This is a genomic window from Bacillus sp. B1-WWTP-T-0.5-Post-4 (assembly GCF_009183795.1).
Classification (GTDB): Bacteria; Bacillota; Bacilli; order Bacillales; family Bacillaceae_G; genus Bacillus_A; species Bacillus_A cereus.
In genome coordinates this window covers 1-115343 of record NZ_WEIJ01000003.1, presented here as the reverse complement: position 1 = coordinate 115343, position 115343 = coordinate 1, and the positions used below count along the sequence as shown (strand labels likewise).

Here is a 115343-nt window from a genome sequence, read left to right as displayed (position 1 = left end):
TATAGTAAAGCTTACATCTTTATTATTGCGAATAACAAACAAATAATCAGCCTCGTTTTCTACAGGATCTACCACATTATCGTGAAGTGATTCAGTTTGTTGTCGATCAAGTACTTCTTTGAAACTAGAATATCCACCTCTAAAAATATTCGTACTTCGCGTGCTTCGAGCCACTCTTTCGTAAAGTACATCATCTGGAATGTCAAAATGAACTAATATGCGTACATATTCATTCTGTGGAAATAATTCGTTTAGTAAATAGAATCTTCCGTTTTTACTGCGATTGGAATTACAAATAATAAGGTGTAAATTTGTATGTTCTTTCGCATAATCAACAATGAATTTTGAAAGACCGTGCTTAAATGTATTAGCACCTTCAGCCGGCTGTAATTTTTCATAATGCGTGTTAATAAATTCAGCTTGATTATCTTGATCCATAACGAAAGAGTGGGGTAACTCTTTTTCTAATGCTCTTGCAAATGTAGTTTTTCCACTGTGTGTTTTTCAAACTGTAATGATGACTAATCTTTTCATGACGCCCTCCATTTGTATTGTTATGAACTGGAATATTCAGTGTAGATCGAAATCTTCCTGCTAGAGATTACACAAATTGTTGGAGCGTTAGTAGGCTGAAAACTTGACAAAAAAACTTATTTATGCTATAATTTACCAATATAAAAATAAGGTGTATAATAGGGTTCTCCTGGCCAGGGGAACCCTATTTTTGTTGTGAAAATGAAGGAGAGTGTATGTGCGTGAAACAAGGTGAAGCAAGTGTAACGTCGTTAGTATCAGCTTTCAGCAGGGCGTATCATAGTGAATTTGATAATCCGAAAATCTTTGATGATTATGTAGCTAAAGAGTTCATTTCGCCAAAAGGACGAATTAATATTGAAACGAATATGGTTCAAGGAATACATTTCTTCAATACAGACATTGCACAGCAGTTTCAAGATAATCCAAAAGAAATATTAAAATGGATTACGCAAGTTCAGTTATCACCAACACCTTTAGCACGTGCGGCATATTGTGAAAGAGTATTACTACATGAAATTACATTAGGAGCGAAACAATACGTCATACTCGGTGCAGGCTTAGATACGTTCAGTTTTAGACACCGAGAATTGGAAAATAAAATAGAAATATTTGAAGTGGATCATCCTTCTATGCAGGTGTTTAAGAAGGAAAGAATAAAAGAAACAGAACTTGAAGTTCCAAAAAACCTTCATTTTGTTTCAATGGATTTTACGAAAGGATTTTCCTATGAACAGTTAAGCAATGAAGGATTTGAACATAAAAAGACTTTCTTTAGCCTTTTAGGTGTTACGTACTATTTAACGAAAGAGGAACTTGCTAGTTTAATAGAGTGCTTGTTTGAGATAGTTCCAGTAGGGAGTTCTATCGTTTTCGATTATCCTGATGAAAACTTATTTACGAAAAAAGGACTGTCCAATCGAGTTGAAAATATGGTGAAAATGGCTGCGGTAGGCGGAGAACCGATGAAATCATGTTTTTCTTATGCTGAAATGGAGGCACTGTTAGAGAAGGCGGGCTTACTCATTTATGAGCATTTATCACCAGAGGATATTGATGTATTATATTTTGAAGGACGAAACGATTATTTAGAAGCTTTTGAGACAGTGCATTATGTACATGCGGTGAAAAGGTAGGAAATTAGTAGGCATGGAGAGGAATCTCTGTGTCTTTTTTTATAAAAAAGGAAATGAGCTGTAGTGGTGGAAAATATAATTATAAATATATAATATATATAAATTAATGTCTTGTAGAAACTAAAGGAAAGGGGAAATAGAAGATGTTGAAATTACGAGGAAAATACAATGAAGCGAAAGTGTATACTTCGAATGTAGAAGAAACGGCAGCAGGTCAAATTATTGATCTTTGTAACCAAGAATTTGTAAAGGATAGCAAGATTCGTATTATGCCAGATACACATGCGGGCGCAGGTTGTACGATTGGGACAACAATGACGATTCAAGATAAAATTGTTCCTAATTTAGTCGGGGTTAACTAATCGGCTCAGACTTTAAACTACTCACTCAATTGACTGGGAACCCTAACGATAAAAGGCGAGGGCAATCAGCAGCCAGTGGTTATGGTGACATAATCGAATGGTTCAGAGACTTGTACCATGTTAGCAGACTAAGGTACAGAATTATTCCTCATCCATTTTGAATTGAAGAGGAATAATTAATACGGTGAGCCTACAGTAGAGACTGCATATCTCGATGACTGTAGAGAAGGTATAGTCCACTCTTTCAGGAAACTGAGAGGTAAGTACGATATTGGTTGTGGCATGGAAGTTGTGATGATTAATAAGAAAAAAGAGGAAATCAATTTCGATCACTTAGACGAAACGATACGTAAATTTGTCCCAAGTGGTTTTCGTATTCGAGATAAGGAACATCGATTTTCAAAAATGATTGATTTTGATAGTGTAAGAGCCCCGTTTACAGTGCAACGTGCTCAAAAAAGCATTGGTACACTTGGCGGGGGCAATCATTTTGTCGAACTGAATGAGGATGATAAAGGAAATGTATACATTGTCATTCATAGTGGTTCGCGTAATTTAGGGAAACAAGTAGCAGAGTATTATCAAAACTTTGCTTACGAGCAACTTATAAACGTTAAATCTATTAAAGAAGAAATGATTGAGCGTTTAACGAAAGAAGGTAGACAACAAGAACTACATGAAGCTTTACGTGGAATTAAGAAACCGGTGATTCGCAAAGAATTAGCTTATTTAGAAGGACAAGGATTTAAAGATTACATGAATGATATGAAAATTGCTCAAAAATATGCGGAGTTAAATCGTAAAGCAATGATTGATGAAATCGTCACTAAAATGGATTGGAAAGTAACAGATCAATTCACTACAATTCATAACTACATCGATATGGAAAATATGATTCTACGAAAAGGTGCTATTTCAGCCCAGAAAGATGAACGAGTAATCATTCCAATTAATATGAGAGACGGTTCAATCATTGCATTTGGTAAAGGGAATCCAGATTGGAACTTTTCTGGACCGCATGGGGCAGGACGTATTATGAGCCGTAAGAAGGCGAAAGAAGTACTTAACTTAGAGGATTTTCAAAATACAATGACAGAGGTTTGGACGACATCTGTTGCAGAAAGTACTTTAGATGAAGCACCAATGGTATATAAACCAATGGATGAAATTATTGAGAATACAAAAGAAACAATTGATATTAAACATATTATTAAGCCACTTTACAATTTTAAGGCGAATTAAAAGAGGAGTAATGTTTATTAAAGAAAGAGAACTTGAAAAGATAGCATATTTTGTGGCGGTTATATAACAGAGATTAAAAAGACAACATATTAAACTAAGAGATTCATCATATTCATTTACATTTATGTAATGTAAAAGACTAGAAAGCTAGATTGGCGTGAATCGCTAATTGTGGAGTGCAAAAAACGACAAAATCTCTTAAAAAACACTTAACTTTTAACTCCATCTATCTTTACAATCCCTCCTTATAATGTGAATTGGACAAGCACCTAAGAGAAAGCAGAACATGTCAGTTTGTACATTCTATTATTAGGGGGAGAATTTGTATGAAAAAGACAGTTGCTTCGTTAGCAGTTATGGCGGCATTATTACCGACGTTTTCAGTGCATGCGGAAGGGAAAGAGCAAGCCCGAAAATCAGCTACAACTTTTAATGTTATTAGTGATATTCAAGGGGATTTAGGGGATTTTGATCATGTGCTAAAAGATATGAACAAAGTGACGCCACTTTCTAGAGCGCTTATTATGAATGGGGATATAACGCCGACTGGACAACAGTCACAATATGATGATGTAAAGCGTGTGTTAAATAAAAATAAGCATCCAGAAAATGTATGGTCTACTGTTGGGAATCATGAGTTTTATGCTGGTAAATGGACAGCGGATGGGAAACTCTCTCAAAGTACATGGCCAAATGGTGTAACTGAGGAAACTTTATTTAACCGCTATCTGAAATTTAGTGGACAAGAAAAGGTATATCATAAAAAAGAATTAGATGGTTATCCGCTTCTATTTTTAGGAACTGAAAAATATATGAAATACCATGATTCAAAAATGTGGGATGAAGTATATATGAGTGATGAGCAACTAGGTTGGTTAAAACAAAATTTAGAAGAGTACAGCCAAAAAGATAAAAATAAACCAATTTTCATTTTCTCTCATCACGTTTTACCCGATACTGTGTCTGGATCAAGACAATCACCATATTTACAAGACTATTTAAACGTTGATAAATTGTACGATATATTAAAAGACTATCCGCAGGTCGTTTTCTTTACGAGTCATACGCATTGGGATTTAAACTTACCGGACTGGGCTGGTAAAAAGAAAATTGCAGGCGGAGATAAAAAAGGATTTACTGTTGTAAATACGGGCGGGATTGAAACGGGCTGGATGTCGGCTGGACCAAATGGAGGAGAGAAGACTGCTCCTGATGGCTATTCATTTAAACAAGGGTTGCAAGTGAAAGCATATGGTAACGATGTAATTGTGACAGCTTACGATTACAAACGTGATAAGGATATAAAGAAGTTATTAATTAGTGATTCAAAAATTGCGCAGATGGCACCAAATGTAACAGCAGATGATAGTAAAAATATAATTGTCGGTGCAACTGAATATATGGAGTACACTATAGAAGGAACGAATGAGTGGCATACGTATAGTAAAGCAAATCCTCCGAAATTTGATGGAGATAAAGTCGTATACGTACGTCATAAAGGTGAAATGAATTTAGAGCCGGGATTAACGCAGTTACTTCGTTTTTCGGTAAATAAGTGATTGGAGGGAGTCTGCATTTGAATGTGTGGGCTCTTTTTTTGTTGATGAGAAAGGGGTTGCCTATCTGTCGTTTTTTGTCGATAGATCGATATATTAAGAAAATCGTTGATATACTGCAAGTTACGATCGATATATTTGAAAAATCGTTGATATATTGTAAGTAATGAACGATATATTTAAAAAATCGTTGATATAAATTTCATGTACCGTAATTAAGTTAAAATCATTAATACGGTTTTACTTATCAAAATGAAATTCTAATACATTTTTAACCGAGAAAGATGACTTCACCATTTTTACGTGTAATAATAGTAACGTTACATATATTGTGAAAGAAGTACAAAAGGAGCGTTACAATGAATTTAGCTAAATTCCCGAGAAAAAAATATACAGAATCATATACACCAATTGAAAAGTTAAACAATTTTTCTGAAGCACTTGGTGGCCCGACTATTTATTTTAAACGAGATGATTTACTTGGTTTAACAGCCGGTGGCAATAAGACGAGAAAGTTAGAATTTCTAGTTGCAGATGCACAGGAAAAGGGTGCAGATACATTAATTACAGCTGGTGGTATTCAGTCAAATCATTGCCGCCTGACACTTGCTGCTGCGGTAAAAGAAAAAATGAAATGTATTCTTGTATTAGAGGAAGGGCTTGAGCCAGAAGAGAAGAGAGACTTTAACGGAAACTATTTCTTATATCACTTATTAGGTGCTGAGAATGTCATTGTTGTACCGAACGGAGCAGACCTGATGGAAGAAATGCATAAAGTAGCAAAAGAAGTAAGTGAAAAAGGGAATACACCATATGTAATTCCAGTTGGTGGATCAAACCCTACGGGCGCTATGGGATACGTTGCTTGTGCGCAAGAAATTATGGCGCAATCATTTGAGCAAGGAATTGATTTCAGTTCAGTTGTTTGTGTAAGTGGTAGCGGCGGTATGCATGCTGGTTTAATTACTGGTTTTTCTGGAACACAAAGCCATATTCCTGTAATTGGAATTAACGTAAGTAGAGGAAAAGCTGAGCAAGAAGAGAAAGTAGCAAAACTTGTAGATGAAACTTCAGCACACGTTGGTATTCCAAACTTTATCTCGCGCGACGCTGTTACGTGCTTTGATGAATATGTAGGGCCAGGCTATGCGTTACCAACGCCAGAAATGGTAGAGGCAGTTCAGTTACTTGCGAAAACAGAAGGTATTTTACTTGATCCAGTGTATACAGGTAAGGCAGTAGCGGGATTAATCGACTTAATTAGAAAAGGTAATTTTAATAAGGAAGACAATATTTTATTCGTACATTCAGGTGGTTCACCAGCTTTATATGCGAATACTTCTTTATTTGCGTAAGTGTAAGAAGCATTGGGTATCCAATGCTTTTTTGTTATATACTGGACTATTTGAGCTGCGGACCAATTCTATCACTTTAATTAACTAAAAGAAGAATTTCCCCATCCCGATTAGACTACTAATCATTCCTATTCCACTCATGGTGCTTTTTCCTGCTGTAAATAAGTTTCCAAGCATTCCTAGCTGACCGTTACCTCCGTTATTTCCCCATCCCATTGGGGCCCACGGACTACCCCATCCTGGAGGGTTTCCAAAAACACCCGAGTTATTGGTATTGATATGAAAAGGCTTGGCTGGCGGAGATAATAAAGCGGCAAGATGACCTTGTGCAAACATCCCTGCATGATTGAATGGTTGGGCCCAGGGGAAGGGAGGTTTTTGAAAATTAAAACCTGCATGGCCTGGTAATGGAGTCCAATTGGCAGGATGACCTTGTGGTATTATCCCTGCATAATTGATTGGCTGCTGCCCCCAAGAGAAGGGAGGAGGTTGGGGATTGAATCCCGTATAATTGGCTGATGAATCCCAACTAACTGGATAGACTCGATAACTCCAATTCTCAGGAATCTTCAAATCATTCATTACCTTAGATTTAGTTATTTCGGGCTGTGAATATAATGAAATTTGGTTAGTATATTGTTCCCCGTTTCCCTTTGAATTCAAATACCAATATTGGTGCATACGCTTATTCTCCTCACTTTAAAAATGTAATGTTAGACTTAGCCTATGTAATATTCCTTTTTATGGATGGTTACATAACTAGATCTACAAGCCTGTATTTAAAGGAATGGGTGTGTGGACTTGTTGATTTAAAGTTTCACTTTATTTTAGAAGGGTATTTTCAGTTGCTTCTTTTATATATTTCAGCCTAATTTAAATTCCGTTAATAAACGTTTTTATAAAGGTTTAATCAACAAAAAGATTTTAAAATGGTATGTTGAGCAAGTGGAATTGCTAAAAAGAGAATATCCATTCGAAGAGTTTGGCAAAATACTGCAAGGGTAATGTTTTCTTGTGCAAATATGTAAACGATTTAAACGAATCAATGAAATTTATAATGAAGGGGCAATTAAATATATGAGTGAAACATTACATAAAAGAAAACCACCATATTTAATGCTTGTAATTCTTTTTATTGGGGCATTTGTTTCATTTCTAAATAACTCGCTTTTAAATGTAGCCTTGCCATCAATAATGAAAGATTTAGACATTCAAGATTATTCAACGATCCAGTGGCTTTCTACAGGGTATATGCTTGTAAGTGGTATATTAATTCCGGCATCAGCATTTTTAATAACGCGTTTCTCGAATAGAAGCCTATTTATTACATCTATGTTGATTTTTATTCTTGGTACTGCCTTAGCGGCTGTAGCGCCGAATTTTGGTTTATTACTTACTGGTCGGATGGTTCAAGCGGCAGGCTCTTCAGTTATGGGGCCTTTGTTAATGAATATTATGCTAGTAAGCTTTCCAAGAGAAAAAAGGGGAACAGCAATGGGGATTTTTGGACTAGTTATGATTACAGCTCCGGCAATTGGACCGACACTATCAGGTTATATTGTAGAGTATTATGACTGGCGTTTGCTTTTTGAAATGATTTTACCGTTAGCAATCATTAGCTTACTGTTAGGGATTTGGAAATCTGAGAATGTCATGAAACAAAACAAAAATGCAAAACTTGATTATCTCTCATTACTATTATCTTCTGTCGGTTTTGGCGGTTTGTTATATGGATTCAGTTCTGCAAGCTCCGATGGTTGGACAAATAAAGTTGTCTTAACAACCTTAATCATAGGCGCTATTGCCCTAATTGCTTTTATTATCCGCCAATTAAAAATGGATGAGCCGTTATTGGATTTACGTGTTTACAAGTACCCAATGTTTGCACTTGCGTCTGTAATTGCAATTGTTAACGCGGTGGCCATGTTTTCGGGTATGATTTTAACACCAGCTTATGTACAAAACGTCCGTGGTATTTCGCCGCTGAGCTCTGGGCTGATGATGCTTCCAGGTGCGGTTATAATGGGGATTATGTCACCAATTACAGGTAAACTATTTGATAAATATGGTCCTCGTATTCTTGGTATAGTAGGACTTTCCATTACAGCCGTTTCAACTTATATGCTAGCAAACCTGCAACTCGACTCTAGTCACACACATATTATTCTTATTTACACACTGCGGATGTTTGGGATGGCGATGGTGATGATGCCACTTATGACAAATGGTCTTAATCAATTACCAACTCGTTTAAATCCGCACGGTACAGCTGTTAATAATACAGCTCAACAAGTGTCCGGTTCGATTGGTACTGCTATTCTTGTTACGATTATGAATTCTGTAACAAAAACAAAAGTTGAAAGTTTAATGTCTGATATAGATCCAACAACCTTCACAGAAACTACGAAGGCAATAGTAACTCAAAAGGCTTTATTATCTGGAATTCAGTATTCCTTCTATGTAGCGCTTGGCATGAATGTTGTTGCACTACTATTAGTTTTTTTCGTTAAACGTGTAGATACAAGTGCGGAAGCTGTCGAGAAGTTAAATCGGTAGAGAAGAATAAAACGCTAGATAAAGATTCCTATAAGTTTTTTTGCTGCTAAGGCGCCGGTATTTAAAGCTAGAAAAAACTAAAAGAAGCAGGGAAATAATTATATAGTAAAAGAGGACCTGATGTTCATATCAGGTCCTCTTTCATTAATAACAAGGTATACTTGCTTATCGTATTGGTTTAACTAAACTACTGATTTTTCGAATACTACAATCTTAAGCTCGTCACCTTCTTTATTTTGGAGTGTTTTAGAAGAAAATGAATTAAAATGATTGTTTTATAAACAAATACAAGAGATGAGATCCGTTTGCAATTTCTCATAAACATTATAATTTTAGATTATCTTTTAACACCAACATTAAAAGGGTCCAACTATATTTATTCGCTTCATTTTAATTTAGTATTTTTCTACAAGTTATAAATCTAATTGCCAAGCTTATACGTAATATCATAATCATGAATAGTTAGGGAAAAGATAAAATAAGGTAATCAATTACATATCTTTATTTCATGCTTTTTTGAAAGGGTGTTTTTAATGGAAAAAAAAGTATCTGCTATTCCTCAGCCGAAAACATATGGACCGCTGGGTAATCTCCCATTAATCGATAAAGATAAACCGACCCTATCCTTTATCAAGATAGCGGAAGAGTATGGTCCCATTTTTCAAATTCAAACTTTAAGTGATACCATCATTGTCGTTTCTGGACATGAATTGGTAGCAGAAGTTTGTGACGAAACACGTTTCGATAAAAGTATAGAGGGTGCTTTAGCAAAAGTTCGTGCCTTTGCTGGGGACGGATTATTTACTAGCGAGACTCACGAGCCTAACTGGAAAAAAGCTCATAATATTTTGATGCCTACATTTAGCCAACGGGCAATGAAAGATTACCATGCCATGATGGTCGATATTGCTGTACAACTCGTTCAAAAATGGGCACGGCTTAATCCGAATGAAAACGTGGATGTTCCGGAGGATATGACTCGTCTTACGTTAGATACAATTGGTCTATGTGGTTTTAATTACCGCTTCAATAGCTTTTATCGTGAGACACCTCATCCTTTTATTACTAGCATGACCCGTGCTCTAGATGAGGCGATGCACCAATTACAGAGGCTGGATATAGAAGACAAACTCATGTGGAGAACGAAACGTCAATTTCAGCATGATATCCAATCTATGTTTTCTTTAGTAGATAATATTATTGCTGAACGTAAAAGTAGTGGAGATCAGAAAGAAAATGATTTACTTTCCCGTATGTTAAATGTGAAGGATCCGGAAACTGGTGAAAAATTAGATGATGAAAATATTCGTTTCCAAATTATTACCTTTTTAATAGCTGGACATGAGACAACAAGTGGATTGTTATCTTTTGCAATTTACTTCTTATTAAAGAATCCGGATAAGTTGAAAAAAGCCTATGAAGAAGTAGACCGTGTTTTGACAGATCCTACTCCAACATACGAACAAGTTATGAAACTGAAGTATATACGGATGATTTTAAATGAATCGCTACGTCTATGGCCTACCGCTCCAGCATTCAGTCTCTATGCAAAAGAAGATACAGTGATTGGCGGGAAATACCCAATTAAGAAAGGAGAAGATCGTATTTCTGTTCTTATTCCACAGCTACATAGGGATAAAGATGCATGGGGAGACAATGTGGAAGAATTCCAACCTGAACGATTTGAAGAGCTGGATAAGGTTCCTCATCATGCTTATAAGCCATTTGGAAATGGCCAGAGAGCATGTATCGGTATGCAATTTGCACTTCATGAAGCCACTCTTGTGATGGGAATGCTTCTTCAACATTTTGAATTAATCGATTATCAAAACTATCAGCTGGACGTAAAACAAACATTAACGCTAAAGCCCGGTGATTTTAAGATTAGGATTCTACCTCGAAAACAAACTATTAGTCATCCTACTGTTCTTGCACCTACAGAGGACAAGCTGAAAAACGATGAAATTAAGCAGCACGTCCAGAAGACACCTTCTATTATTGGGGCCGATAATCTTTCACTTCTTGTTCTGTACGGCTCGGATACAGGTGTAGCAGAAGGTATTGCAAGAGAATTAGCAGATACAGCTAGTTTAGAAGGAGTTCGAACGGAAGTGGTAGCTCTTAACGATCGAATTGGAAATTTGCCAAAAGAAGGAGCGGTACTTATTGTAACTTCTTCTTATAATGGAAAACCGCCAAGTAATGCAGGGCAGTTTGTTCAATGGTTGGAGGAACTAAAACCAGATGAGCTAAAAGGGGTTCAATACGCAGTTTTTGGTTGTGGAGATCATAATTGGGCTAGTACCTACCAACGGATTCCAAGATACATTGATGAGCAGATGGCTCAAAAAGGAGCAACAAGATTTTCTAAACGCGGAGAAGCAGATGCAAGTGGTGATTTCGAGGAACAGCTTGAGCAATGGAAACAAAGCATGTGGTCTGATGCGATGAAGGCATTTGGATTGGAGCTCAACAAAAATGTGGAAAAAGAGCGCAGTACTTTGAGTTTGCAATTTGTCAGTCGTCTTGGAGGATCTCCTCTTGCACGAATATATGAAGCAGTGTATGCATCTATACTAGAAAATCGTGAACTCCAATCATCCAGCAGTGATAGAAGTACACGACATATCGAGGTATCCTTGCCAGAAGGTGCTACATATAAAGAAGGAGACCACCTTGGAGTGTTGCCAGTTAATAGCGGGAAAAATATCAACCGAATTTTAAAACGTTTTGGATTAAATGGGAAGGATCAAGTTATACTGAGTGCAAGTGGACGAAGTATAAATCACATACCTTTAGACAGTCCTGTTAGTTTATTGGACCTTCTTAGTTATAGTGTTGAAGTTCAAGAAGCAGCCACTCGAGCACAAATACGAGAAATGGTAACATTCACAGCATGTCCTCCTCATAAAAAAGAATTGGAAGCATTATTAGAAGAAGGAGTTTACCATGAACAAATACTAAAGAAACGGATTTCAATGTTGGACCTTCTTGAAAAGTATGAGGCTTGTGAAATCCGATTTGAACGCTTTTTAGAACTTCTTCCTGCGCTCAAACCGCGTTACTATTCTATTTCAAGCTCTCCACTCGTTGCACACAATCGTCTGAGCATTACGGTCGGTGTTGTTAATGCGCCTGCATGGAGTGGGGAAGGGACATATGAAGGAGTCGCTTCTAATTACTTAGCTCAGCGTCATAATAAAGATGAGATTATCTGTTTCATTCGAACGCCGCAATCAAACTTTGAATTACCTAAAGATCCAGAAACACCAATTATTATGGTGGGGCCAGGTACTGGAATTGCACCATTCCGTGGATTCTTGCAAGCGCGTCGTGTTCAAAAGCAAAAAGGTATGAACTTAGGACAAGCGCATCTATATTTTGGTTGTCGTCATCCTGAAAAAGATTATCTTTATCGTACAGAACTAGAAAATGATGAAAGAGATGGATTAATCTCTTTACACACAGCTTTTTCTCGTTTAGAGGGACATCCAAAAACATATGTACAGCATTTGATAAAACAAGATAGAATCAATTTAATTTCGTTATTAGATAATGGAGCTCATCTTTATATATGTGGTGATGGAAGTAAAATGGCTCCGGATGTAGAAGATACCCTTTGTCAAGCATATCAAGAAATTCATGAAGTAAGTGAACAAGAAGCAAGAAATTGGTTGGATCGTGTGCAAGATGAAGGGCGATACGGAAAAGATGTTTGGGCTGGTATATGAGTGTTTCTTAATTAGTTACGTATTAACTAATGAACTTCTTTCGAATAAATTTCACTTTATTAGTATAGTGTATTTAGATGAATAGTGATTAACCAGACTATTTAGTATCTACTAAATAAAAAACAGGACCTGATATGCATCTATCAGGTCCTGTTTCACATAGACATTATACATCGATATTTTCCACACATTATCAATGTTTGTAATGTAGTTAGCCTTTTGGGTCAGCGATAAAATCAGATATTATTTTTTCGATATCGAAAGGAGTAATCCCTTTATTCAAAGAGAAAATAGTTTCTGCTTCTTCGATGTCTTGAACGAGTTCACCTCTAGCTTCAATATGTAATCGGAACAAGTCATATAAATTCGGTTTAACTAAATTAGTTAAAGCCTTTCCAACTAGTATCATACCTTTTTGATTAGCCTCGATGGTATTATCATATGTTAGATCTCTTGTAAGAGACAAATCTGTCCAAATCAATTTTCGTTCCTTTAAGTCTAAAATAACTGGAATAGAGATTTGGGTGTCGGCAGTAATATCCACTTTATCTTGAACAGTAGAAGGTTCAAATATTTCACCTGAACCAGGATATTGACGAACCATCCAACCAGTAAAGCATTCTGGTAAATCTTTATATGGTTGATCTGTGTAAGAAAGCAAAGTCATGACTACATAGCGTCCACCATATTTCAGCACAGACGGAATATCGAAATCAATGAATTCAGATGCCCCCTTTGGTGCAGAAGTAATATCTCCGCTATGGTAGGCTTTGAAATTTTTTGAACGTAAGTTCGTGAAGGAGACATGTTCTTTGTATTGCCAATCTTCGTCGTACATTGCAGCAGATAAATCAATGTCAACGCGTCCTGTATGTTGTCCATTCACATAGCCTTCTTTCCACCATAGGAAAAAACGAATCGTATCTCCTTCTGGCAAATCTACTTTACTCCCTCGAGATAATGTACGAAGCGCTTTGCTGGCTGAACGTTGAGAGAAGGGAACTAAGTGATTTTTTAACTGTTCATCCAAAAATACTTTTCCGAGACTTGGAAGTTCTGCGAAGCGATTTTTTAAAGTATCTTCACACATTTTTACAATCATTAAACAAATATCCTCTGAGATAAATGGAAGTGTATTTTCAATACCTATAGCTTTTGCTACATTTCCCTTTGGAAAAAATGTACGAAATTCATTTTTATCATTTCGATGCTTAAAATGAGCCGTGAGTTGAAGTAATACAGGAGTAGAAACGTTTCCTATTATACTTAGAAAATCTTCGAGAATATTGAAAACATCTGTTGACTTATTACTACATAAACGGATTAAATGATCCAAACGTCTGGCAAATTCCCCCGGGCGAGTTTTTAAAAGATTTTTTGCTGTCATGATATCACGATTCAACAAAGCTGCTTCTATTTTTCCATTAAATGTTTCAACTTTAATGTTGTTGCGAAGCATCTCAAATGCTCGGTTGGTTTTTGGGAAACGAGTATGATATTCTGCTGGATGAAGAATTTCACCTAAACGAATCCAACGTTTTTTGTATCGAATCATATCTTCGGTAATGTTTCCGCATTGCTCTAACAATCCTAAAAGGAAGCGTCTTTCGGCTCGGTTAAACTTCTTGAATCGAACGGAGGATGCTAAACTCACATCACCTTCAGATAAAGCAACTGCAAGGCGAAGAACATCAGTTGCCGTTTTAAAATACTTTGCAGCAGCATCGGCTGATATTTTTCTGTTTATTAATAAAACCCCAATTATAAAAGACATATTTTCCTTATGAGGAATTACATTAGGTAGAAAACAGGAAACATCTTCAGTGTGTGTAATAGCCCATTCTACATCTGTCTTATCAGTTGAGGAAATAGAGCTGTTTGCACGAATCAATTGAGAAATCATTTGATTGAAATCTTCTTCACTTCCTAAGTCAATAACTTTCAAATCAACGCTATCTAAAAGAGGAAGTCGTTCTTCTACTTTTGATACAGGTAGGCGCAACGTCACATAATGAATAACGGCATTGATGTATAAATCAGCGTCACTTAAATCCATCATTTGTTGCGGAAAGTTTGGATACATAGGAGTAAACTGAATATGTGCACCAACCATTTCTTTTAAATGTTTTACCAACTCTTTGTAAAACGATGTGAATGCATCAACCGAAAGTGTTTGCAACTCTTCTATTAAAGGCTCGGAAAAAGTAAATCCTAAACTTTCCAAGTTTTTTAAAACAGTGGCTAAATACATGTTCGGTAGTTTATTTTCTTCTCTTTTTATAATTACTTTCAAACTTCTTCTTATGTAAATAGAATTTTTCATGAGAACGCCGATTATTCACTCCTTATAAAAGAGGGGAATAGTCTGACTGTCCTCCTTTCAGTGGTAGATTTTTATTTTTACATGTATAAACACACTAATTGTAGAAAAATGCACAGAGGTTACATAGCTATTTTTTAGTGAAAAATTAGGGGTATAACATTTAGTTGTTAAGTGGTAATTTATTAATTAAGAAAAGAAAACCTCTACATCAATGGTTGATAAACTAAAGTTTATTCAATCCCAAAGAAGAAAGAGGTTTTATAGTCTAATTATTTTTCATAGGGAATTGACAACTCTAAAACAATTTGAAAATTCTAAAAAGAAGGAAGAATTGTCATAGCCTATGTGTTTAGCAGGAAAGTAACATCCCTATTTGGCCAAAGAAGTTAGAAGGAAGGAACGTCATAGCCTGCTTTATTAGTATATTCTCTTGCGAAGAGCAATTCAAGTATACTGTCTGATTTTTTATATTTTTCTTAAAGGGGAATTGTCATGTTTATCCCGCATTGACGGGTAGCCCGATTGGTGAGGGGGATTAAAGTTTCACTTTATAAATAGGGAGATCATCACATGCCCTTTTTATAATACTATTACGGGAGGATTTTTATTTTTGATATATTATACCATTTATTTGATGGTATAATATGGTATTGGTTCTATGGAATGGAGTTGAATGAGTATTATAAATACAAAAGGTGAAATTAAAAAAACGAAAAGAAAAGTATTACTAACTATACTTACTATGTTAGTAATTATAATTGGATTTGGATATTGGAAACTTTTTAGTTTGCAAGGTGTTCCAAAAGGGGAATTAATTCGAACAGTGGAATCTCCAGATGGAAAATATCTCATCAAGACTTATTTTCATAATGCAGGATCATTAAGTGCGGATGCTGTTAGGGGTGAATTAGTTAACCTTGATACAGATTCAGAGAAAAATATATATTGGAATTATCCAGATACCGATCCATATATTGAATGGGTAAATAAGAATATTGTTAGAATTGGAGATCAAACTTTAGATATTTCACAGAAAGAAACCTATGATTGGCGTGATGATGATGAGCACGTTAAAGAAATGCCTAAACAGTTTAGTAGATAAAACAAGAAAATTTAAATTTATTTAATCTTATTCGTTTAACTATAGATAGGATTATATGAGTGAAAAAGTCCATTTAGATCTTCTAAATGGACTTTTTTAGGTTTCTAGATACGACTACTGATAAAAATGGAACAAACTTGTTACTTAGGTTGTCTATTAATTATACGCATAAAACAGGAGTTCATGATAGTTCGCTCATTTTATCCCGCTATTTGCCCGTAAAAGTCCGACTGATGAGGGCTGATTAAAGTTTCACTTTATCCTTTACTGTATCTTGTAACTACATTTTGCCTTGCTGTAGAGAAACAAAAAACATTTTTCTTATTCAATAATTCCAATTTCTAGAGCCTTTTGAACAGCTTCTTCTTTGTTACGGACTCCTAGCTTTGTATAAGCTGTGGAAGCATAATTTCTGACCGTACCATTCGATAAATATAACCTTGATGCTATGGTAGTGTATCGAAGTCCCTTTGCTACTAGCTGCAATATTTCTATCTCCCTAGCTGTTAGCTCATAAGCGGTTGCTTTTGATTGTGGTGTCTCTTTTGGCGCATCAAACTTCTCAAATATTTTGTGAGACATTCCCTGATCAATCAGTGTCCCACCTTTGTGAATAAGTCGGATCGTATCAGCTAGCTCCAATGTTTCAATAGATTTGAGTAAAAAACCATCCGCACCGTTGCGAAGCGATTCCAACGCCTGTTCGGTATCCTGAAAAGTTGTAAAAATCAATATGCGGATATGTGGCCATTGTTGCTTAATCTTTTTGGTTGCTTCGACTCCATCCATGTGTTGCATATCTAAATCCATAAGTATAACATGAGGTTGAAGGCGCCCACACAAATCGATGGCTTCATTGCCATCCTCGGCCAAACCGACTACATTTAAATCTTCATATCTATCGAGTAGTGTCCTCAAACTTTCCCGAACAAACGGCTGGTCGTCTACAATTAACAAACGAATAAGTCCATCTTTTATTTCAGTTTGTCGCGGTATGGTACATGTAACAAGCATTCCTTCATCTGGCTTTGTATATACAGACAATTGACCTTGCAAATTCATTGCTCGTTCTTTCATCGTATTCATACCGAAGCCTTCCTGCCATTCTACATTTCCTTTTCCATTATCTTGAACTTCTAATCTCGTATATTGTTGTTCAAACTGCAATGAAACTATAATTTCAGTTCCCTGACCATGACGTACTGCATTCGTAAGGGACTCTTGTAAGCAACGAATGAACGCTATCTTCGTTTGCCGAGACAATTCATATTCCTCTCCGTATGTCCGAAAACTTACATTAACCTGAGCGTGCTCCTGAAATTCGGCTCCAAGATTTTGGAGAGATTGAATTAAGGAAGGCGATTGACACGGAGACTCCATTTGATGTAGGTAACCTCTCACGTCCTCGATGCTTTTACGTCCCATTTCAAGCAGAGAATCTAGCCTCTGTATACCCATTTCAGTAGCAAGTTCGGTGCGCAACGTTTCCATCCCCATAATAATAGAAGTATAAGCGTGACCAACTGTATCATGAAGCTCACTCGACAGTCTGTTTCGTTCTTCCGCCAGTGTAATGCGTTCAATCTGAGACATATATTGCTCAAGTACCGCGTTTTGTTTACGAATTGATTCATTTTGTTTATGATTGACGATTAATAAATGAAAAGCGAAGCCCATTACATATGCGAATCCATAATAGGTGACCATAATCCAATAGCTATTACTTGGCGCAACCGCATAGAAAATTCCAGTTGTTATAAAAACTGTTATTGGAGCTGTCCAATAATAGGACAAATGCTTACTATTCGCAGCAATTAGAAAAACTGATATAAGAAATGTGTTGTAAGCTTCCGGAAATAATGAGGTTAAATATATACATAGTCCACCATATAGCAGTATTTCTGTGAACAAATAATATTTATAATTGAATAGTAAGGCTACCCATGGAATTGAGAAGGCAATAATTTCCCAAAGAATAATAATCCAAAGTGGTAATGTTAAACCATCCTGAAAATTTAATGTAGCTAGAATGATAGACACACTAGCAAGTAGGCGTACTCCTAACATAATCCAATCATACCAAAACCAATACTTAACCATATCTAACAAGTCCTTTACCCCCTAAATAGCCTACCATTTTACTTCCTATATTATAATTTAATCCTTCCTGCCTTATTATACTTTTTAATTTAAAACTACGATACTACTCACAGACTGCAAACTTCTATTGATTTAGTTGCCGAATCATACTACGTGTATAGCCCCCAATTTTCTTTGTCAAACCATCGACTATTCTAATACTTATGGCGGTAAATACTATACCCATAAACATTACAAAGAGTGACTTGGCAAAAGTATCTATTTGTATAAATATAATATTCATATCGATGTATCGATACAGTAGTGGTGCCAACAGGAACATAAGTGGCATTACATAAAAAATGATTGCACTAATGAGACTGAAGATGCCAATCGCAAATTTCTGCATTAACCAATAGACAGCACACCAAGTGCGACGATCTGTTAGCACTAATTTCACCTGAGCCCAGTTCGATGTATCCATTGTTATACTTCTATCGTAAGAGTCTGTTGAAATATCTGTATAAATTTTCGTTTGTATGCGCTCGAATTGGATAAAGGGTGTGGTAGTCTGTAGTACGCGTATAATTAATGGAATCCCAACAACAGTAAATGAAAGCGTTAAACTAAATAGCAGAGCTATTAGGTAAAAACAAAAATAAAAAAATCCTGTACCGAAAGTTAGCAATAAAAAATAACCATTCTGGATGAATCTTGATTTCATAAAGTTCATCACTCCTATCTATGTAATAACCGAATCATACTGCTTTTTTTGTCAGTCTCACTAGTGTAAAAGTGTCATATGACAGTTCTAAATGATGTTAAAAAGGGGAGAGCAGCCTACTTCTGGTTAAAAAAGATGCTTTTATCCCGCTATTTACTGGGCAGTAAGACTCCCACCTCAAAATTCAGCGTTAGGTGGGGGGCGGGCTGCCGGTAAACGCACGATTGGTGAAGGCTAATAATCAGTGGGGGATGAACAAAAACCTGCTGATTAAAGTTTCACTTTATTAATCCCCACAAAACAATCCCGTTTTTGCATGTGCAAGAACGGGATTGTTTTGTACTTTTATTTAATATGAGATGGACTTGTTTTTCGAATATGAAAAATAATATCAAATTGCTCAAGCAATGAAGTCTCAAAGTATACCGAACTGTTCGGGATGATTTGTCCCCCTATACTTAGTAATGGTCTTTTTACTTTAGCCCATTTCTCTGCTTGTCCTTTAAGGTGACGGTTATCCAATAAAAACATTTTATATGGCACTTTTCCGAGAGTATAATTGAAACTTTTTACATCTTGTGGAATAGTGTCTGTTGTAATCTTACCTCCAGTGGAAGGATCATATTCGCTGTATAAGGTGAAATTTCCCTCCGTAGTTGTACTACCAATTGTGACATAATTATTGTCTAAACGTTCCTTCAAAAACTGCCCCGCAACATAAGGGTATAATTTCTCATCGATAATTCCTTTAGCTATATGAATATTGTGTGCCCATACCATCGTTTTACCACCAAATGTCTCTTGTGCCCACATTGCATGATCGGCCAAGTATTGTTCATGTAGTTTTATTATACTTGGATAGTCGTTAGGAAGTAGCATTGTGGTAAATTTCTCTATTGCAATTGCCGTTGCTTTCGCCCAGATGTACTCGGATGGAATTATTTCTGTGTTGGCTTGCTCGTTCTCATCATTTAGTAATCGGGCTACTCTCTCAGCGTTTGCTTTGAACTTCTCTTTCAATTTAGGAGTAAGTTTCATATATTCTTGTATACTGCCGGTAAAAGATGATAATTCTTTATAATTTTCTTCTACTTCTGCCAGCAAATTTGGTCGATGCACCCTTACATAATCAATTACTTTATTAAAGCTACCTTGGTCCAACGTTTTTAAGTCGAGTCCAATAAATTGGATCTTTTTTTTATTGGATGGATCAGCATTATAATCTTTCATCCACTCAATCATGGCTATGATTTCATCAGTAGGATATAACAATTTTAAAAATTCCCTAGGGTTTCCTTTTCCTGTTTGGATATATTCATTTAGCTTTAAGCCGTTTCCCCAATCTTCTTCCAGTGCGAAATTTGTAAAACCCATCTCAGTAACCAAATATTTCACAAGGCGAAATTTCATAGTGAAAATTTCAGAGCTTCCATGGGTATTCTCTCCTAATCCTACATATTGTGCGTTCCCAATCATTTTCTTAAGTGGTTTTAAATCTTCAAATGGTTTTGACGGCTCTATCGTTTTTAATGGGTTAGCCTGTGATTGTATTGATTTAACTATATTTTTTTGGATTGATTGACCTGAATTTTCGATTGCTACCGTTTGAGCGTTTCCTACTTCTACACATCCTGTGACTAATAAAGCTGTACTAACCATTGCAATTATTCTTTTCTTATTCATTTTTTTCCACCTCAATTGAATTATTTGTAAAAGCAAAATTGATTCATGTACTTGCACGAATCAATTGCCTTAATTCAATTGTTATTTATTCCATATCATATTTTCTAGTTACATATTGTCATAAGGTTAATTGACACAGGTCATAGACTAATCATTACACTTTTGTACTATCGGTTATGACAACTTATAAATAATAATTACATTGTTGAGCCGCAAGTAAGATTAGATTATGAATTTGGGAGGGATTGTAAAGATGAATGAATCTGTATGCCAAAATATCTTTATTCTAAGTTGTAGCTGTTGAAATGACAGGAAGTAATTTTGATAAACAAATGAATAAAAGGGGAAGGGCGGATTACAATGTTATTACGCGGAGAAGCATTCCACAATAAAGATAAAATCCAACGTGCTAAAATAGGACTTCAACTTTTTCTAAGTATCTTAACTATTACTTCTATTATCCTAAATGTACTAGTAATGATTACTAAAAGTATGCCACTTATTGTGGTATATATGTTTACCCCAGCATGTTCTTCTATTTTGACTCGCATAATATTGAAAGAAGGGTTTAAAGATGTATCTTTTAGTCTCGGTAACTTAAAGATATGGAAGGGGATTGGTTTTGCGCTGTTAATACCTATGATAATATGTGGAATTACTTATTCTATTGCCTGGTTTAGCAGACTTGTGAGGTTTCAGCCTCCGCAAGGTGGTATGCTAGAACCTATTTACAATATACTTGGATTTCAGTATCTACCGATATCATTAAGTTTCATTTTTATAGTAGTATTGAGCGGAGTTTTAGGAAGCTTGCTTAACTTAATCCCAGTTATGGGGGAAGAAATAGGATGGCGAGGTTATATGCTCACAAGGCTAATCGATGCAAAGTTTTCACGTCCCATTCTTATTAGCGGATTAATTTGGGCAACGTGGCATGTTCCAATTGTTATTGCTGGTCTATATGTAGAGGGAACATCTGTCTTTCTTTCAGTACTTGGCATCTATTTTTGTATTGTGCCATTCAGTTATATTACAGCTTATTTACGACTTATCACAGGTAGCGTTTGGCCTTCGGTTATCATTCATACTACTTGGAATGCCATTATTCAAGGACCTTTCGCACGTGCAAGTACAGGAGATCAAACTGAGATTTGGATTGGAGAATCTGGTTTGATAACCGCTATTATTATCTTGGCTACTGCAATAATTATGACTCGAATCGTAAATTTTACTAAATAGCATACGGATGTGTTTTAAATTCAATTAGTGTAATATAACGAAGCTGAAATAAGATGCTCCTAAAAATATTAGAAAAAATCTAGTTGAACGGACTCTTACTTAATCTTAGGCTGCTGGACATGTGGTGATATCCCATCGTCATCAAGCTAAGAAGATAAACTAGGTTGCCATAAAAAACATAATGTTTTCATTTAAAGGCTTGGAGATGAAATTTTATCATCTTCATCACGTTTGACCTTCAGGAAATAAAAAGTTAAACGATTATACAAATACTCTAACTGAAAAAACGATAGTCCTTCTATCAAAAATATAGAAGGACTATCGTTTATTTTTTTGACAAACTTAGGGGGGGATGTTCATAAAAATGGATAATATAATTCGTATTTTACGTAAAGAGAAAAAGTTTTCCAAAGAAGGTTTAGCTAATTTCCTTGGTGTAACGGTTGATTGAAATTTCACTTTATGACTTGTAAGTGACTGTTCAATGCATCGTACTATTAAAAAATCTAAATTTAATCATTAAATTGTGATAAAATGTGGTCGGAAATAATGAAATTTTAGGAAAAATAAGGTACACTAGTTTATGATTTTAGTTGAAAATCGTTTGACGTTAATGCATACGGGGGAAAGATTGATGAACAACAATACAACAAATGAATCAGTTGAAGAAATTGATCAAAAACGAGTAAGATCAAAAAAACGTTATACAAATTGGAAGTTTATCGCAGTGGGTATTGGTGTAATTGCACTTCTTATTGGGGGAATGAGTTATTATCAGGCAACTCACTTCAATTCGAATGTTACAATTAATGACACAAAAGTTGGTGGTCTGAGCGCTGATCAGGCAATACAGAAATTAAAGACATCTGGACTAGCAAACAAAGTCTATGTTGATCAACAACAAATTTTAGATGAAAAAGATACAAAAACGGAACTTACGGAAAAAGATTTGCCTCAAGTTAAGAAATTATTAAAAAGTCAGTGGACATTTTTCCCTTCCTCAAAGGGAGAAAATTATTCATTGCTACCAGAGAAGGCAGATCAGTATCGTAGTGAAACGATGAAAAAACTTGTAGAAGAAACGCTCATCTCTATGAATGAAAAATTAAAAGCGCCTCAAGATGCTATGGCGAAGCTAGAACAAGGGAAAATTGTTATTTCGAAAAGTGTGGAAGGGAAACAGTATGATGTTACTAGTCTACTGAAAGATTATGATAAGCAAAAATATAAAAGCGAAATTTATCTGAAGTCTGCATACATAAAACCTATTAAAGAAGACGATCCGATTGTCAAAAAAGAGGAGAAAGCACTACAGAATCTTCTTGGGCAGTCTGTTGAGTATAAAGTGCAGGATGAAGTTTATCCTTTAAAAGCGAAAGATTTAATTCAAAATGCCTCTATGTCAAAGGATATGAAAGTTACAATTGATGCGAGTGATATTAAGAAGAAAATTACTGAAATTAATAATGCCAAATCAACATTAAATAAAGATTTCTCATTTAAAACGCATTCCGGTTCAGTCATATCAGTAAAAGGACAAGGATACGGCTGGGCACTAGATGTTGAAAAAGAAACTAAACAAGTTCAACAAGCCTTTGAGAAAGGCGAAAAGTCGCTTTCTGCTTCTAATATTCACGGAAATGGTTGGGAGAAGGAAGGTATCGGTTATAAAACAACAGCGAATAATGGCATCGGAGACACGTATGCGGAAGTTTCAATTGCAGAGCAACAAATTTGGATTTACAAAGATGGAAAATTAGTTGTTACAACAAATGTAGTAACTGGTAAACATAGTACTGGTGAAGATACATCACCAGGTGTGTGGTACGTCCTCTATAAACGAACACCATATACGCTAAGAGGTAACGCAGTAGGAAAAGCTGATTATGCGGTTAAAGTAGATTACTGGGTTCCATTCACAAATAGTGGTCAAGGATTCCACGATGCCGGCTGGCGAAAAGACTGGGGAAATAATGCTTATTTAACAGGAGGATCAGGTGGATGTGTGAACCTTCTTCCTAATGTTGCAAAAACTGTATATGATAGTTTGAACACGTATGATCCAGTTATCGTGTATTAAAAAATAGCTACGTATCAAGAAATAAACAAAACAGGAAATCTTACCTGATGGTATATGAAAAAACACCTCTTGCATTCGCATACTAAGTGTGCAAATGTAATGGAGGTGTTTTTGTTTGAATACAAAAGTGTATTGTTAATAAGAAACAAAGTAGGAAGAGATTAAGAATAAGTATTCAAATAGTCAATAAAATTGACAATGAATATCATTTTCACTTAATATAGAATCGTTGCATTTAATTAGACATGAATTTTTTGTTAATATAATAGAGTTCTATTAAGTTGTCACATTTAAGAACTATAATTAAATCTTTTAAGAATTTAAACGTAGGAAAGGGTAATATAAAATGAACTGGAAAAAAGGCGGATTATGGGTTATTATTTTTTTCGTTGTAAAAGGCACGATTTCTACACTTTTAATCGTTACAGGTGCTAAATATTTTGATTTATCATTTATGCAACTTATCTTATTAATTCTGACCTTATTAGTGATTTCTCTAATAAGCCGAAAATTGCTGTATAGACATAAACAAAACAAAAAGCAAAAAGAGCTAAATATATAGTGGAGCCCCAGAGACCGTTGGATTTCTGGGGTTTTATTTCGATAGTTTTTTCGCATGTATATCAATTTAACAGAATAGGTTGTCCAAAATGATAAAATCGATGATGTTTAAAATGCGTCAGTTATTTTTACATAAGGATTGTAGAGAGCTTTTAAATATTAATCTTTATTTTGAAGCGACAGACGCGCATAAATTATGCTCTTTTTTCAATTGGTAGTTTAAATGTAAAAGTACTGCCTTCTCCTAATTCACTTTCAACTGCAATTTCTCCTCCGTGTAGTTCGACAATCCATTTTACCATAGACAATCCTAAACCTGTGTTTCCGTTGTTTGAAGAAGTGCGTGCTGCGTCAACTCGATAGAAGCGGTCCCATATTTTAGTAATATGTTGCTCGCTGATGCCGATGCCATTATCGGAGACTTTACCTATTATGTTGGTTTCATCACGGAATAGTTGCATATTCACAGTTCCGCTCGTTTTACTATAAGCAATCGCATTCGTTAGTAAATTCATTAATAAACGCATCATCAATGTTTGATCTGCTTTAATAAACAGGTCTTCCTCTATATTAGTTGTTATTTCAATCGAATTTTCTTGAACCATTAATGAAAGTTCTTCTACAACGATTTCCGTTAATTCACTCATATTGATACATTCAAATTGGAAAGTATTATGATTTCCTTGGTCAGCTCTTGCTAATAATAAGAGTTGTGAGATTAGAGCGGACATTTTACGTGATTGCTTTAAAATTACTTCTAACGATTCTTCCATTTCTTTCGGGTTATTCCTCTGCGATAAAGCGTATTCGCATTGTGAAATAATAACAGATGTTGGCGTTCTTAATTCATGAGATGCGTCAGATGTAAATTGTTTTTCACTTTCAAATGATGTCTCCAATCGCTCAAACATTTTGTCAAAGGTTTGTGCTAAATGATACATTTCGTCTTTCGGTGAACCTTGTAAATTAATTCTCTTCGAAAGGTCTTTACCATCACCAATTTTACTAGCTGAATCACTCATTTGTTGCACAGGTCGAAACGCTCTTTGCGTAATAAAATATCCCCCGACTGCCGCAATGAGAATAAGTAATGGGAATGAGATGATTGTTACCACAATAAGCGTATTCATCGTTGAGGATAATTGGTTCATAGTCATTATTCCACGAACCCAGACTTGCTGATCGCCGCCTGTATTATGGAGAAAATCATATACTATCCATTCTTTATTACCGTCTTTAATAGTTTGTATTTCATCAGATTTAAGCGATATCTGTTTATTAAAGCTTGTTGGACTATTTCCTGCTAGCAGCTCACCTTGTTTACTATAAATACTAATATTTACTCCATCTTCTAAGGCTTCAAAATCATCGTCCATCTTTAATTGTCCATGCTTATATTCGATATCTTCCATGCTTTCTTTTACTGTGTTCTTCAATTGATCTTTCATATTAAAAAGCAAAACTTTATCTGAAGAAGTTAAAATAAAAGCTAACACGATTGCCATAATAATTACAATTAGCCCCGTATACCACAGAGTTACTCTCATTTTTATTGATAGTCTTTTCATGATTCTACTCGCAATACGTAACCAGTTCCTCGTACTGTATGAATTAACTTCGTTTCAAACTGGCTATCAATTTTTTTGCGAAGATAGCGGACGTAAACATCAATAATATTCGAGCCACCTTCATAATCGTAATTCCACACATGTTGCTCAATTTTATCTCGTGTCAACACAACTTCTTTATTGCGAATCATATATTCTAAAATAGCAAATTCTTTACTGGAAAGAGTGATAACTTGGTCTCCTCTTGTTACTTTATGCATATTGCAATCTACCACTAGGTCAGCGATTTCAAACACATTAGATGTATTTCCTGTTTTTCTTCGCATTAACACTCGGATTCTTGCTAACAGTTCGTCAAAAGCAAACGGCTTTACTAAATAATCATCCGCACCTAAGTCGAGTCCTGTTACACGATCATCAATTGTATCTTTAGCTGTAAGGAGCAAGACCGGAGTTGTATTATTGTCCGCGCGTAATCTTTGTAATACTTGTAAACCATCTATTCCTGGAATCATAATGTCAAGTACAATCAAATCGTAGGTAGCCATGTTTATATAATCCAGGGCATCTTCTCCATTCCCACATGCATCGACACTATAATGTTCTGCATTTAATCGTTTTACCAATATATTTTGTAAGTCTTGTTCATCTTCGACAATAAGAACTCGCATTAACATTCTCCTTTTCTTCTTATTAATATGTATCACTATAATTCCAAAACATTAAAGAAAGATTAGAAACTAGTTAATTATATCATTTTATCCAGCATTAACGGGCAGTAAGACTCCTCCCTCAAAATTCGGCGAATGCGAGGGGGGAGTCGGGCTACTTGTAAAAGCCTTCACTTTATTTTTTTGTACATTAATCTTCCTTTAATGTTTGTTGAGTAATATAAAGGCAAGGATAAGGTGCACATGTAAAGGGAGGAAAACAGAATGGGAAAATGGATGCTGATTGGAGCAATGTCTTGTGTATTGTTAACAGCTTGTTCTACTCAAGCTGATAACAATACACAAGTACAACAATTGAAAGTGGAAAATGATAAATTACAAAAAGAAGTTGCTCAACTACAACAAGAACCAAGCAAAATAGGGCCTGCTACGAATGATACGAAGCAAACACAAGATTTCAAAAACGAAGTCACATCTATTGTAGAAAAGGCAAATAACACGAAACCAGTTGGAGCAAAAGAAGAAAACCTAAATACGTACTTAGCAGTAAAAAAAGAAATTGACCAACTGGATGACAAGATAGATCTATCTGATAATCAGCTAGAAGCAGATTATCACGCTGGAACGATAACTGTTGAACAATATCAAACGCAAGAAAGAGAACACGATATACTGGAAGATCAATTAGAACAAGCAGAAAATGCACTTGAAGCAAGATTTGGAATAGAGGATTAATCATTAAGGAGTGGATGGAAATGTTAAAACATAAAAAGAAAATAATGATAAGTGTAATTGCTATTTTAGTAAGTGGTATTGCTATTATTAGTGGATATTATGGCATGGGTTACAATTATGCAAAAAAGAATGAAAACTACACAGAGAAACAAGTTCGTGAAATTTCTTTAGCTCATACAAATGGAGAAATTATTAATGTGAAAAAAGAATTCGAATTAGAAGATGACAACTTAGCACAATCAAAATTTGAATATGAAGTGGAAATCAAGACACCTGATAATCTGTTAAATATTTTAAAAGTTAGTGCTAGAACAGGTACAATAGAAATCAATAATGAAGATTAAATAAATATCGCGTATTTGAAAAAACTCCGAACAAAATTTGTTAGGAGTTTTTTCATGTTTATACTTTACTATTTTGAAAGGGGAGTGCTACATCGCTATCAAACTAACAAAACAAAATAACACCTAATATGAAAAAATACGCTATTCTTTCTGAAGAATCATAGGAAAGGATAACTTGATATATCACCGCTATAAAAGTATCGTTCCAATCCAAGTGTGTATTTGTGACGAGTTGAATTCAAACTTGATACCTTAGATTCACAGATTGTTCTTTTCCTCAAATCGTGCAGATTTGATTACGTATAATTACATAAAAACTTGTCATCGTAACTTTGATATCTTGCTGTTACATTCCAAAATGCGTACAACAGCGTGCCTTCAAGGTTATACTGATGCTGGAGGTGATTCAAAGTGACATAAAATCGGAAAATGAATTCGAAGCAAGCTAATTAATAACTAGATTTTTACAAATAAATCTCATCTGTATATCAATTGGTTTATAAACGAATGCAGAATTATTTTTCGGAAAATGAGCTTTTTAATAGCCAAGAGAGCTTTAAAGATCAAGTCTTCATTTTGAAACTAAAATCGCTTTTATATTAGGATTCGAATTTTTATGTGCTACAGACATTAGTTGAAAGATAGGCTTTTCCTGTTCTTATTTATATCGTTAACTTGATAATTTATAAATATGAATTTAGTGGGGGGATATTATGAAAGGTAGCAAACATTTTAATTTTCACAAGCTTTGGCTAGGACAGTCTATAAGTTTGTTAGGTACTCAGTTTACAATAGTAGCTTTGCCACTTTTTGCATTAGAGGTGTTACAAACAAGTGAAGCAAATGCTGCTATGCTTCGTGGGGTTATATTCGTCCCTTATCTAATTTTCGGATTAGTAGCCGGTGCTTTAATAGACATTTTTCATAGGAAAAATGTCTTGCTAATTTGTAGTTTATGTCAAGGAGTATTATTTTTATCAGTATTCATACTGACTGTAACAAATATTATAACGTTCCCTTTACTGGTATTTATCATGTTTTTAAATGGAATATTCACCACGTTTTACAACATTGCCATTCCTTCTTTCTTACCTGAAATAGTAACAGATAAAGACCATTTAAAAAAAGGAAATGCTCAACTAGCACTTTCGGAGTCTCTTTCTATAGTAATTGGTCCTATGCTAGCTGGAATCGTCATTACTCTAGTTGGATTAACAGGCTCGTTTACTGTTGACGCAGTAACGTATTTTGTTTGTTTTATGTTTGTATTAATTATTTCAAAGTTTAAACCGCATACAGAAGGTTCTTTAAAAGACGTAAATTTAAAATCTATATATCAAAACATATATGAAGGTTTGGTATATTTCAAAAAACACCCTGTATTGGAGCCGATTGTAACTTGTGGTGCTGTTTACGGTTTTTTTAAATACATATTAAATAGCATTTTAGTAATATTCCTTTATAAGGTAATGGGTCTATCTGAAATTGAAATAGGATTTGTTGTAGGCTCAGCAGCGGTCGGATTTTTAATAGGTAATACGATACTCATGAAAAAAAGTCAACAAATTAATAATACAAAAATGCTTATTTATAGTGCTACTGTATCAGTTACCGGTTTGGTTTTTATACCGATAATGGGATATATGGGAACAGTTTACGGTATAGTAGCCGCAAGTATCATACATGGTATGGGAGAAGGTGTATTTGGCCCTTACGCTGCAACTATACGACAACTTGCCTCACCAAATCACATGCTAGGGCGAGTAAATGCTGTACAGCGTACGCTAAATTGGGGAGCTTGGGCATTGGGGAGCTTTGCTAGTGCATTTTTAATTTCTATATTTGGGCTTCAAACTACGTTATTTATAGGGGGATTCGGAACAACATTGTGTTTAGTGGCGTTGTTAAGACGAGGTGTATTAAAAGGAAATAATATTGAATATACGAGTTCATTTTAGAGGAGATGATTGTGATGCATAAGGTATTAAAAGGAACTGGCATAGAAAATAAACCCCATATTTTATTTATAGGGGGATGGACAAAGCCTATACAAGATGCATTAGACAGTGGCTATATTGTTTCGTACATAGGATCGTACGCTAAACACATATATTTTGATGGGACTATCTTAGAAAAATGTTTCTATAAAAAAGAATTAGACACGACAAATATACCCTTGTCTATATACTATGCTGAAGAATTATTCAAAGAGAAACCATTTGATGTGGTTGTATCTTTCAACGAAACAGCATTAGATACGGCTTGCATAATTGCAAAGATTTTTAATGTTAAAGGGTCTTCTTACAATGCTAATATGATAACCCGCAATAAAGACATGATGCGTGAAATGCTAGCAGGTAAAGACTTTTCGATAGATTCGACAGTTTGCAATAACATTAAAGATATTAATGAATTTTTGAACAAAAAAGATAGTATTATAATAAAGCCCCCGATTGGCGTAGGTGGTAAAGGTGTATCTAAGCTAGACACGGGAGATGACGTAGAGGTATTTTTTAAAGAAAATGGTATTCAACTACCTGTTTTAGCAGAAGAGTACATTGAAGGTGATGTAGTTTATACGGTCGAAGCCGTTTCTTATAACAAAAAACATTCTATACTAGCGATATCAGCTGAAGTATTTAAAGAAGATACGTTTATAATAAACTATACTATTATGCCAGCACCTATAGATGAATCTCAAAAACAATTAATTATGGAAAAAGTAATGCTATTTTTGGACGACATGCAAATGGAAAACGGCATTACTCATACAGAAGTAAAGATAGACAAACAAAATAATCCAATAATTATAGAATCTCAAGTTAGAATAGGTGGTGGTAACATCTGGAAAATGGTGGAATTAACAACCGGCATATCCCAATTTGGATACTATTATGATGCGTTAGCTACTGAGACTATAGATGAATTTAGATGTGTATCTTCAAAATGTCATGCTATGTCTTTAAGCTTGATTCCAAAACCAGGTTGCTTAAAAGAAATCAAGTATAAGGAGTTAAATAACATATCCGAGTTCGTATTAATTGATCTATTAGTAAAAGAGGGAGACATCATACCAACTATTGTAGATAGCACTCAACGCAAAGGATCTATATTATTTACGACTAGTGATATGAAACGTATGTACGAAGTTGTAGAGGAAATATGTAACAATATAACGTTTGTTTATCAGGATTTAACAGAATGGAAACCTTCTTTTAAAAAATATAAGTAAACAGAAATTTGGCAAATGAATGGTCTATATAAAAAAGAAAAATTTTTGAATTCCTTGAAGCGCTAAACCTAAGCAAAATAATGAACTATCCTATAGAAGAAAGTTGAGGGAGCTAATCGCATATGTTTTATTGAAAGGATGTGATTGAATTATGGAACGGCCGAATTGGGGAATTGGAGGATTAGTATTCGTTGGCTGTATGTTTCTTGGTGGAGGAGTGGGATCTATGTTAGGTAATGCCCAAACTGGATGGCTAATAGGAATGGGCATTGGATTTCTTGGGATGGCTTTAACGAGACTGTTCAGAAAATAATGTAACTGAGATTCTTCTTCTAGTAAATAAGGAAATATGTAAGTAATTCATGGCATAAGAGTTCTATAAATTATAGTTAGAAGCTTCTCTTTTCTAAATTTCTCCATACATAGATATGATTCTCAAATCGGAGAATGGCACCTTAAGGTGTCTTTTTTATGCTCTTTAAAAATGTCTTAACATATATAGCCGAGTTAATTTAAATAATCAAGAATAATTGAGCTAATAGCTCTCGGTAGATTGCCATCATTTTTTTAATACATTAGATTCATTACCGTTTCAGACCTATGTATTCATTCATAATCTAACAGTAAAAGGGGAGATGATTAAAGGTATGGCGATTAATGAGGAATCAATTTGTCAACAGTTTGCAAGAATTATCGGTGGACAAGAAGGATTCGCCGGTGGGAAATGCGTGGCAACAATAAACAGGGATGAAATACGAGCAACAATCTTGGGAAAACGTTTTAGAGTAACAACTTCCTTTTCATTCGAATCACGAGACAATAAAACTGGACGGGCATTATGCCTAGGCCGAGTAGCACTCTTACAAAAAGAAGTCACTGAATTTGTGGCGACAATTATTAAACAAGGAATAATCGTTTCGTCTATACACAATGAGTGGTTATGTGATGATCCAAATTTGATTTACGTTAATATCGAAGACGTTGATGATCCACTAAATTTTGCAAGAAAAGTGAGAAGAGCATTGTGCAATTAACAATTTTTTTAGTTAATTGATTACGTTAAATAGAAGATTTCAGCGTGTTGAATGTTATAGTTGTAAAATAGATTTAAGTGGATGGGTTTATAAAATGAAAGAAGGCATTCCGTATTTGGAATGTCTTTTTTATGTTTTTGTTGCTCATGAGGGTGGTTAACTGATTATATGCTGTTTATCTTGCAACAGCAAGAACTGGACGAGGTATCTTTAAAGGTATTTGACTATTTGTAGATACCATATTTTATCAAATGTTATTAGCATATCATAAAACGACAGGGGAGAAATCGCCAGAGAAATACGTCAAATTAGTCATTCCTTCTATAATCTAAGGGGGCGATTTTGTTTTCGAAAAATAATAGGTAAATCATTTGACAATTAAAATAATCTACTTTATTATATGTGCTATAGCATATATATGGTGAAACAAATACATTCATTGTGAATGATTGACTGGTATGCTATATCCTTTTATATCTTAATTTATAGAGGTGATATATGAACTTACATGATTTAATAGGCTATCTTGTTCATCGTACTGATGTGAAAATGACCAATTATTTTACGAAGAAATTAAAGCCGTATGGAGTTACGCCAGAGCAGTGGGGGATTATTAGTGTTCTTTGTAGCCAAAGGAGCACTACTCAAAAAGAATTGGCGGAAGCTATTGATAAAGATCAAACTACTGTTGTTAGAATGATACAGTCAATGGAGAGAAAAGGGATTGTAAAGAAGGCTTTGAATGACCAAGATAGGCGTTCACATAACCTTTTTTTAACTGAAAAAGGTGACGAGTTAAAGAAAACAATCTTGCCTGTAGTGAAAGACGCTCACCATTTCGTTACGAGTAATTTGAGCGAGGAAGAAATTAAAGTATTACAATCGTTATTAAACAAATTGTATGATACACACTATTAATATTTGTTCCTTATTGATGCTATGCTATTCATAAGGAACAAACTTTGTTTTAGGTATTATATATGCTATAGCACATAATTTTCATTTGGAAGAATGGGAAGATAACTTTATTTTGTATGATATCTGATTCAGGGTCACTTTTTTGCTTAGTACCAGTCAAATTTTTTGTATTATACATGCTATAGCATGTAATTTCTAGCCCTTTAATATTGAAAAGGGTAATGTAAATTGAAGCGACTTCCATACAGGTAATCTCAGGAAATAGGATAAAGGTAGTGACTATTATCTGAACAATACTGAGTTTTTACCAAATAATAAGAGAGGTGTGATTACTATTTTAATTTTCATCAATATTGTAAAAGTAGTGTTGTTTCTGTTCTTTTTAATGACGGGAACGAAAATTATATCCGGGAAAATGGCAGATGAGTTCAAACGATTTGGTTTACCTTCGTTTTTTAATTTCTTAACTGGAGCTTTTGAGATTGTAGGAGCGATTGGAATGTTGATAGGAATTTGGATTTCAACAGTAGCTTTATGGGCAGGCTTGTTATTAGGCGGTACGATGCTTGCAGCTGCATTAACGCTAATTGTATTAGCGAGAGATCCCTTTAAGAAAGCGATACCTGCACTTGTTTTGTTTGTCCTTAGTTTAGGGATAAGTTTGTATCACATTTTTTAAAAATAACCGAAAACTATTAAACTTTCACTTTATGCGTTCAAGTTACTATCATTATGTGATTATTTTACAAATAGGGGGATTCTCAAATTAGTGCTTGAATAATAATAGCAATACTGATTTAGACATTACGATCATTTGAATCATAATCAGTAAAAGAATGGGAAGAATTTTATATTAAAAATAGGAGTGAGTGAAAATGGCATATTTATTACAAGTTGATTTTCCGTTTGAAGGTCCTTTTGGTGAAGAAATGGAAAAAGGATTTTGGGATTTAGCAAAAAGTATTAACGAAGAAGAAGGGTTTCATTGGAAAATATGGACAGAGAATGAAGAAACAAAAGAAGCTGGAGGCATTTATGTATTTGAAGAAAAACAAGATGCTGAAAAATACGCGGAAATGCACAAGAGCAGACTTGAAGCAGCTGGTGTAAAAGATATTAGAGTGAAAATTTTTAACATCAATGAAAAGTTAACGGAACTGAATCGTGGGTATATTAAATAATTTCGAAAGTCGGAGCAAGCGTAAAAAGGAGGGGGATAATCCCCTTCTTTTTTTAATTCTTAAATTGATGGTGAGGGGACTCTTACAAAAAAAATCTTTGCAAAATTTGTGAAAGAAAAAGAGAGATAAAGGTATTTTAACCTTATCTCTCTTTTTCTATATTCATTTATTTTCAGGTAAGGAGTTGATTAGTTATTACTATTTATAAGAACGTGAAGAAGTGTTGATGCCAGTTGGAACTGTTGTAAAGGTTGAGGGGGGCATCCAAGGAAATAGCAGAGATGTGTATGATGATTTGGCGCAGGGGTATGAATCCATCTTCTATGAAATTGTGGGATTATATAAGCATTTATTATCCTGGAGATTTTAAAATAAAATTTACCTAATTATAGAAGTGATTTGAACGTAAGGAAATTGTAAGAAATGCATAAGAAAAAAGAAATTTTTATTATGTAGGATACAAATATAGAGAAGCACAAAAGAGGGAGGATAAATAGGGTTTATTTATACGAAAACCAAACTAGTAACAAGCGCATTCTAAATAAAAAAATCATTTATGGTACTAACATACATGTGAAAAAGAGAGGTTTTACCGTTTATTACAACAGTAGGGATAAAGCCAGAATAGTAGTTTATGTGATGTTTGTAATTGAACAAATAAAAGATGAAATTAATCATTTATCTAAGGAGGCATTTTTTTATGGAAAATAAATTATCTGGGGTGTTAGCCGCTACTTTGGCCCTAACGATGAGCTTGCCAACAGGAGCGATAGCGTCTTCTAGCAGTAAGGCTCCGGTTGTATCTAGCCAAGAAGTTGCTAGTAAAGATTTGGAGAAGATTGCTGCAGAGAACGCTGAACTACTCACGAAGTCCTATGAGACGACTAGCGTGCAGTATGCGCTGATTGATAATGGTAAACTTATTTTGTCGGGGCAGACAGGCAAGAACGACATAGAAGGGAAAGAACCATTAACTAAAGATACTCTATACGGAATTGGTTCAACCAGTAAAGTATATACAGCAGCGGCTGTTATGAAACTAGTAGACGAAGGAAAAGTTGATTTGGATGCTCCTGTTACTGGCTATATTCCTGAGTTCAAAATGAAAGATAAACGATATAAACGCATTACACCGCGTATGCTGTTGAATCACTCCTCAGGTTTGCAAGGTTCGACGTTCAATAATGCATTTTTATTTAAAGATAATGATGCTTATGCCCATGATATCTTGTTGCAACAATTGTCCAACCAAAACTTGAAGGCAGACCCTGGCGCGTTTTCAGTATACTGTAATGACGGTTTTACGCTGGCTGAGATCTTGGTAGAAAGAGTCAGCGGTATGAGTTTTACTGAATTTCTACATCAAAAGTTTACAGAGCCATTAAAACTGAATCAAACGATAACATCGCAAGACAAATGGGAAGACGAAAAGCGGGCTGGACAGTATTCTCCGACATACCAGGGACAGCTTCCAAGTGAAATGGTAAATGTGATTGGTACGGGAGGAATCTCCTCTACTGCAGAAGATGTGGTGCGATTCTCACAAATATTTATGGGACAGGGAAAAGAAATTCTCTCTAATAAAGCAATCAAGGCGATGGAACAAGAAGAATATAAAAAAGGAATGTGGCCAGGAGATAGCGGAAATATGTTCAACTATGGTCTTGGCTGGGATAGTGTGAAACTATACCCATTCAGTGAATATGGGATAAAGGCGTTGACTAAGGGTGGGGATACGATGCTGCAACATGCTACATTGGTCGTGCTTCCAGAACAGAAGATGGCAGCAGCTGTATTGTCCTCCGGTGGGAGCAGCATGACAAATCAACTATTGGCAAATAAATTACTGCTAGCTAGGCTTAAAGAGAAAGGGGCAATTAAGGATATAAAACCAGATAAATCCTTCGGCAAGCCAGTCAAGGCTAAAGTGCCTCAAGATGTGGTAAAAAAAGCAGGATTGTATGGAAATATCCAAAGCCATTTCAAAATAGAGATTACGAAGAAGGGAGAACTGTTTTTACCAACTAAACCGGAAGAAAAATATGTATATACGGCGGATGGAAGCTTTATAAATGAAAAGGGTACTTCCAAGCTTAACTTCGTCACTGAGAAGAATGGAAAAGTTTATTTAAGAGAGAGCACATATGAATTATCACCGGGATTGGGGCAAAATGTGCTGACTCACTATTTAGCTCAGAAATTAGAAAACAATGTGTTACCGAAGAAAACAGCTGCTGCATGGGCGAAGCGCGAGGGCGGCAAGTTCTACCTTGTTAACGAAAAATTTAATTCTATAAATTATCTAGGACAACAAATACCTCTTAACACACAAATTACGATCAAGGATGGCTATTGGGACGGCAAAAAAATTACAGGTCCGAATACGGCGACGCATCAAATTCAGATTCCTGTGATGAATGGGAGGGATACGAAGGAAGCTCATTTCTATACAGAGAATGGTACTGAGTATATGGAGATGGCCAGCTTTTTATACGTCAGTGAATCTAACGTAAAATCCCTTGATGCAGGTCAATTATCGAAAGTTACACTGCAAAAAAATGGGCATGCGAAATGGTTTACGATTCCGCAAGAGGTAGCAGGGAAAACGATGAATGTGGAGTTGCCATCAGGAAGTTCATTCGCGGTGTATGATGGGAATGGAGTATGCGTCAATTTTAGCGTTGTTAGTAATAATAACAAAGTGAAACTACCAGAGAACGGAACAGTTGTATTTGCTGGCGCACCGAACTCCGAATTTACAGTCGCATTGAACTAGCTACAACTCGGGATAGACTTCAATAAAACAGTGCGACATGGAAAAGATATTTTATTTGTATCTTAAGTATTACCTTAAATGATATTACACTTAAATTCTTAGCTTAATAGCAATGGGATAGCACCACATGTCTACTAACCTAAGAAAATAAATCAAACCCATGTCCATCAAGCTAGTAAAAATAAATACCCCAAAAATAGTAAAATTGACATTCTCAGAGTAAAAATGTAAAAAATTATTGTTTAGGGGCAGCGTAAAACATTAGTTTGATAGCGATATGGCGCTACTCATAAAAAAAAGAAATAGGATAGAATATCCTATTTCTTTTTATTGATATAATAAAATGTAAAGAATAAATCCAAAGTAATGATAATAATTAGAAGTAAAAAGTGTATAAGTGCATCAGTTTTTCCGTTTAGTAAAGACTTTACAAAGAAATCCCATTCTGTTTCATGGGGAGGTTCTATCCAATTTCGTTGCAGACCTAACACCATTCCATTTATGAAATAGAAAATGCTTAATAGAATCCTTCCAACAAATAAGGCAGCTGTTTTTATATTCCAATCCTTTATCTTGATTACATAAAGGATTGGGAATAGTATCAGTATCCAAAAAACAATAATAAAGACTGTATTTCCCATTCTCTCCTCCTAACAAAATGATTGTGTTTTTAATCTTGGTAAATTCTTAGGTTGGAGGTATGTTTCATTGTTACTGGTTAAAAACAAGAGCCAGAATTCCGGCTCCTTTTCTATCCCGCAAAATAAAGTTTCACTTTATCTCTCCGTTTCAAAAAACTCAATCCACTCCCCATCAAGGCCAGCGAAGAATATGTAACGTGTTCCATCTGGTAATGTTTCGATTTCATCTCCTAGTAAGAAGGTTACTGCGTGTTTCTTTAGTCTTTCGATTTCATCCTCTAATGAATCTACCTTAAAGCAAATGTGATGTACTTTTCCCTCTGCCGGAAGAGAAGAGTTATAACCTTCAATGAGTTCGAGTATCGTTTCCTTCGATTCTTCCACACCTAAAAAAGCGAGTTTTAAGTCTGGGTTCGGGTGCCCCATACGTTTAAGGAGCTGTAGGCCGACTACTTCTTCATAAAATGAGATAGATGCTTCTAAGTTTGCAACCATAAGTCCAACGTGTTCTATTCTTCTAACTGGCATGTAGATTCCTTCTTTCTAAAAATTATATACAATATATTATTGAAAATTAAGAAAATAAGCAAGATAAAAACCTTACAAATTTTAACGTGTTATATGGTATAGTGAGAAAGTATGTTTGGGGAGAAGGAAGGAGATTATACGATGAATACAACTACTCAAACTCCTTCATTATCGGAAACGATGAAAGAGTGGCATTATGCATTAGCGTATGAAATTAAACATTGGAAAACGATAGGTGGTAGTAAAATTTCTATCATGAACGGTCGTTTTTTATATACAGATTATGAAAGTACAGTATACGTATTTCAGCTTATTTCGGAAGTAAGCTTACCTGAAGGTTCACCGATTCGAATTGAGTTCGATGGTGAGGAAGCGACAGGGGAAGTGTTATCTGTACATGGATTAGAAATAGAGCTGAAATTAAATGATTATATACAAGGTGAAATACGAGAAGCGGTTTTATACAGTGAACCGTGGCAATTGTTAGAGCAACTACAAGAGCGATTAAAGGAAGCGCGTAAAGATAAGCTGAAACGTAATCGTATAAAACGTCTTGTTGATGGGACGAGCAGTCCGAAACATATGGAGAAGATGAAAAATCCAAAAAATGAATTGGCGTATCGCGCGTTTTACAATCCGACAACGTACGTGTGGGGACCACCTGGAACAGGGAAGTCTTACAATTTATCACGTATTATTTCGGCTCATTATCAAAAAGGAAAGTCGGTACTTGTGTTAGCTCATAGTAATGCAGCAGTGGACGTATTAATGAGTGAAGTAACGAAGCAAATTGAGAAGAAAAAGAAATGGACGCCTGGTGAAATTGTTCGTTACGGTTATAGTCAACATGAACATATACGAAATCATGAAACGTTACTTGCATCGAAATTAGTTGAAACGACGAACGAATCATGGGGTGAGGAAAGACTCTATTTAGAAGAAACACGCCAAGAGCTTCGTGAAAAAATCTTATCGTATAAAGCAACATCTGCTGATAAGAAGCGTATACAAGAGATTGAAAGTGACCTTCGAAAGCAAAAGGCTAAAATTAAAGAAGTAGAAAAAGAATACATTGAAAATGCGAAAGTAATCGGCGCAACTTTATCGAAATGTGCCATTGATGCGCTAATTTATGAGCGTACATTTGATTTAGTTGTTGTAGATGAAGTGAGTATGGCATATGTTCCGCAAATTGCATTAGCTGCTTCACTTGGAAAACGTATCGTAGTTTGTGGTGACTTTTTACAGTTACCTCCAATTGCGATGGCAAACCATGAACTCGTTCGAAAATGGCTTGGCGAAGATATGTTTTATCATGCTGGGATTGTTGAGTCTGTTAATAAATCAGAAGCACATCCGAACCTGTTTATACTGCAGGAACAAAGACGTATGCATGCGGATATATCTAAGTTTACAAACTCATTTATTTATAAAAATAGAGTTTATGACCATCCGTCTGTTTCAGAACGTAAAGAACTTGCGCGATTACAGCCGTTCGCAAATGAAGCGAGTGTTTTATTTGATACGAGTCTAATGGGGGCATTTTCGCTAAAAGATGCTGCTTCAGGATCTCGTTTTAATATTATGTCTGGTTTAGTAGCGATGCAAATGATGTTGATCGGACTGTTAGACGGTGTTCAATCCATTGGTGTTGTGACGCCTTACAGGGCGCAGTCTCGCTTTTTATCGACGTGTATGAGAGAAATGTTGCAGAGAACGAAATATCAAAACATACCAGTTTTAGCGGCGACAGTTCATAAGTTCCAAGGTTCTGAAAGAGATATGATAATCTTTGATACAGTTGACAGTTATCCGCAAGAACGACCTGGCGTATTATTCTTTGACCATAAAAACCATCGCCTCGTCAATGTAGCAGTGACAAGGGCGAGAGGGAAGTTCATTCAATTATCAGATTGCCATTATATGCGTAAAAACCTTTCGAGAAAACAAGCGTTATCACAATTAACGGCTCATATAGAACGTCACGGAGATGTGTATGATCGCACGACATCAAGACAATTGTGGGAACGAAAAATATCGAAACGATTACGCTGGTTTATGGAAATGAATCTTGAAGAGCCGAAAGGGTTATTGAAAGATATTTTAGCCGCAAAACGAAAAATTATTATTTCACTTCCAAGTACAAAACAAGTGGATAAGCGAGTATGGCAAGCGTTAATGCGTACAAATGCACAGATAACAGTGTATAGTGATGGACCAGTTCCACTGAAAAATGTAAAGTTACAAAGACAAAATAAAGCTTTCCCGTTTATCGTAATTGATGATGAAATCTTCTGGGGAGGCGCACCGCTCACATCTCAAATGATATTTGAAGGTAGTACGGAATTTCCGTACGTATGTGCAAGACTGCAAGCACCTGAGACAATTGGTGTATTAAAAGGATTTTTAGATATTCGGTAAATTCGGATAGGAATTCCTTGACTTTTATTTGGAATGAACTTAGAATGAATGTAATTTAATATAATTTTATGAAAATTCTTATCACGAGAGGTGGAGGGACTGGCCCTATGATACCTCGGCAGCGGATTCGTTATGAATACTGTGCCAATTCCAGCAAGGTAACTTGAAAGATAAGAAAGAAGCTCATTTTGACTGTATATACAGAAGCCTCTTTCTATCTTTTAGAAAGAGGCTTTTTTACGTGAAAATAAAAGGAGGAAGAAAAATGGGAGCGACAGGAGTAGCGTCACAAAGAAAAACAATTGAAGAGAGTATCGAAAGAAATAAGGAAAAGTACATAGAAACAAGTCATGATATTCATGCGAATCCGGAGATTGGTAACCAAGAGTTTTATGCATCTAGAACATTAAGTTTATTACTAGGTAGTGCAGGATTTCAGTTGCAGCACAATATAGCTGGACATGAAACGGGATTTATCGCGCGAAAAAGCTCTGGAAAACAAGGACCAGCAATCGCATTTTTAGCGGAGTACGACGCTTTACCAGGACTAGGTCATGCGTGTGGTCACAATTTAATCGGCACAATTAGTGTTGCAGCAGCAATTGCATTATCAGAAACGCTTGAAGAAATTGGCGGGGAAGTTGTCGTATTCGGAACACCAGCTGAAGAAGGAGGACCGAACGGTAGCGCAAAATCGAGTTATGTAAAGGCAGGCTTATTTAAAAATATTGATGCGGCGCTTATGATTCATCCGAGCGGAAAGACAGCGACAACGAGTCCTTCACTAGCAGTCGATCCACTTGATTTTCATTTTTACGGAAAAACAGCTCACGCCGCAGCTTCACCAGAAGAGGGAATTAACGCATTAGATGCGGTGATTCAGCTCTATAACGGTATTAACGCACTTCGCCAACAACTTCCGTCAGACGTGAGAATTCATGGCGTCATTACAGAAGGCGGAAAAGCACCTAACATTATTCCTGACTATGCCGCAGCAAGATTCTTCATCCGCGCAGCAACGAGAAAAAGATGCGCGGAAGTAACAGAAAAAGTAAGAAACATTGCACAGGGAGCAGCGTTAGCAACAGGTGCAAAAGTAAAAATCCATCAATTCCAAAATGAAATCGATGAATTACTCGTAACAAAAACATATAACGATATTGTAGCGGAAGAACTAGAACTATTAGGTGAAGATGTAAATCGTAAAGAAAGAGTAGGGATCGGTTCAACCGACGCAGGAAACGTAAGTCAAGTTGTGCCGACAATTCATCCGTACATTAAAATCGGACCAGATGATTTAATTGCACATACGAATGAATTTAGAGAAGCAGCACGTTCAGAACTTGGAGATAAAGCATTAATTACATCGGCAAAAGCATTAGCAAATACGGCGTATCGATTAATTACGGAAGAAGGGTTGTTAGAGAAGGTGAAGGAGGAGTTTAGAGAGGCGCAGAGGAATCAAGGGTAAGGGGATTAAGGTACTTTTTTCGAATAGCAATCTAAATAATAAGTAGAGATATAAAAAAGAACATTGAAAATCAATGTTCTTTTTTGTTACTAATCATTAATTTTGTTGGATTTTCTCATAAAGGAAAAGCTTTTACTGTTAGCGGAGGATAATACGTATCCTTTATTAGAATGACAATTTCTCCTCAAACTCACTCTTTAAAACAATTAAAGGAGATGACAAGCCAAATTGCATTAAAGAGTCTAAAAATGTAGCGAGAGAATCCATCGAATCGCTCATGACCTTCATCATATAATTAAATTCCCCACTAATTCGAAATAAATCTGTTACTTCAGGAGCTGCATTACAATACTGGATAAAATCAGAGCATTGGCTCGTTTTAAACATGATGAATGCTTGAATGTTTTTATTAATTTTTGCAGGCTCAAATTTCGTTCGATAAGCCGCTATAACTCCTTGATCTTCAAGCTTGTTAATACGTTCTTTTACAGCAGGTTGCGTCATGGATATAATTCGTCCTATTTCTGAAACAGAAATTCTCGCATTTTCATACAACAAGTTCATAATTTTATGATCGATTTCATCCAGTTTTACGGCGTTCTGCATTGTGTAGCCTCCTTATTTTTGTTTTCTAAAGTAAATTACGAATTATAACTATAATATCATAAGCGAATGGACTAAATTACCTATAAATCTATATTTAAAATGATTGGTGTTTACATGAAAATATAAGTATAGGTTTTTATCAAACGGAAATTTAGGGAGGATGGAAAAAATGAAGAATCTTGATGGAAAAGTAGCGTTAGTAACAGGAGCGAGTCGCGGAATTGGCCGTGCGATTGCGATGAGATTGGCGAAAGATGGAGCATTAGTTGCGATTCACTACGGTCGAAATAAGGCAGCTGCAGATGAAACGATTAGTGAGATTGAATCTAATGGAGGAAAAGCGTTCTTAATTGAAGCTGAACTCAATTCAATTGATGGTGTCAAACAGTTAGTAGAACAATTGAAGAATGAATTACAAATAAGAGTTGGTACAGCAGAGATTGATATTTTAGTAAACAATGCAGGGATAGGTACACAAGGGACGATTGAAAATACGACAGAAGAAGTTTTTGATGAAATTATGGCCGTAAATATTAAGGCGCCATTCTTTTTAATTCAGCAAACATTACCGTTACTACGAGTAGAAGGGCGCGTTATTAACATTTCATCAGCGGAAGTAAGACTTGGTTTTACAGGGTCCATTGCATATGGTTTAAGTAAAGGTGCACTAAATACGATGACACTTCCTCTAGCTAAACATCTTGGAGAAAGAGGTATAACAGTGAATACAATTATGCCTGGATATACGAAGACAGATATCAATGCGAAATTGCTAGATAATCCGGAAATACGAAATTTTGCTACGAATTCATCTGTGTTCGGACGAATAGGGCAAGTTGAAGATATTGCAGATGCAGTAGCATTCCTTGCTTCTTCTGATAGCCGCTGGGTAACAGGGCAGATTATAGATGTCTCTGGAGGGTTTAGCTTATAGGGGCACTACTCTATAACCATCAAGCTAATCAAGTAAATTACTAGTTATGAAACGATCCTCGTTTCATAACTAGTAATCTATAGAAAGGTAGGGATGATAAAGAAGTCTATTCAAACGTGATTTTTTCGCTAGGCAATTTGAATAAGGGGGCAGTTCTTTTTCTTAAGTTGATGGGTATGTATGGTGACCTCTATTAGTCGATAGTGAATGAACAATTTCGGGGGGCAGTTCAACTTTATTCAAAATAAGATTCTTTTGCAGTAAAATCAATGTTAGTGGAATTTTTTTATCAAACTTTTTTAAAAATTAACATAAATACTTGCAATATTTAAATTAGTACTATATAGTTCTAGTTATGACAAAGGTAAAATTAATGAATCAAAAACGTGTGATTGAAGTAGCTGCAACATTATTTTTAGAAAAAGGGTTTGCTTATACAAGTATGGATGAATTAGTACGTGTAAGCAAAGTTTCAAAGTCTAATGTGTATTATCATTTTTCTAATAAGGAACAATTATTAGAAGGAGTCGTTGATTATTGGATTGAAATGTATCAATCTGCAATTGATGACGTACTTTCTCAGAACCAATTTTTAGTTGAAGATCGTATCCAACTGTTTTTAAAGCAATTATCACAAGGAGTTCAGTCGAGAGAGTATAAGGGGAGCTGTCCATTTATTACTCTTTATATTCAAAGTCCTACACAGGCCACGCAAATAAAAGAAAAAATAGGTCTTTTTTTTACAGGGTTACAAGAGAAAGTTTCTCTATTACTTAAACAAGGGGTAGAGAATGGAGAATTCAGAAATACGATTCATATTGATGAGGTTGCATCACTTTTTATTACAAATCTTGAAGGAGCGTTATTTATTTCAGAAACATTGAAGGATGCAACTGTAATCACGAAAACAGCAGATCATTTTTTAAAATTGCTTCGATAAAAGAAGCATTTTTTTTACATCAAATTAGTACTGAGTAGTACTAAAAAGGGGGGTTTTATATGAGAACAGTATTTTTAACAGGTGGAACAGGCTTTATTGGAAAGCAATTAGTGAAAGAATTAGCCAAAGAGGATGTTAAAATTCTTCTTTTAGTGAGGTCGAAAAATAAAGCAATACGCCTTTTTCAAGAAAGAGGCATCTTAAAAAAGGAAGTTATGCACTTTATTGAAGGGAATTTGACGAAAATAGATTTAGGTCTAAGTGCTGAAGATAAGGAGAGGGTATTGAAAACGGATGTGATTATTCACGCAGGAGGCCCCATGGATATTCAAGCGACAAGTAAAGAGGTAGCTTCCGTATTTTTAAATGGCGCCAAACATATTAGTGAATTAGCTAAAAGTATTCATCAATTGAAGGGCTTGCAACAATTTATTCATGTTGTAGGTTATATGAGTCCCTTTGATGATAAAAATAGTAAGATTGCAATTGATGTGTTTAAAGAAGGAAACAATTATTTGAAAATAAAAAATCCATATGAGAGAACAAAATTTTTAGCAGATCTCTATATCCGTCAGCAGGCATCAGCAGTAGATTATCCGCTTTCTGTAATTAATCCGCCAACTGTAGTCGGTAGTAGTAAAACAGGGAGTACAGAGCAGATAGCAGGATTAGGTTTGCTTGTGATGAGTATACGAAGAGGGCTCATGCCAGTGATTCCTGGAGGTAAGGGATATAGGTTACCACTTATTTCAAACGATGAGCTTGCGAAGTTTATTGTGCAGGTTTTCAGATTGGAGCAACCGACTATTCAAACATATACACTTGTTGAAGACAAACAGTACGATCAGAACATTGCTGAATTATTAAGTATTATGTCGGAAAGTATGAATATGAGGGCACCAAAAATCTCTGTTCCAATGCCACTTATGAAAGCAATTATGAATAGTGGAGTAAGTAAAATAACAAAAATTCCTTCTGATGGATTGAATTTTATTACAAAACAAAATTTCCTAAATGTTTCAGCGAAAAAAATTATGGGAGGAGATTGGTTTAAGAAGACGAGTGTAATGAAATTTTTGCCTGCCGTAGTAGCTGATCTGGATTATCGAATGATGTATCAAAATGGCCAGCATAATCATGTATTTAAACGAACATTATGCGATAACAATACCCTTTACCAATTACAAGGAGAGGGGAAACCGTTTATTTTATTACATGGTTTATTGAGTGATGGAGAAGATTTATTTCCTTTAGCACAAGAGCTTCATGAAAAAACTGGTCAACCTGTATGGATCTTGGATCTTCCAGGTTTGGGACGTTCTCCTTTTAAACGAGAGAAAAATCTTCTAGCTATCTATTTGAATGTAGTGAAAAAGTTATTGGAGAAAGCTACTAATGGTGCACATCTAATTGGCCATTCATTCGGTGCATTTATTCTTCTGGAAGCATTGGTACAAGAGTACATAGATAAGAAGTATTCAATCACTTTACTTCAGCCACCTGTTGCTAAAAAAAATGCTAAATCGCTAAATGTTCCTCAATTTATGAACAAATGGACATTAAAATTAGCAACTACTAATTTGATAGGGCGTTATTTATTAAGTAATGGTTTGTTTGAAAGTACGGAGAGCATCCCTGAACATTATATTGAAAAAACAAGTAACAGTTTTACTTCTCCTAGAATTTTAAATACTACGGTTAAGCTTAACAGTTTACTACTGAAAAACGATCAAGGTGATTTCAATGAAGTAACAAAGTATAATCTTCACATTATTTGGGGGAATTATGACAGAGCCTATTCTGCTCCATCGCATCTTGGTAAGGTTGATTTTGTTCCATATGGCCATCATTTTCCTCTTAGCCATCCGAGTGAAACGGCAACATTAGTAATAAAAAATAGTAATACTAGCATATGAGAGTGTGGGATAAATAAAAAGTGTGTAGTAAGATCGTTGTGTCTTTGAAATAAAATCGTACTGTTTGGGGTCCCGCCCCATCGCTATCAACTTAAGAATCAATTGTTCCCCAAAACGAAAAAAAGAAACATAGAAGCGAAAAAAACCTGTTTTTCTTTTTGATAAATATATTTATTGGAAAATACTTTGAACTTTCGGGTACAGATGCTCCTTCTATCCTATTAATAGAAGCTATTTTGAACGTAAGTAATTTGTAAGGAATAGGTAAGAAAAAAGAGATTTTCATTGTGTAGGATAAAAATATAAGGCGGTGTGAAAGGCGGAACAGATATGACTTATATATGAAAAAACAAACCAGTAATAAGAGTGTTTCAAAGAAAAGAAGTAATTTCTGGGGTTAACATACATGTGGAAGAAAAGGGATTTACCGTTTGTTAAGACAGAATAGCCTTTGTAAAAATAATAATTATGAATATAATTACGAATTTAATTCTGACTTTTTTGTCATTGTTGGAGATGATAGCTGTGTGATTAATACGAAACAGCAAGCAACTAACTTTACAATTTAAATAAAGGAGAGGATGCTTTATGAAAACATGCAGTAAAATTACATGTGCAAATCTATCACTTTTAATAGCTGGAAGTTCCCTGTTATACATAACACCAGCCTCAATTGTAAAAGCAGAACCCACGCAAAATGTATCTAGTTTGTTACAAACAAGTAATCAAAGCGATCGTACTTCCGTTAAGAAAGCAATACGGGATTCACTCCAACTTGGATACCCTGGAATACTCGCTCAAATTTCTAAGGGTGGCAAAAATTGGAGCTATGCCGCCGGGATAGCGGATCTGAGAACCAAGAAGCCGATGAAAACAGATTTTCGCTTTCGCATTGGCAGTACGACGAAGACATTCATTGCAACAGTTCTACTTCAATTGGCTGGAGAGAACCGCTTGAATCTAGATGACTCCATCGAAAAATGGTTGCCTGGCGTCATTCAAGGAAACGGATATGATGCTAACCAGATTACGATTCGGCAGATATTGAATCATACAAGTGGGATTGCTGAATACTTAAAGTCAAAAGACTATGATATTATGGACACAAAAAAATTGTATACGGCTGAAGAATTAGTAAAGATGGGAATTTCTCTTCCACCAGACTTTGCTCCAGGTAAGGGCTGGTCTTATTCAAACACAGGATACGTAATACTGGGTATCCTTATTGAAAAAGTAACTGGAAACAGCTATGCGGAAGAGGTTGAAAATCGGATTGTTGAGCCGCTCGAATTGTCGAATACATTCCTACCTGGTAATTCAACTGTTATTCCAGGTACCAATCATGCCCGTGGATATGAAAGATATGACGGAGAAAGTGAGCTAAAAGACGTTACTTATTCATACCCAGGTAGCTCGGATGGAGATATGATTTCTACTGCTGACGATTTAAACAAATTCTTCTCTTACTTACTCAGTGGCAAATTAATGAAGGAACAGCAACTAAAACAAATGCTTACTACAGTTCCTACAGGAATTGCTGAAATCGGCAGATATGGTCTTGGAATCTATGAAACTAAACTTCCAAACGGTGTCTCGATATGGGGACACGCAGGTGCCTCTCCAGGGTTTTCTACTTTTGCTGGAGGCACACTTGGAGGCAAGCATACATTGGCCATCAATTTGAATGGCCATAAAACTAGTTATAGTCCTTCTGATCCTTTTAAAAATATTTTACTTGCTGAATTTAGCAAGTAGGTAAAAAGGAAAAACAGATAAATCTTTCCATAGTTTTTATAGTTAGAAATATATATTTCTGGTTCGAAAAACTTATTCTAAAAAATTTTTGGGGATTTTGGAATTACGGGGGCAAGCCAATGTTATTAAGCTAATAAAACAAAATAGTCCCTAAAATAAAAAAATACGCTATTCTTTCTGTAGAATCATAGAAAAGGATGGCGTATTTTTAAACTTGGGGTTAAAGAAAGTTCTTAAGTTGATGGACATGTGGCGGTACCCCATCACCATCAAGTTAAAATTTTATAATGCTCCAAAACGAAAAATTTGAGTCTTTTATAGCAATGAAGTTCATTTTATCGTTTTGGGGCAACCTGATCTGGTGGTACGCCTTATAGATATTTTTACGTTTTTAATTTTTGTATTGACCTTAAAGTTACTTTAAGGTTTATGCTAAAGACAATTACATAAAAAAGCTTTTTTTATGTCTATATATAATTAATCATAAGGTGAGGAAAGTCATATGGGTATATACAATAGGAAAAATTTAGCTTTAGTTTTAGCATTATTTAATGTATTTATTGTATTTTTAGGAATTGGTCTTGTAGTTCCTGTAATGCCATCTTATATGAGGGCATTACATTTAGGCACTGACACTATGGGATATTTAATTGCTATGTTTGCATTTTTTCAACTATTAACATCTCCTATTGCCGGAATATGGGTAGATATATTTGGACGAAAAAAAATGATCATAGCAGGGTTAATTCTATTTTCCTTTTCTGAATTTTTATTTGGAGTTGGAAATCAAATATGGGTATTATTTCTTTCTAGAGCACTAGGAGGTGTTAGTGCTGCATGTATGATGCCGGCAGTCACTGCTTTTATAGCTGATACAACATCATTAGAAAACAGAGCAAAAGCATTAGGGTATTTATCAGCAGCTATTAGTACAGGATTCATTATTGGACCTGGTATTGGTGGCTTTATATCTGATTTTGGCATACGTGCACCGTTCTTTTTTGCAGCAGTAATTTCTGGTATCGCTGCGTGTTTTTCAGTATTCATTTTGAAAGAACCTGTATCTAAAGAACAACGAATTAAAATGCAAGATAACAAAATACAAGTTAGTTTTTTAAAAGAAATGAAACAATCTTTTCACCCTTTATATTTTATCCCACTATTACTGGTTTTTGTTTTAGGATGTGGTTTATCAGCTTATGAACATATGTTTAGCTTTGTTGTTGATAAAAAGTTTGGTTTTACACCTAAAGATATATCAATAATTATTTCAGTAAGCGCCATATTAGGAGTAATAGCACAAATCATGTTCTTTGAAAAATTAGTAAAAAAATTTGGTGAAAAGGGAATCATTAAATATAGCTTATTCATAGCCGCTATAATTATAGTTGTATTTACATTTGTCGGTAATTATTGGATGGTCGCGATTTTAACGTTTATCATCTTTTTGGCATTTGATTTACTTCGACCAGCAATTACAACATTACTTTCTAAAATAGCTGGAGAAAATCAAGGATTTATCGGAGGGATGAATTCTACTTATACAAGTCTCGGGAATATAATAGGGCCAGCAACGGGAGGCATTTTACTTAATGTAAATGTAAATCTACCATATATCTTTGCAGGATTAATTCTTGCTATTGGATTTGGCATAACTGTATACTGGTCCAAATATATAACAAAAAACAACAGAGATACATTTCCAATGCAATCCTAATCTTATTGACAGGTTTCTATTTAAACCCAAACCAGAAAGCTTACGTTTTTATTTAATAAATCCCTTAAGTTGATGGGCATGGGGTACCGCCAACGAGAAGCGAATTTTGCACGCTAAGCAAAACAATAAGCTGTCCACATGGACAGCTTATTTACATTATTCTCGTTATTGGAAGTTATTTTTAACTTTTCCTGATCCGAAAGAGTCAATCTTTGTTTTGTTCTTCTAATAGTTGAATAACCGTATCTAATTTTTGTTCAACTGAATCTTGCTTTTTGCGATTGTTAGTATGCCGAATTATACGTATAATTCCCCCGAACACTGCACCGATGATTACTAAAATAATAGCAACTCCCATGTAATAAATAGAGTTTTCTAAAGGCATTATTTAGAATCTCCTTTTTCCCTATTTTACCCTTTAAAAGGATTGATATATTGTTTGATTTTGGTTAATATAATACCCTGATTTTTATAAATTAATATATGTATTATCTTATAAAAAAACTCAGCAGGATTTATTCTGATGAGTTTTTTTGTTTATATAATTTATCAATAATTATTCTTTTTTCTCCGGCTGATAGGAAAGAATAACGACACCTGAACTGGTCGTTCTTGTTTCGATCAGTTTTAAAGCCTTTGTATCGTTTCCGGTTTTAAAGAGATGCTTTCCGCTTCCCACGATAACAGGATTGACCATAAAATGATATTCATCAATGAGGTCGTGTTGCATCAATGTCTGTATAAGCTCACCACTACCATAAATTAAAAGGTTCTGACCGGGCTGTTCCTTCAGTTTCGATATTTCTTCTACAATATTCCCCTTGATAAGGTTTGCATTCCATTCGGTTTCTTCCAAAGTTGTTGAAGCAACAAATTTAGGCATGCTGTTCATCTTATCAGCAAAACCTTCTTCATCAGTCATAGAAGGCCAGGCAGCTGCAAAACCTTGATAGGTTACTCGCCCTAGTAGAAGAGCTTCACTTTCAAACAGTAAATCGGATTGAAACTTTGCTACTTCTTCATTGAAATATGGAGCAGTCCAAGCTGGTTCCTCCATGACACCATCTAGTGAGAGGTACATCGATACAATTATTTGTCCCATTTTGTTCTCCTTTAGTTTTAAATTGAGATTTTTACATATTGGTAACACAATTATTAATTCTTCAGTTAGAGAAATTCTCCTTTTTTAATAATTTCGACAAAATGTATTTATGTATGTTTCGGAATAACTCAATATATATTAATAACTTCGAAATATTATATAACAGATAATTTTTATGCATCATTGATTAGCATTGCTTATTGTGCTAACGAATCAGGATAGTGTGGCGACCGACTAAATAGTTGCTTATCTTCAATTATTAGAAGGGAAGTTCTATCATTTCGCGAATTAATTAGACATAGACGAGTGCTATAATTTTCTATATATACATAAAGAGGTGACTGCGCATGAATCAAAGACCGTCAGAAGAAGAATACGCCGGGAGCTCCGGCGAATATATCCGTTTGGTGCCGGACGGTAACATCATCGACATTCTGCTCGCTCAGGAAAAGCGAATGACCGAGCTCCTGGCATCGTTGACCGAAAGCCAGGCCGCATATCGGTATGCGGAAGGAAAATGGACGCTGAAAGAAGTCGTGGGCCACATTGCAGACGCGGAACGCGTCATGACCTACCGCCTGCTCCGGTTTGCAAGAGGGGACCGGACGCCTCTGACCGGTTTCGATCAGGAATTGTTCATACCTCCTTTCGGAAGCTGGACAACCGCGCAATTGGCCGAAGACTACCGGGCCGTACGGCAATCAACGATCACATTGCTGCGCGGGCTACCGGCGGAGGCATGGCCCCGCAAGGGCACAGCCAACAACCTAAGCATTACGGCGCGCGCCCTCGCGTACGGCATCGCAGGACACGAAATTCATCACATGGGGGTCATCCGAAATCGGTATTTGAGTTAATCGCCGGCTGAGGCCATTGGAATGGAACTAACACCTCACATACAATCTTAGATACCGTTCTTATTGGGGCCCGTCCCACAACCATCAACTTAAGGATTTAAACTATTTTTGTAATTAAAAGCACGTTACTATTCTCTTATGTTAATGAGAATAGTAACGTGCTTTTTATGAATATGCACCAAAAACAAGAGTTATATCGATTTTTCTCATTTTGGGGTATTTGATTTTCTTAGATTGAGGGTGATGGGGCACTACTCTATAATGGTCAAATTAAAATTTAAAACAGTTATAGAGACTCCATTTCTCGGAAATATTGTAACTATTAAGTTGTAAAAAGAACCGTAGTTTTTCACTTTTGAAAAAGCTATGGTCTTTTTAATTGTAGCAAAAATATGATGCGAGGGAGGTTTTTATAAATCAAAAAAATTTGATTAATCAGTTGCATAAAGAACGAATCAGCGTATATACTATAAACATCAAAAAAAGTTGATGAAGGGAAGTGAACTACAGTGACACAAGATTTTCAGTTATATGAGAAAAAATTCAAAGCGTTGGCGGATCAAAAGCGTTTAGAAATTATGTATGAACTTTGCCAGCGGGGCCAGACGTGTGTATGTGATTTAACAGAAGTTTTTGAAATGACGCAATCTAAGTTGTCCTATCATTTAAAGATTTTATTAGATGCGGGTTTAATTGTAAAAGAAACAAAAGGTACGTGGAGTTATTATGATTTAAATGATGCGGAAGTGAATAATTTATTATCAGAAGAATTGTGCTGTATCTTTAGAAAAACAGGGAAAGGTAGTTGCTGTTAAAATTTTGAACTATTAATCAAAAAAAATTGATTAATGATATATAAAGAGGAGGAATAAGGATGAGATATGTTCACGTTGGTATAAACGTTACGAATTTAGAGAAGTCTATTGAATTTTATGAAAAGGTATTTGGTGTATCACCAGTTAAAGTGAAAACAGATTATGCAAAATTTTTATTAGAGACGCCAGGACTTAATTTCACGCTGAACGTACGAGATGAAGTGAAGGGAAATCAGGTAAATCATTTTGGTTTTCAAGTGGATACAGCTAAAGAAATCACATTACATAAAGAACGATTAGAAAAAGAAGGTTTCTTTGCGCGTGATGAGATGGACACGACTTGTTGCTATGCAGTACAAGATAAGTTTTGGGTAACGGATCCCGATGGTAATGAGTGGGAGTTCTTTTATACAAAAGCAGATAGTAATGTTCATAAAATAGAAGACCCATCTTGTTGTACGACTTCTACCGTAGTAGAAAAAAATTCTTGTTGTTAATAGGAGATGGAAAATAAAATGAAACGTTTATCCTTTCTAGACCGCTATTTAACACTATGGATTTTTCTAGCGATGGCTGTTGGGATTGGTTTAGGGTTTGTGTTCCCTAGTGTAGTAGACGGATTGAATACATTACAGGTTGGAACGACGTCTATTCCACTTGCTGTTGGATTAATTATAATGATGTATCCACCATTAGCGAAAGTTCGCTATGAGGAAATGGGACGAGTATTTAAAGATGTAAAAGTGTTAGTTCTATCTTTAGTACAAAACTGGATTATTGGCCCGGTACTTATGTTTGTGTTAGCAATTATTTTTCTTCCTGATAAACCAGAATACATGGTGGGTCTCATTATGATTGGATTAGCACGTTGCATTGCAATGGTCATTGTTTGGAACGATCTTGCTGATGGTGATAAAGAGTATGCGGCAGGTTTAGTGGCTTTTAATTCGGTATTTCAAATGTTATTCTTCTCGGTTTATGCATACGTGTTTGTAACGGTAATTCCAGAATGGTTAGGAATTGAAGGGGCTATTGTCGATATTACAATGATAGAAGTAGCAAAATCAGTATGTATCTATTTAGGAATTCCTTTTATAGCAGGTATGTTGACGCGCTTTGTACTCGTTAAGTTAAAAGGAAGACAGTGGTACGAAAAGGTGTTTATACCTAAAATTAGTCCACTTACATTACTTGCATTACTATTTACAATCATCATTATGTTCTCCTTAAAAGGGGAGATGATTGTTAGCATGCCACTAGATGTGGTAAGAATAGCGATGCCGTTATTAATCTATTTTATTGTAATGTTTTTTGTATCTTTCTTTATGGGAAGAAAAATTGGTGCCAACTACCCGATAACAACAACGTTAGCATTTACAGCTGGTAGTAATAACTTTGAGTTAGCAATTGCTGTAGCAGTTGGTGTGTTTGGTATTCATTCGGGCGCAGCATTCGCAGCTGTTATCGGACCGTTAGTGGAAGTGCCTGTAATGATTGCACTTGTAAACGTTGCTTTTTGGTTTAAACGTAAATATTTTAATGACCAACCAGTCTAAATTTAAAAATAAAGGCGGAAAATACCATGGAAAACAAAAAGACAATCTACTTTTTATGTACGGGAAATTCATGCAGAAGCCAAATGGCAGAAGCGTGGGGTAAACAATATTTAGGGGATAAGTGGAATGTGTATTCTGCAGGAATCGAAGCACATGGAGTAAATCCAAACGCAATTAAAGCAATGAACGAAGTAAATATCGACATAACAAATCAAACATCAGATATAATTGATGCAAACATTTTAAATAGTGCTGATTTAGTCGTTACGCTTTGTAGTCATGCGGATTCTGTTTGCCCATCTACTCCGACGCATGTGAATCGTGTTCACTGGGGATTTGATGATCCAGCAGGAAAAGAATGGTCTGAATTTCAACGTGTTCGCGATGAAATTGGTGAACGTATAAAGCGATTTTCTGAAACAGGGGAGTAAATAAAGGAAAGAGTCAATCTTCTATTGTGTTGGAGATTGGCTCTTTTTTTATTGTACATAGTCATGACTGCATTGGTTTACAAAAATCATCAGAAAAATAGAGAATATTCTGTTAGGGTGATAAAGTTAGAAATGTATTTAAACGTGTAGGTGTTCACAAAAAATAAAGTCATTTAAAAGATAATATAGTTGTTTAGAATTAGAGAAGGTATGATGAATAATCACAATATCTTTCTCGTTTTATGTATAATTAATTAAAAAGATTTTTAGATATTTAAATAAAGGGTAGTATATTAGCGCAAGGGGGAGAAGGATGGATAAATTGTTACAAGAAATCATAAATTGGTTAAGGATGAGTGATGAACAAATTGTTATTGGTATTTCGGGACATGGTGCAGCTGGAAAAACAACGTTTGCTAATAGACTCGTAAACCTATTAAATCAAAATGAAGTAAATTATATTAATACAGATCCTTACATTGTCAGTTCGGATATTCGTAAGCATGCAGTGATTCACTATATGTATCAAAATGAAAATCATCGTTATAAAATGACAGCTTGTCATCCAGCGGCGCACAATTTGGCAGCTTTAGAAAGAGATATTCAGATGGTTAGAGCGGGGCTAGATTTTTATACGATAGATACGCATTACATGAAAAGTAAGTTGATTTCTTCGAAAAATAAAGTAACGATTGTGGAAGGAATGAGCGCCGCATTTATTAATCCTGATTTATTTGATTTGAAAATTTATTTTTATACAGATGGCGAAATGGAACTAATGAGAAGATCAAGCCGGGATATAGATGAAAGGGGAGCTGATATAAATTATTTAAGGCAGTCTCATGAAGAACGCCGGATTCAATATGAAGTATTTATGCATTCGTATAGTCAGTATTTTGATATCATTATCAAAACTTCTGATGAAACAATATGTTTAGAAAAGAATACATTTGAGTTTTATAAAGTTTAAATGAAAATCCTCACTTTGTTAATTACATTATGACAGTTAATTTTTCTTACTGAGTACTTGTATTAAACAAATGTATTATTTAATCAATAATACATTCACTATGAAATAACTAAATTTTAAAAAACATTCAGTAGCCTTCTTTTATCTACATAGATAGAAGGCTACTGTAATTTTTCCGACAAAATTACATAACTTTATTATTACTACGCAGTAGAGTATGATTTTTATTTGAATAAATTACGTGTATCTTAAAAAATCCTCACTTTAAAAGGTTTTTATTCGGAAGTACAAAAACGAATTTTTACATAAAAGGGGAATAGAATGAAACACATAATAAAAGACATATTAATAAATTATTTTAAAGAAATTCATTCACTAGCAGTGGAAGAAGAGTTACATAAAGATAGTTGGAATACGGATCTGCATTATAAAATAATGGTAAATGGAAAGCGGTATTCTGCAAGGTTTATAAATAGCAAGCGAACAATCAATCCAGCTTATGGGGCGTTATCAAACGAACAACTGATAGAGCAAGTACGGTTTACGTATTATTTACGCGAGCGTGGGATTCCTTTTATGCAGATAAACAAGAATAAGGCAGGAGATTCATTTACATTTGTCACTTGGAATGATGAACAATACCGATTTGTATTGTCTACTTGGATTGAGGGAGAACATATTACACATGGTACAGAAAATATTGCAGAAGCCTTTGGAACGGAAGCAAGAAAAATCCATGATATTTCTAGTACATTTCAAAGCTCGATTTTTCAAAAGAAATCTCACTTGGATGGGTATGCCCAGTTTATTCATATGTTAGAAAGTAAGGCAAGTGCATGCAAAGAATTACGGGAGTATATAAATCTAGCTACATATCATATAGAGTGGGCATATACGAGTGAATTAGAGTTTATCCTACAAACAGATTTAAATCCTTTGAATGTTTTATGGGACTCAAGTGAACAGATAAAAGGAATTGTAGATTTTGAATCGATTGGATATGTTGATCGTATTGAAGGACTAGCCTTTTTACTAAAATGGTATTCTCGAACAGAAGGGATACATTCGCATGAAGTTAGTTCAAGTGTTGCTAGTGCATTTTTAGAAGGATATAAGGCTCATAATATTGTAACATCAAATGATTATAAAAGACTATCTTCATTACTTTGGCTATCTGGTAGTTTGAATTGGAATTTTGTGAAGAAAACGCTAAGTGTAATAAGTGATGAGAGGGAATTAGAAGAACATTTGGAAGTTTATAGAGTGAGGGGAGAAAGTCTATCTTCATTATTAATTTGTATATAACATGTATTCTCCTAATTTGGGATTCAAATAAGAAACCATATGAGGTGTTCTAAAAATGAAAATACAAATTGTTTTGTTTGATGGATTCGGAGAGCTCGTCTCTTTTGCACCTTTTGAAGTATTGAAAAGAGCAATAGAAGAAGGAGCTCCATTTACGGTTGAATTCGTTTCAAGTGAACGAAAGCAAGAAGTTACTACTTCGTTTGGAGTTACAGTTAAATTACATGATTTTTTACGAATGAATAATCGTCCAGATTTGTTAATTGTACCTGGTGGTGGCTGGAATCATAAAGCAGAGCATGGAGCACGAAAACAAGCAGGGCTTGGTACTTTGACTAAAATGATTAAAGAGATGCACCATAAAGGAACGATTGTTGCGGGAGTTTGTACAGGAGGTATGCTACTAGCCGTGTCCGGTATATTGAATGATAAAAAGGCAACAATGCATCATTTGGCGCAGAGTGAAATGAGTAAATATGGAGCAGAACTTCTTCCTTACAGAATTGTGGATCAAGGCGATATTATAACTGCAAGAGGAGTTGCTTCAGGAATTGATTTAGGACTTTGGATTACGGAAAAGTTCGCAAGTTCTAAAATTGCAGCCGCTGTTGAATATCGAATGGAATATGAGAGGCGAGGTGTTGTTTGGAAGTGATTTTTTATTCGCTTAATCATATTTTTGTAGATATTGTAAAAGAGAAAGAGCCAATTCATACGAGTAGGCTCTTTCTTTTATATGTTCATTTTCTATGTTTAATAATTTGGCTGAATATAACCTAACTTTATTCCCTTTGTGACAGCTTCCAAGGAAGATGAAACATTTAATTTATCAAATACGTGTTGAATGTGATTAGAAATTGTACGTTCGCTAGCGTATAACATAGAAGCGATTTCTTTGCGCTTATAGCCATCGCATAGTAATTGTAAAATTTGTTTTTCACTATGAGTCAATTCTTCAATTGTTTCTGTAGAGGTTGGAAAATGAAACGCCCCTTTATTAATGTCATTTAATATTTGTACCAATACTTCAGGTAAAATATTTTTATTAATAAAACCACTTACACCTAGTTTTTGAGCTTCATACTGGTAAACAGGTAAATCATACCCGGTTAATATAACAATTTTTGTATCACATTTACTATCCAATATTATTTTTGCTATTTCTAAACCATCTTCACTACTTATATTGCTTAAATTAATATCTAATAAAATAATATCTGGTTTAAACTGGTTAATAATTGTAACGACATTTTCAATATTTTGTAATGAACGGAATTCATCTATTTCAGGATAATCTTCTAAGGCTATTTCCAAGCTTTTTGCAAACAAAGCATGATCATCTATTAATAAAATGTTTATAGGAATCGTCTCCTCTCATCGGAATAAGAATAGTAATGCATAAACCAGAAGGATTACAATTTGAAATGGTCATTTTACCATTTAATAAAAATAGCTGTTCTTTAATCGAATTCAATCCTTTATGACCATTCAAAATGTCTGTTTCGGTAGTTGTTAAACCTTTACCATTATCTTTCACAATAAGTTTTATTTCCTCATTTTCTTGTGCTAAATGTAAATGTAACTTTGAACAATTTGAATGTTTGAATGCATTCGTTACTAGTTCTTTTAATATTCGATATATGACAAGGTGATAGGGTTCTACTAAAAACAAGTCGTCGTTACATGTAAAGGATATATTAACATGTTTCGTTTCATATTTTTTTTGTATCATTTTAAGTAAATTACGATAATTTTCTTTTAATGTAAGTGTTTTTAATAGAGTTGGATGATACTCTTGCATTTCAATGCGTATTGTATGACTTAAGTTATCCAGTGTCGCTACGATCATGTCATGAATTTCTTTTTTGTTAGATTTGTTCATCATATTTTTAACAGCTAATATGTCTTGTAGTATTTCGTCGTGTAAATAATTGGAAAATCTACTTTTTAATTGTTCTTCTTTTACGATTTGTACTAAGTTATGAACATACGAACTGTCTGGCAAAGTTTTTAATTCTTTTGTATTCAAATTTGAGATAGTGTTTTTTGTGTCTTGAAATAATAATGTGAAATAAAGCTGAACGAACCAAATAATTGTATGTATAAAAATGAAATAAGTAATCATATTAAATTGAAATAGTACCCCAAGTGCACTCATAAAAATAAAAATGCATACAAACATAAAAGCAATTGCACCTTTTTTTAAGGGGAAATATTGTTTCATAGACATATGATTTTTAAAAGCTATTGCATGAATACTAAATAGGGGGAACAGAATTATTATGTACCATCCTAAATTATTTACATATTCGGGACTCTTCCCAAATAATGTAACATATACGATAAAGGGAAAGATAAGAATTGCAGTAGATGTAAGTAAATGCTTTTTTTCACTTTTAAAAACAAATTTAATTCGTTTGTGATGTTGTAGGAATAGAAAAGTAATCCAACTAACACTGATAAGCCATTGAAATGAAAATAGAACGGAAAATATTTTATTATCTACTAAGTACGCAACTAATGTTAGTAAACATGTAATTCGTAAAATCCAATCTTTTTCTTTTTTATAACTATAAATAGAATCTTGGAAAAAGAATAGGAGTATAAATTGTACGATTTTATATAGAATGAATACACTTAGTAGTGTACTGAATGTACGAAAAATCCGGTCGTCATTCAGTGTAAGTAGAAACTGCCAAGAAGTAAAAAGTAGTAAACTCGAAAATTGTGATAATAGAGTATTATTTTTTAAGTTGATAAAACTAATATATGATCCATAAATGGCCATGATCGTTATAAGCAATAAAGGGAGTAATTTTGCTGTTCCTATAATATTGTCTATTGAAAATTCGTAGCATAAAAAAATAATCATACAAAGTTGGTTAATTAAAATTAAAATTTGTTTTTGTTCATAATATTTTTTCATAAACTCACTTACCTTTGTTAGGTTACATACAGATAAAGCTGATGTTTTTTATTTATCATCAGCTTTATTTATAGTTTTTTACTTTTTATTGTTAAATATAATTTTATAACAGGCTCTTTTTGTTAACAAATAATAAACGATATATACAACCGAAAAAATGATTACTGCGAAAAGAATTGGTAATATAAACGCACTACTTTTTCCTAATAGGTCATCCATTAACGCGGTTTTATAGGCAACTAATGCAAAAATGCTATGTACTAATCCTATTATGTAAGGAATGCTAAACAAGGTGAAAATTTCTTTACTTATTATTCTTTTTATCTTCTTTTTGTTATAGCCCATTCTATTTAAAATAATAAATTCATTTTTATTTTCCATCACACTTGAAAGGTTATGGAAATAGAGAATACTGCCTGTTGCAATAAAGAAGATGATAGTAACAAAACTAATGAGTAAGAATGTTGAGCTATTTTGCTGAATGATATAATCATTTTTTTGATAACTACTTGTGAAATACATATTATTTTTAAATAGTGGGGCTAAGTTTTCATAAACTGTTTTATTATCCCTCATATCTTTTCCATTAAAACTTACTATCGTTTTTTGGGGTAACTCTAAAACTTTTATTTCTTTATACAGTTGATCCGAGATAATAAGCGTTCCTACACTATTTGCAAACCCAATTGAATTAAGTAATGTAGTGTCTTTTACTTTAACATCTATATTAGTTGTAGGCGTTAAATTTAAAGTATATATTTTCTCTTTATCTAGGTCTTCTTTTTCAGGTCGATATTTTACTAGGATGCTTTCATTTTTAGCTAAATGGTTAAATTCTACATTTTTATCCTGAACATGTATTAACTCTCTATAATTGGACTCAGAGATAAGGTCAAATCCATGTTCTTTTTTTATACGATATTCTTTAGGTAAATTATCAGAATTAGATTTCCCATTAATAATGGTTGTTTCTGTATATCTTGTATTTTCTTTACCGACAGTATTTTGTACAGTTTGTAGTGCTTTATTGGCTACGTCCTTATTGTCTAAAGGGAACTCAATAGCTGAAGGGACGATCCGTTCTGTAGCGGCAACAGGATAGTAAAGAGTTAGTAGAGTAGAACTGAATATAGCTAAAGTTCCTGCGGTTAATAAGGTTAATAAAATGAAAGTTTTTGCTTTCGAACGAATTTTAAATATAAAGTTTGGAATGACAATAATATTGGATTCTTTATAAAACCATATTTTATTTTTCTTCAATTTTTGAATCGCATATGGTAAAAAAGAATGAATAAAGAAAATCGTCCCCAATATTACACTAAACATTGTTAAGAGGGCGATGGGGGAAAAGCCAATTGTTTTCCACAAAGAGTTCGTGCCTCGTGTAATATCGATGGCTAAGAAATAGCCAATTAAAATGAAAAATAATCCTAGTAGTGAAAAAACTGTATTGATTTTTATCTTTTTTTCTTCCTTTTGTTCCATGCGCACTAAAGTTAGTAAGGAACTTTTTTGAAGAATAATCCAATTTGATAAAGATAAAACAAAAAGAACAGCAAAGATAAAAACAAAGGTGAATAGTACTGCATCAAGATTAATAAATGGTACTCTAGAAGTATCGATTTGTAATTTTAGTATTTTAATTATTGCTTCCACAATTCCTTTATGAGCGATAGCACCAAAAGTGATTCCTACAAGAAGGGCAGCAAAGCAAACTATAATATTTTCAAAAGTTAATAGTTTTAGCATCGTTGATTTTCTGTATCCTAAAAGAGAATAAATACCGAGCTCGTTCATTCTTTTTTTCATAAAAAATGTATTAGAGTATGACATATAGAATAGTACAAATGCCATAACAAAGATTGCCACTGTTTTGGACATTGTTTCTACTCTACCGTCAGACGAAATCTTTTCCATGATAATGTCGTTCATGGAAAAAGAGATAAAGGAGAAAAATACCGTCAGTACAAAAGCTACTGAAATGAAATAGAATGAATAGAAGGAGAAGTTATTTTTTAAATTCTTTTTTGCAATTGTAAATAAACCCACAGTTCAATCTTCCTTTCATGCTCTTAGTTATATCGATTTTCATCAATTTTAGAGATTTCTTTTAATATTTCTTCAAAAAATTCTTTTCTATTTTGTTTATTTTTCTTTAATTCTTTTATAATGTTTCCGTCTTTGAATATTAAAATTCTACTAGTAAAACTGGCTGCGTACGCATCATGAGTTACCATTAAAATTGTAGTTTGAAGTTCCTTATTTACCTCTTTTAATTTTTGAAGTAGTTCTGTTGCAGAATTTGAATCTAATGCGCCTGTTGGCTCATCTGCAAATAAAATACTAGGCTGCTTCGCAAGGGCTCTTGCAGCTGCAACCCTTTGTTTTTGCCCGCCGGACAGTTGACTAGGATACTTACTTAATTGCTCAAATATACCAAAACGCTTTGCTAAATTTTCTATTGTGGATTCAATTTCCTTTGGAGATTTTTTTAACAGCGTAAGTGGAACAGCAATATTTTCCTTTACTGTTAAACTATTAAGTAAAAAATACTCTTGAAAAATAAAACCTAAGTAATCCTTCCTAAAATCAGCAGATTTATTATTGTTAAGCGTTTGGATATTGACCCCGTTTATAAAAATATCGCCATCTGTAGGGGTATCGATAGTGGATAAAATATTTAATAAAGTCGTTTTTCCGGATCCAGAGGCTCCCATAATCCCCACAAACTCACCCGCTTGAATATCAAATGACACGTTATTAAGTCCTGGTAATTGGTTCTTGTTATAAATTTTTGTCACATTCCTTGCAGATACTAATGCATTCATTTTATTTACTCCTTTTCATCTATTTATATATGAAGTGTATCTTTTGATATAAAAAGAAGCATGAGTAAAAAGCGCAATCTTGTGCTCATATGCTGCTACTTTGTATTACGAAATGGTGTAACTGATAATAAACGCTGAAAAATAATTTTGTTTTTCTTTTATGGAATTGCATAAGTAATAAAAAAATTATAGCTACATTATGATAGGGAGATGAATAAAGAAAGTATGGCCTTCAAAAATCTCATCAGCATATAAAATGAGGGAAGTTCAACATAATGGACATAAACGGTGCTAATACATGTAAAGTAAGATGTCACGAAAATGAATAAAGAGTGCTAATTTTCATACGCTTTGATTATGTAAAAATAGAGGGGATGGCATGAAAGACAATACTCCTTAGAAAGTTTTATTTATTGTGGTAACTAAGCGGTTCACGTGAAGAATGTAATCATAGTATGTCATTCATGATAAACGAATCATACAATTATTAAACTATATTCATTTCATGGGTGTGAAGATGTAGTCTAACCATATTAGCATCGATAAACATGAAGTTAAGTGTTTGGTGCTTTCAACTAGAGTTCACTCTCGCATTCTACAAAAATCATTTGTGAAAAAGGGATTTGGATAATTTTTTTAAATTTATCTATTCTGAAAAAACAATGTGGCATTTAAACAAATTTATATCTGATCATTAGAGGAGAATAAAAATGAATCACTTTTTTGTAGAATTTGGTGAATATAAGGCAAGTGTTTGTGAATGGGGGGATAAAAGTAATCCTCAAATCATTTGTTTTCATGGTTTAGGAAGTACAAAATTAAGTTTTATAGAAATAGCGGAGTTTTTAAAAGATAAATATCATATTGTATCGTTTGATCTACCTGGACATGGGAAAACACCAAATTTTGAGAAGGATGAAGATTATGGTGCAGTCCATTTAACAAATTGGGTAGTAGCATTACTTGAGCACATAGGAAAAGAAACATTTCATATAGTAGCACATTCATGGGGCGCAAGCGTTGCGCTTCACTATGCAGCAAAACGTCCAGAAAAAGTGAATAAAATGTTTTTATTAGATGGTGGTTATCATCATGGCAAAATGAATGCAGATTATTTTGCACAGCTGTATAAAGATGCGAAAGAAGGAGAGTGTCCACCGCGATCATTAGAAGAAGAAATTACTCATTACGAAAAAGATTTTGATGAATATATTTTTGACAGTAAAGAAGCATTCATCCAATCAGAAAAACTGGCTTACAGCAGGTGGTCACCATTAATAGAACGTGCGGTTTATGACTTAATGCGAGAAGAAGGGAGTAAAGTGAAATGGCATGCTAATGGCGATACCGCTAGAGGTGTCATTAAGTTTCAATATACGGTGTATAAAACATTGAAATCTCATAAAATTAAAAGCGATATTTTATTATTGTATTGTGATCTTCCACATAATTATTTAAAAATAAGAGAATTGCAGATTGCGGAATTTAAGAAGCATATTGATATTGCGACTAAGTTTTACAAAGATACAGGGCATTTAATGCATTGGGATAGACCAGAAGAGATTGCTGAGGATGTTTTAAGTTGGTTGATATAAAAAAGGTCTGTTATTCGAATTTGAGCAACGGATTTTCTCTTGAAAAACTTAATTCAAAAATGATAGAAGGATAAGCAAAAGCATTACAGTTCTATCACCAATTCATTTTTTGCTATAATGGATGCGTGGCAGAAAATAGATAGAAAGATACTGCTAGTAATTTATACTTAAAATGTTGGGAGATTGAACAGAGTTATGGGGACAGAAAAAGAAATTAGTTCCGCTAAATTAATATGGAAGATGACGCGCCCGCATACGTTAACGGCGACGTTTTCTCCTGTAATTTTAGGAACAGTGGCATCACTTTATGTTGCCAAAATTGATTGGCTGTTATTTATTGCGATGATGGCTGCATGTTTAGCATTGCAAATAGCAACGAACTTATTTAATGAGTACTATGATTTTAAACGTGGATTAGACACTGCTGAATCCGTTGGCATCGGTGGCGGAATTGTCCGTCATGGATTGAAGCCAAAAAATGTGTTAACAGTTGCGCTTTTATTATATGTCGTAGCAGCAATTATTGGAGTTTATATTTGTATGAATAGCAGCTGGTGGTTAGTCGTCATCGGTTTAATTGGAATGGCGGTTGGCTATTTATATACAGGCGGTCCATTACCAATTGCGTACACCCCGTTTGGAGAATTAGTTTCTGGATTGTTAATGGGAACATGTTTTGTACTCATTGCTTTCTTTATTCAAACGAATACTGTAACGATTGAAAGTGTATTGATTTCCATTCCAATTGGAATTTTAGTAGGTGCAATCAATATGTCGAATAACATCCGAGATATCGAAGAAGATATTAAAGGTGGAAGAAAGACATTAGTAATCCTCCTTGGGAGAGAGAAAGCTGTGGTCACACTAGCGGTAGCCTTTTTCATTGCGTATTTATGGATTGCCGTAATTGTATTAATGGGTTATATAAGCCCTTGGGCATTAGTTATGTTCCTAGGTTTGAGAAAGCCAATTTCTGCAATTCAAAGTTTCAAAAAAGGGGCAAAGGATCCTGGGTATATGCGCATCGCAATGAAATCAACAGCGATGACAAATACGATTTTCGGCTTCTTGTTGTCAGCAGGATTATTAATTAGTTACTTGTTTTAAATGAAAAAAATTGTTAAGTAGCTTAACCCCAATTTCTCAATTTTACTATTGAGAGATTGGGGTTTTTATTTTGACTAAGTTTAACGTTAAGAGTCGAAATGCAAATACCAATAAATTGCAACTTCATCATTTTCAATATCCAAACCTTTATAAACAAGAAAATCAAACCCACCAATTACAAATCCGCATTTTTCATAGAACTTACATGCTGCGACATTATTATTTTGCGTTTCAAGCATGATACCTGGCATATTGCCTTTTTTTGCCCACTGCTTTGCTTGATCAACTAATCTTTTACCAACTCCGATTGTACGATATTTTTTATCTACCGTTATATCTTCTATGTAAGCATAGTCGTTCCAATTCTTTTTTAATACCATTAATCCAATGATTTGGTTATGTAACAGTGCTATGTAAATGACTTGATTAGGTTTATTTATATATTCATTGTAAGGCAGTTCTTCATTATCATCTTGATTTTGTAAATAACTTTTTTCATAACTCGGAATGTCTTCTACTGTATATTCTATGCGTCTATTTACTTTGGAAAGAGAAAGAATTAACCGAGCATTCACTATAAAACTGTCATCAATCTCCGGAAGATTATCTAAATCATTTGTTTCTAATTCTCTAATTACAAGGTTCATTGGGGCACCTCCACATAATAATATTTCTTCTAGTTCTTCATTTGGTTCAAATGAATTCCAATTACAAAATTATAATAGAATTTCAATTGTACGGCTATCTTTGTATTTTATCTTTATACCGACATGCTGTTATCTTGATATAAAAATATTGTTTAGAAAGAGTAGTATCTTTTATTTTAGATGTATATCCAGTTTTCAAATTTAACTGTAATAGAGAAAAAATATTTTTTAAAGAGTGGATGCAATAGGCTATTCTTTAACTAATTTCGACATTATCTGCATTTTATCTTCACCTTCCTCTATTAATCTATTTATTGTAAATATCAGCTGGAGTTAATGCTTAGCTGCATAAATAATGAAGATGAAAATGAGTAGGGAAAGGATCGAAACATAATGAAAGAATCACAAAATAAGAAAAAAACAAGTGGAGTAAATAAGGTAATACTATCTTTAGGAGTTGTTTTAGCAACGACCTTTTTCACGTTCTTTTTAATAGGGAAATGGAACTCTATCCCAGCGAAAGGGGTAGCTAATGAAAGTATTAGGCTAGCTAATACGCAACAACAAGGAAAGAAAGAGGACACATCGCTGGCAAAACAGAAAAGAGCTGATGGAAAACCAGTAGGAAAGGTTGTTTATTTAACATTTGATGACGGTCCTAGCGAATTTACTGGAAAATTTTTAGATGTACTAAAAGAGCAACATGTTGCCTCGACATTTTTTATGCAAGGTAGCAATTTACAGAATACCGCTTTTCAGGAAAATGTAAAACGAGCAGTAAAAGAAGGACATTATATTGGTGCTCATAGTATGACACATAATAGTGATAAGCTATACAAAAAAGAACAATTTGTAACGGAGATGAAAGAAACGTTAGCTCTTATTCATAATATTACAGGTACAACTCCTAAACTAGTCCGTCCCCCATATGGATCTGCACCAGGATTAAAGGGGCAGGACATTCGTAACAAAATTGTAGAAGCAGGAATAAAAGTTTGGGATTGGACGATAGATTCAAATGATTGGAAATTAAAAGGTAACCCACAGCAAATTATAGAAAATGTAAAGCGTACAACAACAGAAGATGTGGAAGTAGTTCTAATGCATGAAAAACTACAGACATTACAAGCGCTTCCGGAAATTATTAAATTTTATAAGGAAAAAGGATATGAATTCGGGGTATACAATGAAGCGGATCATTTTCAACTAAACTTCCAGAAAGATCAACGTCTATAGTATAAACATAATTATTTTAAAAAGGTGTTTTCCATTACTAAATCAATAACTAAGCCAAAAGTCGATTTCTTATTTTATAAAGAAATCGGCTCTTTCGTTTATGTATTACGTTACAAGAGTTTTCTTATTTTCTCCGGAATGTCCTTTTTTGAAATCTATGCAACAGAGTCTTTATAGTAAGAGTATTTTGTCGGGGAATAATCAAAAAAACGTATATTACAATATAAAAAATTCATCTTAATACTAAAGGATACATGACAACGATTCCTATAAATTCTTCTCAATAATTGAAAATAAAATCAATCCAGATTATTATATTGTTATTGTAATTATAAATGTAATTACATTTTATTGAAGGAGGATACAAAGATGAAAAACTCAAAAGGCTCTATTGAATCAGAGATAAGCAAAGCAATTACTCACTGGGAAAAGGACTACCTAGGACGCGGGTCTATATCCGTTAAGACAGATATATTACGGGATATGATTATCGTAAATTTACAAGGTATTTTAACGCCAGCTGAATATACGGTTTGCGAAACAAAAGACGGTATGCTAACGATAAAGAAAAATCGTTCGGAGCTAGTTGAATCTGGAATTGAAGATTTGAAAGAGATTATACTAGAATTAACTGGAGAAAAAGTGAAAAGTTTTCATACGGATATAAGCTCCCGTACTGGTGAACGAGTAATGATTTTTAAATTGTTTCATAATCTTGAGGAAAAATTTTAAAAATTAAAACCATCGTAGGGTTAGTGGGAGATAATTAAGAAACCTAAAAGTTTTGCGCTTTATTTAAATTTATTAACATGATAATAATTAATAACTTGAAATTATTTACGTATACTGAATTTTAATTGGAATAACGCTCAAAAAAACTGATAAATAAATTGACAAACTGCTTAATATAGTTTATCTTATAATTGTTTTAAAAAATTAATAGATGCTTATTTTAACTGTTTGCTATAATTAAGGCTTTAGCATTTTTTTAATATGTAATATTGACTAAATGAAAAAGTTTCTTAATTGAAAGATAGCGCATAACATAAATTGATATATTGATTGCATAATCTAGGAGATCAGAGATATACTGTTATTTTTAATAGGAGTAATACATACATTACTATCCTCTATAAAATGGGAGCTCTTCAAAAAACTTTATTGAAGTTAGTTGAAGTGAAACCGACAATCTCCATAATTCAATGATGATATAAAATCATTGAATTATGGAAGTTGTCGGTTTTTTTTTATGGGAAAAAACGATGTACTAAAAGAGTGAATGAAAATTGAAATTAAAAAAACTATCGTAATGAAAAGGAATTTTTATAGGCTATTTTCGCTTAGAAGGGAGTATTTAACATGTTAATTTCGCTGAGTTCATCAACACTGTTAACTTTATTTTTTATGGCGCTTAGTGCTTCTTGGCTAAGTGGATTATTATTTTTAAATGCAAGGATACCTTTACGTTTTGTTCATATCCATATTGGTATCGCTGCTTTACCTTCATTGGTTTCTTTACTCGCACTTGTTAATAACAATGGAGATAGAGTTGTGGGGCCTTGGCATCTAGATACTTTAGCTTGGTTAATGGCTTTCTTTGTTCTTACAATTGGTTTAATCATTCAGCGTTTCTCTGTACGTTATTTAATGGGAGATCGCTCATATCGAAAATACTTTGCACTTTTTACATTTACTACAGGTGTATCTTCGGTTGCATGGTTAAGTGATGATCTTCGCTTAATGCTCATTTGTTGGGGAGCAACGCTTATAGGATTGGTTCTACTTATAGGGCTAAATAAAGGGTGGAAAGTAGTTAGTGAAGCAACTAAAATCTCTGGCTACCTATTTACAATAAGTTGGATTGCCTTACTATCAGCTATCATTTGGCTTTTTCAAGTAACAGGACAGTGGCAGTTAACATCAGTTTTAACGAATGAAAATGTAGCTCAATTTGGAACATTGGAGAAAACAGGAATTAACTTATTAATTATAGTAGCTGTGATGATTCCAGCAGCACAATGGCCTTTTCAAAGATGGTTAATTGAGTCTGCTGTTGCTCCAACTCCTGTTTCTGCTATTATGCATGCGGGTTTAGTAAATGCTGGCGGTATCATGTTAACTAGATTTTCACCTCTTTTTCATGATGATATTGCACAAATAATTTTACTAATTTTCCCTAGTATTTCTATCTTAATAGGTACAGGAATTAGTTTAGTCCAAGTTGATTATAAACGTCAGCTAGTAGGTTCAACTATTGCACAAATGGGATTTATGCTTATTCAATGTGCATTAGGCGCCTATTTAGCAGCTATTATTCATTTAATTTTACATGGTTTGTTTAAAGCTACACTATTTTTACAAGCTGGTTCTTCCGTGCAACGTTTTGGGGTAGTGAATCAGTCTAATGAAAAGATGTCCAATTTATGGATTATAGTTGGGCGTGTTTTAGGATTATTTATAGCAATTACTTTCTGGTTTATGACTTCTGGAGAGGGGTATCAACTAGTTAGTGCGTTAATCTTAGGCTGGTCACTATACTTTTCATGGAAACAGCTTGTTGTTTTTGGAGAGGGAAGAATGGGACGAATTGCTGGCGTAATTGTTTTGATTGGATTTTCTCTCATTTACTTTACCGTTCATAATTCTCTTTATAAATGGTTGCATACTGATATTTATCAAAGTGTTCAACCTTCAGCTCCAGCCGTTATCTTTGTTATATGTATTTTACTATTTAGTAGTGTTATTAGTACTTTCGTTACTCGTCATCAATCTTCTACTTTATTCGCTGTACTTTATCTTTGGTTAGTTCGAATAGGTGAGGCGAGACGAAAGTCAGTAGAAAGTCACCCAAGCTATCTGAAACATTATGTATCAAAGGGAGGTAATTCGTGATGAGCATATCGTCAATATTAAAGAAAGATACAAACATTGATATGCAAGAAAATAATATAAATGATTTAGTTGCATCTGCTAGCCGAGTTATTGCGCCACTTTGGCCTATCTCTACGTTTGCAGCTCACCACCCTTGGATGGGACTTGAAAAGCAATCATTTGAACAAGTCGCAAATTGGTTAAAAGAAGCTCGTAATGTGGATATTTATCCTAGTGCCTCCATGATTCATTCGGCAAAAGCGAAAGGTGAGATTGAGGAATCATTTTTACAAATGAGTTTGTCTCGTTGGCTGGATTCACAATCTTTTCATATTCCGCGAGAGAAAGCAGAGCGATTTTGCCAAGCGGCTTTAAAGTTAGAAAAATTACCTTCTAGTCTATTATCATCGCCAGAAGTAAATAAATTGGCAGACGAAATGAGTTATATAAATACAGGGAGTATGAAAGCCTCTGTTATGCAACCAATAAGTTCGCTTATAGAGAATCAAAATGGTGAAAACCTATCTGATATTCTTAATTATCATATCATTAAATGGTGTAAATTATATCTTGATGACTCCCAGTCAAGTTGGACGATGCCAAATCGAGAGAAAGGTTTTTATCGTGCATGGCAACACCTTATTAAATTTGATCCAGCGCTCAGCAAAAATGAGCGTAAAGTTTTAAAAGATTGGCCACAAGATGCCCGATTAGCTTTAACGAGAGCATTATCTGAACTAGGAATTTCTAAATCTAACATCCAAGCTTATCTTGAAGGGCACTTACTTTCTTTGCCTGGGTGGGCAGGAATGATACTATGGCGCTCAAAACAATCAATTCAGGAACAGGAACTCTTAATGGAATATTTAGCAGTTCGAATTTCTATGGAGTTGACTATTGTAAAACCTTATTTATCTGTAGTAAATCAAAAGGTTGAGAAAAAAGTTTTGATCGTCCCACTTATAGCTTCTTGGATTTATTGGGGGAATATTTCAACACGGGAATGGTTACAAATGCCTGCTGCTGAACAAAGTGAATTATTAGTATTCGCTTATCGTTTTGATGAAAATATTCGCAAGAAACTTTGGCTGGAAGCTTGGGAACAAACGCATGCAGAGCAATTAAGGGAGAAGATTGCTTCTACACAACGTGCAACCAATGATAAAAAGCGTGTATTAGCTCAATTAGCATTCTGTATTGATGTACGTTCAGAACCATTTCGTCGCCACCTAGAAAAATTAGGTCCGTTCGAAACGTTTGGAATAGCTGGTTTCTTTGGGTTACCAATTGCGACTAGTGAACTAGGTAGTAATGACTGCCATCCTTCTTTGCCAGTTATATTAAAACCGAAACATCAAATAAAAGAGCTCACGGATGAAAATGAATATAAATCTTATCAGCAACGTAAGAAGATAGACAGCTCAGTAAGTTATACGTTTAAGACGATGAAACAAAATGTACTTACAAGTATGTTACTACCTGAGGTAAGTGGCCCTTTACTTGGTCTACAAATGGTGACAAGGAGTTTTGTGCCAAGAAGAGTAGGTAGTTTCCTTCGTAACCTTCGTAAAACGATGTTACAAAAACCTGATACAACATTCTCACTTAATCATGTTCATGATACAAAATGTGAGATACCTATCGGTTTTACTAAAGAAGAAAAAGTGAACTATGTGCGTCAAGCTTTAAAAATGGTGGGATTAACAGAAAAATTCGCGCCTTTAGTTGTAATGTGCGGACATAGTAGTCAAAGTATGAACAATCCTTATGCGGCAGCACTTGAGTGTGGTGCTTGTGGCGGAGCAGCAGGAGGATTCAATGCAAGAGTTTTTGCGACTTTATGTAATCTTCCAGAAGTGAGAGAGGCGTTGTTTGCTGAAGGTATTAAAATTCCTGAGGATACCATTTTTGCAGCAGCTGAACATAAAACAACAGTGGACGAATTGGAATGGATTTACGTCCCAGAACTTTCGAAAACTGCGCAAGAAGCGTTTGATTGTATTGAGACGATTATGCCAAATGTCAGCCAAGATGCAAATAGAGAGCGTTTAACACAATTACCTAATTTTAAAACGAAAATAAAAAATCCGAGTAAAGAGGCACATCGATTTGCAGAAGATTGGAGTGAAATACGTCCGGAATGGGGATTAGCCCGTAATGCATCTTTTATTATCGGACAGCGTGAATTAACTCAGGATTGTGACCTAGAAGGAAGGGCTTTCCTTCATAATTATGATTGGAAACAGGATGAAAGTGGAGATATATTAGCTAGTATCATTGCAGGACCAGGAACAGTAGCCCAGTGGATTAATTTACAATATTACGCTTCAACTGTAGCTCCTCATTATTATGGTAGTGGAAACAAAACAACCCAAACCGTAACGGCAGGTCTCGGTGTTATGCAAGGGAATGCAAGTGACTTGTTGCCAGGCTTACCTTGGCAATCCGTTATGCAGTCAGATAGTGAGACGTATCATTCACCACTTCGTTTACTAATTGTAATTCAAGCACCTATTGAATATATAGAGCGTTTGCTAAATAATGATTTCACATTTCGAGAAAAAGTTCAAAATGGATGGGTGAGACTGGCAAGTGTTGATCCAGAAGGACAATGGAAAAATTGGTAACAATCATGTCATAAATAATCAACTATCGTTACTAGTTTAAAAGTTCCATAAATACAATCATGAAGAAGGGGTGCTCCATATGAGTTCAAAGAATAAAAAAGTATTAGTATTAACAGACATTGAACACGGAATAGAGCCTATTATCCAGCAAGTAACTAACATCCAACAAGAAAACATGTTGACTATACACAGCTATGATTCTGTAATTGTACATCCTTATGGAGATATAATGAGATCTGTTATTATTGCTATTTATGAAGAAAATGTGGAAGAAATTTTTGTTGTCGGAATAGAGGATAAAGAAACTGATGTAGTTAATCTACAAATTCAACGTGATTCCATAAAAAATAACAGAGAAATAGACTATCTCTTTAAAAATTGCATGCCTGAATTTTCAAGTGGTAGCCTGAATGCATGGTTAAGTGGAAAAGAAAATGTTAGTGAAAATATTGAGAAGAGTATAGATATGATTTGTCATCATCCACTAGTACCGTCTGATGTTAAAGTTTATGGTTTCAAGATTGATAGAACAAGGGAAAAAGAAACGGTTGTTAAAATTCCTACTAATAAAATAGTTGAAAAAGTTAACTAATTTATTAAAGACAAATAAATTCTTATGTAAAAATTACTGTTGTATAATAAAATTTATTATGTTTTAAAAATCAGAAGGGATAGCCATGCAAAATAAAATTATTGTTATGTTTCAAAAAGATTTTCGTTTATATGATAACCCAGCTCTATTTGAGGCTGTTCAGTCTGGTGAGGTTCTTCCTGTATATATACAAGAGGAAACTTTTTCAATAGGAAGTGCGTCAAAGTGGTGGTTGCACCATGCTGTAATAGATGTAAAGAAGCAACTTGAGGCATTGGGCTCTACTTTAATAATTCGTAAAGGACGTACAGAGGAAGAAATACTTTCTCTCATAGAACAATTAAATATAACGGCTGTATATTGGAATATTTGTTATGATCCGGACAGATTACAATCTAATCAAAAAATGAAAATGATGTTAGAAGATAGAGGTATTATCTGTAAGGAATTTAATTCGCATTTATTATTAGAACCGTGGATTATTAAAAAGAAAGATAGCACTGAATATAAGGTGTTTACGCCTTTTTACAATGCATTTCAAAAGCAGGTAATACCTAAACCTATTAGCAGAGTGCAGAGTATAAAGTGGGGAAGCTCTTTACCAGCAAGCTTATTTGTTTCAGAATTACACTTGTTGCCGACTATACCGTGGACATCTCATATGGAAGCAATATGGGATCCGACAGAAGAAGGGGCATATAAAACATTCAAGAAATTTCTCTCTAGCAAATTAGTCTCTTATAGTGAAGGAAGAGATTTTCCAGATCAAAATGTCCATTCGATGTTGGCACCGTATCTTTCATTTGGTCAAATATCAGCAAAGCTAATGTTTCATTACTTAATAAATAAAAGTACCGAAAGACAATGTAGTCTTTTTGAAAAACAAGTTAATAGCTTTATACGTCAATTAATTTGGCGAGAGTTTTCTTATTATTTACTATACCATTATCCATTTACAGTATATAAACCTCTTAATAAGAGCTTTGAACATTTTCCGTGGAATAAGGAAGAGGAGTTATTAAGAGTATGGCAAAAGGGGAAAACGGGTTATCCGTTTATTGATGCGGGAATGCGAGAACTATGGCAAACAGGTTTTATGCATAACCGGGCAAGAATGGCTGTAGCCTCTTTTCTTGTAAAGCATTTGTTAATTCCGTGGCAAGAAGGAGCAAAATGGTTTATGGATACACTACTAGATGCTGATATTGCAAATAATACAATGGGATGGCAATGGGTTGCTGGAAGTGGAGCAGATGCATCACCGTACTTTCGTATTTTTAACCCCATCACACAAGGAGAAAAATTTGATAAAAATGGAGAGTATATAAGAAGATGGGTACCAGAATTAAGAGATATCCCAAACAAATATATACATAAGCCTTGGGAAGCACCTGAGCATATTTTACAAAAATCCAATATAAAACTTGGGGATACATATCCTTATCCAATTGTTGATCATAAGGCAGCACGAGAGAGAGCCCTTTGTGCATATAAAAGTATGAAAGAATTTGTATGAAATAGGTTAAACAATATGTATTTGGAATTTTAATATTAGAATTTTATCCATTACAAGGACAGACTAATCATATAAAGTTTCTATAATCTTCTAGTAAAAAGGAGAATGTTTATGAAAAAATCTAGTATTATAGTATTTTTACTAACATATGGTTTGTTTTATGTTTCTAGTGTTTTATTCCCTATTGATCGTACTTGGTATGATGCGTTAGAAAAGCCGTCTTGGACACCATCTGGTATGACAATCGGAATGATATGGGCTGTATTATTTGGACTTATTGCATTATCAGTTGCAATTATTTACAACAACTATGGATTCAAGCCAAAAACATTTTGGTTTTTATTCCTTTTAAATTATATATGTAATCAAGCGTTCAGCTACTTCCAATTTATCTAAAGTATCGGCATGGTTGCTAATACCATATTTTTTATGGTCTGCATTTGCTACATATTTATCTTGGACAATTTATAGTATAAATTAAAGACGGAACTAAAAACTTGAGCACAATAAAAATGCTCGAGTTTTTATGTTTATTAATGATAATCTGAAATATAGAATATATACATCTTAGGGAGGTCATCTTTTTGAAGAAATGGATAAAAATTGTTCTGTACTCTTTACTAGGTATTTTACTCGTCGGAAGTATTACTTTTTTAACTTGGTCTCAGTTTACTTATAAACCAACGAAAGAGGCTTTGTCTTTAGTAGATGATAAAAAAGATGAAGAGAATATAGTTTTTGGAGAGAAAGATGCAAAAATAGGAGTTATTTTTTATCAAGGAGCTAAAGTAGAAGCCGAGGCTTATAGTTACTTAGGAGAAGCTCTTGCAAAAGATGGGCATTTTGTAGTAATGCCTAAGTTACCATTAAATTTAGCGATATTTGGAATAAATGAGGTAGACAGTGTAATTGAAAAGTATCCGGAAGTTCAAAAATGGTATGTTGCAGGGCATTCAATGGGAGGAGCTATGATTTCTAAGTATGCCTTCCAACATGAAGACAAGGTAGACGGGATCATTTTCTTAGGTTCGTATCCTGCAGATGACTTTTCTACAAAATCGATTCCGATGTTATCAATTTACGGGGAAGTAGATGCTTTAGCAACTGTAGAAAAAATAGAGAACAATAAAAAGTTCATGTCAAAGAATACAAATATGCACATGATAAAAGGGGGAAACCATGCTCATTTTGGCATGTATGGCGAGCAAAAAGGTGATAATGCGAGTTTAATTACGCCAAAAGCACAACGAGATGAAACAGTGAAAGTAATTGAAGAATGGTTATTGAAACAATGATAACAAATTTAATAAATCTACCGAAAGAATTCTCCCAGCGGTAGATGGGAGAGAGAATAAAGAGCCAAATCGTACGAATTGGCTCTTTTATTTATTTGCTATCTCCAATTGTCCCCTTATTTTCTTCGGAATATCCTCTTTAGAAATAATATCGTAAGAATACACATACTTTCCTTTTACATGAATTTTTAAGTAAGTTTTTCTTATAAAATCATTAGGCGTGTTCGTTCCAACATTATATTCTTTTTCATTGCTTAATTCATCAACAGCTTTTAGTGAGTACATAGCTTTTCCTTTTTGATGATAATCCGGAACACCATATCCTTTCGCAACGGCATATACATTTTTTTCTTCAGCAATCGGATTAAATCTGTCTAAATCCCCGCGTAATATGAAAGGTAGTAAGTATATAGGAAGGCCTATTCCTAATATGCAAATTACAAATTTCTTCATGGTCATTTCTCCTCTTGTTCATTTACAGGATTCAGTATAGAAAAAAATTCTTATAAATATAGAGGGAAATTCCTTAAAGTTTTCTTAATAAAGTTTCACCATGTGAAAAAAACTAACTTGAGCATTAAGCTTGCGGAATGAATAACCAAATAACTTTTTTCTTTATTTTTTGATATTTCTTAAGAACCTATCAAGAAATAAGTGAGTTTTAGGATTTAGAATAAATGTATCTTACAGTAATAAGAGAATTATCTAAATAAATTAGAGTGAGAACAATTAAAGAAAGTATCTTGTGGGGTGCTGCTTTCTTTTAGAATAGAGAACCCCATGGGTCAGTTACATGTAATGCAGCGCTGCGCTTCTATGTCACTGAAAAATCCAATGATAAAAAAAGAGGGGGAAGGCATTTTTTATTGAAGTTTGTTAATGATAGATTTTTAACTAGTTAGGGGGGATCGTAAAATAGATTATTAATCTCTTTAATAATTTTTATTTTCCTTATAGTTGGCATGTTCTATTAGAAATTTTAAATTTTGGAAGGAGAATCAATAATTATGGGTAAGAAAAGAAGAATAAGTAATAAGTTATTACTTGTCAGTGCAATTTTTACAATAGCAATTCCTTCAGTCTCATATGCGGAGGAAGTAATTTCACCTGAAAATTTTACGAGTTCTTCAAGTTTGTATGAGGGACGGAATACGGAAGTATTGAAAACAAGCTTATATCCTGATACATATAACTATCCGTTTAACTACCAATTTAGTTCGAAATTAAAGGAAGCAAACACAACTATAAAAAAAGTAGACAATAGTGATGAGGAAAATCCTATTATATCTACTACTCTTTCATTTATTCGCCATATGAATAGTGAAGATTATAAATCTGCATTTGATTTAACCTCAAGGTCATTACAGAAAATAATATCCGAAGAATGGCTGAAAAGCTATTGGGAGGGACTCCCAGTGCAATTACAAGCAGGTTCTTTTATAGAAATTGGAGAGGTTACACAAAAAGAGACAAATCCTGTTCATACAAATGTGGAGATTCAATTAGTTTTTGAAAAAATGACTGTACCTTTACTAATTAAACTAGATCCATCTGGAAAAATAGACGATTTTCAACTAAGCATGTCGTTTAGTCCTGTTGCAGAGCGTCCATCATATAGTAAGCCTGAGTCATTTGTTGATAAAGAAGTAGTAGTTGGAAGTGGTGCATTTCCATTACCAGGAACATTGTCGGTTCCAAAAGGAAAGGGGCCTTTTCCAGCGGTTATTCTTGTTCAAGGATCAGGAGCAACTGATCAGGATGAAACAGCGTTTGCTTTAAAACCATTTCGCGATTTAGCTGAAGGTCTTGCATCGAAGGGAATTGCTGTCCTTCGCTATAATAAAAGAACGTATGAACATGGGTTGAAAACACAATTCAGTCCCTTTTATACAGTTGATAAAGAGACAACAGATGATGCTCTTCTTGTAACTCAATTTCTTAAAAATGAGCCTCTAATAAATAAGAATCAAATATATATTCTTGGTCATAGTCAAGGTGGAATGATGCTTCCGAAAATGATTGAAAAAGACCAAAATAAAAATATTGCTGGAGCAATTGTAATGGGAGGGCCAGCTCGTACGATCCAAGACGTTGTTTTAGATCAATTTGAGTACCTTTTCTCTATTGGAGCAATGAACCTGGATCAATATAAATTCTACAAATCGCAATTTGAATTATTAAATGATCCCAATTTCTCTGGTCAGAATCCCCCAAAAGATTTTTACTTAGGGTCAGCAGTATTTTGGGATTCTATACGGAAAATTAAAGCGGCAGAAATGTCAAAAGAACAAAAGACACCGCTTCTTATTATTCAAGGAGAAAGAGACTATCAAGTTCAATCAAAAATTGAAATTCCTCTTTGGAAAGAACAATTAAAAGAACGAGATAACGTAGATTATCGACTATATCCAAAGTTAAATCATTTCTTTACAGAGGGTGATGGGGAAATAAGTAAGCCAGATGAATATTATAGTCCTGCTAATATCCCTGAGTATGTTATAAATGATATTGCTGCTTGGGTGCAAGGCAGATCGCAATTAAATTAGCAACCATATGTTTTAATAAGGACTTTCTTTCCGTAATCAAAATAGAAATATTTTGATTAGGTTGTATGTTTTTTTTAAGCACTCTTTGAAAAGGAGTGCTTTTTTATTTTTCTATGATTTCTATAAAACAATGGGCTTACCTTCCAAACAAATCGTTATTTGGAGCGCTTTTATCAAAGCAAAGTTCTTGTGACATTTCTTTGATATTAAAAACATGAATAACCTATTGTGTAAAATTTTTTGAAAATTTAGGTTTAACATCTTTAAAATAGGTGTATTACATATTACATAACAACTAAATAAAAAAATAAAAAATCTAAAGGAGGAAAGATACGATGCATACGAATGAAAGAAAAACGGTAGTTTATGAATATCAAAATGAACAGGAAGTAGTTATGAAAGTAAAAGAGCTAGAATTGCAAGGGGTTCGCCACGATGACATTTATGTTTTAGCACATGAAAAACATATAACAAAAAGGATTGCGGATGATACAAACACAAATACGATTGGAGTAAAAGAACAAGGATTGGGAACAAGTATTATCAACTTTTTCTCCAAAAAAGGGAACGAACTTCGAAATCAAATGGAAGAAATGGGGTTGTCGAAGGAGGAAGCTAACTTATATGAAGAAAAACTAGATCAAGGGAAGATTTTACTCCTAGTAACAGCTGAAGTACCAATGGCGAATGCTAGGCAGCCGCAAAACTATCATTCTCTGTAATAGATTGCAACATCTGATAAATAGGTAAGGTAATTATTTTAGGTTGTAGCATGGAAGAAAATAAAAATAGAAAAGGATGAGAAAAATGAAACATACAATATTTAAATATGCTGTGATTGGAATTACGACCGGAGTCATCGTCTCCCTATTAAAAAAAGAAAATCGGAAAGCTATACAAACAAAAGGAAAAAGCGTAAAAGAAAAACTACAAGAAGGAAACATAAAGGAAACATTGGAGAAGGTAACTGAGACAAGTAAACAATTTTCTGTAACTGCAGCTAATGTTGCAAAACAAACATTACCACAACTGCTTACAGCTACACCAGTTGTGATTTCTACCATTAAAGACTTAACAGAAAACGAAAATAACAAAAAGAAAACAGATGAAAAGGATTACGAAATAAATGAAAATAGTAAGAACTTAGACGGGGAAAAAACGAAAAATGAAAAGAAATATGTGAAAGAAGGGAAAGAAGAGAGTGCCTAGATGTAACTCTAAAAATAGAAAGTGAGGAAAAAAGTATGAAATCTCTGTATGCAATTGATGTAGGAATTGGCTTTACCAAAAGGGCATATCGCCAGGATGTAGATTCTGAGATGACGGTTAAGAGTGAAGCTTCCACACTAGCCCCTGTACCTAATCATGCTGAAAGTGAAGATTTAACAAAGGTAAGTTTTATAGACTTAGACTTTGCATACTACATGGGAAATGAAGCACATCAATCTGACGCTTCATTTCTTCCTCCATTTGACGAAGAAATAGAAAATTATTATGAAAGCGAACGATTTAAACAACAAATATTTGGTTGCATTGCAAAGGATTATAAAGAAAATGTCGTGTTACCTTTAGTTGTTACCGGGCTTCCCATCAGTTGTTTTGGTAGTCAGCATGAGCAATTACAACGTGCACTAAAAAAAGAAACTTCCGTGCAAATTGATGGGAAATTTATTCATATTACGGTGGAAAATGCTTTGATTCTTCAGCAACCGGTCGCTTTACATGCCTATTTCTTAAAAGAGGGAATCATTCAGGAACGAGATCGCATCTTAATTATTGATGGTGGATTTCGCACATTAGAAATGACAGATATGAAACAGAATCTCATTTTAAATCATTATGAGACGGAACTAGGATGTAGCAAGCCTTTGAAAAATATTAAGAATATCGTGCAGAATCATGAGGGTGAAAGTAATCAATTGCATATTAACGACATGCCAAACATATTAGAAAAAGGATATGAATGTCGAGAAGAAAATCATGAGACAAATCAGGTTCATACTTTGATTCAAAAAGAGTTGGATGCACACTTCCAAGACGTCATGCGTGTATTACAAGAACAATTTAAGTTAGAACAGTATAACACTATTATTTGGACAGGAGGAATAGTAGATCTCCACAAAAAACGAATTGAAAAAATGCAAAGTGAAATTTCTTCTTTCCGTATGGTAGACGCTTCGAAAGAGGCTGCACTCCATGGATACTATATTATTGGGAGTCAAGTATTTGACGACATCACCAATCAATCTGCATATGAATCCAAATTATAATAACGACTGAAATGGAGTTCGTTGAATAGACGTGCCAAATTATGTAGCTTCTTTTCCATATATAATAAATTCTTTATAAGAAAAGATAAAAAGTGCTTGTATAGAGGAAATGTTTAAAATTGAGAATGAAAATAACTAATATATAGGGGGTCTTTCTTTTAAAAGAATAAGGCCTCCTATGTCATTTATTTTGTAATTTAGATGATCTAAAAACTTTTCCTCCAAGACATGAATACCTACATACAAATGTCATATTACGGTTATGATTCGATTAAACATAAAACAATTTAGAAAGGAAGAATAATATGGAATGCATAAAAATGACGAAATGGAGTTGGTATCATGTGAAAACTAGTGAGTTTGAAAAACTTTCTTCTATAATCCCTCGTGATGTAACATCTTATTTCTCTCAATTTGTAAAGAAAATAAGTTCTCCTTGTGAAAATGGATTATATGTTTATACGTTATCACCAAGTCAAACTTGTGTATATGGTTCGTTTTTATATGATCAAGATAAAAAGGACGCCAAAATTCAAAAATTTCTTCATTATTTCGTAGCTCATGGAATACTGATAACAGTTCAGGAAAAAGAGGAAGAGGATTTCAAAAAATTAATACATAATTTCCCTATGGGTACAAAAAATTGTAATAGTTCCGCTGAAGGATTATGTGCTATCTTATCAATGTTTATATCTCATTATTTGCGAAAGGTTGACTACTTTGAAAACAATTTCAGAAATGTATTATGGGATTTTTATCATCATAATAACATAGCAGTTTTAGAAAGGATTTATCATATTCGTCATGAATTATTTATGAACACACACGTGTTTCGCTTAATACAAGAAGTGTTACAAGGCCTAAAAGAAGCTTGGTTAGAAAAACTAACAAACACCCTTTGTTATAAACAAACAAGCGTAAAATTAGAGCGTGGATTACAACTCGTTAAAGAGTACCAAGAAGAATTAGACACGATGATTCATTTGCAAGAAGTTGTTTCTTCTCATCGTGGGAATGAAATTATGAAAGCTCTTACTGTATTAACTGCTGTGAGTACGCCTTTGACAGCCTTAGGAGCATTATGGGGTATGAATTTTAAATACATGCCTGAACTAGAATGGAAATATAGCTATTTAATCGCTCTCTTATTTATTATTTTCACAACAGGGGGGATGTATATGTATATGCGATTCAAAGGATGGACAGGTGACTTATTACGAGTAAAGAAAAAGAAATCTTTTTTTAAATCTAATTAATCCTGTTTATAAAAAATATGATAGATATATGATTTGTAATATTTATTAATCGAGATAGCACCATATCCCCATCAAGTTAAAGTTTTGATGTCCCCGTAATGATAAAAATGGTGAATATTTATATGAAAGATTAGAGCTCTCCTTCTTGTAGGAGAGCTCTAATCTTTGTTTAAAAATTATATCATATACTCTGAAATTTGTCCGGATTCAATTTAGAATATGGCAAAAGAGAACTTGCCATTAAAAACAAGCTCTCTTTAAAAGAAATAACGTAATTGAGATACTTATATAGTAACAATTGTTTTCTTCTAATTCCATATGTCATATGTTGAGAAATAAATTATGATTGGATTGATAAAGCTAAAATGAATGATTGACATAATATTTTGACGATAATATAATGAATCTCGAATTCAAGATAACTTGTAAAGGATTGGTAATTATGAGCGTGATTAACGATGAGAGCTTATCTTTAAAGTTATTTGTTATATTATCAAGGGCAGTACAGTCAATTACTAAGCGTATTGAAGAGGATATAAAAAGTTATGGACTTAATCCAACTGAATTTGCAGTGCTTGAGCTACTGTATAGTAAAGGCGATCAGCCTATACAAAAAATTGGAGACAAAATATTACTTGCAAGTAGTAGTATCACGTATGTAGTGGATAAGTTGGAAAAGAAGCGGTTCTTAATACGAAAACCATGTCCTAAAGACCGCCGTGTCACGTATGCGTCAATTACTTCAGAAGGTATTGAATTGATGGATATTATTTTTCCTCAGCATAAAGAGGCGATTCGGCAAATATTTGGTGGTTTGGACTATATTGAGAAAAAAATGATAATCGAAAAGTTGAAAAAATTAGGGTATTATGCACTCGAACTATAAATTTTTAGAAATATATCTCGAATTAGTAATGTCCTAATTAAATATAAATTAAATAAATAGGAGGAAAAATTAATAAATGGTAGTAAATTTATTATAATACAAAATGAATAAAACGTGTAATTTCAATTGGTATAGTATGAAATAAAGTTGTTATGTTAACGTATACATATCGTCCTTTAAATTATAAATCTTTCATAAAGCGGAGAGTGGGTATCAAGAATGGAATTACGTCATTTAGAGTATTTTATTCAAGTTTGTAATAATAATAGTTTCACTAAAGCTGCGGAAGTTCTAGGTATTTCACAGCCGACTTTAAGTCAACAAATACGAGTTTTAGAAGGTGAACTTGATACACCCTTGTTTCATCGAGTTGGAAGAGGTATCAAAATGACAGAAGCGGGTAAGCTGCTATTTGATAAAGGAAAATTTATCATGCAACAATTTGATGACGTTTATAATGAAATTTTTGAATTAAAGGGTGTAAAAAGAGGTGTGATTACTATAGGAGGTTTATTAGAGGATCTCACTTATTTAACACCTTATATTATGAAGTTTCAACAACATTATCCCAACATTGTAGTAAAGATTATAGAATCCGAAGTTGCTGTAAATCAAATCGTTGACAAAAATATTGATTTCGGGATTACACGTAGTGCTCAAATTCCAGATACATTAACAAACACCCTTTTGTATAGTGAAGAGCTCGTCCTTGTAATTCCAAAAAATCATCCTTTGAATGAAAAATCATTTGTTTCTTTTCGAGAATTAGTAGGGCTCAGTAGAGTAATGGTTTCATGTAGTTGTCGTGAATCTATTAAGATATATTGTGAGAGTTTAGGGTTATCTTTATCTGAAGCAAATATAGAAACAAAATCTTCTATTTCTCTATTGAGCCTTGTATACAATGGACATGGGGTTGCTATAATACCTCTTTCACTGGTTAACTTTGTTAATAATGATACTTTGAGCATAGTTCGTATTACTGATCCAACACCAAGTCAAGATATTAATCTTATTCACTTTGATGATAAATTTTTAAGTTTTGCAGCACGTATCTTTATGCAGAAGTTAAATGATTCTCAAAAAGTATCAGTGTAATAGAAATAATAATGATTTTAGTGTAACAATTGAAAAATTAAGATCTATATTAAAGTCAAAGGGCAGTGGATTTATATGTGTGGTGTAGTCGATCAAAAGGGGATACCATTGACTTTTAATTAAGGAAAAAAGGAAAGACTTTGCAAGGAGAGAAGGTTATCAAAAACAAGTTAAGTTAATCAATCAATTCTTTGGTCTTATCGTACAGTAACAGATTCCATAAGGGATATACACTGCTATTTTGAATTTATATATCCTTATTGTAGAAAGAAAACCACCGGCATTATACCGGTGGTTTTGATTTAGAAAGCAAAGCAAGTACAACCAATACCCCATTTAGTTCCATCTTTTCCTATTACGGTATGAGTGTGTTGATGGAGAGGGTTACTACAACTATGTAACTTGTTATCATGGGAATCGTGAGAAAGTATAGTGTTGGCTAGGTTAGCACCACCATACCCATAAACGCCCGTCGGTGACCAATCAGGTGATGCTGGCGGCAATTCAGGTGATAAGTTTTTAAATTCATTATTTCCATAAACAACCTGCCCACCCATAATGGTGAGCAATGATTCAAGGTCTTTGATTTCTTTTTCCGGCACAGTAAAGTAGTCAGCAGACAATACAGCAATATCAGCAAACTGACCGACTGCCAGGGTTCCCTTTTTACCTTCATCACCAGAGAACCACGCACTTCCTTTTGAATATAATTCCAGGGCTACTTTTCTATCAAGTTTATTTTTTTCATCGTATATGGAAAGCCCACCAATGGTTTTTCCAGCAACCATCCAGTAAAGAGCAACCCAAGGGTTATAGCTGGAAACCCTGGTTGCATCACTACCGGCGCCAACAGGTATACCAAGGTCTAACATACGATAAATCGGAGGTGTACGCTTTGCAGCTTCCTTTCCGTATAAGTCAACAAAGTATTCACCTTGAAAAGCCATGCGGTCTTGGATGGCAATACCGCCATTTAAAGCCTTAACACGTTCCATACTACGATCTGAGATAGTTTCTGCATGGTCAAACCACCATCGTAGACCATTAAAAGGAATTTCTTTGTTGACTTCCTCAAATACATTTAAGAAACGTGTGATTGATTCGTCATAAGTTGCATGTAAACGGAATGGCCAACGGTTTTCTACCAATAGAGAAATTACTTTCTTTAAGTCAGCTTCCATCATCGTAGCTAGTTCGGGCTGTGGCATTTGAAATTTTTCAAAATCAGCTGCAGAGAATACTAACATTTCTCCGGCACCATTCATTTTATACTTATCATTTCCTTGACCTGGAGAAACAATTTTTGTCCATGAAGCAAAGTCTTCATATTCATGATTAGGATTTTGCGTAAATAGATTATAAGCAATACGTAAAGTTAATTGTTCCTTCTCGGCTAAATGTTCAACAACTCTGTAGTCGTCAGGATAATTTTGGAAACCGCCACCTGCATCAATGGCACTTGTAATACCTAATCTATTTAATTCGCGCATAAAATGGCGTGTGGAGTTAATCTGGTCGTCAAAATTAAGTACTGGAGCTTTACCCAAACTTGAATAAAGAATAGAAGCGTTAGGGTTAGCAATTAAAAGGCCCGTTGGATTACCTCTTTTATCCCGCTGAATTAAACAGCCTGGAGGATCTGGGGTATCTTTCGTGTATCCCAGTGCACGTAGCCCTGCACGATTTACAAGTGCTCTATCGTAAAGATGTAGCACAAAGACAGGCGTGTCTTCAGAAACAGCATTAATCTCTTCTAATGTTGGCATCCGTCTCTCTTTAAATTGAAATTCAGACCAACCTCCAACTACTCTTACCCACTGAGGAGCAGGTGTACGTCTTGCCTGTTCTTTGAGCATTTCTAGAGCAATAAAAAGTGATGGTACGCCTTCCCAACGTAATTCCATATTATAATGCAGACCACCACGAATAACGTGTATATGAGAGTCATTCAGGCCTGGAATAGCTCTCTTTCTTTTAAGGTCTATTTTTTTTGTTTTTTCCGTGGCACTATTAAGAAGCTCATCTCCACCTACTGAAGTGACTAAACCATCAGTTATGGCGATAGCAGATACCTCAGGCTGAGAAGGGTCAAGGGTAGTAATTTTTCCGTTGTATAAGACCATATCCGGTACATTCATATTCACACCTCGTCTACTTCCTATTATTTTGTAACCATGGATGAAATAATTTACCGAAAATCGGCATGACTACCCATGATAGCAAGGACACGATACATACAGAAACAAAAAAAGCTGACATAATAGGATTCATATGTTTTATAATAGGTCCTATCACTTTAGGAACTAACATGCTAAGAGGCCATACACCCAGAAGGGTAACGATAGACATTTTCCATTTTGGAGGTGGAACTGGCGTTTTCGGAGTAACAAACCAATAAGCCAAACTGCTTTCAGTTTTGTAAGTTGGATTAGTGGCTTGAAATTGCTCGGCCGTTTTTAACAAATCCCGGCGAACATCTGATTCTTGCCAAGCACGTAGATGCTCATACGTATCAAAGCGAAAAATAACAGTATACTCTCTGGATTCGTTACTTGGGACTATTAGATTTACACCTAAATGTCCTGGGAATTTAGTAGCCGCAGCCTCAATTTCATGTCTCCATGTTTCAAACTGTTTTTCTCTACCTTCTTGAATTTCCCATGTAACAATCGTTGTTACTGGATTGCCAGCATCCATCGTGTTCCCTGTATAAGTCTCTTCGACAGCTACTCCTTCTTGTTTCATATTTTCCTGCTTGGAAGCGCGCCATGCACCATAGTATATGCGTATTCTACACCTTGACCATAAGCACCAGTGTGTTCCTTTACAATCTCCATTACAGCATCATAAGTGTCTTTGTGTGCCCAGTCACGTTGGTATTCAAGTAAAACTTGAATTGCTGTCACTGGAATTGCACCAGCTTGTTCTACACGACGCATAGCAGCGTTATGTGCTGTCAAACTAGTACCACCTGAAGCATCATCAACTGCATATACCTCATAGCCAGCTTTAATTGCTTCAAGCACAGGGAATGCAAGGCAAACTTCAGTCCAAAGTGCTGCAAATATTAATTTCTTTCTACCGGTTGCTTTAACTGCTTCAACAAATTTCGGATCTTCCCAAGAGTTCATTGAACTACGTTCTATAATTTCATGGTTTGGGAATATATCAAGAATTTGTGGCCAAAAATAACCAGAAAAGCTGCGTGTTTCAACTGTAGTAAGAATAGTAGGTACGTTAAAAGTTTTTGCTGATTTAGCAAGTAGCATAACGTTATTAATCAATGTTTGTCTATCAATACTTGCAACTCCAAAAGTCATTTGAGGTTGAAAATCAATTAAAATTAAGGCACTGTTCTCCGGATTTAACAATTCTAAATTACTCATAATAAAACGCTCCTTTTTTAATTGTTTATTGAAAGTAATGTATCTTCTGTCAATTGAAGCTCTGCTATACTTTTTAATTTAAATTTAGTGCTGATTTAATCAGCACTAAATTTATACTATCTACTTTAAAAAAGGTGATTTAAAGCTATTTCCTTGAGATACATTTATGCATTTTGTTTACTAAGATCTCGCTGAGCTCCCCTATAGCTTCCAATTATATTTTGATAGCCTGGAAGATTGCTAGCAAGCAAATTGCCAAAACCTTCGACATCGTTGCGCCAATCGCGTTGTAATTCGCAAGCTACGCTAAACCAGTTCATAAGTTGCACGCCACTATGTGCCATACGAGTATTGGCAGCATCTGCAACTTGTTTACTGAAAGTTCCTGAAGCATCAGTAACAGCAAATACTTCATATCCAGCTTTTATAGCGGAAAGTGCAGGGAAAGCAACACAAACGTCCGTAACTACGCCCGCGATGATAAGTTGCTTTTTTCCAGTTTCTTCGATTGCTTTTACAAAATCATCATTATCCCATGCGTTAATTTGTCCAGGTCGAGCTATTTTTGGTGCATGAGGAAAGAGATCAACCAATTCTTGCATTAAAGGTCCGTTAGGCCCGTTTTCAAAACTTGTTGTTAAAATAACTGGTAAATCAAAAAACTTAGCAGTATGAGCAAGAGCTAAAACATTGTTCTTGAATTCATCAACACCATAGTCACGTACTAGTCCGGACATAAGACCAGTTTGATGATCTACTAAAAGCACGACAGCATCGTCTTTGTTAATACGAGAATAGAGATCAGTCATTATGTATTCCTCCTAAAAATTAAGTAATCGAAGAAAGTTTAAATAGTCGAATACTATCATAAGTTTCTTCGTTTATAACTAAGCTGACCAATAATATTGGTTATAGCAGCATTCATAGAACATGAAGTGCTATACAAATTTATAGTATTTGAAAACTGATTCGTTAATCAATTCTAAATTATCTATAATTCGTATAGGTCGTAACTATAGTTGTTTTCACTATAAAATAGATTGGTTTTACCTATACATCCTATAGATAGAACAATATTGATAGTCACCTATTTTTGTTATTACAATTGAATAGGAGTAATGTTCAGTAATTATTTTATGATGAAAAAGGTATTAGAGGGGGGATTGTTCCAAAAGGAGAAAATGAATGCATTGGAACAATAGAGTTTCATACTTAGAGTTCACAACATGAACGTGCATGAATAAGTTATGACATTCATCCGGATTATTGAAGAAAAGGATACATATTAGAATATTTTTTGGAGGTAGAAGCATGGCTAAAATTACTGTAGGAACCGAAAATCAAGAACCAATTGAGATATATTATGAGGATCATGGCACAGGAAAACCAGTTGTACTCATTCATGGTTGGCCGTTAAGTGGTCGATCTTGGGAATACCAAGTTCCCGCTCTTGTTGAGGCTGGATACAGAGTTATAACATATGATCGTCGAGGATTTGGACAATCATCTCAGCCGTGGGAAGGGTATGAATATGATACCTTTACTTCTGATTTACATCAACTATTAGAACATTTAGAGCTTCAAAATGTCACACTTGTTGGTTTTTCTATGGGTGGAGGCGAAGTAGCCCGGTATATTAGTACGTATGGAACAGATCGTATTGAAAAGGCTGTTTTTGCTGGAGCAGTACCTCCATATTTATACAAATCAGAGGATCATCCTGAAGGGGCATTAGATGATGCAACAATTGAAGCATTCAAAAGTGGTGTGATAAATGACCGCCTTGCATTTCTTGATGAATTTACTAAGGGATTTTTCGCGGCTGGTAATCGAACAGATTTAGTTAGTGAGCCATTCCGTTTATATAATTGGGATATTGCAGCCAGTGCATCACCTAAAGGAACACTTGATTGTATTACCGCCTTTAGTAAGACAGATTTTAGAAAAGACTTGGAGAAGTTTAATATACCTACTCTTATTATTCACGGTGATTCTGATGCAACTGTACCATATGAATATAGTGGGAAATTAACACATGAAGCAATTCCTAATTCTAAAGTGGCCTTAATAAAGGGTGGTCCACATGGGCTACATGCAACGCATGCTAAAGAATTTAATGAAGCACTCCTATTATTTTTAAATGACTGATTACAACTATATAATTGTTAATTGATAAATTATAAACAAGTAAAAAATAAAGCTTTATAAAAGATGCTCTTGGATAAATCCAGGAGCATCTTTTTAAATGGTGATATTGAGATGTTAGGTTGATAAATCTCCATTAATTTTGGATTGAATACTCTTCTTAACAGCTAAAATATATTGATTAGAGTTTTTTAGATTTCTTAGAAGTATTGTTATATTACTATCAAGATAATATTTTGAATAATCCTCAAAACAAAGAAATATACATTTTTCTGAGGAAGAAATATCTTGTCAGAAAACAATAAAATCTTATTAATTTTTATAATTGGTAGAATTTTTGTGGAAATAATTCTCTTAATATATTAAAATAACATCGTATTATGTCAGATTTTAATTAGGGGAGAGAAATTTTATGTTGAAAAAAATCATTCCAGTTGCTTTAGCATTAAGTACAGTTACTTTTACTAGTGTATTTGCTGCGCCTTCAATCCAAGCAAGTACAGAACAAAACCGCTACATAGATGTACAAATGCTCGGTATTAACGATTTTCATGGGCAACTAGACACTGTAAAAAAAATTAACAATAAAGACGCAGGGGGAATTGAGTACTTAGGGGCTTATTTACGTGATCGTGAAAAACAAAATCCGAATACATTAAAGGTACATGCTGGCGATGTTGTTGGAGCAAGTACTCCTGTTTCAGCATTATTACAAGACGAACCTACGATTGAATTTCTAAATGATTTGAAATTCGATGTTGGAACGATAGGAAATCATGAATTTGATGAAGGTGTTGAAGAAATGAACCGCCTTATTTATGGTGGATACCATGAGAAAACAGGAAATTTTAAAGGAGCAAAATTCCCATATGTTGCTGCAAATTTCTATAATAAATCCACCGGTCGTTTATTTTTACCACCATTCACTATAAAAAAGGTACAAGGAGTTCCTGTTGGCTTTATCGGAGTCGTAACAACGGATGTTCCTAACCTTGTTATGCCTACTATGCTAAAGAATGTAGAAATTACAGATGAAGTTGAAGCTATTAACAAATCCGTAAAGCAATTAAAAAAACTAGGCGTTAAATCTATCGTTGTTCTTGCACATAACGGAGGTATAACAGATGGGAACGGCGTAACAAATGGTGATATCGTCCGATTAGCAAATGAGACTGATCCAGAAGTCGATGTTATTTTTGGTGGCCATAGCCACACCTATGTAAATGGAACTGTTAATAATAAACTTGTCGTACAAGCAAATTCATATGGTATGGCTTTTGCTGATGTTGATGTAAAGATTGATCGTAAAACACAAGATATTGTTGAGAAAAAAGCAGAAATTGTTACAACTTACCATGAAGGCATGGAGCCTGATAAAAAAATCAAGAAGAAGATGGAGAAATATCAAGCAAAAATCGCACCTCTTGTTAATGAAATTGTAGGTAAGTCTATTGCTCCACTAGATCGTAAACTCAATACGGCTGGTGAATCTACTCTCGGAAATTTAGTTGCTGATGCTCAGCGTGCAACAATGCAATCCCAAATTGCACTTATGAATCCTGGTGGTATTCGTAATGACTTAGATGCTGGTGATATTACATGGGGAGAGATATATGGTATTCAACCATTCGGAAATCAATTAATAAAAGTAAATTTAACAGGTCAAGACATTCGTGATATTTTAAATCAACAATGGCAAAAAGACATAACAAGAATGCTTCAAATTTCAGGAATCCAATACACTTGGGATGCGAACAAGCCTAACGGAGAAAAAGTAACAAGTATTCGCTTAACAAATGGAGAAGAAATTATTCCTTCTAAAACTTACAGCGTCGTTGCTAACGCATTTCTAGCTTCAGGTGGAGATGGATTTGTATCCTTTAAAAACGGTAAAGATGCTGAAACAGGACCAACTGATTTTGAAGCATTAGTAGATTATATAAAAAAATCAAAAGAACCAATTCAGTCTATTATTGATGGAAGAATTCAAAAGATAAATTAGTTTTTTATTAATCTCAAAAACAACTAGATTATCTGTGCGCTATACTCTTTAGTGTGCAGGTAATCTATTTTTTTGATTTGAAATAGTCTAACTTTTTGGATAGGTCAAAAAAGATCAATTTTTTATTGATTTACGTAAGGCGAATGGCGTGACAAAAACTTGGTTAAACGAACAACATCCAATTTTCGCTGGAATAACTACCGAAGGGCCTGATATACCAAAAACTGTTGATATATCATTAGGTAAAGCATTTGATATACTTGTTCAAATTCAAAAAGTGAGTCCATCTCAAGTACATCAATAAATTTAGAATCATGTGCCTTAATGACAAATTTCATAGTGTTTCATATAACACAATGAAATTTGTTCTATATAGCAAGAAGAATAATCGCATTAGAAAAAATTAGCAGTTTAACCTGTTAAGAGTAAAACGAATCTTCAATATGTAAAGCGCAAAAACACTGAAGCGAAAAGCATCGGTGTTTTTTGCGCTTTCGGGCACAGATGCTACTTCAATCCTATTGTAGAAGTGATTTTGTATGTAAGGAATTTGTAAGGAATAGGTAAGAAAAAAGAGATTTTCATTGTGTAGGATAAAAATATAAGGAGGCATGAAGGGGGGAACAAGTACGGCCTACATATAAAACAAATAATCAGTAACAAGAGTGTTTTAAGGAAAAGAAGTAATTTCTATGGTTAATATGTATGTGGAAAAAGAGTGATTTAGAGATTGTTAGAACACAATGGTGTTTGTGAAAATAATGATTAGTACGTTGATTGCAAATTCAGTGTTGACTTTTATCATTGGGAGAGTTGATAGCTGTGTGATTCGTATATGAGAAAGCTATCAGCCATCAATACAATTTAAATAGAAGAGAGGAATTCTTTATGAAAACACGCAGTAAAATTACATGTGCAAGTCTAGCACTTTTAATAGCTGGAAGTTCCCTGTTATACATAACACCAACATTAATTGTAAAAGCAGAACCTACGCAAAATGTATCTAGTTCGTTACAAACAAGTACGCAAAGCGATCGTACTTCCGTTAAGAAAGCAATGCGAGATGAACTGCAACTTGGATACCCGGGAATACTCGCTAAAATTTCTAAGGGGGGTAAAACTTGGAGTTATACAGCTGGGGTAGCGGATCTGAAAACTAAGAAACCAATGAAAGCAGATTTTCGCTTTCGCATTGGCAGTGTGACGAAAACGTTCATTGCAACAGTTCTACTTCAATTATCTGGAGAGAACCGTTTGAATCTAGACGACTCCATTGAAAAATGGTTACCTGGTGTTATTCAAGGAAACGGATATGATGGTAACCAGATTACGATCCGGCAAATATTGAATCATACAAGTGGTATTGCTGACTATATAAATTCAAAAGACTTTGATATTACGGATATAAAAAAATCATATACGGCTGAAGAATTTGTAAAGATGGGGATTTCACTTCCACCAGACTTTGCCCCAGGAAAGGGTTGGTCTTATTCAAACACAGGATACGTATTACTGGGGATCCTTATTGAAAAAGTAACTGGCAACAGTTATGCGGAAGAGGTTGAAAATCGGATTATTGAACCGCTTGATTTGTCAAATACATTTCTACCTGGTAATTCAAGCGTGATTCCAGGCACCAAGCATGCCCGTGGCTATTTGCAACTAGACGGAGCGAGTGAGCTAAAAGACGTTACTTATATTAACCCAGGTAGCTCGGATGGAGATATGATTTCTACTGCTGACGACTTAAACAAATTCTTCTCTTACTTACTAGGTGGCAAATTACTGAAGGAACAGCAGTTAAAACAAATGCTTACTACAGTTCCTACAAATAGAGAGGGAACCGGATATGGTCTTGGAATCCTTGAAATTAAGCTTCCGAACGGTGTCTCGGTATGGGGACACAGGGGGGGCGTTCCAGGGTTTTCCACTTTTGCTGGTGGAACACTTGGAGGTAAACATACACTCGCTATCAATTCGAACAGTTTAAACATTAATAACCCGGAAGTTTTTAAAAACATTTTACTTGCTGAATTTAGCAAGTAGGAAAAACGGATAAATTTTGTCATTTGTAATTTCCATCGGAATGGATTACCGCTTGAAAGAGTATAGAGGGATTAAGTATCTATAATTGTGTAGGAGCAGCATTTGCAAAATTAGAAATTGAAATAGATTCAACCATTAAAGATAATATTAGCAGGAAAAAATTGAGGGACATTAAGGATTTTGTGAAGAAGACTTCAAAAATGAACTGAAATCTAATAAACAACGTAAAAGCTAAAAGATTTTCGCTGTGAGAACATCTCAAAATATTAAATTGATGGTAACTTTGTTGTAGCTCTTTAAACATACCTATATTAAAACCCAAATATCTCAGCATTAAATTGAGAAATTTGGGTTTTTCTAAAGGAATCAATTTTTTAAAAAATTTTTAGAAATTTAAAGATAAAGTATTGTATACATGTAAGTATGATTAAAAATGAAAAGTTGTAAATGCTAAATTTAATTAAATACGCCTTACTCTCTTTAACATTGGCCTGAATGAATAGTTTATAGGAGATTACACTGGCTAAAGATGCGATAATTGTTCCAAGCCCTCCAATATTTACTCCTAGTAATAAAGCTTTCCAATCAGAAGTAAAGTTTGATAGAAGAATTGAAGTAGGAAAATTGCTAATCAATTGACTCGAAAATATGGAACTAAAGAAGACTGAAGTATCTCCTCTTAAATTAGCGCGAGCAAATGTCTCCAGTGCATCCGAATGTGAAATGTTTCCGATGAAAATAAAAAAACAGACAAAGGTTATTAGAAGAAAGTAATCGATCTTAAATAGTAAGTTTCTATCTAACGTAAATGCTGCCACCAATGTAACTATTAGCGCAATGTAATAATTAATGACACCAAAAATAGATGCAATGATAGTGATAAGTATTAAAATCCAGACGGTAGCTTTTTTTCGATTTTTCACGGTAATAACAGGTAGTTCTATTTTCAAATCTGTTTTTTGAAGTTTTTGAGTACATATAAATAACAAACTAATTCCAAGTACAGCTAAAAGCAGGATTGAACCTAAAAATGGGATGAGCTTAATTCCATAGTAAGAGTATAGGTATAAATTTTGTGGGTTTCCCATAGGCATCAAGCTACTACCGATGTTTGCCGCAATTGTTTGCAGGATGATTGTATCCATCATGTTCATTTGTGTTTTTTTACTAATGACAAGTGTTATTGGTACAAAAGTGAGAAGAGCGACATCATTTGTTACAAACATGGAGCAAATAAAGCATAACAAAATTAGAATAATAGATATTGACCTGCTGTTATTGCATTTATTTAAAATCGCAACAGCAAGTTTGTCTAATATCTTTAGCTGTTCCAAGGCCTTAATGGCCACCATTAGATTAAATAAGCTAATTAACACTTCAAAGTTAATATATTCGATCTTTGGCGAATGTATTAAGCAGCTTACAATTGCTAGTATTAGTGAAATGGTAAGCACTAAATCCTTTTTTAAAAATTCGAATTTCATAAGGAGTCTTTTTTTATTTTGAACGAATACTATTTCTTTCACAATACACCACCTGTAATCTATGTTAGTAAATATACGTTTTTTGGGATAACTCGATATTGCTAGAAAAGAGGATGTCATAAGGTCCTAAATAAGAGTTTTGTAATGTTTCATCCTTTCAACAAAATCCTTTTTTTCTTAGTGTCTTTCATGTTGTAAATATGTGCAATATAGACGAATCCAACTAGGGGGATTAATTGAGAAAACAAATGTTTTTTGTATGATACCATAAATAAATTAAATGCTTTATTTTTTTAATATTCTTATAATATTCTATTGATTCTTGATTTCAAATACTTTATATGAACTTCTAAAAGAGAAAAAGTATGCATGTTTTTATGAAGAAAATAGAGGCTTGTCAAAGGATAGGTAGAACAAAATCTGCGACGTTTGGATACTGTATAAAATTCACAAAATCTCACTGTTTTTTTAGATGAAAAATCTTAAAATATTTTTTTGTTTTTATAAAAATCTGTACTTTTTCGTAACATTCTGTACTTTTAATTATAAATTAAAGACAAGCTTCTCTTAGTTAAAGATTGAAAGCGCTTTATAGGTTTTTCGTGAAATTTTTACCTAGCCTATTTTTGAGATTAGTAGTAAGAAAGGAGATATTTCCATGTTCTTAAGAAAATTAACAAAAAACCAGTTAATCACTATTGATTATTATGATTTAAATATAAATCACCGGTAAACGAAACAAACATAATAGTACAACAACATTAGTGGATAAGAATATTAGTTTTGCAGAAGGGGATAGAGCATCGTGTGTATAAACGGCAAGTTTTTAGAAAATTCAGTTTTGAAGTTGCGTGTTGCGATGTTTGTTTAAACAGGCCAATTCTATTCATATAGAAAATTTTTATCCTTGTTGTATTTGAATATGAATGAGGTATTTATGCCAAGGAATATAGGTGATTTTATATAGATTATGATAGATAAATTTTTGGTATGGAGTGATAATATGGAAAGATTTTTTGTAGAGTTAGTCGGATCAACAAATGATTTTTTATGGTCTAAATTGTTAATTATTATGCTTGTTATTTGCGGAATTTATTTTACATTTAAATTGAATTTTGTACAGTTTCGAATGTTAAAAGAGATGGTCCGTGTATTAATGGAGGGGAAAAGTAGTTCTAAAGATCAAATCTCTCCTTTTCAAGCGTTTTGTATTGGTATGGCAGCCCGCGTTGGAACAGGGAATATCACAGGAATTGCGATTGCAATTGCATTAGGTGGTCCTGGAGCTGTATTTTGGATGTGGATTATTTCTATTATTAGCTCGGCCTCCAGTTTTGTCGAAAGCACATTAGCACAGATATATAAAGTAAAAGATAAAACTGGTTTCCGCGGTGGTCCATCCTATTATATGGAAAAAGGGTTGAATAAACGTTGGATGGGAGTATTATTCTCTATTTTAATCACAATTACTTTTGGTCTTGTATTCAATTCAGTACAATCAAATACAGTTACAATTGCTTTTCAAAACTCATTTGGTACAGATCGTCTAACAGTTGGGATAATCATGGCCATTGCTTTCGCTGCGATTATTTTTGGTGGTGTACAACGTATTGCAAAAATGGCTGAATACAAGGTGGTATTTTTAGCGGTATTATACATTGGAGTTGCATTATTTGTTGTAGTTACCAACATATCAAAAATGCCGGAAGTTCTTTCTCTTATTGTTCAAAACGCATTTGGTTTTAAACAAATAGCAGGCGGTTCAATTGGTGCAGCACTTATGAATGGAGTTAAACGTGGTTTATTTTCAAATGAAGCTGGTATGGGAAGTGCACCAAACGTTGCCGCAACAGCAACAACAAGTCATCCGGTGAAACAAGGACTGATTCAAGCATTTGGTGTATTAACGGATACACTGATCATTTGTACTAGCACTGCCTTTATTATTTTGCTGTCTGATGCATATAAACAACCGGGGTTAAATGGTATTGCACTTACACAAGCAGCATTAAGTGAACACATAGGTCCTTGGGCATCGGGTTGTCTTGCTATCTTTGTTTTTTTATTTGGATTTGGTGCGTTAATTGGTAACTATTATTATGGTGAAACAAATATTCGCTTCTTACATACAAGTAAAGTGTGGTTAATGATATACAGAATAAGTGTGTTGGCTATGATTGTATTTGGTTCTGTTGCAAAGATTCAAATTGTATGGGATTTAGCGGACTTATTTATGGGCTTTATGGTTATTATTAATTTAATTGCTATTACCTTACTTTCAAAAGTAGCATTTGCGGCGTTACAAGATTATATAAACCAGAAAAAAGCTGGTAAAGATCCTATTTTTTATAAAGAAAACATTAAAGGGCTTGAAAATATTGAATGTTGGGATAGTTATGAGAAAACTTCAAAAAAGAAAAGTGTGTAATAAGAAGGATATTCAGACTGCAATATGTCTGAATATTTTTCTTGGTTCTAGTGCAAATATTATTGATTATAGTAAAGAAAAAATCATTCTATATAAAGTTAATAGTACGGGGGAATATGATTAAATGATAAAGGATTCTAGCGTTCAAGTTGAGGGTCAAGAAAAAGTTTGCTTAGATCAATGGGTAGCTCATTATCGAACGTATGCAGCTAAGGGACGAAGCGCCAGTTATATTCCTGCTCTGGGGGAAATAAATGTATCGCAGTTAGGTATTTGTATAGTAAAGCCAGATGGAACAATGATAAAATCAGGAGATTGGGAGATACCTTTCACATTACAAAGTATATCAAAAGTAATCGGTTTTATAGCCGCTTGTTTAAGTCGCGGTATTTCTTATGTATTAGAACGAGTTGACGTAGAGCCAACTGGAGATGCCTTTAATTCAATTATTCGTTTAGAGATACATAAACCAGGAAAACCTTTTAATCCTATGATTAATGCTGGAGCAATTACGATAGCTTCACTTTTGCCAGGGACATCGGTGCAAGAAAAATTAGAATCTCTATACGTATTAATTGAAAAAATGATAGAGAAGCGTCCCGCTATTAATGAAATAGTATTTCAATCAGAATGGGAAACGGCTCATCGTAATAGAGCATTAGCATACTATTTAAAGGAGAATGGTTTTCTAGAATCAGATGTGGAGGAGACACTAGAGGTTTACCTAAAACAATGTTCGATTGAAATAAATACAGAAGATATTGCCTTAATAGGGCTTATACTAGCACATGATGGATATCATCCTATTCGCAAAGAACAAGTGCTCCCTAAAGAAGTAGCTAGGTTAACAAAAGCTTTAATGCTAACTTGTGGAATGTACAATGCTTCTGGAAAATTTGCTGCTTTCATTGGATTACCAGCTAAGAGTGGGGTATCGGGCGGAATTATGACACTTGTTCCCTCAAAATCTAGGAAGGATTTATCGTTCCAAGATGGATGTGGTATTGGTATTTACGGACCAGCCATTGATGAATATGGGAATAGTTTACCAGGAATTATGTTGTTAGAACATATTGCAAAAGAATGGGATTTAAGTATATTTTAAAAAGGAGCACAGATATTTTGGTGTTAGAGCGAGTCCAAAAGTGTTCAGACCTTATATTGTGTCTGAACATTTTTGAGTTATAAAGTATCTTTCTAAAGTAGAAGGGTGTAATGAATACTCACAATCTAGAATGCTTTCGTTTATATCTTATTTATCAGTTTTTGAAAAAAATAGAGTAAGTATTGTATTAATGCAAATAGGTTTGTATACTGACTGTTAGGCGAAAGTGAGAAGTGATTATTTTGAATCTTGGTAATTTAGTAAAAAAAGACATCTATATTCTCGTTTTAATGATACTTACAGTACCCTTAGTAGGTGAAATAAAGTCATTTCCTTTAAATGAAACATTTAGAATGAGCTTTGGCGCACCAACATTTTTCTTTTTTTTGTTATTGTTTCGACGAATTCCAGCATTTTTACCGGGTTTTTTAACAGCGATAGTCGTGGTAGTATTTCGTATCTCAATGGATGTCATTATAAAGGGAAATATGGATTGGCTAGCCGCTTTTCATACTCACTATCCTAGTTTTTTCTTTTATTTTACTTATTCGTATCTCTTTCATTTAGCAAAAATCAAACGTTTTTATCATCAACCACTAATGATTGGTTTTATTGGTTGCATGATTGAAATACTGTCAGACTGTGTGGAATTAATGATTCAATATTTCGTATTAAAAACATCGATCACATCCGAGGCAATAAATGAGATCATTGTTATCGCATGTTCCCATAGTTTTATAGTTCTAAGCTTTTTCAATATGATGAAATTGTATGAAGCGCAATCAAGGGAGAGACATATAAAGAAACAAAATGAACATATGCTCATGCTTATCTCTAATTTATATGAAGATGCTGTTCATTTAAAGAAAACATTACAAGATGCTGAGAATATAACAAAAAAATCCTATGATTTATATAAAACCTTAGACTCTTTTGAGCACAAACAGATGGATTTTCAGTTTGAGGATTTAAGGCAACAGGCATTACAAATTGCTGGTGAGGTCCATGATGTTAAAAAGGATAACCAACGTATTTTTGCGGGACTTTCAAAATTAATTTCTGATGAAAGTTTTACAGATTATATGTCTGTGCATGAACTAGTAAATATCATTATACGGGCAAATACGAAATATGCACGGTTGCTAGAGAAAGACATCCAATTTGTGTATAAAATTGATGGTGTGCATCCTCATTATCATATTTACACAATCTTATCTATTATAAATAATATCGTTACAAACGCTGTAGAAGCTATCCAAGGTATGGGAACCATCACAATTGACATTAATAAAGACCACCATTTTGTTGAATTTCAAATAGGCGATAATGGTCCTGGTATTTCTTCAAAATATAAAGATTCAATTTTTGAGCCTGGGTTTACTTCTAAATATGATGATTTAGGCAACCCATCGACAGGTATCGGATTATCGTATGTTAAAGAAATGGTCGAACAACTTGAAGGTGATGTTACGCTTGAGGACAGAACCGAAGGGAAAGGATCAATTTTTATAATTAGATTAGGGATTGATCATATAATTTCGAAAGGGTGATTCTATGTATTTTTATATAGTAGATGATGAAAAAGCGGTTCGCTCAATGTTGGCTCAAATTATCGAGGATGAAGATCTTGGGGAGGTTATAGGAGAAGCTGAGGATGGTTTATCTTTAGAGCAACAAATGGTAATCCTTAAAAATATAGACATTTTATTTATCGATTTGTTAATGCCGAATCAAGATGGAATAAAAACAATTCGTCAAATAAAACCTTCGTTTAAAGGGAAAATCATCATGGTCTCTCAAGTAGAATCAAAAGAATTAATTGCTGAAGCTTATTCGCTTGGTGTTGAATACTATATTATTAAGCCAATTAACCGGATTGAAGTATTAACAGTTGTTCGGAAAGTCATTGAACGAATTCGTTTGGAAAAATCGATAAAAAACATTCAAGAATCGCTTAATATGGTACTAAAATTGGATAGTAATTTAAGTACGCAAGAAAAATACCGTAGTGAAAAACATTTAAATACTTTCAATCATTTTCAAAATTCCATTCATTTTCTTTTGTCTGAATTAGGAATAGCCAGTGAAAGTGGAAGTAAAGATTTAATGGATATGCTAGATTATTTATATAAATATGAACAAGATAACACGTTGGAACAAGGCTTTCCCTCACTAAAAGAGATTTTTATGAATTTAGCTCAAAAAAAACTTGGGGATTCAGCTGAAGATGCCGAATTAAAAAGGTTCATAGAAGCTTCCAAACAACGGATTCGGAGAGCAATTTATCAATCATTAAACCATTTAGCATCCCTTGGACTTACTGATTTTTTAAACCCGAAGTTCGAAAATTATGCTTCTAGATTTTTTGATTTTACTACCGTAAGGAGAAAGATGACAGAATTGAATAATGAACCAACATTACCTGCTCGTATTGATACGAAAAAATTTATTCAAGTTCTTTATTTTGAAGCAAAACGAATACACTTGGAGTTAAGATGATAAACTCTTGCTAAGTATTATTTTCAATTGATAGATTGATAATTATTTTCATGTTATTGGTTTTATATAGTTTTTCTAAGAGAGGATTTTCCTTTATTTCATATTGGCTTTAAAATCAGAAAATTCCGTATCGATTCGGTAGAAGTGTATGAACTTAAAACAAAAGAATATGTATTTTTTACACATTAATATTCATTAAAAAAAACGAGTATTTTAACAATAAAATATAAATACATAGTAAGTTGAATTGAAAAAAAGATGCTATCTTCTGGCATCTTTTTTTCTTTAAGAGGAAATATCATTGATCCTTATATTATTTGAAATTCAAATGCGGGCATATAAATAAGGGAAAAGGAGATAATATTTAACAAATTATAATTGGAAATGGTATTTTAGGTCAGAAATGTTTTTATACTAATTAGGTTATTGGTACTAAATAAGCATAATGTCTCGCTTTTCTGCTCTTTAATCTTATCGTTATTTTTTATTAAGTACATATCGTTTTTTAGAAATCTCAATCCTAGCAGAGTATATAAATTGGGTGATAAAAATGTGGAACATAATTACTTCTTATCTTCCAGATTGGAAAGTCTTTGTACAAGCTTTTATCTTGTTTTTAATTCCGTATACTATCTCAAGATTTTTTCATTGGGTTCGTATGTCAGAGAAAGAGTGGGAAGAATGAGTTGGTGGAAGTCAAGAGACAAACAAGTGAAAAAAAATAATATTCAAAGTAAAACGAAACAAGAGCATAAACCATCTCAAAATACAAACGTTCATTTCACAAATGATTTTGCCTCTAACTTAGAACTTATAAAGCAACAAATCGGACATAATTCTGATGTTCGATTTCGGAAGTTTAATATTGGACGCACAGATATTCAGGCTGGGATCGTTTTTGTTGATGGTCTATCAGATAAAGAGATAATTGACAAACATATTATGAAATTACTAATGGATGATTTTTCTGATGAATATAAAAATGAATCTTCTTATGTGGAGGGGACTGTTTCAAAAGAATATATTAAAAATAAAGTTCTTACAATTAGTGAAGTAGCAGAAGTCCATTACATAAAAGATTTAATACCCAAAGTATTGATAGGTTCAACAGCTCTTTTAATTGATGGTTTAGCAGATGTGTTTATTCTTGGTACAACAAAAGCAAATAAACGAAACATTGAAGAACCAGTATCGGAGGCATTAGTCAGAGGGCCACGGGTCGGTTTTACTGAAGTATTAAGTGATAATACCTCACTTTTGCGACGACACTGTGCGGATGAGAGCTTATCATTAGTAAAGCTACCAGTAGGAGAACGTGCAAAGAAAGAGTTAGTCGTCGCATTTATTAAAGATCTTGCTAGTACAGAATTGGTGGATGAAATAAAAAACAGAATTCAGAAAATTGACATAGACAGTGTACTCGAATCTGGTTATATAGAGCAACTTATTGAAGATAATTATCTCAGTCCTTTTCCGCAGATTCAAAATACAGAACGACCTGATCGTGTTATTAGTGCTTTGATGGAAGGTCGAGTAGCTATTTTGTTAGATGGAACACCATTTGTTTTAATTGCTCCAGTTACATTTAGTATGCTGCTGCAATCACCAGAAGATTATTATGAAAGGTGGCTTCCTGGTACGCTTCTCCGCTTATTACGCTTCATGACAGCTTTTGTTTCATTATTTGCTCCAGCACTGTATATTTCTTTTATTTCATTTCATCCAGGATTAATTCCCACTAAGCTCGCTATTTCTATTATCGGATCGCGAGAAGGAGTTCCTTTTCCCGCTTTAATAGAAGCGTTAATTATGGAAGTAGCTATCGAAGTTTTACGAGAAGCAGGTTTACGTCTGCCTAAACCGATTGGACCGGCAATGGGAATTGTGGGCGGTTTAATAATTGGTCAGGCTGCCGTAGAAGCAGGAATTGTTAGTCCAATAATGGTTATCGTTGTTGCGGTAACAGCTATTTCTTCTTTTACTATTCCGCAATATAGTGTGGGAATTACGTTACGCATTCTTCGTTTTGTAGCTATGTTTTGTGCTGCGATATTTGGATTGTATGGAGTTATTCTCTTCTTTCTTTTACTTTGCAGTCATTTAGTGAAACTGAAAAGTTTTGGCGTTCCTTATACCAGCCCTGCTGTTCCATATCGATTCAGTGATTGGAAAGATTTTATGGTTCGCATGCCATTAAAAATAATGAGACGTCGACCGAAAATAATGCATACCAAAAAAACTATCCGCAAAAGGTAGCTGATGACGAAAGGAAGTGGCCTTCAGTGATTACTATACCTAAAGACCGAATAACAACTTCACAAGCAGTTGTTATTATTGTAAATTACATACTTGGGACAGGAATTCTTACTTTGCCCAGAGCATCTGTGGAAAAAGTGAAAACACCAGATGTATGGTTAAGTGTGATATTAGGTGGGATACTGGCAATGGTTTCAGGAGTAATTATGGTCAAATTAAGTCAGCAGTTTCCAGAAAAAACATTTTACCAATACAGTCAAGATATTGTAGGGAAATGGATAGGGAGATTGCTTAGTTTTCTTATTATAGGGTATTTTCTTACAACTTCAGCATTTCAAATTCGTTCAATGGCAGAAGTAATAAGCTTTTTTTTACTAGAAGGAACCCCCACATGGGCTATTGTTATGCCTTTTATGTGGATAGGTCTCTATTTGATTATGGGTGGTATTAATTCAATTGCACGGATGTTTGAAATAATATTTCCTATTACTGTTTTTATTTTTTTAATCATTTCCTTTATGAGTATCGGAATATTCGAGATAGATAATCTCCGTCCCGTATTAGGTTTGGGAATTAAACCAGTGTTAGATGGGATAAAAACAACGTCTCTCGCATATACAGGTCCTGAAATTATGTTAATTCTTTTGGTATTTATGGAACAACGAAAGAAAGCAGTAAAAGCTATTTTAGTTGGAATTTCTATTCCGTTAATCTTTTATGTAATAACTGTTGTAATGGTCATTGGTGCATTATCAATTGATGGGGTTGTAACAAGAACATGGCCGACAATTGACCTTATGCGCAGTTTTGAAATTTCTGGTTTGATATTTGAACGTTTTGAATCTTTACTGCTTGTAATATGGATTATGCAAATATTTGCTACCTATACGATTAGTTATTATGCAGCTGCATTAGGATTAGCACAACTCTTTAAAAAGAGTATTCATCCATTTATTTTTGCTTTGATTCCAATCATTTACATCATTGCTATGACTTCGAAAAATATAAATGACTTGCTTAAATTGGGGGATATGCTCGGTAATGCTGCTTTATTTTTATTTGGTTTACTGCCACTGCTTCTTCTTATTATTACGCGATTAAAAGGAGGAGTAGTGTGAAACATAAATTTAATTATATGCGGTTCTATTTGGCTTTGTTATGGACGCTTTTGCTTCTATTTTTAACAGGGTGTTGGAGCAGTAAAGAAGTAGAAGAATTGAGTTTAACTGCAGGTATAGCACTAGATAAAGGGAAGGATTCAACAATTGAGAAAGAGGATGAGGAAGGAGGTTATCCTAAAAGAAACCTTATAACAGCTACTTATCAAATTGTTAGTTCGCAAGCACAAAGTAAAGGAAATGGACAACAAAAACGTTATATAAATGTTTCTGAGACCGGTGATTCCATTCATCAAATTGTTCGTGAGTTTTCATTGAAAAGAGAGAGCACAATGTTCAGCCCACATTTAAAAAATATTGTTATTAGCGATAGTCTTGTACGTACATACAGTTTAGAACAATTACTTGAACAGTATCTCCGTGACAATGAAGTTCGGCTTAGCTGTATGCTCTTAATTAGCAAGGGTCTAGCGAAGGAGGTACTGGAATCAAACAAAAAAGGAGAAATCCCAGCATTTCGTTTGTCTGGAATTGCAGATAATAGAAATAGAACAACAAGGATTTTACCTCCTGTATCGCTCGCTAAATTGGAAGGAAAGATGCGGTCAGGGGCCAGTTTTCTTTTGCAAAATGTAATCTCGATAAATGGGGAAACAAAATTTGCAGGAGCTGCTGTAATTAAAGGGAAGACAAAAAAGTTGATGGGCTTTTTAAATGAGCAGGAATTGGAAGGAGTAGTATGGATAAACGGAAAAAGGAATGGTGGTGTGGTAAAAACTTTTGATAAAGAATCAAAGAAACTCATTATATACGAAATAAAGTCAATAAAAAGCAAAATCATACCACATGTTAACGGAAATAATATTTCCTTTGATGTAAACATTGAATCAGAAGGGCGTTTGTCTGAAAATTGGATGCAATCAGGAAAAGATTTTGAAAATGAATTTTTGAAAAGGGAAGAAAAAGCTATTGAAAAAGAAGTAAAGCACTTAGTACATCATGTTACAAAAAAAATACAAAAAGAATACCAAGTCGATATTGCGGGTTTTGGCAACCAATTAAGAATTAAGCACCCGAGAACATGGGAGAAAGTCAAAAAAGATTGGGATCGAACATTTAGTAAGGTACCGATTAAATATCATATAAATGTAACTATACAAGATTATGGAGCGTCAAGTTTAAAACGGTGAGATACCTTAATTGAAATTATATTTGCATCAAAACAAAAAGTTACAAAAATTTTAATTTAAAAATTTTTGTAACTTTTTGTTTTTTTATGTCCTTCTTATTATAGATTAAAGAAATGATTTTACCCTATACATTTCTTTTGCGTTATAAAAGTAAATCACAATAGTTACTATTGGTGTGTTATTTAACGTTAGGAAAGAGGAATCGCTATATGTCTTGAATAGGAGGGAGTTTGAAGTGCAAGCGAAAGCAGTGCAAATAGAAGAAATCTATCAAGAAATATTAGACGGTAAAAGAAGTAGGTTTCCACCGAATACATGGAAAGAAGATAGCAATAGAGAGCTATCTAAAAGGGTCACAAAATATTTAATTGAAACAATTTTAAAATGGAATGAAGAGGATATTAAACAAAAATGGAATACGCCTTTAATTATAAAATATCGATTACTCGGCGCGCTCAAACATAGTTATGATAATAGTCCCTATAAGATGATTGAAGACTTATATCCCAATAGATTTAAAGAGTGGGAGTTTGGTATGGCACCATTAAATTTTTGGACTAAAGAAAAAGCTCTTGAAGCATTAAAATGGACTGTTGAAGAAAAAGAAAAGCTAAGTAAAGTAGAACTATTCAAATTCTATAGTAAAAAATGGTTAGAGAAAAATAAACTCAGTGCACCATTAGTTATGTATTGGAATGGTAGTCCTTATGCAATGATAAATTCTTTATATCCTAATAAATTTAAAGAGTGGGAATTTAGTATGACTCCTAACAATTTTTGGACTAAAGAAAAAGCATTGGTAGCATTAAGGTGGACTATTGAAGAAAAAGAAAAATTAACTTCTTTTCAATTATTACAAGTTTACAGTGTAAAATGGCTTACTATTCATAATTTAATTTCTCCTTGTCAAATATTCTGGAATAACAGTCCGTACGCCATGATCAATGACTTATATCCTGGTCAAAATAAAGAATGGGAATATAAATTCACACCTACCGGATTTTGGACTGAAAAAAAAGCATTAGAGGCGCTGAAGTGGACTATTGAAGAAAAGGAAAAACTAACAGAGGGGCAATTACTATCTATTTACACACAAAGATGGTTAATTAAACATAAGTTATGGACACCATTAAGAAGATATTGGAAGGGAAGTCCATACAATATGTTAAATACTTTATACCCTAATCGTTATGCAAAAGATATGTTAAAAGGTTATAAAAATAAATAATGATTATATTAGAAGTCTTACTTATATCATACAATATCAAGTTTAAGATAGAGTTAATGAACTCTTAACTTAATTATAGGAGCGAAATTATATGTCACCTTTACGAGATGAAGCATTAAAAATGCATAAAGAAAAACAGGGGAAGATTGGTGTTTATTCTAAAGTTAAAGTACAAAATTCAACAGATTTAAGTCTCGCTTACTCACCAGGTGTTGCTGAGCCATGCTTAGAGATTTATAAAGATGAAAGCAAAGTATATGATTATACAATGAAAGGGAACCTAGTTGGAGTTATATCTGATGGAACTGCAGTATTAGGTCTTGGGAATATTGGACCTAAAGCAGCTATGCCAGTGATGGAGGGAAAAGCTTTACTTTTCAAATCATTTGCTGAGATCGATGCTTTTCCTATTTGTTTAAACACTAATAATCCGGATAAGATTGTTGAGGTTGTTAAATTATTAGAACTAAATTTTGGTGGGATAAACTTAGAAGATATTGCAGCACCTCAATGCTTTGAAATTGAGGAGCGCCTAAGAAAATCTTGTGATATTCCTGTTTTCCATGATGATCAACACGGTACAGCTATTGTAACGATTGCTGGCCTAATTAATGCACTTAAGTTAACAAATAAAAAAATTGAAGATGTTCAAATCGTTGTAAATGGCGCTGGTGCTGCTGGGATAGCCATTGTTAAGTTGTTACTCCATATGCATGTGAAAAATGTTATTTTGTGTGACACAAAAGGGATAGTATATGAACAGCGACCTATTGGAATGAATGCGCTTAAAGAAGAAATAGCTCGTATTACAAATATAGAACAGAAGCGGGGAAGATTAGCAGAGGCCCTGATTGATGCTGATGTATTTATTGGCGTATCAGCTGCAGGTGTAGTTGATGAGGATATGGTTCGTTCTATGAATCATAATCCTATTATTTTTGCCTTGGCTAACCCTACACCTGAAATTATGCCTAATAAAGCAAAAATAGCAGGAGCACTAGTAGTTGGTACAGGACGTTCTGACTTTCCTAATCAAGTAAATAATGTATTAGCTTTCCCTGGAGTTTTTCGTGGAGCCTTAGATGTACAAGCAAAAGAAATTAATGAAGAAATGAAGCTAGCAGCTGTTTATGCAATAGCTGATTTAATTTCAGAAGAAGAGCTTCATGTCAACTATGTCATTCCAAATCCGTTTGATCCTAGGGTGGTGCCACATGTAGCATATGCTGTCGCACGTGCTGCAGTAGAAACCGGTGTTTCAAGAAAAAATATCAGCATGTCTGAAATTAAAAACAATCTATTCAGGTTAACAAAAGAGACAAATATATTAAAATAAATATTTTTCTTAAGAAAATATTATGTAGTAAAGGTTATCTACTTAGTTCTTAGCGTATAAAAAATTAAATTATGTATACCTCCCTTTCTGATATTGGTAAAAAGCATATATTTATTCCTTGTGAAGTATGAAAATTAACAAAGTCTTAAAAGGAGCGAGTTTAAAAGATGATTGTTCTTCAGGTAGTTTTAGCAATTTTTATTGTAGTAGGGGGATTCATAAAAATTTTCCATATATCTTTTCAGGTAGAACATTGGCAACAATATCAATATTCATTATGGTTTATGTCTATAATTGGTTTGGTTGAAATTGTTGGAGCAATAGGTATAATCGGTGGTATTTGGAATCAATACTTAGCGCTAGGAGCAAATACATTAATAGCAGTTCTCATGGTCGGAGCTATTCATGCTCATATGTTTCGAGCAAAACAATCTATTTTAATGGCAATTCCTGCATTACTTTGTTTCATACTATCTATGGGGATAATTATTTGGAATTTAAATACATTTTCTTAAGCTTAACTATAAATTGTTAAAATAAGTAATTATTAGAGGGATGTGTAAGCTCTATTTAAAATGTTGAATAGTTAAAGATTATTAATTCATAAAAATTATCACCATTTTACTCTCGTTTTTAATAGTTCTATGAATAGAAAGTCTCTTCATTTTTTTTATGCATGCTTGTAAACGAAATACGAAAACATAACTCATTATAGGAAGGAGAATTTTGAAATTCTATTGATAAACCCAGTAATTGTAATAGCCCTTATTTAGAATAATAATTTCAAAATCAATAAAATTTAGAGTAGAAGGAGCAAGAGCAAATTATTATGAATAAACAAATAGGATTCATCGGATGTGGAAACATGGGTATTGCTATGATAGGTGGGATGATAAAAAAAAATATAGTTTCTCCAGATCAAATAATTTGTTCAGATTTAAACGTCATTAATTTAAAAAATGCTAGTAATGAATATGGCATAACTATAACTACTAACAACAATGAAGTCGCTAACAGTGCTGACATTTTAATTTTATCAATCAAACCAGATTTATACTCATCGGTAATTAACCAAATAAAAGATCAAATAAAAAATGATGTAATCGTTGTAACTATTGCTGCAGGAAAAAGTATTAAGAGCACTGAGAATGAATTTGGTAGAAAGTTAAAGGTTGTTAGAGTAATGCCTAATACACCGGCACTTGTTGGAGAAGGAATGTCTGCGTTATGTTTTAATGAAATGGTTACAGAAAAAGATATAAAAGAGGTACTGAACATATTTAATATTTTCGGCCAGACGGAGGTCATAAATGAAAAACTAATGGATGTTGTTACATCTATTAGTGGTTCTTCTCCAGCATATGTGTATATGTTTATAGAAGCCATGGCAGATGCTGCTGTACTTGGTGGTATGCCGAGAAAACAAGCTTATAAATTTGCGGCTCAGGCTGTATTAGGTTCTGCAAAAATGGTATTGGAAACAGGAATACATCCAGGTGAATTGAAGGATATGGTTTGTTCTCCAGGTGGAACGACGATAGAAGCTGTAGTAACGCTAGAAGAAAAAGGTTTAAGAACAGTTATCATTTCAGCTATGAAACGTTGTACGCAAAAATCTATGGAAATGTCTAGTTTAACTAGTAAGTGAGAAGCGAATTTATATAATATTTCAAATCTATTTAATGTAAAAGAAATATTATGAGGCTAGTTAATAACTAAGTAAATTTATATACAACACTAACGAGAAGAACCAACCTTATTTTAAAGGGGATACAGAAAATATGAGTAATTTACTAAAAAAGAAATCCGTTACACAATTGTTAGAGCATAATCAAAGCAAGACTTTAACGAAAACATTAGGAGCATTTGATTTAATTATGTTAGGGATAGGCTCGATAGTTGGAACGGGGGTTCTTGTGTTAACTGGATTAGTAGCAGCAAGAGATGCTGGTCCAGCAGTTATTTTTTCATTTATACTTGCAGCAATTATATGTGGATTTATAGCATTATGTTACGCGGAAATTGCTTCTACACTCCCGGCGTCTGGTAGTGTATATACGTACTCATATGCAACAATTGGTGAGTTTGTTGCTCATCTAGTAGGTTGGTCATTGCTGTTAATATATATCGTGGCAACAGCAGCTGTCGCTGCTGGATGGACAGGCTATTTCCACAATTTAATAAAGGGATTTGGATTAGAGATACCTAAAGCTCTAGTAACGATTCCTTCGCATGGTGGTATTGTGAATCTACCAGCAGTAATTATTACATTGATATTAGCATGGATGTTATCCCGTGGTACGAGGGAAAGCAAACGAATCAATAATACAATGGTATTGATTAAAATTGGAATGATTTTGTTGTTTATTACGGTTGGTATATTCTATGTAAAACCAATGAACTGGATACCAATTGCACCATACGGTTTAAGTGGAGTTTTTACGGGTGGAGCAGCTATTTTATTCGCTTTTACGGGTTTTGATATATTAGCAACTTCAGCAGAAGAAGTAAAAGATCCGAAACGTAATCTTCCAATCGGTATTATTGCATCATTAATCATATGTACAATTATTTATGTTATGGTATGCCTTGTTATGACAGGAATGGTTTCCTATAAAGAATTAAATGTTCCTGAGGCAATGGCGTATGTAATGGAAGTTGTAGGACAAGGAAAAGTCGCTGGTGCAATTGCTGCAGGTGCTGTAATTGGCCTTATGGCTGTTATTTTTTCCAATATGTATGCGGCAACACGAGTATTCTTTGCAATGAGTCGTGATGGATTGTTACCGAAATCATTTGCGAAAGTTAATAAGAAAACTGGAGCACCCACTTTTATAACTGGATTAGCAGGAATAGGGAGCTCTATAATAGCTGGGTTTATTGATTTGAAAGAATTAGTTAATTTAGTTAATATCGGTAGTTTGGTGACATTTGCGTTAGTTTGTCTATCAGTTATTATCCTTCGTAAATCACACCCAAATTTAAAACGTGGATTTATGGTACCTTTTGTACCTGTATTACCATGCGTTGCAATTGTATGCTGTGTGTTTTTAATGCTAAATTTACCGTTAAGGACATGGGTGTACTTTAGTATTTGGATTACTATTGGGGTAGTAGTATATTTCCTTTATTCGATAAAACACAGTAATTTAAATGAGGAAACGATCTCGAAATTACATGATAAAATTGCGAGATAATAACGATCGAAAATTTTATTAATAATCATATTGATAGTTGAGTAACATAGAAGCAGTTTTTTGACATTTAGCAAGAGATAAAATAAGAGATGCTAGGGCAGCTAAGTACTTTTTTAGAAACCTTGCTTGTTTTTTACGATTTAAAACTGCTAAGGAGAGAGAAGTATGAGTGAATTGCATTTTATGAGTATAGAAGAATTGGATAATAAATTGAAAAAATCTGACAGTGGTATTTATTTCATTAAAGACTATAATGACAATATTATTTATGTAGGCAAGGCTTTTAGTATAAAAAGTAGAGTATTAGCTCATTTTAATAGTTATTCCAATATTGAGGAATATGTACATTTATTTAATAAAGTAGCGTATCTCATTGAAGATAGTTTGTTAAAACGCTCATTGTTACAAGTTACTTACATGATTAAATATAAACCCGTATTAAACAAAGAAGTACAAAAAGAATTTCCAGAGTTGTATACTCAATACATTAAGCAGACAAATAAAAAATCTATGTTGTTAGAAATTGATGAAGCTAAAGAAAAAAGGGATGAGTTAAAGAATAAATTAGTAAAATTAGTGGGTGGAAAAACTATGTTTTATGACATAATTTCTCTGTTAAATAATGGATATAACTATCATGTCCTCGCAAAAGTATTGAGCATAGAACTTCAAACTTTAATTATAATAAAAGAACACCGAAATAAATTCCCGATACCACATAATTATAAGAGGACAATAAAACATCAAGATATAATGTATGCTTTATCTGGAAAAAAGAATTTAAGTACTTAAAGGTTAAACACTTAACTTTAAAATAGTAAATTCGTTGCTTTTGTAGCTTTTATTGTTATATTGAAATGCAATGTACATTTGTGTTTCAAATTTAATTGGTGAAATAAGGGGAGGGAAAGGGTTCCTATAAAAATACTGGAATAAATTAGGTTATTCATGCGTAAATAGCATAATTAGGTACATGTTATTTATAAATATTCAAAGATACGAAAGTAATACAAATGAAATTCTTATTTCTGCTACTACAAGTACTATTGAGCAAATGAAGTATGAAAGTGCTTTTGAACTAGGAGTCACACGGGGACCTGATACATCACATCATCTGCAAATGGTTCGGATCGGTGGAGAGATTACAAAACGCTTAGTTTGAATGGCTGAAAAACAGTTAACAGGTCAATACAGACTACACTAAGAAAATAATCCGTATATATATATATGGATTATTTTTCCTTTAATTTACAAAAAAATAAATTTCGAAATTGAAAAAACCTCTCAGATTCCTTTGTAATAAACTTTTTTATTTGCGTTAATGACATAGGTATCAAAAGATAATCAACCCGATACGAACGATGTATGAGCCTTTAAAAGAGTTTTGGTGTTATTTGCAATTTTAATTTCATAATACTTAAGCCGATATAATAAAATGTTTTATGTCTAAATCGATATAAAGGAATAGTTTTTTAGTGATATTTCTTTTTTTATAGAATAAGCAAAACCTGATATTGTAGTAAGAATTGTTTTGAGGTCAATTTACTGTGCATCTTGGTTATTGAAGTTTTTTGTTGATTAACAACTATTGTATTTGGAAATTAATAATAAGTTTATCTCGCTATTTGCCAGGCAGTAAGACCCCCACCTCAAAATTCAGCGGAAGCAAAGAAGTTAGGTGGGGGGCGGGCTGCCCGTAAAAGCCCGATTGGTGTGGGCTAATAATCAGTGGGGATGAACAAAACCCCCACTGATTAAAGTTTCACTTTATGTGATGCGGTAATAAAACTATCTAGTTTGCTATTTTTAGTATTTGTAAAGTCTATATATTTTCCTCTTTTGTGGAAAGTAAAACTAATGTTGCGACCAGTAATATAGTGTCATTTTTTTGAATATTCCATTGTTTCTTCGTGTTTAGTTGAGTACTTGAATTTCCTCCATCTTGTACTTTTCAAAGCATAGTGCTTCAAAAATAGCCGTATCGCTTTCATCTGTTTCCAAATTCACAACTTCTTTATTATCTTTTTCTAAAATTTGGAGGAAAATAGTTTTTCAGTTTCACATGTAAATTAGCAGTATTTATTTTTTGAATTCAATTTGTAGAAAGGATTGAATTGGAACTTTGACTGTTATTTCTTGCGGTGGTACAGTATCTCCTGTTACTTCGCTTTATTTTAAATCTTTTTCCAGCTTGGTCCTCGCATTGACTACCACTGTATTTTGTAGTACTTCACTATTTTCTCAAGTTCAATAATTATATTTTGTAGAATTAAGAAAAGAACTTAGCTTATTTCCTTTACTTTACTTATCTACTCTGATATTTAGATGCTAACTACAATTAAATAATATATGATTTTTATAAAAAAGATATAGTAATATTTTGTTGTGAATTGTACTAATTTGATATTTTATAGTATTATTTGTCGTGAATTATATATAACAGAATATATTTTATGGATCTATAAAGGAGAATGTAATGAATACTTCTATCGATATACAACACTTGTGTGATCTTGCACATAAAGCATTTAATGCCCCTGTACATATTTTATCTGCAGACAAAAAAATTTTATATCATTCTACATCTGATAATGTTTGTAGTCCTTTTTATTCTTCAAAAGAAGAACATCTTACTGATATTTATCAAGAAAACGATCCCTTTAACTTGCCACTTTTCCGAAGTAACAACTATCTTGAAAATTTTGTTCTAATTCATATAGAAAATCATGATGATATTAAAGGGACTATCATAATCGGTCCTACTATACATCCAAAAGATTCAGATGATATGATCATAAAATTTCAGAAAGAATTTAAATCAAATGATAACATTCAAGAAAGACTTGCCTATTATCAGTGTTTATCTGAGATTAAAAAAACTACATTAATTGATATGGGAATTTTATTACATTACATGATTTTCAATGAAAAGTTAGATGTAGATATTGTCTTGGAAAAAAATAAAGTACTAGAGGAAATTCCTAATAAAAATGTGAAACCTGATTTATATATTTTAAAACGCCGACAAAACAAACCTAAAACGCACAATATGGCATTAGTAAATGATTTCTTTTCGACTATTAAAGAAGGGAATAAAAAAAAGTTAATACAGTATATGTATGCGGTTTCGCAAGAAGATGTTGAACTTATGCTAATAGAGGATCCGCTCAGGAATCAAAAAAACCTTGGAATTATTGCGATTACCTTAGCCACTCGATATGCAATAGAAGGAAACCTGCCACCAGATATTGCTTTTGCCCATAGTATTTTATATATACAAACCCTAGAACAATTAGATAATGTAGAATCTGTAAAGCGATTGTCAGGGGACGCTTTACGTACCTTTGCAGATCGTGTGAAAGAATACAATGCAAAAAAGTATTCTTACGCGGTTACTACATGTATAAAACATATTAATAAAAATGTTTACGATGGAATATCTCTGAATGAACTTGCTAATCATTTAGAAATTACGCCTACTTATCTGTCTAAACTATTTAAAAAAGAAATGGGAATTACTTTAAGCGAATATATTCAAAGGGAAAGAGTGGAAGAAGCAAAAAAATTATTAACACTCACTACTTATTCGTTATCAGATATCTGTGCGTGGCTTAACTTTAATGACCAAAGTTATTTTATAAGAGTTTTCAAAAAAATCACTAGTATGACTCCTAGGCAGTACCGTGAAAAATATACAGTAATATAAGCTTGTTATCTGCTGTCTTCAATGTAAAGACTTAAACATGGGTATAAGTATCCCAAAAAATGAAAATACACTAACCATTATTTTGCTAAAGAAAACAAAAAGACAGAAGGCTGCAAAGTGTTTCAAGTAAGCTTTGCAGCTTTTTTGTAATTTAAAACCTATGTTTATAACGATGATAAGTTTATAGACTAATATCTTCATACTGAATATTTGTTAATAATGATATTAGGATGT

General features: G+C 34.0%; 94 protein-coding genes, 4 pseudogenes and 1 riboswitch (1 of these 99 running past the window's edge). Of the genes and pseudogenes, 73 read left to right on the top strand and 25 right to left on the bottom strand.

Annotated features, from left to right (window positions below; genetic code table 11):
* A pseudogene (locus GBN91_RS11290) lies at positions 1-534 on the bottom strand (ATP-binding protein) (it extends 57 nt beyond the left edge of the window).
* 215 nt (positions 535-749) lie between these two features.
* Between GBN91_RS11290 and GBN91_RS11285 the strand changes: the two are divergent.
* The 5 genes from GBN91_RS11285 to cuyA all read left to right on the top strand — a co-directional run bounded on the left by GBN91_RS11285 (position 750) and on the right by cuyA (position 6185).
* Positions 750-1670 carry a class I SAM-dependent methyltransferase gene (locus tag GBN91_RS11285; RefSeq protein WP_152121512.1) on the top strand — a complete coding sequence of 307 codons (921 nt, stop codon included), beginning with the start codon at positions 750-752 and terminating at the stop codon, positions 1668-1670.
* A 143-nt stretch (positions 1671-1813) separates the two neighbouring features.
* Positions 1814-2032 (top strand): RtcB family protein, encoded by a 219-nt coding sequence (locus GBN91_RS11280; RefSeq protein WP_012593282.1) that lies wholly within the window; start codon positions 1814-1816, stop codon positions 2030-2032.
* Between the two features lie 282 nt (positions 2033-2314).
* Entirely contained in the window at positions 2315-3274 is a 960-nt protein-coding gene (locus tag GBN91_RS11275; protein WP_152121511.1) for an RtcB family protein, read from the top strand.
* Between the two features lie 326 nt (positions 3275-3600).
* Positions 3601-4833: a DUF4073 domain-containing protein gene (locus GBN91_RS11270; RefSeq protein ID WP_046392887.1), complete on the top strand. Its 1233-nt coding sequence runs from the start codon at positions 3601-3603 to the stop codon at positions 4831-4833.
* A 356-nt stretch (positions 4834-5189) separates the two neighbouring features.
* A complete protein-coding gene (gene cuyA / locus GBN91_RS11265; RefSeq protein ID WP_044307402.1) occupies positions 5190-6185 on the top strand; it encodes a D-cysteate sulfo-lyase in 996 nt (331 codons plus the stop codon).
* An 84-nt stretch (positions 6186-6269) separates the two neighbouring features.
* On the opposite strand, the gene GBN91_RS11260 is transcribed toward cuyA, so the two are convergent.
* Positions 6270-6866, bottom strand: coding sequence for a hypothetical protein (locus GBN91_RS11260; protein ID WP_023522462.1), 597 nt, complete (start codon positions 6864-6866; stop codon positions 6270-6272).
* Positions 6867-7262: 396 nt separating this feature from the next.
* On the opposite strand from GBN91_RS11260, the gene GBN91_RS11255 reads away from it, so the two are divergent.
* Together GBN91_RS11255 and cypD are read left to right on the top strand one after the other, a co-directional pair.
* Complete coding sequence (locus GBN91_RS11255) at positions 7263-8741, top strand: DHA2 family efflux MFS transporter permease subunit (RefSeq protein WP_016122833.1); 1479 nt, start codon at positions 7263-7265, stop codon at positions 8739-8741.
* 533 nt (positions 8742-9274) lie between these two features.
* A complete protein-coding gene (cypD, locus tag GBN91_RS11250; RefSeq protein ID WP_152121510.1) occupies positions 9275-12472 on the top strand; it encodes a bifunctional P-450/NADPH--P450 reductase in 3198 nt (1065 codons plus the stop codon).
* A 211-nt stretch (positions 12473-12683) separates the two neighbouring features.
* On the opposite strand, the gene GBN91_RS11245 is transcribed toward cypD, so the two are convergent.
* Positions 12684-14795, bottom strand: coding sequence for a TerD family protein (locus GBN91_RS11245; protein WP_152121509.1), 2112 nt, complete (start codon positions 14793-14795; stop codon positions 12684-12686).
* Between the two features lie 673 nt (positions 14796-15468).
* On the opposite strand from GBN91_RS11245, the gene GBN91_RS11240 reads away from it, so the two are divergent.
* Complete coding sequence (locus GBN91_RS11240; protein WP_048657193.1) at positions 15469-15897, top strand: DUF5412 domain-containing protein; 429 nt, start codon at positions 15469-15471, stop codon at positions 15895-15897.
* A 321-nt stretch (positions 15898-16218) separates the two neighbouring features.
* On the opposite strand, the gene GBN91_RS11235 is transcribed toward GBN91_RS11240, so the two are convergent.
* The 3 genes from GBN91_RS11235 to GBN91_RS11225 form a co-directional block, all read right to left on the bottom strand.
* Positions 16219-18006, bottom strand: a complete 1788-nt coding sequence (locus GBN91_RS11235) for a helix-turn-helix transcriptional regulator (RefSeq protein ID WP_152121508.1) — start codon at positions 18004-18006, stop codon at positions 16219-16221.
* Positions 18007-18121: 115 nt separating this feature from the next.
* Positions 18122-18700 (bottom strand): sensor domain-containing protein, encoded by a 579-nt coding sequence (locus GBN91_RS11230; RefSeq protein WP_086412429.1) that lies wholly within the window; start codon positions 18698-18700, stop codon positions 18122-18124.
* Between the two features lie 345 nt (positions 18701-19045).
* Positions 19046-20383 carry an erythromycin esterase family protein gene (locus tag GBN91_RS11225; protein ID WP_152121507.1) on the bottom strand — a complete coding sequence of 446 codons (1338 nt, stop codon included), beginning with the start codon at positions 20381-20383 and terminating at the stop codon, positions 19046-19048.
* Between the two features lie 360 nt (positions 20384-20743).
* Here GBN91_RS11225 and GBN91_RS11220 point away from each other — a divergent pair, with 360 nt between their 5' ends.
* The 3 genes from GBN91_RS11220 to GBN91_RS11205 all read left to right on the top strand — a co-directional run bounded on the left by GBN91_RS11220 (position 20744) and on the right by GBN91_RS11205 (position 24264).
* Positions 20744-21622: a CPBP family intramembrane glutamic endopeptidase gene (locus GBN91_RS11220; protein WP_086388659.1), complete on the top strand. Its 879-nt coding sequence runs from the start codon at positions 20744-20746 to the stop codon at positions 21620-21622.
* A 634-nt stretch (positions 21623-22256) separates the two neighbouring features.
* Positions 22257-23702 carry a L,D-transpeptidase family protein gene (locus GBN91_RS11210; RefSeq protein WP_152121506.1) on the top strand — a complete coding sequence of 482 codons (1446 nt, stop codon included), beginning with the start codon at positions 22257-22259 and terminating at the stop codon, positions 23700-23702.
* A gap of 346 nt (positions 23703-24048) precedes the next feature.
* On the top strand, positions 24049-24264 hold the full coding sequence (locus GBN91_RS11205; protein ID WP_001104104.1) for a hypothetical protein: 216 nt from the start codon (positions 24049-24051) through the stop codon (positions 24262-24264).
* Positions 24265-24457: 193 nt separating this feature from the next.
* On the opposite strand, the gene GBN91_RS11200 is transcribed toward GBN91_RS11205, so the two are convergent.
* Both GBN91_RS11200 and GBN91_RS11195 read right to left on the bottom strand, forming a co-directional pair.
* Positions 24458-25831 carry a sensor histidine kinase gene (locus tag GBN91_RS11200; RefSeq protein WP_152121505.1) on the bottom strand — a complete coding sequence of 458 codons (1374 nt, stop codon included), beginning with the start codon at positions 25829-25831 and terminating at the stop codon, positions 24458-24460.
* Positions 25828-26502 carry a response regulator transcription factor gene (locus GBN91_RS11195; protein ID WP_001264526.1) on the bottom strand — a complete coding sequence of 225 codons (675 nt, stop codon included), beginning with the start codon at positions 26500-26502 and terminating at the stop codon, positions 25828-25830. Before GBN91_RS11195 ends, GBN91_RS11200 begins: the two co-directional genes overlap by 4 nt.
* 264 nt (positions 26503-26766) lie before the next feature.
* Here GBN91_RS11195 and GBN91_RS11190 point away from each other — a divergent pair, with 264 nt between their 5' ends.
* The 10 genes from GBN91_RS11190 (at position 26767) to GBN91_RS11150 (ending at position 36722) form a co-directional block, all read left to right on the top strand.
* Positions 26767-27237 carry a hypothetical protein gene (locus tag GBN91_RS11190; RefSeq protein ID WP_100650541.1) on the top strand — a complete coding sequence of 157 codons (471 nt, stop codon included), beginning with the start codon at positions 26767-26769 and terminating at the stop codon, positions 27235-27237.
* A gap of 20 nt (positions 27238-27257) precedes the next feature.
* The gene (locus GBN91_RS11185; RefSeq protein ID WP_152121635.1) at positions 27258-27581 is read left to right on the top strand and encodes a PepSY domain-containing protein; all 324 of its coding nucleotides are present in this window, start codon (positions 27258-27260) and stop codon (positions 27579-27581) included.
* 713 nt (positions 27582-28294) lie between these two features.
* Positions 28295-29539 (top strand): MFS transporter, encoded by a 1245-nt coding sequence (locus GBN91_RS11180; RefSeq protein ID WP_152121504.1) that lies wholly within the window; start codon positions 28295-28297, stop codon positions 29537-29539.
* Between the two features lie 5 nt (positions 29540-29544).
* Positions 29545-30813, top strand: coding sequence for an ATP-grasp domain-containing protein (locus GBN91_RS11175; protein WP_152121503.1), 1269 nt, complete (start codon positions 29545-29547; stop codon positions 30811-30813).
* Positions 30814-30964: 151 nt separating this feature from the next.
* A complete protein-coding gene (locus tag GBN91_RS28855) occupies positions 30965-31126 on the top strand; it encodes a hypothetical protein (RefSeq protein ID WP_000441009.1) in 162 nt (53 codons plus the stop codon).
* A 334-nt stretch (positions 31127-31460) separates the two neighbouring features.
* Positions 31461-31847, top strand: coding sequence for a DUF1259 domain-containing protein (locus tag GBN91_RS11170; RefSeq protein WP_152121634.1), 387 nt, complete (start codon positions 31461-31463; stop codon positions 31845-31847).
* A gap of 498 nt (positions 31848-32345) precedes the next feature.
* Positions 32346-32765, top strand: a complete 420-nt coding sequence (locus GBN91_RS11165) for a MarR family winged helix-turn-helix transcriptional regulator (protein ID WP_001048563.1) — start codon at positions 32346-32348, stop codon at positions 32763-32765.
* A 328-nt stretch (positions 32766-33093) separates the two neighbouring features.
* Complete coding sequence (locus GBN91_RS11160) at positions 33094-33444, top strand: DoxX family protein (protein WP_033685496.1); 351 nt, start codon at positions 33094-33096, stop codon at positions 33442-33444.
* A gap of 196 nt (positions 33445-33640) precedes the next feature.
* Positions 33641-33946, top strand: coding sequence for a monooxygenase (locus tag GBN91_RS11155; RefSeq protein WP_000323757.1), 306 nt, complete (start codon positions 33641-33643; stop codon positions 33944-33946).
* Positions 33947-34646: 700 nt separating this feature from the next.
* The gene (locus GBN91_RS11150) at positions 34647-36722 is read left to right on the top strand and encodes a serine hydrolase domain-containing protein (RefSeq protein WP_049108421.1); all 2076 of its coding nucleotides are present in this window, start codon (positions 34647-34649) and stop codon (positions 36720-36722) included.
* A 317-nt stretch (positions 36723-37039) separates the two neighbouring features.
* On the opposite strand, the gene GBN91_RS11145 is transcribed toward GBN91_RS11150, so the two are convergent.
* On the bottom strand, positions 37040-37363 hold the full coding sequence (locus GBN91_RS11145; RefSeq protein WP_016122820.1) for a hypothetical protein: 324 nt from the start codon (positions 37361-37363) through the stop codon (positions 37040-37042).
* Positions 37364-37498: 135 nt separating this feature from the next.
* Positions 37499-37891: a VOC family protein gene (locus GBN91_RS11140; protein ID WP_016122819.1), complete on the bottom strand. Its 393-nt coding sequence runs from the start codon at positions 37889-37891 to the stop codon at positions 37499-37501.
* Between the two features lie 111 nt (positions 37892-38002).
* On the opposite strand from GBN91_RS11140, the gene GBN91_RS11135 reads away from it, so the two are divergent.
* Together GBN91_RS11135 and GBN91_RS11130 are read left to right on the top strand one after the other, a co-directional pair.
* Entirely contained in the window at positions 38003-40312 is a 2310-nt protein-coding gene (locus GBN91_RS11135; protein WP_152121502.1) for an AAA domain-containing protein, read from the top strand.
* 75 nt (positions 40313-40387) lie between these two features.
* A riboswitch (SAM riboswitch) is annotated at positions 40388-40489 on the top strand.
* 88 nt (positions 40490-40577) lie between these two features.
* Positions 40578-41783, top strand: a complete 1206-nt coding sequence (locus GBN91_RS11130) for a M20 family metallopeptidase (protein WP_152121501.1) — start codon at positions 40578-40580, stop codon at positions 41781-41783.
* A gap of 165 nt (positions 41784-41948) precedes the next feature.
* Here the strand turns inward: GBN91_RS11130 and GBN91_RS11125 are convergent, their stop codons facing one another.
* Positions 41949-42389, bottom strand: coding sequence for an Lrp/AsnC family transcriptional regulator (locus tag GBN91_RS11125; protein WP_001178564.1), 441 nt, complete (start codon positions 42387-42389; stop codon positions 41949-41951).
* Between the two features lie 169 nt (positions 42390-42558).
* On the opposite strand from GBN91_RS11125, the gene GBN91_RS11120 reads away from it, so the two are divergent.
* The 5 genes from GBN91_RS11120 (at position 42559) to GBN91_RS11100 (ending at position 49651) form a co-directional block, all read left to right on the top strand.
* Positions 42559-43323 carry an SDR family oxidoreductase gene (locus GBN91_RS11120; RefSeq protein ID WP_152121500.1) on the top strand — a complete coding sequence of 255 codons (765 nt, stop codon included), beginning with the start codon at positions 42559-42561 and terminating at the stop codon, positions 43321-43323.
* 373 nt (positions 43324-43696) lie between these two features.
* Complete coding sequence (locus tag GBN91_RS11115) at positions 43697-44263, top strand: TetR/AcrR family transcriptional regulator (RefSeq protein WP_001072300.1); 567 nt, start codon at positions 43697-43699, stop codon at positions 44261-44263.
* Between the two features lie 59 nt (positions 44264-44322).
* Complete coding sequence (locus GBN91_RS11110) at positions 44323-46179, top strand: alpha/beta fold hydrolase (RefSeq protein WP_152121499.1); 1857 nt, start codon at positions 44323-44325, stop codon at positions 46177-46179.
* A 588-nt stretch (positions 46180-46767) separates the two neighbouring features.
* Positions 46768-47934 carry a serine hydrolase domain-containing protein gene (locus GBN91_RS11105; protein ID WP_152121498.1) on the top strand — a complete coding sequence of 389 codons (1167 nt, stop codon included), beginning with the start codon at positions 46768-46770 and terminating at the stop codon, positions 47932-47934.
* A gap of 502 nt (positions 47935-48436) precedes the next feature.
* Positions 48437-49651 (top strand): MFS transporter, encoded by a 1215-nt coding sequence (locus tag GBN91_RS11100; protein WP_152121497.1) that lies wholly within the window; start codon positions 48437-48439, stop codon positions 49649-49651.
* 205 nt (positions 49652-49856) lie between these two features.
* Here GBN91_RS11100 and GBN91_RS11095 read toward each other — a convergent pair whose 3' ends face one another.
* A complete protein-coding gene (locus GBN91_RS11095; protein WP_001127750.1) occupies positions 49857-50036 on the bottom strand; it encodes a DUF4083 family protein in 180 nt (59 codons plus the stop codon).
* A gap of 171 nt (positions 50037-50207) precedes the next feature.
* A complete protein-coding gene (locus tag GBN91_RS11090) occupies positions 50208-50753 on the bottom strand; it encodes a dihydrofolate reductase family protein (protein ID WP_000529754.1) in 546 nt (181 codons plus the stop codon).
* A 347-nt stretch (positions 50754-51100) separates the two neighbouring features.
* On the opposite strand from GBN91_RS11090, the gene GBN91_RS11085 reads away from it, so the two are divergent.
* The 8 genes from GBN91_RS11085 to GBN91_RS11050 all read left to right on the top strand — a co-directional run bounded on the left by GBN91_RS11085 (position 51101) and on the right by GBN91_RS11050 (position 57342).
* Positions 51101-51610 (top strand): DinB family protein, encoded by a 510-nt coding sequence (locus GBN91_RS11085; protein ID WP_001076321.1) that lies wholly within the window; start codon positions 51101-51103, stop codon positions 51608-51610.
* Positions 51611-52119: 509 nt separating this feature from the next.
* Positions 52120-52425, top strand: coding sequence for an arsenical resistance operon transcriptional regulator ArsR (gene arsR / locus GBN91_RS11080; RefSeq protein WP_002024507.1), 306 nt, complete (start codon positions 52120-52122; stop codon positions 52423-52425).
* Positions 52426-52484: 59 nt separating this feature from the next.
* Positions 52485-52922, top strand: a complete 438-nt coding sequence (locus tag GBN91_RS11075; RefSeq protein WP_152121496.1) for an ArsI/CadI family heavy metal resistance metalloenzyme — start codon at positions 52485-52487, stop codon at positions 52920-52922.
* 18 nt (positions 52923-52940) lie between these two features.
* Positions 52941-53981: an ACR3 family arsenite efflux transporter gene (arsB, locus tag GBN91_RS11070; protein ID WP_152121495.1), complete on the top strand. Its 1041-nt coding sequence runs from the start codon at positions 52941-52943 to the stop codon at positions 53979-53981.
* A gap of 26 nt (positions 53982-54007) precedes the next feature.
* Positions 54008-54412 carry an arsenate reductase (thioredoxin) gene (gene arsC / locus GBN91_RS11065; RefSeq protein ID WP_049108408.1) on the top strand — a complete coding sequence of 135 codons (405 nt, stop codon included), beginning with the start codon at positions 54008-54010 and terminating at the stop codon, positions 54410-54412.
* A 313-nt stretch (positions 54413-54725) separates the two neighbouring features.
* The gene (locus GBN91_RS11060) at positions 54726-55382 is read left to right on the top strand and encodes a uridine kinase family protein (protein ID WP_071679839.1); all 657 of its coding nucleotides are present in this window, start codon (positions 54726-54728) and stop codon (positions 55380-55382) included.
* Positions 55383-55703: 321 nt separating this feature from the next.
* Positions 55704-56687 (top strand): phosphotransferase enzyme family protein, encoded by a 984-nt coding sequence (locus tag GBN91_RS11055; RefSeq protein ID WP_152121494.1) that lies wholly within the window; start codon positions 55704-55706, stop codon positions 56685-56687.
* 55 nt (positions 56688-56742) lie between these two features.
* On the top strand, positions 56743-57342 hold the full coding sequence (locus GBN91_RS11050) for a DJ-1/PfpI family protein (RefSeq protein ID WP_152121493.1): 600 nt from the start codon (positions 56743-56745) through the stop codon (positions 57340-57342).
* Positions 57343-57440: 98 nt separating this feature from the next.
* Here the strand turns inward: GBN91_RS11050 and GBN91_RS11045 are convergent, their stop codons facing one another.
* The 4 genes from GBN91_RS11045 to GBN91_RS11030 all read right to left on the bottom strand — a co-directional run bounded on the left by GBN91_RS11045 (position 57441) and on the right by GBN91_RS11030 (position 62441).
* Complete coding sequence (locus GBN91_RS11045; protein ID WP_152121492.1) at positions 57441-58046, bottom strand: response regulator transcription factor; 606 nt, start codon at positions 58044-58046, stop codon at positions 57441-57443.
* The gene (locus tag GBN91_RS11040; RefSeq protein WP_152121491.1) at positions 58024-59613 is read right to left on the bottom strand and encodes an ATP-binding protein; all 1590 of its coding nucleotides are present in this window, start codon (positions 59611-59613) and stop codon (positions 58024-58026) included. Before GBN91_RS11040 ends, GBN91_RS11045 begins: the two co-directional genes overlap by 23 nt.
* 78 nt (positions 59614-59691) lie before the next feature.
* Positions 59692-61662, bottom strand: coding sequence for an FtsX-like permease family protein (locus GBN91_RS11035; protein ID WP_152121490.1), 1971 nt, complete (start codon positions 61660-61662; stop codon positions 59692-59694).
* A gap of 23 nt (positions 61663-61685) precedes the next feature.
* A complete protein-coding gene (locus GBN91_RS11030) occupies positions 61686-62441 on the bottom strand; it encodes an ABC transporter ATP-binding protein (protein WP_152121489.1) in 756 nt (251 codons plus the stop codon).
* Positions 62442-63151: 710 nt separating this feature from the next.
* On the opposite strand from GBN91_RS11030, the gene GBN91_RS11025 reads away from it, so the two are divergent.
* Positions 63152-64036, top strand: coding sequence for an alpha/beta fold hydrolase (locus GBN91_RS11025; RefSeq protein ID WP_152121488.1), 885 nt, complete (start codon positions 63152-63154; stop codon positions 64034-64036).
* Between the two features lie 195 nt (positions 64037-64231).
* Positions 64232-65143, top strand: coding sequence for a 1,4-dihydroxy-2-naphthoate polyprenyltransferase (menA, locus tag GBN91_RS11020; RefSeq protein WP_152121487.1), 912 nt, complete (start codon positions 64232-64234; stop codon positions 65141-65143).
* An 86-nt stretch (positions 65144-65229) separates the two neighbouring features.
* Here the strand turns inward: menA and satA are convergent, their stop codons facing one another.
* Positions 65230-65790: a streptothricin N-acetyltransferase SatA gene (gene satA, locus GBN91_RS11015; RefSeq protein WP_152121486.1), complete on the bottom strand. Its 561-nt coding sequence runs from the start codon at positions 65788-65790 to the stop codon at positions 65230-65232.
* A 393-nt stretch (positions 65791-66183) separates the two neighbouring features.
* Here satA and GBN91_RS11005 point away from each other — a divergent pair, with 393 nt between their 5' ends.
* The 8 genes and pseudogenes from GBN91_RS11005 (at position 66184) to GBN91_RS10970 (ending at position 75927) form a co-directional block, all read left to right on the top strand.
* A complete protein-coding gene (locus GBN91_RS11005; RefSeq protein WP_152121484.1) occupies positions 66184-67026 on the top strand; it encodes a polysaccharide deacetylase family protein in 843 nt (280 codons plus the stop codon).
* A 369-nt stretch (positions 67027-67395) separates the two neighbouring features.
* The gene (locus tag GBN91_RS11000) at positions 67396-67758 is read left to right on the top strand and encodes a Na-translocating system protein MpsC family protein (protein WP_000798162.1); all 363 of its coding nucleotides are present in this window, start codon (positions 67396-67398) and stop codon (positions 67756-67758) included.
* A gap of 627 nt (positions 67759-68385) precedes the next feature.
* The gene (locus GBN91_RS10995) at positions 68386-69918 is read left to right on the top strand and encodes an NADH dehydrogenase subunit 5 (protein ID WP_152121483.1); all 1533 of its coding nucleotides are present in this window, start codon (positions 68386-68388) and stop codon (positions 69916-69918) included.
* Positions 69918-72524 carry a DUF2309 domain-containing protein gene (locus tag GBN91_RS10990; RefSeq protein ID WP_152121482.1) on the top strand — a complete coding sequence of 869 codons (2607 nt, stop codon included), beginning with the start codon at positions 69918-69920 and terminating at the stop codon, positions 72522-72524. The genes GBN91_RS10995 and GBN91_RS10990 overlap by 1 nt, the downstream gene beginning before the upstream one ends.
* A 79-nt stretch (positions 72525-72603) precedes the next feature.
* Positions 72604-73116, top strand: coding sequence for a carbonic anhydrase (locus tag GBN91_RS10985; protein WP_113303848.1), 513 nt, complete (start codon positions 72604-72606; stop codon positions 73114-73116).
* A gap of 85 nt (positions 73117-73201) precedes the next feature.
* On the top strand, positions 73202-74632 hold the full coding sequence (locus GBN91_RS10980) for a cryptochrome/photolyase family protein (RefSeq protein WP_113303849.1): 1431 nt from the start codon (positions 73202-73204) through the stop codon (positions 74630-74632).
* Between the two features lie 111 nt (positions 74633-74743).
* Positions 74744-75113: pseudogene (locus GBN91_RS10975) on the top strand (TspO/MBR family protein).
* Positions 75114-75216: 103 nt separating this feature from the next.
* Positions 75217-75927, top strand: a complete 711-nt coding sequence (locus GBN91_RS10970) for an alpha/beta hydrolase (RefSeq protein WP_113303850.1) — start codon at positions 75217-75219, stop codon at positions 75925-75927.
* An 87-nt stretch (positions 75928-76014) separates the two neighbouring features.
* On the opposite strand, the gene GBN91_RS10965 is transcribed toward GBN91_RS10970, so the two are convergent.
* A complete protein-coding gene (locus GBN91_RS10965; RefSeq protein ID WP_113303851.1) occupies positions 76015-76380 on the bottom strand; it encodes a YxeA family protein in 366 nt (121 codons plus the stop codon).
* A 554-nt stretch (positions 76381-76934) separates the two neighbouring features.
* Here GBN91_RS10965 and GBN91_RS10960 point away from each other — a divergent pair.
* The 7 genes from GBN91_RS10960 to GBN91_RS10930 all read left to right on the top strand — a co-directional run bounded on the left by GBN91_RS10960 (position 76935) and on the right by GBN91_RS10930 (position 83983).
* Positions 76935-78473: an alpha/beta hydrolase gene (locus GBN91_RS10960; protein ID WP_152121481.1), complete on the top strand. Its 1539-nt coding sequence runs from the start codon at positions 76935-76937 to the stop codon at positions 78471-78473.
* A gap of 335 nt (positions 78474-78808) precedes the next feature.
* Entirely contained in the window at positions 78809-79195 is a 387-nt protein-coding gene (locus tag GBN91_RS10955) for a YflT domain-containing protein (RefSeq protein ID WP_152121480.1), read from the top strand.
* Positions 79196-79280: 85 nt separating this feature from the next.
* Positions 79281-79682, top strand: a complete 402-nt coding sequence (locus tag GBN91_RS10950) for a hypothetical protein (RefSeq protein WP_000683215.1) — start codon at positions 79281-79283, stop codon at positions 79680-79682.
* Positions 79683-79717: 35 nt separating this feature from the next.
* Positions 79718-80743 (top strand): ParM/StbA family protein, encoded by a 1026-nt coding sequence (locus GBN91_RS10945; protein WP_086389137.1) that lies wholly within the window; start codon positions 79718-79720, stop codon positions 80741-80743.
* 305 nt (positions 80744-81048) lie between these two features.
* Positions 81049-81999 carry a magnesium transporter CorA family protein gene (locus GBN91_RS10940; RefSeq protein WP_152121479.1) on the top strand — a complete coding sequence of 317 codons (951 nt, stop codon included), beginning with the start codon at positions 81049-81051 and terminating at the stop codon, positions 81997-81999.
* A gap of 442 nt (positions 82000-82441) precedes the next feature.
* Positions 82442-82885, top strand: a complete 444-nt coding sequence (locus GBN91_RS10935) for a MarR family winged helix-turn-helix transcriptional regulator (RefSeq protein ID WP_000111426.1) — start codon at positions 82442-82444, stop codon at positions 82883-82885.
* A 219-nt stretch (positions 82886-83104) separates the two neighbouring features.
* Complete coding sequence (locus GBN91_RS10930) at positions 83105-83983, top strand: LysR family transcriptional regulator (protein WP_000423188.1); 879 nt, start codon at positions 83105-83107, stop codon at positions 83981-83983.
* Between the two features lie 302 nt (positions 83984-84285).
* On the opposite strand, the gene GBN91_RS10925 is transcribed toward GBN91_RS10930, so the two are convergent.
* The 4 genes from GBN91_RS10925 to ycaC all read right to left on the bottom strand — a co-directional run bounded on the left by GBN91_RS10925 (position 84286) and on the right by ycaC (position 88178).
* The gene (locus GBN91_RS10925; RefSeq protein ID WP_152121478.1) at positions 84286-86121 is read right to left on the bottom strand and encodes an amidohydrolase; all 1836 of its coding nucleotides are present in this window, start codon (positions 86119-86121) and stop codon (positions 84286-84288) included.
* A gap of 13 nt (positions 86122-86134) precedes the next feature.
* Positions 86135-86728 (bottom strand): antibiotic biosynthesis monooxygenase, encoded by a 594-nt coding sequence (locus GBN91_RS10920; protein ID WP_000806856.1) that lies wholly within the window; start codon positions 86726-86728, stop codon positions 86135-86137.
* Positions 86725-87369, bottom strand: coding sequence for a hydrolase (locus GBN91_RS10915; RefSeq protein WP_000067162.1), 645 nt, complete (start codon positions 87367-87369; stop codon positions 86725-86727). Before GBN91_RS10915 ends, GBN91_RS10920 begins: the two co-directional genes overlap by 4 nt.
* A 164-nt stretch (positions 87370-87533) precedes the next feature.
* Complete coding sequence (ycaC, locus tag GBN91_RS10910; protein ID WP_000131214.1) at positions 87534-88178, bottom strand: isochorismate family cysteine hydrolase YcaC; 645 nt, start codon at positions 88176-88178, stop codon at positions 87534-87536.
* Positions 88179-88680: 502 nt separating this feature from the next.
* Here ycaC and GBN91_RS10905 point away from each other — a divergent pair.
* The 5 genes and pseudogenes from GBN91_RS10905 to GBN91_RS10880 form a co-directional block, all read left to right on the top strand.
* The gene (locus tag GBN91_RS10905; protein WP_098906510.1) at positions 88681-89517 is read left to right on the top strand and encodes a bromoperoxidase; all 837 of its coding nucleotides are present in this window, start codon (positions 88681-88683) and stop codon (positions 89515-89517) included.
* A 409-nt stretch (positions 89518-89926) separates the two neighbouring features.
* The gene (locus tag GBN91_RS10900; RefSeq protein WP_016122791.1) at positions 89927-91516 is read left to right on the top strand and encodes a bifunctional metallophosphatase/5'-nucleotidase; all 1590 of its coding nucleotides are present in this window, start codon (positions 89927-89929) and stop codon (positions 91514-91516) included.
* Between the two features lie 103 nt (positions 91517-91619).
* Positions 91620-91820 (top strand): annotated as a pseudogene (locus tag GBN91_RS10895) (erythromycin esterase family protein); the annotation flags it as partial.
* A 584-nt stretch (positions 91821-92404) separates the two neighbouring features.
* The gene (locus tag GBN91_RS10885) at positions 92405-93562 is read left to right on the top strand and encodes a serine hydrolase domain-containing protein (protein WP_152121477.1); all 1158 of its coding nucleotides are present in this window, start codon (positions 92405-92407) and stop codon (positions 93560-93562) included.
* 110 nt (positions 93563-93672) lie between these two features.
* A pseudogene (locus GBN91_RS10880) lies at positions 93673-93771 on the top strand (cytochrome P450); the annotation flags it as partial.
* 165 nt (positions 93772-93936) lie between these two features.
* On the opposite strand, the gene GBN91_RS10875 reads toward GBN91_RS10880, so the two are convergent.
* Positions 93937-95088: an anion transporter gene (locus GBN91_RS10875; protein ID WP_152121476.1), complete on the bottom strand. Its 1152-nt coding sequence runs from the start codon at positions 95086-95088 to the stop codon at positions 93937-93939.
* A gap of 961 nt (positions 95089-96049) precedes the next feature.
* Between GBN91_RS10875 and GBN91_RS10870 the strand changes: the two genes are divergently transcribed.
* The 14 genes from GBN91_RS10870 to GBN91_RS10805 all read left to right on the top strand — a co-directional run bounded on the left by GBN91_RS10870 (position 96050) and on the right by GBN91_RS10805 (position 112565).
* Positions 96050-97474, top strand: coding sequence for an alanine/glycine:cation symporter family protein (locus tag GBN91_RS10870; protein WP_152121475.1), 1425 nt, complete (start codon positions 96050-96052; stop codon positions 97472-97474).
* A 124-nt stretch (positions 97475-97598) separates the two neighbouring features.
* On the top strand, positions 97599-98579 hold the full coding sequence (gene glsA, locus GBN91_RS10865) for a glutaminase GlsA (RefSeq protein ID WP_000588656.1): 981 nt from the start codon (positions 97599-97601) through the stop codon (positions 98577-98579).
* Between the two features lie 233 nt (positions 98580-98812).
* On the top strand, positions 98813-100129 hold the full coding sequence (locus GBN91_RS10860; RefSeq protein WP_152121474.1) for a sensor histidine kinase: 1317 nt from the start codon (positions 98813-98815) through the stop codon (positions 100127-100129).
* Between the two features lie 4 nt (positions 100130-100133).
* Positions 100134-101078, top strand: a complete 945-nt coding sequence (locus tag GBN91_RS10855) for a response regulator (protein WP_000274085.1) — start codon at positions 100134-100136, stop codon at positions 101076-101078.
* 681 nt (positions 101079-101759) lie between these two features.
* Entirely contained in the window at positions 101760-103334 is a 1575-nt protein-coding gene (locus tag GBN91_RS10850; RefSeq protein ID WP_000119234.1) for a spore germination protein, read from the top strand.
* A gap of 26 nt (positions 103335-103360) precedes the next feature.
* Positions 103361-104452, top strand: a complete 1092-nt coding sequence (locus GBN91_RS10845) for a spore germination protein (protein WP_000628606.1) — start codon at positions 103361-103363, stop codon at positions 104450-104452.
* Positions 104449-105642, top strand: coding sequence for a Ger(x)C family spore germination protein (locus tag GBN91_RS10840; protein ID WP_000680793.1), 1194 nt, complete (start codon positions 104449-104451; stop codon positions 105640-105642). Before GBN91_RS10845 ends, GBN91_RS10840 begins: the two co-directional genes overlap by 4 nt.
* A 235-nt stretch (positions 105643-105877) precedes the next feature.
* The gene (locus GBN91_RS10835; RefSeq protein WP_001148033.1) at positions 105878-106870 is read left to right on the top strand and encodes a DUF4046 domain-containing protein; all 993 of its coding nucleotides are present in this window, start codon (positions 105878-105880) and stop codon (positions 106868-106870) included.
* Positions 106871-106961: 91 nt separating this feature from the next.
* Positions 106962-108206 (top strand): NAD(P)-dependent malic enzyme, encoded by a 1245-nt coding sequence (locus tag GBN91_RS10830; RefSeq protein WP_000074777.1) that lies wholly within the window; start codon positions 106962-106964, stop codon positions 108204-108206.
* 167 nt (positions 108207-108373) lie between these two features.
* Complete coding sequence (locus GBN91_RS10825) at positions 108374-108721, top strand: DoxX family protein (RefSeq protein WP_000636506.1); 348 nt, start codon at positions 108374-108376, stop codon at positions 108719-108721.
* 314 nt (positions 108722-109035) lie between these two features.
* Positions 109036-109854 (top strand): pyrroline-5-carboxylate reductase, encoded by an 819-nt coding sequence (proC, locus tag GBN91_RS10820; RefSeq protein WP_152121473.1) that lies wholly within the window; start codon positions 109036-109038, stop codon positions 109852-109854.
* Between the two features lie 133 nt (positions 109855-109987).
* A complete protein-coding gene (locus GBN91_RS10815) occupies positions 109988-111403 on the top strand; it encodes an amino acid permease (RefSeq protein WP_016122783.1) in 1416 nt (471 codons plus the stop codon).
* A gap of 165 nt (positions 111404-111568) precedes the next feature.
* Complete coding sequence (locus GBN91_RS10810) at positions 111569-112195, top strand: GIY-YIG nuclease family protein (RefSeq protein ID WP_001292161.1); 627 nt, start codon at positions 111569-111571, stop codon at positions 112193-112195.
* Between the two features lie 181 nt (positions 112196-112376).
* The gene (locus GBN91_RS10805) at positions 112377-112565 is read left to right on the top strand and encodes an alpha/beta-type small acid-soluble spore protein (protein ID WP_000897408.1); all 189 of its coding nucleotides are present in this window, start codon (positions 112377-112379) and stop codon (positions 112563-112565) included.
* 752 nt (positions 112566-113317) lie between these two features.
* Here GBN91_RS10805 and GBN91_RS10800 read toward each other — a convergent pair.
* Positions 113318-113449: a peptidase gene (locus GBN91_RS10800; protein ID WP_076876078.1), complete on the bottom strand. Its 132-nt coding sequence runs from the start codon at positions 113447-113449 to the stop codon at positions 113318-113320.
* Positions 113450-113879: 430 nt separating this feature from the next.
* On the opposite strand from GBN91_RS10800, the gene GBN91_RS10790 reads away from it, so the two are divergent.
* Positions 113880-115109, top strand: a complete 1230-nt coding sequence (locus GBN91_RS10790; RefSeq protein ID WP_001097903.1) for a helix-turn-helix domain-containing protein — start codon at positions 113880-113882, stop codon at positions 115107-115109.
* Positions 115110-115343 lie beyond the last annotated feature (234 nt).

Excerpts from the sequence above, each read along its gene's own strand:
- GBN91_RS10985 (WP_113303848.1), top strand. The coding sequence starts at position 72,604 with ATGAGTTCAAAGAATAAAAAAGTATTAGTATTAACAGACATTGAACAC.
- GBN91_RS11060 (WP_071679839.1), top strand. The coding sequence starts at position 54,726 with ATGGATAAATTGTTACAAGAAATCATAAATTGGTTAAGGATGAGTGAT.
- GBN91_RS11220 (WP_086388659.1), top strand. The coding sequence starts at position 20,744 with ATGTTATTACGCGGAGAAGCATTCCACAATAAAGATAAAATCCAACGT.
- GBN91_RS11170 (WP_152121634.1), top strand. The coding sequence starts at position 31,461 with ATGGCGATTAATGAGGAATCAATTTGTCAACAGTTTGCAAGAATTATC.
- GBN91_RS10940 (WP_152121479.1), top strand. The coding sequence starts at position 81,049 with ATGGAATGCATAAAAATGACGAAATGGAGTTGGTATCATGTGAAAACT.
- GBN91_RS10810 (WP_001292161.1), top strand. The coding sequence starts at position 111,569 with ATGAGTGAATTGCATTTTATGAGTATAGAAGAATTGGATAATAAATTG.
- GBN91_RS10815 (WP_016122783.1), top strand. The coding sequence starts at position 109,988 with ATGAGTAATTTACTAAAAAAGAAATCCGTTACACAATTGTTAGAGCAT.
- GBN91_RS28855 (WP_000441009.1), top strand. The coding sequence starts at position 30,965 with ATGGAACGGCCGAATTGGGGAATTGGAGGATTAGTATTCGTTGGCTGT.
- GBN91_RS11270 (WP_046392887.1), top strand. The coding sequence starts at position 3,601 with ATGAAAAAGACAGTTGCTTCGTTAGCAGTTATGGCGGCATTATTACCG.
- GBN91_RS10825 (WP_000636506.1), top strand. The coding sequence starts at position 108,374 with ATGATTGTTCTTCAGGTAGTTTTAGCAATTTTTATTGTAGTAGGGGGA.
- GBN91_RS11155 (WP_000323757.1), top strand. The coding sequence starts at position 33,641 with ATGGCATATTTATTACAAGTTGATTTTCCGTTTGAAGGTCCTTTTGGT.
- satA (WP_152121486.1), bottom strand. The coding sequence starts at position 65,790 with ATGAACCTTGTAATTAGAGAATTAGAAACAAATGATTTAGATAATCTT.
- GBN91_RS10950 (WP_000683215.1), top strand. The coding sequence starts at position 79,281 with ATGAAACATACAATATTTAAATATGCTGTGATTGGAATTACGACCGGA.
- GBN91_RS10930 (WP_000423188.1), top strand. The coding sequence starts at position 83,105 with ATGGAATTACGTCATTTAGAGTATTTTATTCAAGTTTGTAATAATAAT.
- GBN91_RS11075 (WP_152121496.1), top strand. The coding sequence starts at position 52,485 with ATGAGATATGTTCACGTTGGTATAAACGTTACGAATTTAGAGAAGTCT.
- GBN91_RS10995 (WP_152121483.1), top strand. The coding sequence starts at position 68,386 with ATGTTAATTTCGCTGAGTTCATCAACACTGTTAACTTTATTTTTTATG.
- GBN91_RS11255 (WP_016122833.1), top strand. The coding sequence starts at position 7,263 with ATGAGTGAAACATTACATAAAAGAAAACCACCATATTTAATGCTTGTA.
- GBN91_RS11140 (WP_016122819.1), bottom strand. The coding sequence starts at position 37,891 with ATGCCAGTTAGAAGAATAGAACACGTTGGACTTATGGTTGCAAACTTA.
- GBN91_RS10925 (WP_152121478.1), bottom strand. The coding sequence starts at position 86,121 with ATGAATGTACCGGATATGGTCTTATACAACGGAAAAATTACTACCCTT.
- GBN91_RS10965 (WP_113303851.1), bottom strand. The coding sequence starts at position 76,380 with ATGAAGAAATTTGTAATTTGCATATTAGGAATAGGCCTTCCTATATAC.
- menA (WP_152121487.1), top strand. The coding sequence starts at position 64,232 with ATGGGGACAGAAAAAGAAATTAGTTCCGCTAAATTAATATGGAAGATG.
- GBN91_RS11150 (WP_049108421.1), top strand. The coding sequence starts at position 34,647 with ATGGAAAATAAATTATCTGGGGTGTTAGCCGCTACTTTGGCCCTAACG.
- GBN91_RS10990 (WP_152121482.1), top strand. The coding sequence starts at position 69,918 with ATGAGCATATCGTCAATATTAAAGAAAGATACAAACATTGATATGCAA.
- GBN91_RS10850 (WP_000119234.1), top strand. The coding sequence starts at position 101,760 with ATGAGTTGGTGGAAGTCAAGAGACAAACAAGTGAAAAAAAATAATATT.
- GBN91_RS11230 (WP_086412429.1), bottom strand. The coding sequence starts at position 18,700 with ATGAAATCAAGATTCATCCAGAATGGTTATTTTTTATTGCTAACTTTC.
- GBN91_RS10885 (WP_152121477.1), top strand. The coding sequence starts at position 92,405 with ATGAAAACACGCAGTAAAATTACATGTGCAAGTCTAGCACTTTTAATA.
- GBN91_RS11050 (WP_152121493.1), top strand. The coding sequence starts at position 56,743 with ATGAAAATACAAATTGTTTTGTTTGATGGATTCGGAGAGCTCGTCTCT.
- GBN91_RS11175 (WP_152121503.1), top strand. The coding sequence starts at position 29,545 with ATGATTGTGATGCATAAGGTATTAAAAGGAACTGGCATAGAAAATAAA.
- GBN91_RS11040 (WP_152121491.1), bottom strand. The coding sequence starts at position 59,613 with ATGAAAAAATATTATGAACAAAAACAAATTTTAATTTTAATTAACCAA.
- GBN91_RS11225 (WP_152121507.1), bottom strand. The coding sequence starts at position 20,383 with ATGAATAAGAAAAGAATAATTGCAATGGTTAGTACAGCTTTATTAGTC.
- GBN91_RS10830 (WP_000074777.1), top strand. The coding sequence starts at position 106,962 with ATGTCACCTTTACGAGATGAAGCATTAAAAATGCATAAAGAAAAACAG.
- GBN91_RS11005 (WP_152121484.1), top strand. The coding sequence starts at position 66,184 with ATGAAAGAATCACAAAATAAGAAAAAAACAAGTGGAGTAAATAAGGTA.
- GBN91_RS11165 (WP_001048563.1), top strand. The coding sequence starts at position 32,346 with ATGAACTTACATGATTTAATAGGCTATCTTGTTCATCGTACTGATGTG.
- GBN91_RS11100 (WP_152121497.1), top strand. The coding sequence starts at position 48,437 with ATGGGTATATACAATAGGAAAAATTTAGCTTTAGTTTTAGCATTATTT.
- GBN91_RS10935 (WP_000111426.1), top strand. The coding sequence starts at position 82,442 with ATGAGCGTGATTAACGATGAGAGCTTATCTTTAAAGTTATTTGTTATA.
- arsC (WP_049108408.1), top strand. The coding sequence starts at position 54,008 with ATGGAAAACAAAAAGACAATCTACTTTTTATGTACGGGAAATTCATGC.
- GBN91_RS11085 (WP_001076321.1), top strand. The coding sequence starts at position 51,101 with ATGAATCAAAGACCGTCAGAAGAAGAATACGCCGGGAGCTCCGGCGAA.
- GBN91_RS11120 (WP_152121500.1), top strand. The coding sequence starts at position 42,559 with ATGAAGAATCTTGATGGAAAAGTAGCGTTAGTAACAGGAGCGAGTCGC.
- GBN91_RS11135 (WP_152121502.1), top strand. The coding sequence starts at position 38,003 with ATGTTTGGGGAGAAGGAAGGAGATTATACGATGAATACAACTACTCAA.
- GBN91_RS10805 (WP_000897408.1), top strand. The coding sequence starts at position 112,377 with ATGTTATTTATAAATATTCAAAGATACGAAAGTAATACAAATGAAATT.
- cuyA (WP_044307402.1), top strand. The coding sequence starts at position 5,190 with ATGAATTTAGCTAAATTCCCGAGAAAAAAATATACAGAATCATATACA.
- GBN91_RS10920 (WP_000806856.1), bottom strand. The coding sequence starts at position 86,728 with ATGAAACAAGAAGGAGTAGCTGTCGAAGAGACTTATACAGGGAACACG.
- GBN91_RS11195 (WP_001264526.1), bottom strand. The coding sequence starts at position 26,502 with ATGCGAGTTCTTATTGTCGAAGATGAACAAGACTTACAAAATATATTG.
- GBN91_RS11025 (WP_152121488.1), top strand. The coding sequence starts at position 63,152 with ATGAATCACTTTTTTGTAGAATTTGGTGAATATAAGGCAAGTGTTTGT.
- GBN91_RS11190 (WP_100650541.1), top strand. The coding sequence starts at position 26,767 with ATGGGAAAATGGATGCTGATTGGAGCAATGTCTTGTGTATTGTTAACA.
- GBN91_RS10980 (WP_113303849.1), top strand. The coding sequence starts at position 73,202 with ATGCAAAATAAAATTATTGTTATGTTTCAAAAAGATTTTCGTTTATAT.
- GBN91_RS11185 (WP_152121635.1), top strand. The coding sequence starts at position 27,258 with ATGTTAAAACATAAAAAGAAAATAATGATAAGTGTAATTGCTATTTTA.
- GBN91_RS11205 (WP_001104104.1), top strand. The coding sequence starts at position 24,049 with ATGAACTGGAAAAAAGGCGGATTATGGGTTATTATTTTTTTCGTTGTA.
- arsB (WP_152121495.1), top strand. The coding sequence starts at position 52,941 with ATGAAACGTTTATCCTTTCTAGACCGCTATTTAACACTATGGATTTTT.
- GBN91_RS10790 (WP_001097903.1), top strand. The coding sequence starts at position 113,880 with ATGAATACTTCTATCGATATACAACACTTGTGTGATCTTGCACATAAA.
- ycaC (WP_000131214.1), bottom strand. The coding sequence starts at position 88,178 with ATGACTGATCTCTATTCTCGTATTAACAAAGACGATGCTGTCGTGCTT.
- GBN91_RS11280 (WP_012593282.1), top strand. The coding sequence starts at position 1,814 with ATGTTGAAATTACGAGGAAAATACAATGAAGCGAAAGTGTATACTTCG.
- GBN91_RS10905 (WP_098906510.1), top strand. The coding sequence starts at position 88,681 with ATGGCTAAAATTACTGTAGGAACCGAAAATCAAGAACCAATTGAGATA.
- GBN91_RS11130 (WP_152121501.1), top strand. The coding sequence starts at position 40,578 with ATGGGAGCGACAGGAGTAGCGTCACAAAGAAAAACAATTGAAGAGAGT.
- GBN91_RS10955 (WP_152121480.1), top strand. The coding sequence starts at position 78,809 with ATGCATACGAATGAAAGAAAAACGGTAGTTTATGAATATCAAAATGAA.
- GBN91_RS11240 (WP_048657193.1), top strand. The coding sequence starts at position 15,469 with ATGAGTATTATAAATACAAAAGGTGAAATTAAAAAAACGAAAAGAAAA.
- cypD (WP_152121510.1), top strand. The coding sequence starts at position 9,275 with ATGGAAAAAAAAGTATCTGCTATTCCTCAGCCGAAAACATATGGACCG.
- GBN91_RS11000 (WP_000798162.1), top strand. The coding sequence starts at position 67,396 with ATGAAAAACTCAAAAGGCTCTATTGAATCAGAGATAAGCAAAGCAATT.
- GBN91_RS11110 (WP_152121499.1), top strand. The coding sequence starts at position 44,323 with ATGAGAACAGTATTTTTAACAGGTGGAACAGGCTTTATTGGAAAGCAA.
- GBN91_RS11260 (WP_023522462.1), bottom strand. The coding sequence starts at position 6,866 with ATGCACCAATATTGGTATTTGAATTCAAAGGGAAACGGGGAACAATAT.
- GBN91_RS11200 (WP_152121505.1), bottom strand. The coding sequence starts at position 25,831 with ATGAAAAGACTATCAATAAAAATGAGAGTAACTCTGTGGTATACGGGG.
- GBN91_RS11090 (WP_000529754.1), bottom strand. The coding sequence starts at position 50,753 with ATGGGACAAATAATTGTATCGATGTACCTCTCACTAGATGGTGTCATG.
- GBN91_RS11145 (WP_016122820.1), bottom strand. The coding sequence starts at position 37,363 with ATGGGAAATACAGTCTTTATTATTGTTTTTTGGATACTGATACTATTC.
- GBN91_RS11275 (WP_152121511.1), top strand. The coding sequence starts at position 2,315 with ATGGAAGTTGTGATGATTAATAAGAAAAAAGAGGAAATCAATTTCGAT.
- GBN91_RS10900 (WP_016122791.1), top strand. The coding sequence starts at position 89,927 with ATGTTGAAAAAAATCATTCCAGTTGCTTTAGCATTAAGTACAGTTACT.
- GBN91_RS11285 (WP_152121512.1), top strand. The coding sequence starts at position 750 with ATGTGCGTGAAACAAGGTGAAGCAAGTGTAACGTCGTTAGTATCAGCT.
- GBN91_RS11115 (WP_001072300.1), top strand. The coding sequence starts at position 43,697 with ATGAATCAAAAACGTGTGATTGAAGTAGCTGCAACATTATTTTTAGAA.
- GBN91_RS10945 (WP_086389137.1), top strand. The coding sequence starts at position 79,718 with ATGAAATCTCTGTATGCAATTGATGTAGGAATTGGCTTTACCAAAAGG.
- GBN91_RS10855 (WP_000274085.1), top strand. The coding sequence starts at position 100,134 with ATGTATTTTTATATAGTAGATGATGAAAAAGCGGTTCGCTCAATGTTG.
- GBN91_RS11105 (WP_152121498.1), top strand. The coding sequence starts at position 46,768 with ATGAAAACATGCAGTAAAATTACATGTGCAAATCTATCACTTTTAATA.
- GBN91_RS11125 (WP_001178564.1), bottom strand. The coding sequence starts at position 42,389 with ATGCAGAACGCCGTAAAACTGGATGAAATCGATCATAAAATTATGAAC.
- glsA (WP_000588656.1), top strand. The coding sequence starts at position 97,599 with ATGATAAAGGATTCTAGCGTTCAAGTTGAGGGTCAAGAAAAAGTTTGC.
- GBN91_RS11095 (WP_001127750.1), bottom strand. The coding sequence starts at position 50,036 with ATGCCTTTAGAAAACTCTATTTATTACATGGGAGTTGCTATTATTTTA.
- GBN91_RS10915 (WP_000067162.1), bottom strand. The coding sequence starts at position 87,369 with ATGAGTAATTTAGAATTGTTAAATCCGGAGAACAGTGCCTTAATTTTA.
- proC (WP_152121473.1), top strand. The coding sequence starts at position 109,036 with ATGAATAAACAAATAGGATTCATCGGATGTGGAAACATGGGTATTGCT.
- GBN91_RS11210 (WP_152121506.1), top strand. The coding sequence starts at position 22,257 with ATGAACAACAATACAACAAATGAATCAGTTGAAGAAATTGATCAAAAA.
- GBN91_RS11180 (WP_152121504.1), top strand. The coding sequence starts at position 28,295 with ATGAAAGGTAGCAAACATTTTAATTTTCACAAGCTTTGGCTAGGACAG.
- GBN91_RS10960 (WP_152121481.1), top strand. The coding sequence starts at position 76,935 with ATGGGTAAGAAAAGAAGAATAAGTAATAAGTTATTACTTGTCAGTGCA.
- GBN91_RS11055 (WP_152121494.1), top strand. The coding sequence starts at position 55,704 with ATGAAACACATAATAAAAGACATATTAATAAATTATTTTAAAGAAATT.
- GBN91_RS11245 (WP_152121509.1), bottom strand. The coding sequence starts at position 14,795 with ATGAAAAATTCTATTTACATAAGAAGAAGTTTGAAAGTAATTATAAAA.
- GBN91_RS11030 (WP_152121489.1), bottom strand. The coding sequence starts at position 62,441 with ATGAATGCATTAGTATCTGCAAGGAATGTGACAAAAATTTATAACAAG.
- GBN91_RS10870 (WP_152121475.1), top strand. The coding sequence starts at position 96,050 with ATGGAAAGATTTTTTGTAGAGTTAGTCGGATCAACAAATGATTTTTTA.